Source organism: Caldicoprobacter faecalis, from assembly GCF_900115765.1.
Taxonomy (GTDB): Bacteria; Bacillota; Clostridia; order Caldicoprobacterales; family Caldicoprobacteraceae; genus Caldicoprobacter; species Caldicoprobacter oshimai.
This window is the reverse complement of record NZ_FOXR01000001.1, coordinates 1-115,343: the sequence shown is the minus strand read 5'-3', so window position 1 is coordinate 115,343 and position 115,343 is coordinate 1. Positions and strand designations below refer to the sequence as shown.

The following is a 115,343-nucleotide window of genomic DNA, read 5'->3' as shown; positions in this document are numbered from 1 at the left end:
ATTTACCCTGACGGGCTGTTGGGATATGGTAGAAATAGAAAGAAATGCTTTTATACTGGGAATAGGCCTGGATCCTTCAGAGAGCAAGAGTGGAAACGATGAAAGAATTATGGTAACATACCAAATAGCGTTGCCGGCTGCCATGTTGGGGCCAGGCGGTCAGGGGGAAGGAGGAGGGGGACAGGAGCAGCCTTCAACGTTAAACGTCACTATAGAAGCAAAAAATCTAATGATGGCAGAACAGACGCTGATGGCCACTCTCAATCAGCTACCCAATTACGACCACCTGCAGTTGGTGGTCTTTGGAGAGGAGCTGGCCAAAAAGGGGATAGGCAAATATGTCGACTTTTTTTTCAGAGATCCAAGGATGAGGCAACGTACCAAGGTGGCAGTAAGCAGGGGTAAAGCCAGCGAGGTATTTAAAATACAGCCTAAAACTGTTAAAAGCACGTCGCAATATATCAGCGACCTTCTTGACGAAAACGAAAAACGAAGCCTAATATTGCTCATGCCCATGGACTTTGGGATAATGCAGAGGCACTTTATACGGAGGCTGGACGTATGTTTGCCCGGCATTACGGTAAAGAAAAATACTTTGACTCTTCAGGGAGCTGCCATATTCAGTGGTGATAAACTGGTCGCATGGCTTACTGGTTCCCAGGTCATGAGCCTTAAATGGCTTCACGGTGAACCGGCCAAGGGTATCATTGATATTTCTAACGATAAAGTTAAAGCGGGAAATTTTGTATTTAACATCACGGACAACAAAGTATCCATAAAACCCGTTCTAGACGGTAACAGGTTTATCTTGAAGGCCAAAATGGAGGTGGAAGGAGATATAGCTGAGATCCAGAATGAAAGGTTTAACACGTATGATCTTGGCTTTATCCAGCAGGTCGAAGATTTGGTAAAACAAAAAATCATGCAATCCTGTAGCGAAGTGTTCAGCAAGCTAGTGGATCAATACAAAACCGATTGCATAGAGTTCGGACGAAGGGTGCAAAATTACTATCCTGATTTCTGGGAAAAAAACAAAGACAACTGGAAGGAGTATTTTGCCAATACAGATCTTGAAATGGAGGTGGATGTAAAACTAAGGAGAGTGGGAGTAATCAAATAGCGCTTGTCAGTCTACCAGCCTGGAAAATACGAAGGAAAGCAATCCAATTAGTAAATATGCAATGCTGCCCCATTTTGCAATCTTTTTTTCAGTGGGGAATTTACCAGGTACATCAGATTTATAAATTATATAAAGGATCAGGCTACACAAAATAGTCAAAAACGAGAAATGAGGCGTGATGAAAATGCGCAATATCGAAAACAGCCTCATACTATTCTCCCCTCGCCTTAACAGTTTAAACAACCTCTTTTTAATATTGCCCATTTTTTGTACAAAATATCCTTGCCTCCAATTCAAAAAAATAAGATGGCCGCAGACTTAACCAGTCGCGGCCATTGCTATCAAAAATAAAATCCTATACAAAGAGGCTTGCGCTTTGACCACACCATTTTTCTCTCAGCTTTGGCTTCTCAATCTTACCGGTGGGATTGCGGGGTATCTTATCGAAAAACACCCTTCGCGGCCGTTTGTATCTTGGCAAAACCTGACAAAACTCTATAATATCCGCTTCTGATAGCTTCCTTCCTGGCTTCAGCTCCACCACGGCCACCGGGATTTCGCCCAGTCGCCTGTCGGGCAGGCCTATTACTGCTGCATCCTTTATATCCTCATGGGACCTCAAGTAGTCTTCTATTTCCACAGGAAATATGTTTTCACCGCCGCATATGACGATATCCTTCTTGCGATCCACCAGATAGATAAACCCATCCTCATCCTGGCGCGCCATATCGCCGGTATACAGCCAACCATCTTTTAAAACCTTGCGGGTGGCTTCAAGGTTTTTATAGTATCCTTTCATGACGCCCGGGCCTTTAACGATGAGCTCGCCGACTTGCCCGTGTGGTACGGGATTGCCGTTTTCATCCACAATCATTGCCTGCCAGCCATAACCCGGCAGGCCAATGGCACCCACCTTATCGATGTTCTCAATCCCTAAGTGTACACATCCCGGGCCGGTGGCTTCGCTGAGGCCGTAGTTAGTATCATACTGGTGGTTTGGGAAATATTTTTTCCATCTTCTGATGAGGCTGGGTGGCACAGGTTGAGCACCCATGTGCATGAGCCTCCACTGGTCCAGCCTGTAATCGCTTAAGTTTATTTCCCCTCTTTCAATGGCGTCAAGGATATCCTGAGCCCATGGCACCAGCAGCCAAACTATGGTTACCTGCTCTTCTGACACCGCCTCCAGTATCCACCGCGGGCTTACTCCGCGCAATATGACGGCCTTTGCACCCACCATGAGGTTACCAAACCAGTGCATCTTGGCTCCTGTGTGGTAGAGAGGGGGAATGCACAGGAAATTATCCGCGTGTGTCTGGAAATGGTGGTGGTTCTCGGTTATACACGCCGATACAAGGTTGCCATGGGTTAAAACTATGGGCTTTGGGATACCGGTAGTGCCCGAAGTAAAATACAATGCCGCTTCCTCTTCGTCTGACAAGGGTACGCCAGGTGCATCACACGGGAAACTATCCAGGATATCATAATAATTGTGGTCTGCCGCTGTGGCTGTTTGGTTGGCGCCTATAAACACGAGGTCCTGCAAATAAGCTGTCCTGCCGCGTATGGAATCGATTCTGTCTTTAAACTCGGGCCCGTAAACCAGTACCTTGACCTCGGCGGTCTCGAGGCACTTCTTTATCTCCTCGGCCGTAAACCTGAAATTCAGCGGCACTGCCCAGGCCCCCGACTTTAAAATTCCAAAATAGACGGGAAGCCATTCTAGACAGTTCATCAGCAATATGGCTACCTTATCTCCTTTTTTGATCCCACGGGACAGCAGGAAATTGGCAAACCTGCTAGCATTGTCGTCAAATTCCTTCCATGTGATTTGACGGCGAGTACCCGCCGCCGGATCCCGTTCTATCAGGCTGATTTCATCGGGATAGATCTGAGCATTCAGGGAAAGCATATCCGTGATAGGCATAAAAATAAAAACCCCCATTCTTCCATCCTACTTTTTGGTGACAAGTTAAACGCTACCCTCCATTGAGCAAAACGGCCTACCGTCTTACCGTTCTTCAAGAACAAGCTAAGCTGTTTACCCCATCTATCCTTTATTGTAAGTAGTTGTAATATTTATGTCAAGATACACTTGTTATATGGTATAATTTAATCAAGCTGGAGGAGATGCTGGCAGTTACTTCACTCTTACGTAGACGTAGCAGGGTCATCCCATAGTGTTGCCAGAGCGCTTGATGCTCGTCGGACATAACCGATGTCCTTCAATTTATCGAGGAAAGGGCGTTAAATTAAAATTTTATCGTAAAGGGGTAATAAATTATGGACAAGCTGGAACGCATATTTGAACTTCAAGCCAGGTTTGATCAGGCTTTGATTGAAAAGCGCAACCTGGGACATATCAAACCAGAGGAATGGATACAAAAAGAAGTACTGGCCATGGTTTCAGAGCTGGGTGAGCTGCTCAACGAGGTCAATTTCAAGTGGTGGAAAAAACCGAAGGAAATAGACTATGATGCCATAAAGGAAGAGCTGGTAGATATACTACATTTTCTCATCAGCATGTGCATAAAAGTGGGCATGACGGCCGAAGACCTGTACCAGGCATATCTGGCAAAAAATAAGGAAAACTTCGACCGACAAGAAGGCAAATCTGAAAAAAGCGGCTATGAATGGGGGGCTAAATAGCCTCCTTTTATTTTTGTTTTAATGTTGTTTAAAGGTATACAGAAGTATATACACGGAAATTTTTTATGCGGTTATCCTGCACTATATTCCGCATTTATTCATACAATGTATTACCGGGAAGGAGGCGATTGAATGGTCAGCAATCAAATCATACTGACGTTCATAGGCGGCGACGCAAGGCAGATTGAAGCCATGAACATGGCCGCCAAAGAAGGTTTCATCGTCAAAGCAGTGGGTTTTCAGGATATACCCAATGATAGCATAAAGATATATAAAGGTTTGGAAGATGAGTGCTTTATCTGCCATGCCCTTATACTTCCTATCCCGTATAAGAACAGGTATGGCTATATAAACATACCATCTGATCCACAGTCCATAACCCTCGAACAGGTCATGAAAAAGGTTGACCAGTCAACCATCATCATTTTGGGCAAAGCTGATCAGGACATAAGGCAACAGACCGAGGAAAAGAACATACGCTTTTTTGACATCCTGGAGGAGGAGTCCTTTGCCATACTCAATGCCATCCCAACCGCCGAAGGTGCCATACAGCGGGCCATGGAGAAGACCGATATAACCCTTCACGGGGCAAACGTGCTTGTATTGGGTTACGGAAGGATTGGCAAGTGCCTGGCCAGGATGCTCAAGGGCATCGGTGCCAGGGTAACGGTGGAAGCGCGGAAGCCAGCGGACCTGGCGTGGATATACGAAAATGGTTACAACGGCGTCCATCTCGACGACCTGGATTCCGTCTTGGGTTCACAGCAGGTGATATTCAATACCATTCCACATCTCGTGCTCACCCGGGAGAGGCTCAAAAAGGTGGATAAGGAAGCCGTAATCATCGACCTTGCCTCTGCTCCGGGGGGAACCGATTTTGAAGCCGCAAAGGAATTTGGCATCAGGGCTTATCTGGAGCTTAGCCTTCCAGGCATAGTTGCGCCCAAAACTGCCGGAAGAATCGTGTATTACGTAATAAAGGAGTTGCTCGAAAGGGCTCAAAGATATGGTATGATAAGGGGGTTGAAGGCATGAGGCTGAAAGGTTTAAAAATAGGTTTCTGCATTACTGGGTCCTTCTGCACATTTGATAAGGTACTTATACAGCTACAAAGAATGGTGGATGAAGGCGCTGAAGTATTTCCCATATTCTCCTATGCCGTTGCATCAACCGATACGCGGTTTACCACAGCCGCTGATTTCAGAGAAAAGGTGGAAAGCATTACCGGACGTAAAGTCATCGCTGATATAGCAGGTGCCGAACCCATCGGCCCCAAAAAGCTGCTGGATGTGGTGGTCATAGCACCCTGCACAGGGAATACGCTGGCAAAGCTGGCCAATGGCATAACCGATACTCCCGTCATTATGGCTGCCAAGGCACACCTTCGCAATCAAAGGCCGGTGGTAATAGCCATATCCACCAATGATGCGCTGGGCAACAACGCCAAAAATTTGGGTCAAATCATGAATGTAAAGAATATATACCTGGTACCGTTTTACCAGGATGACCCGGTAAACAAACCCAATTCCTTAATTGCTGATATGGATAAGATAATAGACACCGTATTGTTTGCGCTTGAGGGGAAACAGATACAACCGGTGCTCATAGAGAAAAAGGAATAAGCCATACGTGAGATGGAGGAATTAAACATGAAGATAGTGGTACAAAAATTCGGAGGCACTTCTGTGGCTACCCCCGAGGTGCGAGCCAAAGCCGTTCAAAAGGTCATAAACGCCAAAAAGAGCGGTTATCATCCCGTGGTGGTGGTATCGGCCATGGGGCGAAACGGAGCGCCCTATGCCACCGATACTTTGATAGCCCTTGCAAAAAATGAGTGCGTGGACACCCATCCCAGAGAAATGGACCTACTCATGTCGTGCGGTGAAATCATATCCAGCGTCATCATGGTAAATGCTCTAAGGGCAAAGGGGTATGAGGCTGTAGCTTTAACAGGCGGGCAGGCGGGCATCATCACCGATAACAATTACGGCAATGCCAACATATTGAAGATTCAGCCCGATAGAATACGCATGTACCTGGAGATGGGGAAAATACCCGTTGTAGCCGGCTTCCAAGGGGTTACAGAAGACGGCAACATAACCACCCTTGGCAGGGGCGGCAGCGATACCACAGCTGCAGCGCTGGCTAAAGCCCTTTCCGCTTCCTTCATAGAGATATATACCGATGTGGATGGCATCATGACAGCGGATCCTAGGATGGTCCCCAACGCCAGCGTGCTCAAGCACCTGACTTACTCCGAGGTATTTCAGATGGCTGATCAAGGGGCCAAGGTCATTCACCCCAAGGCCGTTGAAATAGCCATGAGCTGTAACATACCGCTCATCATCAAAAACATCAACGGCAATGGCCCCGGCACCGTAGTCTCTTCATATTATGAAAGCGACTACGCACAAACTGCAGAGCATGACCCCAACCAGGTAATTACAAGTATCTCTCATATGCTCAACAGGACCCAGGTTATAATCAAGAACCTGGATCCTGAGCTACAAAATATAGCCTTGAGCCGGCTGGCCGAAAACGGCATAAGCATCGACCTCATCAATATATTCCCCGATAAGATGATATTCACAATAGACGATAATGACTCAGATAAAACCAGGACAATTCTTGATCAGCTCGGCTGCTCATACTCCATGATATACAATTGCAGCAAGATATCCGCTATCGGCACTAAGATGAAAGGCGTTCCGGGAGTCATGTCAAGAATCATAAAAGCCCTGTTGAAAAACCAGATACAGATACTTCAGACCGCCGACTCCCACACCACCATTTCCTGCCTTATAAAGGGAGAAGATACAGCAAAAGCCATGATGGCGCTTCATGAGGAATTTAAACTGTATACGCGTTGAGCCTTATTTTTAGGCTCATTTTTTCTTTTTACTTGGGAAATACTAGCCTTAAGAGAAAGGCAATCTGACTTGCTAACGTTTGCCATAAGAGATAACAATAAATTTTAAACAAAAATCCTGAATGTTACGGAGGATGGTATGTTGAGCGAGATCGAAAATCCGACGACACAACCCCAGAAACCCGAACAAGCGGATGAAAGAGGCTATTTCCCATATCCTCAGGCCGGCAATATAAAGGAATTTGGGACTGTATCGGCACCCCCGATGCCGGACAGCGATATTCACTGCCTGACGATAATAGGCCAGATAGAAGGCCACATAATGCTGCCGCCTCAAAACAAGACCACTAAATATGAACACGTTATCCCCCAGCTGGTGGCTATAGAGGAAAGCAAAAACATCAAGGGATTATTGCTCATCCTCAACACCGTGGGAGGAGATGTTGAGGCCGGGCTGGCAATAGCCGAGATGATAAGCACCATGTCAAAGCCCACGGTATCCCTGGTCTTGGGCGGCGGGCACAGCATAGGCGTCCCCCTGGCTGTCAGCGCCGACTGCTCCTTCATCGCCCCCAGCGCCACAATGACCATTCATCCCATTCGCATGACCGGCCTGGTAGTTGGAATACCACAGACTTACGAATACTTAAACAGGATGCAGGACAGGGTGGTGGACTTCATTGTACGGCACTCAAAGATCTCCAAGGAGAAGCTGAATGAGCTACTCATAGGGACCGGGGGATTGTCAAGCGATGTGGGAACCGTGCTCATAGGAGAAGAGGCTGTACGCTACGGCATAATAGACTACGTCGGAGGCGTGAGGGAGGCCATGCTGAAGCTCAGAGAGCTGATCTCTCAAGGCAAAGGGGGAGAAGTACATTGATACTGCACACCATTGTCCCGCTCCAGTTCGTCTTGGGTGATTTCACGGGTCAAACCAGGCCAAACTTCCGCATTATAGAATGGAATAATGTAAAGCTTGAGGTTCTGCCTGCAGGGGAACACAGATATCAAATCAACCGGATTTTGAGCACCAACCCGTTTGACTATTTAAACCCAAGGCTGCAGCCGGGGACCATTATACAGCTTGAACCAAAAATGTAGAGCACGCTTTCTTATGAGCCCAGGTAAACCGAATTTGCCTGGGCTCATTGGTTTATTAAATCCCATATGGCATTCTCGAGTAAAGAGTGATATAATGATAACGTTCATTATTTGGGTAGGGGAGGCGGATTGCTTGAATCTTTTATATGCAATTCTTCTTGGGATACTGCAGGGCCTTACAGAGTTTTTACCCATCAGCAGCTCAGGGCACCTGGTTATAGCGCAGGAGGTCTTCAACATCGAAGAGGCAGATCTGGCTTTTGACGTAATACTCCATCTGGGCACCCTTGTGGCAGTGCTCATATACTACTGGCGGGATGTCTTAAGTCTCATCAGCGAGTTTTGCGTACTGCTGGGAGAGTATATACGGGGCAAAAAGCCCAAATTGCTGGATCACACCAGGCCTTATAGGGTTCTCATGGTAATGATAATTATAGCGACCATACCCACCGCTGTTATCGGACTGGTATTCAAAGACTTGTTTTCTCAATTGTTTGAAACGGCAGATTTTGTTGGCTATGCCCTCATTGTGACCGGCATATTCCTGTGGATAGCCAATGGCATAGTAAGCGGCAGGAAAGACTTAAAGAGCATGACGGCATGGGATGCGGTGACCGTTGGCCTCATGCAGGGGCTGGCCATCACTCCCGGTATATCGCGCTCGGGTTCCACCATCTTCGCAGGGCTCATCAGAGGCCTGAATCGCGAGCTGGTCACGCGCTTCTCATTTTTGCTCTCCATTCCTGCAATACTGGGGGCGGTGGTACTGGAAGGCAAGGACGCTTTTGAGAGTGCATCGTCCATACATGAGGTTATGCCGGTGATGGCAGGATTTGCCGCTGCGGCCGTCTCAGGATATCTAGCCATTCACCTTCTGATTTCGGCGCTGCAGAACAAAAAGCTCATCTACTTCTCTTATTATTGCTGGGCACTGGGTATCTTAACCATACTGTATACATGGTTTATAGCATAAATCGGCCCGTTCCTTTTGTCTCTATCAGCTACTGTACTTCAGACTTGGCTCAAAAGCAGGGAATCTCAGGCGAATCTATAGCAGGAATTTAAAGGGATGGTGTAGAATATCAATACAAGGGTGATTTCACATGTCGAAGAAGAAAGGAAGGAGCACAAAAAGCGACAAGCGAATATACCATGAAGCGACAGGGGTACTGCTAATTGGAGTGGGCCTTTTTGCCCTTATAAGCATATACACCAATCAGGCCGGCATGGTGGGTAGATACCTCAAAGAGCTGGTGATGGGGTTGTTCGGCCTTGTCGGTTACACCATCCCCGTGCTGCTGGTTATATCGGGCGTACTGACCATAGTCGCCTATCGCAAGAGGGTGAACAAGCTCAAACTTCTGCTTATCGTTCTCACCGTTGCCTTTATTATGTCGATCATCCATATATCGTATTTTCAACACTTTGATTCGGCCAGCATTCTGGCTTTTGTGCATTCGTCCTACACCAAAGGGCAAGAGGTTAAAGGTAGCGGGGCACTGCTGGCACCCTTTGTATTCGCTGTGTATAAGCTGTTTGGCCTGGCGGGCAGTTATGTGCTTCTGGGCGCTTTTGTGGTCGTCAATCTGCTCCTGCTGACCAACCTCTCGCTTAAAGATGTAGGACAGAATATATACAGCTCCATAAAGCCCGTGCTGCACAAACAATGCACAAAGAAAAAAGAAGACAAGCCCTTTGTTGGGGAGATCATCTCTGTGGAGGAGTTCAAAAAAAAGAATGGGGAAGACCTGCGTTCCCTTGATGAGGCCTTTGCAGAAAAGAAGGATACATTGCTGCCTTCGCGGCGGAAAGCAAGGAAACAGGAAGATAAGCGGGGCGATCAGCACCAAGATGTACAGGCTCAAAATGTTAGACTGGAAAACCTGCAGAAAGAAGGGTATATAATCCCACCTCTGGACCTGCTGAAGCTGCCGCCTGCAAGCGCCAACGACAGGGAACAGGATAGAATAGCCGAGAACAATGCTAGGCTGCTTGAAGAGACCTTAAACAGTTTCGGTGTCAGCGCCAAGGTTACCCAGATAAGCCGGGGACCGGTCATCACCCGATACGAGCTCCAACCTGCTCCGGGAGTGAAGGTGAGCAGGATTGTCAGCTTGGCGGACGATATAGCGTTAAACCTTGCGGCTCCGTCAGTGCGCATAGAAGCCCCTATCCCCGGCAAAGCAGCTGTTGGTATTGAGGTACCAAACCGGGACGTATCACCCGTTTTATTGAGAGAGGTGCTGGAGTCGGAGGAGTTCATTTTCCACCCGTCAAAGCTGGCAGTGGCCTTGGGCAAAGACATAGCCGGTAAAAACGTCATTGCCGACATTGCCAGGATGCCGCACCTGCTCATAGCCGGAGCCACAGGTTCCGGCAAAAGCGTATGCATCAACACGATGATCGTAAGCATACTCTACAAAGCATCCCCTCGAGAAGTAAAGTTCATCATGGTGGATCCAAAAGTGGTCGAACTCAGCCACTACAATGGGATACCACACCTGCTCATACCCGTTGTGACCAATCCCAAAAAGGCGGCAGGAGCCCTCAACTGGGCGGTGCAGGAGATGACCTCGCGCTACAACCTGTTTGCCGACGCCGGAGTGAAGGATATAGAAGGGTACAATAGCATGGTTGAAAACGAGGATGAACGCCTACCCCAGATAGTGGTGATTATAGACGAGCTTGCTGACCTCATGATGGTCTCACCTTCTGAGGTTGAAGACGCCGTATGCCGCCTTGCGCAAATGGCACGGGCGGCGGGGATCCATCTGGTGATTGCCACGCAAAGGCCTTCAGTGGACGTAATCACCGGGCTTATAAAGGCCAATATTCCGTCGCGAATTGCCTTTGCGGTTTCTTCCCAGGTTGACTCAAGAACCATCCTGGACATGAGCGGCGCTGAAAAGCTGCTGGGGCGTGGCGACATGCTGTTTTATCCTGTTGGCGTCAACAAACCAATAAGGGTTCAGGGGTGCTTCATATCCGAGAAAGAGGTAAAAGCAGTTGTCGATTACATTAAGAATCAAAATGCCGCTCCTTCTTACAATGCCGAAGCCATGGAAAGAATCGAAGGCGATGAGGAATCGCACGGCCTGGGCGAGCACGACGAGCTGTTACCGGAGGCCATAGAAATCGTCATAGACGCCGGCCAGGCCTCCATTTCCATGCTGCAGAGGCGCCTACGCATAGGTTATGCCCGTGCCGCACGGCTTATAGATGAGATGGAAGCCAGGGGGATAGTGAGCGGCTTTGAGGGCAGCAAGCCCCGAAACGTGCTCATAACCCGCGAGGAGTTTGAAAGGCTGTACAAGGATGTAAAATAGGAGGCTGTAGACTTCGCTCATGAAGGTAGGAATGGTTTCTCTAGGTTGCGACAAAAACAGGGTAGATTCGGAGGTCATGCTGGGATTGCTTTCCCGGGCCGGTCACACCATTGTCAACAGGCCCGAGGAGGCAGAGGTCATAATAGTAAACACCTGTGGGTTCATTGACCCGGCCAAAGAGGAGTCGGTGGAAACCATACTGGAGCAGGCACAATATAAGAAGACAGGCAAGTGTAGGCTGCTCATTGTGACCGGTTGTCTGGCCCAGCGGTATTCAAAGGAGATTATGGATGAGATCCCCGAAGTGGATGCCGTGATAGGTACCGGCCGTTTCACCGAGATTTTGGATGTAATCAACGAGTGTGAGTCAAAGCATGAACGCCTGGCGGCTGTGGATGAACCCAAGTTTCCGGACATCAAAGGCATACCCAGAGTGCTAACTACACCATCGTATACGGCTTACTTGAAGATATCGGAAGGATGCAGCAACTGCTGTACCTATTGCGTCATACCACAGCTCAGAGGGCCTCATGTCAGCCGCCCCTTGGACGAGGTGCTTGACGAAGCCCAGCACCTAGTGGATAGCGGCGTAAAGGAGATAATACTGGTGGGCCAGGATTTGACCAGGTACGGCCAGGACCTCAAAGGGGATATATCGCTGGTGAGGCTGATCAAGGAGCTGGTGAAAATCCCCGGGCTTGTCTGGGTCCGCCTGCTTTACTGCTATCCTGACCGGGTGACTGATGAGCTCATCGATACTATAGCCCAGGAAGAAAAAGTGTGCAATTACATCGACATACCTATACAGCACATCCATCCTGAAATACTCAGGAAAATGAACCGGCCAGCCAATCCGGAACGGATTAAAGACCTCCTCTTAAAATTGAGAAAAAGGATACCCGACATAATAATCCGCACCTCCCTCATTGTAGGTTTCCCAGGAGAGGGAAAGGAGGAATTTCAAGAACTGGTCGAATTTGTCAAGGGATCCCAGTTCAACAGGGTAGGGGTGTTCCCCTATTCCAGAGAGGAGGGGACGCCGGCTGCCCGCTTTCCCGAGCAGGTGGACGATGAAACGAAAGAAGCCCGAAGGGATGTTTTGATGAGCATACAGCAGAGGATATCCAAGAGGCTGAACCGTCAGAGGATAGGACAGGTCTGCAAGGTTTTGATAGAAGGGACAAGCTCCAAAGGCGTTTACTTCGGCAGGTCGTACGGAGAAGCGCCTGAGATAGACGGCCAGGTATTTGTAATAAGCGAGAGGCCGCTTAAGGCCGGCGATTTTGTGGACGTTAAGATAACCAAGGCATATGAATATGATTTGTTGGGGGAAGATTATGAATCTGGCAAATAAGATAACCATTGTAAGAATAATGCTGGTGCCCATATTTATGGCGCTGTTGCTTTCAGACTTTCCTTACAGCAACTTCATTGCAGCCCTCATATTCATTGTGGCAGCCAGCACCGATACAGTGGACGGGTATATAGCCCGAAAGAGGAATGAGGTCACAAACTTCGGCAAGTTTATCGACCCTCTGGCAGATAAGATCCTGGTAACGGCGGCGCTGGTCATTCTGGTAGAAATGGGCAAAATATCCTCTGTGGTGGCCATTATAATAATAACAAGGGAATTCATAATCACGGGTTTTAGGGTACTGGCCGCTTCGGAGGGCATAGTCATAGCGGCCAGCTGGTGGGGCAAGGCCAAAACCATCACTCAGATAATCGCCATAGTCGCTATTATGCTGGATAACGTCCCTTTCAAATGGATAGGGTTCCCCTTCGACAGAATAGCCCTGGCGCTGGCCGTCGTGATCACCATAGTATCGGGCATCGATTATATCTACAAGAACATCCATATACTCAATGAATAGAGGGAGATGGGAATATCATGGATGCGGAAATCATTGTGGTGGGCAGCGAACTGCTCCTGGGCCAGATTGCAAACACCAACGCCCAGTATATCTCTCATCGCCTTTCGTCGGTGGGCATAAACGTGTATTACCACACCGTGGTGGGGGATAACCGGAAGCGCCTGCTGGAAGCGCTTGAGATCGCATGTAAGCGAGCAGATATCATAATTACCACCGGCGGATTGGGGCCCACTATGGATGACCTTACAAAGGAAACAGTTGCCGAATTTTTAGGGCTGGAGCTTGTTCTTCATCAGCCCAGCGCTCAGGCAATACGCGAATATTTCACAAGAAGGGGCAGAACCATGAGTGACAATAATTTAAAGCAGGCCATGTTTCCCAGGGAGGCCATCATTCTTCCCAATGAGGTTGGGACAGCCCCGGGAGCCATTATCGAGAAGGACGGCAGGACCTTCATCATGCTGCCCGGCCCTCCCTACGAGATGCAGCCCATGTTCGAAAACCACGTAATTCCCTATCTGGCCCAAAAAGGAAACGAAAAGATCTTTTCAAGGGTTCTCAGAATATACGGCATTGGGGAATCGGCCGTAGAAGAAGCGATAAAGGACTTGCTCGAAAATCAGACTAACCCGACCATTGCGCCTTTGGCGGCGTACGGCGAAGTAACCCTGAGATTGACAGTCAAGTGCCATCGAGCCCAGGACCCACTTGAACTGATAAAACCCGTTGAGGATGAAATACGCAGGCGTCTGGGACGGGCTGTATACGGTGTGGATGATGACCGCCTGGAAACGGTAGTGGCCAGGCTGCTTAAAGAGAAGGGTTTAACCCTGGCGGTGGCCGAATCTTGCACCGGCGGTCTAATAAGCAACCTGCTCACCGACGTGCCAGGAATCTCTGAAAATCTTCTCGAAACGTGCGTTACTTATAGCAATCAGGCCAAGATAAATCGGCTGGGGGTAAAACCTGAGACCCTCGAGGCTTATGGTGCTGTAAGCCCGCAGACGGCGCAGGAAATGGCTGAGGGAATCTTAAAAACTAGCGGTGCTGACATAGGTCTTGCTGTGACGGGTATAGCTGGTCCCGGCGGTGGAAGCCCTGAAAAGCCTGTGGGTTTGGTATATATTGCTATTGCGATGGGTGGCGATGTGGAGGTAAAACGTTTCCACAACCAGGGAGACAGAAAGCGCATCAAGTTCTCCACTGCAAATACAGCCCTGGACCTGTTACGCCGAAAGCTGCTGGAGCTTTAAGATGACGCAGGCTTTTAATGCTTGACCCTCTCTATAGATTGCATTATAATTGAATTAGAACGTGTGTTCGAGAAAAATAAAGAGAGGCAGGTGAGTGCCTGGCTCAAAAGCCGGGTTTGAGGTTATGGACAAAGCAAAAGCGCTTGAGATGGCCATTAGCCAGATTGAGAGGCAGTTTGGCAAGGGTTCGATCATGAAGCTGGGCCAATCTAGCCATTTGAACGTAGAGGTGATATCGACAGGCGTGCTGGATTTGGATATTGCTCTAGGAGTAGGAGGGCTACCGAGAGGAAGGGTTGTGGAGATATTCGGCCCCGAATCCTCCGGTAAAACAACGGTGGCGCTGCACGTCATCGCTGAGGCACAAAAGGCCGGCGGCATAGCCGCGTTTGTAGATGCCGAAAACGCGCTGGACCCCCAGTACGCTAAAAATCTGGGCGTTGACATAGATAATCTGCTGGTTTCGCAGCCCGACACCGGGGAACAGGCGCTGGAGATCACCGAAGCCCTTGTACGCAGCGGGGCTGTCGATGTGATCGTTGTTGACTCGGTGGCAGCTCTGGTGCCGCGGGCCGAACTGGAGGGTGAAATGGGCGATTCATATGTTGGCCTGCAGGCAAGGTTGATGTCGCAGGCGCTGCGCAAGCTGTCGGGTGCAATAAATAAATCCCGCACAGTGGCTATTTTTATAAATCAATTGAGGGAAAAGGTTGGCGTGACATTCGGTAACCCTGAAACCACACCGGGGGGCAGAGCACTCAAATTTTATGCTTCTGTGCGCCTGGATGTACGGCGCGTAGACACCATAAAGCAGGGTTCCGAAACAATAGGCAGCCGTACTCGGGTAAAGGTGGTAAAGAACAAGGTGGCCCCACCATTTAAAGAAGCAGAGTTCGATATCATCTACGGTGAAGGCATTTCCCGGGAAGGCAGCATATTGGATTTGGCTTGTTCCATCAATATTGTAAACAAGAGCGGGGCATGGTATTCGTATGGCGATATAAGGCTTGGACAGGGGAAAGAGAACGCCAGACAATTCCTAAAGGAGAATCCCCAGATAGCGGCTGAGATCGAACAGAAGATACGTGAGGAGTTTAAACTGGGGCGGGTGACAGGATCTCCTGCTTCCAGCGAAGACGTAATACAGTGACGACTGGCAATTTAAGGAGTTTCACAGCCTCGGTTGTTGACATGTGTCAGTAAAAGATATACAATTAGAGGTAAGTGGTTTACACTCAATTTTTGGTGTAAACACGTGTATATTCATGTGTCCACCCCAATGCCCGCTGGACGAACGAGGGAACGGAGGACGTTTTTTTGTTCTAGCAGTGCTCCATTGAAGTAGCGAGGAGGTGTCCGTTTATCCGTGCCAGAAATACTACTAATGGGATTTGCCCTGGTAGTAGTAGCCATTGGAGCGGGCGTCCTGGGATACAACTATCGAAAGCGGATTGTAGAGGAGAAGATAGGCAATGCCGAAGAGGCCGCCAGAAAGATCGTCGAGGAGGCGAAGAAGCAGGCTGAGGCTTTAAAAAAAGAGACTTTACTTGAGGCAAAAGAAGAGATCCACAAACTGCGAAGTGAATTTGAAAGGGAAAGTCGCGAAAGGCGAAATGAGATTCAAAGGATAGAGCGCAGACTCCAGCAAAAGGAGGAAAGCCTTGATAAAAGAGCCGAGGTTCTGGAGCAGAAGGAAGAAAGCCTGAACAATATGCAAAAAGAAATTCAGAGGATGCGTGAAGAGGTTGAAGAGCTGTATAAGCGTCAGGTAAGCGAGTTGGAACGCATCGCACAGTTAAGCCAGGATCAGGCTCGAGAGATACTGCTGAGCAATGTGGAGAAAGAGCTCACCCATGAAATAGCCATGAAGATTCGGGAGTATGAGAACAGGCTGAAGGAGGAGGTTGATAAGAAAGCCCGTGATATAATATCGCTGGCTATTCAAAAGTTCGCCGCTGATCATGTAGCAGAATCCACCGTTTCAGTTGTGGAACTCCCCAATGACGAGATGAAGGGGAGGATTATTGGGCGAGAAGGGCGTAATATCCGTACTTTAGAGACGCTGACGGGTATCGATTTGATAATCGACGATACGCCGGAGGCTGTTATATTATCGGGCTTTGACCCGATAAGGAGGGAAATTGCCCGGATTGCCCTTGAAAAGCTCATACTGGATGGAAGGATACACCCAGCTCGCATAGAGGAAATGGTAGAAAAGGCCAAAAAAGAGGTTGAGAATCAAATACGCGAAGCGGGTGAGCAGGCCATATTTGAGGTTGGGGTGCACGGGATTCATCCCGAACTGGTCAGGTTGCTGGGTAAGTTGAAATACAGGACCAGCTATGGCCAAAACGTTTTGAAGCACTCCATTGAAGTAGCCCACCTGGCGGGTATCATGGCTGCCGAGCTGGGTGCCGATCAAAAGCTTGCCAAACGGGCCGGTCTGCTACATGATATTGGAAAAGCGGTGGACCATGAGATGGAAGGTTCTCATACTCAAATTGGAGCCGAACTGGCTAAGAGGTATCGCGAAAGCGCCGACGTGGTGCACGCCATAATGGCTCACCACGGCGATATAGAGCCCAATACCGTTGAAGCTATACTGGTACAGGCGGCCGATGCCATTTCTGCAGCAAGGCCGGGAGCCAGAAGGGAAACGCTAGAGGCCTATATCAAGCGGTTAGAGAAGCTTGAAGAGATTGCCAATTCTTTCGCAGGAGTAGAAAAATCCTTTGCAATCCAGGCAGGGCGTGAAATCAGGATTATAGTAAAGCCTGATAAGGTAAGCGATGACCAGGCGCTCTTAATGGCTAGAGAGATAGTAAAGCGCATAGAAAAAGAGCTTGAATATCCAGGGCAAATAAAGGTAAATGTTATTAGAGAGACTAGAGCCATTGAATACGCAAAATAAGGTGTGACATACGTCACACCTTTTTAAATTTTTTGTGGTCCATTATTATTGTATGTTTTTTGCACAAGAAATTTACTGCTAAAAAGAAGGATTTTTTTAATAAATGTAGAATAATACAAAATAGAGAATCATTCAAAACAAAAAATAAGCAATAGGGGGTCAAACCATGGAAGTATTAAAGGTATCAGCCAAATCCAATCCTAACGCTGTCGCAGGTGCATTAGCAGGGGTTTTACGTGAGCGAGGGTCGGCCGAACTTCAAGCAATAGGAGCCGGGGCAATCAACCAAGCAGTAAAGGCAGTAGCTATCGCGAGAGGATTTGTAGCACCTGGCGGCATAGACCTGATATGCATCCCCGCCTTTACCGATGTCATAATCGACGGAGAAGAAAGAACGGCCATAAAATTGATTGTTGAACCTCGATAAAACCTACCGCAAGGTAGGTTTTATTTTTGTTTGAAGCTTACAACGGGCGCCATATCCACATATGCTGAAAGTAGAGGGCCCGTTTTTTATATTATATCGATTATCCGGAGGTTTAGCAAGGGACATGTACAGCCAATTTTTTGTGATAGACGGCCATTGCGACACTATAAGCAAGCTGGATGACGTAAACGCCCTGGAATGTCCGAATAATAACCATGTTTCCCTCTCAAGGCTTTATGAAGGCAGAGTGGGCATCCAGTTCTTTGCCGTATGGATAGACCCATTGTCCACCGATAAATGCTTACACAGCGGATTACAGCTTATTGACAGGTACAAACGGATGCTCGATACATACGCTGCTCATTTTCACCCTATCCTGCGCCTGGCCGATGCAAAGGACGCGCTGGAAGCAGGCAAAATCGGTGCCCTGTTGACGGTGGAAGGTGGAGATGTGCTAGAAGGCAGCCTATCCAATTTAGAGGTGCTGTACAAGGCAGGAGTCAGGCTTTTGACCCTTACCTGGAATCACAGCAACCAGATAGCAGGCGCTGCTATGGATGCCCATAGCAGGTATGGCCTCACCCCTTTTGGCACGGAAGTGGTAAAAACGATGAACGATCTGGGAATGATTGTAGATGTATCGCACGCATCCGAAGAGGCTTTTTGGGACGTAATGGAGATCTCCAAGCAGCCAGTCATAGCCTCGCATTCGAATGCCAAAGCGGTATGTCCGCACCCCCGAAATTTGGATGATGAGCAGATCAAGGCCATTGCCTCAAAAGGCGGAGTCATTGGCATAAATTTTTACCCGCTTTTTTTGAGCAAAACGGAAGATGCGGGAATCGTCGATATAATAAAGCATATAGAATACATTGCTAGCCTGGTTGGAACAGACTGCATAGCCTTTGGTTCGGACTTCGACGGCATTGAAACCCTCCCACAAGGGATAGAAGGCCCACAGAGCTTTCCTATTATAGTAGAAGAACTACTTAAATTAAACTACAGCGAAGAAGATGTGCACAAGATATGCCATAACAACTTTTTGCGCGTAATGGAGAAGATATTAAAATAGCCAATATTATATCAAAAATAGACAAAGGAGTGCCGCACATGGTTTACAACTTTGATACAAAGGAGAAAAACAGATGTTTTGCCGACCTACATACCCACACCACAGCTTCCGATGGGCTGTTGACTCCATCGCAGCTGGTCAGGCAAGCCCTGCAGGCAGGACTCAGAGCAATTGGCGTTACCGACCACGATTCCACCGACGGTTTGAAAGAAGCCATGGCAGCCGGCCAGCAGATGGGAATACAGGTTATCCCTGGCGTGGAGCTCAATACCCAAGTCGATGAAGATGAAATCCACATACTTGGCTATTATATCAATTATGACCTGCCCTGGTTTCAGGATATGCTTGCAACCATACGCCATGCCAGATGGGCACGAGCCAAAAAGATGGTGGAAAACCTAAGGAGGATATACAATTTCGATATATCCTTTGAAGAGGTTGAACAGGAAGTTACCGAGGGTGCCGTTGGGAGGCCGCATATTGCCCGTGTACTGGTTAAAAAAGGTATAGTAAAGGATGTTGCCGAGGCTTTTGAGAAGTACATTGGAACTGACTGCCCGGCTTATGAACCAAGATACCGCCTGACTCTTGAAGAAGGCATCAAGACCATCAAAGATGCAGGTGGAGTGCCGGTGCTGGCACATCCTGGCTTGCTCAAGGACCAAAAGCATACAATGCTGGCCATAGAACTTGGCGTTCAGGGCATCGAAGCCATTCACAGTAAACATACCGCTGAGCAGTGTGAGCATTATAAGATTCTGGCCCGTAAGCATGGCCTTATTGTGACGGGTGGCAGCGATTATCATGGCGAAAAGGGCGAGGATATGCCCCAGCTGGGCGATATAAAGATTCCCTGCAGCGTGATAGAAGAGCTTAAAAGCTTGGCACAGAAACACATACCTGTACAACCCTGTGATGAAAACAAAATATGAATAGAAGCATAGACGATAATGCAAATTCATGGTATAATACATTGCAAAATGATAGATTAATTATTTAATCTTTCATTTAAGGAGGAATATAAATTGAGGTTATCAGTGAAAAGCTCGTCTATTTCGGATTCTCTGACGCTTGCGATTGATGCTAAGGCAAAAAAAATGAAATCTGAGGGAATGGATGTTGTAGGTTTTGGAGCAGGTGAGCCAGATTTTGATACTCCGTCCTTCATCAAAGAAGCGGCAAAAGAGGCTCTCGATCGAGGCATGACTCGATATACACCCGTGGCGGGAATTGCCGAGCTTAAGGAGGCCATATGCCGCAAGTTCAAAGAGGATAATGGCCTGGACTATAAGCCAAGCCAGATAATCGTATCCAATGGTGCAAAGCACTCGCTCTATAACGCCTTTCAGGCCATACTGAATCCCGGAGATGAGGTCATAATACCATCGCCCTATTGGCTCAGCTATCCTGAGCTGGTGAGGCTTGCCGACGGCGTTCCGGTTTTTGTAGAGACCAGGGAAGAGGACGATTTCAAGCTAAAGCCCGAAGATCTAAAAAAGGCCATTACCCCCAAAACCAAGGCTTTGGTCATAAACAGCCCGAACAATCCGTGTGGCTGCGTATATGAGCGCGCTGAACTTCAAGCCATAGCCGAAATAGCCGTAGAAAATCAGCTGTTTGTGGTATCAGATGAGGTATATGAGGCCATGGTATACGATGGCCTGCAGCACACAAGCATTGCCTCTCTGGGCCCTGAGATAAAGGATTTGACCATCGTGGTAAACGGGGTGTCAAAAACTTACGCCATGACGGGATGGAGGGTAGGATATGCGGCCGCCCATGAAGACGTGGTGAAGGTAATGTCCAATGTGCAGAGCCATACCACTTCCAATCCCAATTCCATAGCGCAATACGCCAGCCTGGCTGCCTTAACCGGGCCCAAGGACGAGGTCAAAGCCATGGTGGCTGAGTTTGACACAAGAAGGAAGTTCATGGTTGAAAGGATCAATTCCATACCCGGCTTATCCTGCAGAATGCCAAAAGGCGCGTTCTACGTGATGATGAACATCAGCCAGGTAATAGGCAAGACCTATAAGGGTAGGCGCATAGATGGTTCTCTCTCCTTTGCTGATGCGTTGCTGGATGCGCAGATGGTGGCAGTGGTGCCCGGCGTAGCGTTTGGAGCAGACAATTTTGTCAGGTTGTCATACGCCGTATCTTTGGATAATATAAAGAAGGGACTGGGTAGAATAGAGGCCTTCATCAAGGAACTGGAAGGCTGATGTCCAGTCCCTTTAAAGCCACCACTAACTTACATCAAAGGGGTAATGGATATGGAGTCGCACCAGATATATCAGAATCCGCTCATAACCAGATACGCTTCAAAAGAGATGCTGGAGAATTTTTCGGATGACAAGAAATTCAGGACATGGCGCAGGCTGTGGATAGCGCTGGCCGAAGCCCAGAAAGAACTGGGGCTCAACATCACGCAAGAACAGATAGACGAGATGAAAGCTCATCAGGACTGCATTAACTACGACGTGGCACAGCGCAAGGAAAAAGAGGTGCGCCACGACGTCATGGCCCACGTTCACGCTTACGGTGAGCAGTGTCCCAAAGCAAGGCCCATCATACACCTTGGTGCCACAAGCTGTTATGTGACCGATAATACCGATATCCTCATAATGATGGATGGGCTCAACATCATAAAGAGCAAGCTTTTAACCTGCATGCACTACTTATCCGAGTTTGCCCTAAAGTACAAGGATATGCCAACCCTGGGATTCACGCATTTTCAGCCGGCGCAGCTGACGACGGTGGGGAAGAGGGCATGTCTGTGGCTTCAGGACCTCATGCTTGACCTGGAAGAGTGGGAACAGGTGTGGAGCAGCATACGGCTTCGCGGAGTTAAAGGCACCACAGGTACACAGGCAAGCTTTCTTACACTGTTTGACGGCGACCATGAAAAGGTAAAGCTTCTCGAGAGAAAAGTTCTTGAAAAACTGGGATTTGATCGCGCTTACCCTGTTACCGGCCAAACCTATCCAAGGAAACTCGATAGCAGAATATTGAACCTGCTGAGCTCGATAGCCCAAAGCGCGTATAAATTTGGAAACGACCTGCGCTTGCTGCAGAGCCTGAAAGAGCTTGAAGAGCCGTTTGGTGAAAAACAGATAGGCTCATCGGCGATGGCGTACAAGCGAAATCCGATGAAGGCAGAGAGGATGTGCTCTCTGGCAAGGTATGTGGTGGTCAATGCATTAAATCCGGCCATCACCGCTTCCACCCAGTGGCTTGAGAGGACGTTGGATGACTCGGCCAACAGGCGTATAGTCATAGCCGAATGCTTCCTGGCTGTGGACGCAATCTTGAACATCTATATCAACATAGCCAGCGGCCTGGTGGTGTATCCAAAGGTTATTGAGCGGAGGATCAGGGAGGAGCTGCCGTTTATGGCCACCGAATACATCCTAATGGAAGCTGTAAAAAGAGGCGGAGATCGCCAGGAGCTGCACGAAAGGATTAGGCAGTACTCCATGGAGGCGGCAAAGATGGTTAAAGCTCTAGGAGAGGACAACAACCTCTTGGAGCTCATCGCCAACGACCCTGCCTTCAAGCTGGATCGGGAAGAGATAAACCGTATAATGGATCCCCGCAATTTCGTGGGAAGAGCGCCACAACAGGTAGAGGAGTTTATATCACAACATATAAAGCCCATACTGGAGCGCAACAGGGAATTGATTGGCGGCAAGATAGAACTTGATGTGTAGCCTTGTACTTGAGAAGTAATTTTATATTTTGCAGTATATTAGTCCGGCAGTTGAGCAATCCCAGCCCATATGGTCGCAAAGCCGTATTAAGGCGAGAAATTTAGTGTCGATTCCCGCTAAAAAAGAAATAAAAAATAAAAAAGGAAAGGAGTGGTTTCTCACTCCTTTCCTTTTTTGGCAGGGGAGGCAGGACTCGAACCCGCAACCAACGGTTTTGGAGACCGCTACTCTACCAATTGAGCTACTCCCCTATATCACCCCCGTGACGTCTATTATTATATGATATTTGTTTTCCTAAGTCAAGAACCCTGTTAATCTTATTTTTGCCCATTTTTGAGCAAAAATTTCTTTTAATTTAACACTTGAACCGTTTTTTATGATATAATCTCTAAAAAGGCTTGTTTATCTGGGAGGAGGAAAGAAGAAAAGCGATGCCTGAAGAAAGGAAGAGTTACAGTTTGGGCTTTATAGGTGCCGGCAATATGGCAAGCGCCATCATGAGAGGGATCATAACTTGTGGCATCGTACATCCAAATAACATATGTGCTTTCGATGTAGACCTGGATAAGCTGAACAGGTTGTCGGCCGAACTGGGGATACGCACGGCAAAGGACAATTGCCAGGTGGTATCAAACAGTGACATCGTCATCCTGGCTGTTAAACCCAATACATACAGCAAAGTGCTGCTTGAGATAAAGGATTGCCTTGAGGAAAGGCACATACTCATCTCAATAGCCGCTGGGATCAGCGTTGATTTCATAAAGCAGCTTATAGGTGGCAGGTGTAAAGTGGTACGTACCATGCCAAACACCCCGGCTTTGGTAGGGGAGGGCATGACGGCGCTGTGCACAAACCATGACCTTTCACCGAAAGAATTGGAGGCAGTAAAGGAGATACTGCATTCTCTCGGTAAAGTTGAGGAGGTGCCGGAAAACCTCATGGATGCTGTCACCGCTGTGAGCGGGAGTGGCCCGGCATATGTGGCCATGTTTATAGAGGCCATGGCAGATGGAGGAGTGCTGGCCGGCCTGCCCAGAGATCTGGCATATAGGATGGCCATTCAGACCGTCATTGGGACCGCCAGGCTGCTGTCAGAATGGGAGAAACACCCCGGCGAGGTCAAGGATATGGTGTCTTCACCTGGAGGCACAACCATAGAGGCAGTACGCCATCTGGAAAAACAAGGATTCCGCGGGGCCGTCATCGAAGCAGTGAACGCGTGCGCCCTCAAGTCACAAGCACTGGGAAAAACCATAAACCATGTGAAGGATGAAAAAACAAGATGAAAGAGGTTATAATCTACACCGATGGAGCCTGTAGCGGTAACCCCGGCCCGGGTGGCTGGGCGGCCATACTGTCATACAAGGGCATTGAAAAGGAAATATATGGCTACGAGGAAAACACCACCAACAACCGCATGGAGCTGATGGCGCCCATAAAAGCCCTTGAAATGCTGAAAGAGCCGTGCATGGTTAAGATCTATACCGACAGCGCGTATCTGTTTGATGCGTTTGATAAGGGCTGGATAAATAAATGGCAGCAACAAAATTGGAAAACCTCCAACAAGCAGCCGGTGGCCAATCAGGATTTGTGGAAGCGGCTTATCGAGCTTAGCTCCATCCACAAAGTACAGTGGATTAAAGTAAAGGGACACAGCGATGATGAAAAGAACAATCGCTGCGATGAACTGGCCAGATTGGCCATCAAACAGGCCACTTCCAAAAAGGCTCAAAATGCTTCTCAGACTGAAGAAGGGAAAAGCCAATGTGAGGGATAAATAACTATGCGCAAAATACAAGTTTTACGAAGAGTATTGTTAAATTAAACCGTAAGGGAGGTCTTTCCCTGTGTCTGAGCAAAAACCATTCAGTGCACAACAGAACCAGCAAAACATATTAAAGCTGAGGGCTGTTCTGCAGGAACTTCCCGAATTTTGCAGGGATTTCTTCCGTGCCATTGAGCCCAACACTTCCATACTCACACGAATAAACTATGCTTACGACTTGAGGCTATTTTTCGAGTTTCTAACGTCTCAAGTAGAGGAATTTAGCCACATAACCCCTTTTTCGCGATTTACCCTGGAAGACTTAAACCGCGTCAAAGCCGTCCATATCGAGATGTTCCTCGAATACCTCACCTATTACAGCAGGCCTTCTGCTCCGGATGTCGAGCATCAAAACCACGAGCCCGGCAAAGCCCGCAAGCTGTCTGCCCTGCGCTCGTTTTTTGCCTATTACTTTAAGAACGAAAAGCTGGACAAAAACGTGGCCGCGCTGGTCGACCTCCCCAAGATTCACGAAAAGCCCATCATTCGCCTTGAACCTGACGAAGTGGCCCGGTTGTTGGATACCGTTGAAACCGGAGAAGGGCTGACCGAAAGGCAGAAACGCTATCACCAGTACACCAGGCTCAGGGATATAACCATTTTGACGGTATTCCTGGGTACAGGCATACGCATAAGCGAGTGCGTGGGCCTCAACATATCCGATTTGGATTTCAGCGTAAACGGCTTCAGGGTTACCCGCAAGGGAGGTAACCAGGTAATCCTTTACTTCGGAGATGAAGTCAGAAAAGCGCTGCTGGAGTACCTGGAGGAGCGAAAAAAAATTGAAGCCCTGCCCGGACACGAGGATGCGCTGTTTTTATCCCTTCAGAGGCGCAGGATAAGCAACCGTGCGGTACAGAATCTAGTTAAAAAGTACGCAAAATTGGTATCCCCGCTTAAAAACATATCTCCGCACAAGCTTAGAAGCACCTATGGCACCACCCTCTACCGCGAAACCGGCGACATATACCTGGTGGCCGACGTGCTGGGCCACAAAGACGTCAACACAACGCGCAAGCATTACGCCGCTATCAGCGATGAAAAGCGCCGCATGGCCGCGCGGGTGATAAAATTAAGGGAGGATTAAAATCCTCCCTTAATAGGTATAAACAGCTTTTGCCCCACTCTTATATTGCAGCTCTCCAGTTGGTTGGCTTCCCTTATCTGGCGTATGTACTCCCGGATATCGGTGCGCGGCGGTAAGGTGCGCTGGGCAATGTGCCAGAGGGTCTCCCCTTCTACCACCTCCACCTCTATCCAATCCACATCGCTGGCAGCTTTTCCTCCATTCCATACAGCCGCTATGAGCGAAATAAACAGGGCTATAAATACCGTCAGGAATATGCAAAACCTGGTTTTGGATTTGATCCTGATTTGCCTTGGCACGGCGTTTACCTCCTCATACCCGTAAATCCGAACTTATGTTCGTGCTTTTGATCATATTTTACACGAACTTATGTTCGTTGTCAAGGAGGTAAAACGCAAATTTGCGAACATGTGTTTGATTTTATGCCTCTGGAGTGCTATAATAATGACATCCAGCAAAATACAGAAAGGGGTTTAGCAGCAGTCATGTACCAGAACATCACCGACAAACAGCGAAAGGTACTGGAGTTTATAAAGAAAGAGCTCAAAACCAAGGGATACCCGCCTTCGGTACGCGAGATATGCGAAGGCCTGGGCATAAGGTCGACATCCACTGTGCATGGATATCTTGAAAGGCTCGAAAAGAACGGTTTTATACGAAGGGATCCCACAAAGCCCAGAGCTATAGAGATCCTGGAGGACACCACCTTTTTATCCAAAAAAGAGGTGGTCAATGTTCCAATTGTAGGCCAGGTAACCGCGGGCAGGCCCATACTGGCGGTTGAAAACATCGAGGATACCTTCCCCATTCCAGCAGAAATGCTGCCAAACAGCCATGTCTTTATGCTGAGGGTTAAAGGCGAGAGCATGATTGAGGCGGGGATTTGGGACGGCGATTACGTGATAGTCAAACAGCAGCCGCATGCCGAAAACGGGGACATCGTGGTTGCCTTGATAGGAGACGAAGCCACCGTTAAGAGGTTTTATAAAGAAAAGGACCATATAAGGCTCCAACCCGAGAACCATTATATGGACCCCATTATAGTGCGTGAAGTTACAATCTTAGGCAAAGTAATAGGTGTAATACGATTTCTCAGATGATATCATCAATATATTGAGATACCCCACCAATTTATATTAAATATTAAAACGATATCATGTGAGGTTGATAAATCCTTTATGGCACATTTGAGCTAGCACTTTCATCAAGGCAAGCTTCACGTGCTCATAAGTCAAGCCGCCCTGCAGGTACACCACATACGGCGGTACGAGTGGCGCATCTGCGCTCAGTTCAATCGACGCTCCCTGGACAAACGTGCCAGCAGCCATGATTACCTGATGTTGATAGCCAGGCATATCCCAGGGATGAGGGAGCACATGGCTGTCCACCGGCGAAGCCGATTGTATGGCCTGACAGAAAGCAATGAGCTCTTCTGCGCTCTTTAGCTGTATTGACTGTATTATGTCGAATCGCGGTTCATCCCAGCTGGGCGATGCTGCATAGCCTAGTTGCTGAAACACCTTTGCTGTCAGCACAGCACCTTTTAGCGCTTCTCCCACCACATGGGGAGCAAGAAATAAGCCCTGATAAAACGGCGTATACTGGGCAGCATATGACCCCACTTCCCTCCCCACCCCTGGGCAGGTCAGGCGATATGACAGTTTCTCAATGGCTTTGCTGGTACCAACAGCATATCCTCCCGTCGGAGCCAATCCACCCCCGGGATTCTTTATAAGCGACCCCACAGCTACATCTGCACCTACATGGCACGGTTCCAGTTCCTCAGTAAACTCGCCGTAGCAGTTGTCAACCAGCACCAACACGTCGCTCCTCTTGTTCTTGATACCCTGTATAGCCTTTTTGATGTGCAGCACAGACAGCGATGGCCGCAGGCTGTATCCCCTTGAGCGCTGTATCAAAACCAGCTTTACCCTCTGGTCCTCCAACAATGACAGCACAGCCGGCATGTCGATATTCCCTTCGGGAGTCAAATCAACCTGCTTGTAGCCCACTCCCCACTCAGCCAGTGAACCGTCAGATGGCTGCTTCCCCAGGCCAATGACCTGCTCCAGAGTATCATATGGCTTTCCGGTAATCGACAGAATGATGTCGCCCGGCCTTGTCAGGGCAAACAGGCAGTCGCTTATGACATGGGTTCCAGAAGCCCACTGGGGGCGCACTAAAGCGTCCTGCCCTCCAAACACGGCAGCGTATAACCTATCCAGGGTGTCACGACCTTCATCCCCATAGCCATAACCCGTAGAAGGATAGAAGTGCCTCTGGCTGACCTGGCACTCATTCATAAATTTCAGCACTCTGGCCTGATGGTATTCCCGCAGCGCATCTATCCTTTCAAATGCCCCCCTTACCTCATCATGGGCATCTTGGACGAATTCAGCGACCTTTTGCGGTATGGCCAAATCGTTGTACAGTCGTTGCATCAACTTTGACCTCAACGCAAAAATTCTCCCCCTTAAATGCGAAACCCTTTGGCCAAGCTGTAACGCTGTACCAGCTTATAAAGCCAAAGGATCTCGCTCCAAAATTGAGTAAAGCCTATCAAAACCATTTAATTTTAACTTTGACCGGTAGCCTCAGGCGAATTTGCCTTTTCCTTGTTGGCATTGGCGTTATTATTGGACGCATTGTTGTTATTAGCGCTGGCGAAGGTAACCTGTCGGGCTGGGGTTACGGTAGAAACAGCATGCTTATATATCATCATCTGTTTGCCTTCGCTCTCAAACAGGATGATGAAATTGTCAAAACCCTTGATCAGCCCTTTGAGCTGAAACCCGTTGATCAGGTGAATAGTAACAGGTATCCGTTCCTTGCGCAGCTGATTGAGATAGGCATCTTGCAAAAGAATCGTCACCTTGTTTGCCATTTCAATTAACCACCCTTCAAAAATAATATGTAAAATTTATACCTTATTTTGTTAATATTATTTTGTTAATATTATATACGATTTTTCAATTGTTTAAAAGATGATTTTAAGGATTTATGTTTAACTTTTCTTTTATATAAGCCAGGCACCACTCGGCCAGGGCTTCATGCGATTCAAACTGATCCACATCCACCCATGCGATATCCTTTTGGGCCCTGAACCAGGTGAGCTGGCGTTTTGCATACCGGCGCGTCTCCCGCTTCAAGATGTATATCGCTTCTTCAAGCGATACCCTGCCCTGAAGGTAATCGATCAGCTCTTTATAACCTAGGCCCTGCATGGATATCATATCCCTGGTATAACCCCTGTCAAGCAGCTGCTTTACCTCATCCAGCAATCCCTTTTCTATCATTTCATCCACTCGCTGGTTAATCCTCTCGTACAGCTTTGCCCTGTCCATGGTAAGCCCTATCATGGCCACGTTATATTTATAGTCCATCTTTTCCAGTTCCTGATTGTATTCCGACATGGGCTTCCCGGTCAGATGATATACCTCCAGAGCCCTGATCACCCTGCGCACATCGTTGGGGTGAAGCCGCGCAGCCGTTTTGGGATCCACAGCCTGAAGCTTCTTATGAAGGTATTCTTTCCCCATGGTCTCAGCCTGGCGCTGGAGTTCTTTCCTGAACTCCTGGTCATAGGAAGCATCGGTAAAATTCATGGGATACAGCAAGGATTTTATGTACAGGCCCGTACCCCCCACCACTATGGGAAGCTTATTTCTACTGTGTATATCATCAATTGCCTGAGTCGCCAGTCTCTGGTATTCCGCCACGCTGAACTCCTGACCCGGATCGATGATGTCCATCATGTGATGGGGTATCCCCTGTCGCTCTTCCGCTGTAGGCTTCGCAGTGCCTATATCCATATACCTGTATATCTGCATGGAGTCGGCCGAGACGATCTCTCCGTTCAAAGCCTTGGCAAGCTCAATGGACAGCCTGGTCTTTCCTACAGCAGTTGGCCCTACGATCACCACCAAAGGCTTTTTCTCCATCTTTCAATTCCCCCTACTGTATCCTTTTGAACTTCTTCTCCAGCTCGTGCTTGGTAATGGTTACTACGATTGGCCTTCCATGCGGACAGGTCAAAGGGATCTTTTTGTCCTGGATGTCGTTAAGCAGGGACAGAATTTCCCTCTCTGATAGGGGATCCCGCGCCTTTACGGCGTGCTTGCAGGCTATTTTCATGATATCATGTGGTTTGAATGCGATCGAGAGATGTGCATCTCGCTCCCCCTTCCACTGGTCCAAAACATTGTAAAACAGCTCCTTGATACTCGCCCCGCTCAGTACAGCCGGTATACCCCTTACGGCCCATGCGTTTCCTCCAAACGGTTCCAGCTCAAACCCCAGTGACTTGAAAATATCCATGGCCTCTTCGATCAACATATACTCATCGTGTGAAAGCTGGAGTATCACCGGGGGCACCAGCTGCTGGCTAGCAACCTTGCGCTGCGCCAGGCTTGCCTGTAGCTCCTCGTATATCAACCGTTCATGGGCCGCATGTTGGTCTATGAAGAATACGCTGTCCTCCCCTTCTACTATAACATAAGTTGAAAAGATTCTCCCAACAATCTTAAAATTTACCAGCTCATTTATATTATGCACATAAATTTCTTGATCTAAACCCTCATTGGCATATTTTTTCTCCTGTCGTTCAAAACTGTCAGCATCTATATAAACATGTTTGACCTGCTGTTTTGCGGGCCTTGTTAAAAATGATACCTGTTCCTGCTTAAGTTTTAGTTGCTGAGAGCCCGCATCAACCTTATCATCATCTCCCCCCTCATCTTGATTTGGAGCATCAAGACGGTTTACTCCTTGAATGACCTCATGTTTTATATCTGGGATATATGGGTGCGCCTCAAGCGTCTCCCTGATCCACTGGAATATGAGCGAGTACACCTCTTCTTCCTTCCTGAACCTTACCTCAGTCTTTGCAGGGTGCACGTTTACGTCAACTTGGCTGGTCGGTATGCTTATATGCAGAACAGCCCACGGAAAGTGATGGAGAGGCAGATAAGAGCGATGGGCGTCCTCCAGGCTCCTTGACAGCAGCGAACTTTTTACGTAGCGCCCGTTGACAAAAAACGACTGGTGGTTGCGGTTCATCCTGGCAAGCGATGGCCTGCCTAAATACCCATAAAGTGATAGACCGCTTTTATCGTCGCTTCTATCTATCTTGATAACCTGTTCTCTTACATCCCTTCCGTATACCGATATTATGGCCGATAACAAATCGCCATTTCCCGAGGAATGGTATACAGCCTTGCCGTTATTTATATAACGAAAGGAAATCTCTGGGTGGGCAAGTATGAGCTTGGCGACCAAATCGCTGATGTACGCCGCCTCTGTCCTGGGAGCCTTGAGGAATTTAAGCCGCGCCGGCGTATTGTAAAATATGTTTCTAACAATCACAGTGGTGCCCTCAGGGCACCCCACCTCCTGTACCGATATGACATTGCCGCCGTGATTGATGACGTGAGTGCCCGACAGGGAGTTACGCGGCCGTGTGAATATCTCCACCTGCGAGATAGCCGCTATGCTGGCCAGCGCCTCACCCCTGAAGCCCAGAGAACGGATCTCATAAAGGTCGTCGCTGGACCTGATCTTGCTGGTGGCATGGCGCTCAAAGCAAAGCCGGGCATCCTGCTGGTCCATACCTTCTCCATTGTCGGTAACCCTGATGAATGGTATGCCGCCATCTTTTATCTCTATCGTAATGGCAGAGCTGCTGGCATCTATGGAATTCTCCACCAGCTCTTTTACCACCGATGCCGGCCTTTCAACCACCTCGCCCGCCGCTATTTGATTTATGGTAAACTCGTCTAGTATATTGATCTTGGGCAAAGGATCCCCTCCTATTGTTTTTTTGCCTTCTCAACCAAACGGTACAGAATATTCATAGCCTCCATGGGAGTGATATTCAACACATCGATGCTCTTTAGCTCCTCTTCAATCTCTGAAGGCTTCGGGATAAAAAATGAAAGCTGCTCACCCGTGGGCTTTTTCTCGGTTACAGAGGAGGTGGCAGCAGAGCTTTTATTGGCGATGTCAGACTCTTCAAGCTGGGACAGTATGGCCTTGGCCCTCTCAACGACTGGTTCGGGAAGACCGGCCAGCTTGGCCACCTGTATCCCGAAGCTCTTGTCAGAACCACCTCTTACAATCTTCCTCAAAAATATGATATTGTCCCCCTGCTCCTTGACTGATACGCAGTAGTTTTTGACGCCCGGCAGCTTGCCCTCCAGCTCGGTGAGCTCGTGATAGTGGGTGGCAAACAGGGTCTTGCAGCCCAGAGACTTTTGCGTGCAGATATATTCTATCACGGCCCATGCGATGCTCAGTCCATCAAAGGTGCTTGTCCCGCGGCCGATCTCATCTAGTATAAGCAGGCTGTCTGGAGTGGCATTGTGCAGTATATTGGCCACCTCGTTCATCTCTACCATAAAGGTGCTTTGACCGGCAGACAGATCATCCGATGCACCGATACGCGTAAATATTCTATCTACTATGCCGATTTTGGCCTCACGGGCAGGAACAAAGCTGCCTATCTGGGCCATGAGAACTATGAGAGCCACCTGCCTCATGTAAGTGCTTTTCCCGGCCATATTGGGGCCGGTGATTATCATCAAGCGATGGTCCGACTTGTCGAGGTATGTGTTGTTGGGCACAAACATACCGCTGGGCAGGGTTTTTTCCACTACAGGGTGTCGCCCCTCTTTTATGGAAATAATGCCGTCAGTAGTAATCTCGGGGCGCACATAATCGTTCTCTATGGCCACCCTTGCCAGGGAGCATAAAACATCCAGCGTCGAGATTATTTGAGCTGTGGCCTGTATTCTATCAACGTGCCTGGCAATCTCCTCCCTAATTTTCAAAAAGAGCTGGTATTCCAGCTGAACGCTCTTTTCCTCTGCGCCCAAAATGGCATCCTCCATCTCCTTAAGCTCGGGAGTGATATATCGTTCGGCATTGGCCAAAGTTTGCTTGCGTATATAGTATTCGGGCACCATATCGTAATAGGACTTGGTGACCTCGATATAGTAGCCAAACACCTTATTGAAGCCCACCCTCAAGTTCTTTATGCCGGTCTTCTCCCTTTCCTTCTGTTCAAGAGAAGCAATCCACTCTTTGCCCTCCCGCATGGCTCTTCGGTACTGGTCAAGCTGGGCGTCGTATCCGTCCTTTATGATATTGCCCTCCTTGATGGTGGGCGGAGGGTCTTCGGCAATGGACTCCTCAATCAGGTTGTATATGTCATCCAATGTATCCAGGTTAACGTATGCATCTTTGAGTATGGCGGACTTGCAATGTTCCAGCAGCTTTTTTATATCGGGTAAATTCTTCACCGACTGCTTGAGGGAGAGCAGGTCCCGTGCGTTGGCAGTGCCGTAAGATATGCGTGCCATCAGCCTCTCAAGGTCGTAGACACGCTTCAGCATGGCGCACAGGTCATCCAGCAAAATCCTGTCGCTGCAAAGCTCCTCAACCCCATCCAGCCGGTACTCTATTTCTTCCTTTTTTATGAGTGGTTGCTGTATCCACTTCCTTATGAGTCGGCCACCCATGGCAGTGCTGGTCTTATCGAGCAACCACAGCAGCGAACCCCTTTTGTCCTTCCCCCGTATGGTCTCGGTAAGTTCGAGGTTTCTCCTGGTGGCGGCGTCAAGCACCATGTAGGACTCAAGGTAATAGGGCTTAATGCGGGTTATATGGCGCAGGGCGTTTTTTTGCGTCTCGGTCAGGTACTCCATCAGCGCGCCGGCTGCGCAGATGCCGTAATCCATGTGCTGACAGCCAAATCCTTCCAGAGAATGCACCGAAAAATGCTGTATGAGCTTCTGGTAGGCGGAATTGTAGCTGTAGGCCCACTCGTGATAAAGGGTGATAAAGGGCGAACACCGCTCTTTCAATGTGCCCAGCAGGTGCTGATCAAGCTCGGCGCTCTGGTTTATCAATATCTCCCGCGGACTAACCCTGGACAGCTCGTCCATCAGCTTGGCTTCAGCGTTTTCTCCTGTAATTTGGCTGACGTAGAATTCGCCGGTTGACACGTCCACTATTGAAAAACCGAAATTGGATCCATCCTTGAATATGGAAACAAGGTAGTTGTTGCTCTTTTCCTCCAGCATGGAGTCTTCCAGCACCGTGCCGGGCGTTATAACCCTTACCACCTGCCGCTCCACCAGGCCCTTGGCCTCTTCCGGGTCCTGCATCTGTTCGCATATGGCAATTTTGTAGCCCTTTTCGATCAATCTGGCAATGTACCCTTCAACCGAGTGATAGGGAACGCCGCACATGGGAGCACGCTCTTTCAAGCCGCAATCCCGGCCGGTCAGCGCTATCTCCAGCTCTCTCGACGCTATTACAGCATCGTCAAAGAACAGCTCGTAAAAGTCCCCCAGCCTAAAAAAAAGAAGAGCATCTTTATATTGCTCTTTGATTTTCATGTATTGCTGCATCATGGGAGTAAGACCAGCCATATAAAAACCTCCCCATCATCAATACCTCTATCTCTCTACCATTACTGTTAGCTGCAAGTACTGTTAGCTGCAAGCATTGATAATTATCACACCAAAATCCCATCCAGCGTCCAGGCTTTGGGGAGCGTAATCTTCACTTTCACAAGCTGTCCTGTCAAGCTCTCATCTCCCGGGAAATGGACAAGCTTATTGGTACGGGTTCTGCCCGATAGCTTCTCGGGGTTGTTCTTGCTCACGCCTTCCACCAGCACCTCAACAACCCTGTCCAGGTACTGCTGATTTTTAGCCTTGCTTATCTCGGTCTGAAGCTCTATCAGCCTGTTTAGCCTATCCTTCTTGACCTCCTCATCTACCTGATCAGGCATGCTAGCAGCCGGTGTACCCCTTCGCGGAGAGTACATAAACATAAACGCCGAATCATACTGCACCCTTCTCACCATGTCCAGTGTATCTTGAAAGTCCTCTTCGGTCTCTCCCGGGAAACCGACTATTATATCTGTAGTAATGGCTATACCGGGAATCCTCTCGCGAAGCCTGTCCACCAGCTTCAGATAATCCTCTCTGGTATAATGCCTGTTCATCTTGCGAAGTATGCGATCGCTTCCCGCCTGGAGCGGCAAGTGAATGTGTTCGCACACCTTTTCACACTCTGCCATCGCGTCTATGAGGTCCTGGGATAGGTCCTTCGGATGGGAGGTAACAAACCTGATCCTTTCAATGCCCTCGATTTTATTCACATCCCTCAGCAGGTCCGGAAACAGGTACTCACCGCCCAGGTCCTTGCCATAGGAATTCACGTTTTGCCCCAGCAAAGTAACCTCCTTGTAGCCCTGCCGTGCCAGCTCTCTGGCTTCGTCTAATATATCCTGGGGGTTCCGGCTCCTCTCGCGACCGCGAACATACGGAACGATGCAATAGGTGCAGAAGTTATTGCATCCGTACATTATGGTAATATAAGCCGACACGCCTGTGGCTCTGTGCGGCCTTAACCCTTCTATGATTCCTCCTTCTTCGTCCAGCACTTCCACAACCGAATGTTCAGATGACAACGCTTCATACAGCAGCTTGGGAAAATGGTGCAAGTTGTGCGTGCCAAACACCAGATCCACAAACGGGAACTTCTTTATGAGCTCCTCGGCCGCTCCCTTTTGCTGCATCATGCACCCACAAACACCAATGATGAGGTTTGGCTTTTTGCGCTTATATGGCTGCAGTGCTCCCACATTTCCATAGACCCTCTGCTCGGCATGCTCGCGTACGCAGCAGGTATTGAAAAGTATGAGGTCGGCTTCTTCAATGTTGGGCGTTTCCTGGTAGCCCATTTCAAGCAGCATGCCGGCCAGTTTTTCGGAATCATGGACGTTCATCTGACAGCCATATGTCACTATATGGTATTTAAGGTTCTTATCATCTATCAGCTGCCTTACAGCTTCGATGTAATCCACTTGTTCTTCCTTTATTGCCATTGTAGCCTCCTTTGTATTTTCTTTTTGCATTTCATTGATTATTATATCCTCGCGCACAGCTTTATGCAACCCGCAACTCAAGACGCGGTACAGCTGGTGCCTTCCAGCACGTTTTCACGACCCACCACCGCAATGGCCATGGTATCAGGAGACAAAACCTGATCTACCACCCTCATCACGTCGTCCATTGTGGCGTTTCCAATCTTGGTAAGTATCTCTTCTGGGGTCCTAACCACTCCTAAAAGCAGTTCGGACTTTCCTATGGCGTTCATCCTACTACTGCTGCTTTCCAGCCCCAAAATGTAATTGCCCTTCAGCTGCTCTTTGGCAGTATTGAACTCATCGCGTGAAATACCCTCTGTCTTGATTTTCTGTATCTCCTCCATGATCAAATCCGCCACTTTCTTGGCCTGCGAAGGCTTCATGCTCGCATAGATGGTAAACAGACCACCGCAGGTGTAAAAAGAGGGATAGGACATGATGGAATACACCAGACCTTTGTCCTCCCTTATGTTCTGAAAAAGCCGTGAGCTCATACCCCCGCCCAAGAGGTTGTTGAATATCATGAGAGGATACACATCATCCTGTCCCAGCGGTATCCCTGGATACCCAATACACATGTGTACCTGCTCTATATCCTTCCATTTAAAGAGGTTTCTCGACTGATAAAGGGGCACCGGGACGCTGCATTGTCCCACGGCACTACCCGACTCTTTCTTCCAATTCCCGAAAAATTTTTCTAACAAATCGATCAACTGCTGTTCATCGAAGTTGCCGGCTACCGATATCACCGTATTTTGTGGCAAATATTTCTCATCCAAAAAAGAAACCAGCATCTCACGGTTGAGGTCAAGTATGAACCTTTGGCTGCCCAGTATGGAATTTGCCAGGGGGTGCTTACCCACCAAGGCTTCAGCCAATAGGTCATGCACCAGGTCCTCTGGCGAATCCTCATACATCAGTATCTCTTCCAGCACGACGCCCTTTTCCTTTTCCATCTCAACGGGGTCCAACAAGGAATTGGTAATCATATCCGACAGGACGTCTATAGCCCGTGGCAGGTGTTCATCGATCACATTGCTGTAATAGCAGGTACATTCCTTTGCCGTAAAGGCGTTCAGCTGACCTCCCACAGCGTCCATGGCCTGAGCAATCTGCTTAGCAGTACGATTTTTAGTACCTTTAAAGAGCATATGCTCGATAAAATGCGGTATACCGCTGCTCTCGAAATCCTCGTAAAGAGACCCCGCCGCAAACCATACACCTATCGACACCGACCGAAAATAAGGAATTTTCTCTGTTACGATTCGTATCCCATTTTCAAGTTGGTACCTCTTATACATTCATTTCACCTTTCTTATTTGACTTTTTAGTTTCAGAGAGTATTTTATCAAAATATCATGGATTCTTCTATAATTATTTTAGAAATTTAGGTTATGCCCAGATATGCGTTGGATTTTCATTCATTCAACAAATCGGATATGCGCCCAATTTCATACCCTCTCTGGCGAAGTCCGTTTATGATTACAGGTAGCGCCTCTATGGTGTCTTCCGTTGGATGCATTAAGATAAAAGCGCCGTTGTGGGGATTTTTAAACACCCTCTTGATGATGCTGTCGACCCCGTCGCCTCTCCAGTCAATGGTATCGATGCTCCACATGATGGTCTTGTACCCCAGGGACTGAGCAGCTTGCAGGGTGGTCTTGTTGAAATCCCCATAAGGCGGTGCAAAAAGGCGGGTCTTAACTCCCGTTATCCTTTCTATCGCCTTCTCAGCTTTCATTATCTCCTCTCGGTTTTGTTCAAAGTTAAGCTTGCTGTGGTACTTATGGCTGTATCCGTGGTTGCCCAGCTCATGCCCCTCCTGTACCATCCTCTTCAGCAGCTCGGGATTTTGCTCGGCCCATTCTCCCCCTATAAAAAAGGTGATCTTTATGCCGTGTTGTTTGAATATATCCAGCATTGCGGGCACATATTCGGTACCCCATACCACGTTGCACTCAAAGGCAACCCGGGGCCGTGATCCATCTCCCTTGTATATCGGGTTTCCTGATGACAGGTAGTTGAGCGCGTACAGCGTTTCGCCACGCCCTGAAGATAGAATAAAGGCCACCAGTGCGGCCACCGCAAAGCACAGGATTAAGGTCCTTTTTCTCAAGACAATGACCATAAAATCTTTTCACCCCTGAATAAAATATCCCATTAAAATAGGTATTCAGCGGGTGAAAAGATATGTGATAAAAATAAAATAAAACATAAACTGTAAAACAGTTTATGTTTTATTTGTGTTGTCTTCTTAAAGGATAGCTACCTGTTCTGCGTTGATGATGTTGAGGCATTCGCTTGTTCACCTCGCTTTTTGGAGGAGGTGGTAACACATCCTTTCTGGAGAGGTTGATGCGTCCCAGTTCGTCGATGTCGGTTACCTTAACGGTAATCTCATCACCTACCTTTACTACATCTTCAACTCGTCTGACCCTTTCGTGGGCCAGCTTGGAGATGTGAACCAGGCCTTCCTTCCCCGGCAGTATTTCAACAAACGCGCCGAAATCGGTAATGCGCAGCACTTTTCCGGAGTAGATCTGGCCCACTTCCACATCCCTGGTTATGTTCTCTATCATGGTTAGTGCTCTCTTGGCATCCTCTATATTGGGAGAGTATATATACACTCTTCCGTCCTCTCGTATATCGATCTTTACACCCGTTTCGCTTATTATCCTGTTAATGGTTCTACCGCCAGGGCCGATCACCTCTCGGATCTTCTCAGGGCTGATGGTGGTGGAAACAATCTTTGGAGCAAAAGGCGATACCTCTTTTCTCGGCTCGGATATGGCCTGCATCATTTTATCCAGTATAAATAAGCGCCCTTCTCGTGCCTGCTCCAAAGCCATTTCCAGTATGTTTCGGTCAATGCCCATTATCTTGATGTCCATCTGTATTGCGGTAATGCCTTTTGCGGTACCGGCCACTTTAAAGTCCATATCACCTGTAGCATCCTCTAATCCTTGGATATCGGATAGTATTACCACTTGTCCGGTTTCGTCGTCTTTGATCAAGCCCATGGCTATCCCCGCCACCGGCGCTTTTATGGGTACACCCGCATCCATAAGAGCCAATGTGCTTCCACATACGCTGGCCTGAGAAGTAGAACCGTTGGAGCTCATCACTTCAGACACCAAGCGAATGGTATAGGGGAATTCTTCTTCGCTGGGAATCATGGGTTCCAGCGCCCGCTCAGCCAACGCGCCGTGACCTATCTCGCGCCTACCGGGACCCCTCATTGGCCGTGCCTCACCGACGCTATAGGGCGGGAAGTTGTAGTGGTGCATATAGCGCTTGAAATCCTCTTCCCACAGCCCATCGAGTATCTGAACATCGCCCAGCGCTCCCAGAGTACAGGTGGTAAGCACCTGAGTTTGCCCGCGCTGGAACAATGCTGAACCGTGGGTACGCGGGAGCAACCCCACTTCGCAGTGTATGGGCCGGATCTCCTTGGGTGTCCTCCCGTCGGGCCTTATGCCTTCCTTGAGTATCATGGTGCGAACAACTTCTTTGGTTATTATGTTGAGCACTTCTTTGATATCGGCCTCTTTTTCAGGGAAGGTCTCAGCAAAATGTTCCACGACTTCCTTCTCTATTGCGCTCATCTTCTGTTCGCGTTCCCGTTTATCGGGCGTTCTGACGGCTTCCCTTATCTTTTCGGTGGCATATTCCCTTACCTGAGCTTCCACCTCGGGGTCGGGTGCATACAGCTCAACCTGGCGTTTGGGCTTCCCAACCTCTTCAATGATCTTTTCCTGGAATTCCACCAGCTCCTTGATATACTGGTGGGCAAACATTATTGCATCCAGCATCTCAGCCTCGGTCACTTCATTTGCTCCTGCCTCTACCATGAGTATTGCATCTTTTGTGCCCGAAACGATCAGGTGTAGCTTGCTCTTCTCCCTCTGCTGATTGGTTGGATTTATGATAAATTGATCATCGATCATCCCCACAGCCACCGAACCCGTGGGCCCAAGGAAGGGGATATCTGAAATGCTCAATGCGATGGAGGAACCCAGCATGGCAAACACATCAGGTGGATAGTCGGGGTCTACCGATAAAGCCATGGCCACTATGTGCACATCGTTACGGTACCCTTTGGGGAACAGAGGCCTTAAAGGCCTGTCGATCAGCCTGGCGGTCAATATGGCCTTATCGGTGGGTTTACCTTCCCTCTTTATAAATCCTCCAGGGATGCGCCCTACAGCGTACAGCTTTTCCTCGAAATCCACGGTAAGCGGGAAGAAATCTATCCCTTCCCTGGGTTCGTCGGAAGCTGTAGCCGACACAAACACCACGGTATCGCCGCACTGTACAGTACAAGCGCCATTGGCTTGTTCAGCCAGCTTTCCTACCTCGACCGTGATTTTGGCACCTGCAACCTCTGTGGTGTATATCCTGTGTTCCATTACCAAGCATTCATCTCCTTTCATGCTTAATTCTAGTTATCATAAGGTTTAAATAAAACTTAAACACATTTAGTTTACCTCATTCACCAGATTTTTCTTCTATTATTATTTGCCTTCTTAATTGAAGATAAATTCTGTCGATTATCTGCAACATTCTACTCACAATAGCATGGGATGGCGGTATACGCCGCAGACCAGCCAGCACTATTTTTAAACAGATGCATAATAAGCAATGGAGCGGGCATCCCCGCTCCACCTTCTATTTTCTCAAATTCAGCTTTGACACAATAGCACGATAACGCTCAATATCCTTCTTCATGAGGTAATTAAGCAAAGCACGTCTCCTGCCAACCATCATGAGAAGCCCTCTACGAGAATGATGGTCCTTTTTGTGTACTTTCAGATGTTCGGTCAAATGATTGATCCTCTCGGTGAGCAACGCGATCTGCACTTCGGGAGAACCGGTATCATTCTCATGGAGCTTATAGGCATCGATGATCTGCCTCTTCAGTTCCTTGTCCATTCCTTCGTCACCTCCATTGCATTCTAATATAACCGCCACAACCTTAGTATTACGCCGGAGGCACGTAAAACCAAGGAAGTGGTTAATTGCTCGAGTGTTATTTTATCACACATTGAACATTTTGTAAATGAGATTTTTGGCTACCGCTATATCGCGGTCCATCTGCTGTACCAGTTCCTGCTTTGAGGGAAACCGCCTTTCCTCCCTTATATACCTCAAGAAATATAGCCTGGTGCGTTTGCCGTACAGCTCTCCACCTTGGTAGCCTAAGAAAAATGTCTCTATATGCAGGCCAGACTGATCAAACGTGGGGTTTCGTCCTATGTTGGTAACTCCCCAAAGCCACTGCCCATCCAGATTGCAGCACGTCAGGTACACACCAAACTTGGGAATCACCATGTTTTTTGAACCAATGTCCAAGTTGGCCGTAGGATACCCCAGCGTTTTTCCCCGCCCGGCACCGCGTACTATTTCGCCGTTGATGGAATAAGGACTCCCTAGATACTGCCATGCCCTTGCCACATGCCCCTGCTGTATGGTTTTGCGGATCAAGCTGCTGCTGACCACTTCCCCGCCAACCTTGACAGGTGGCACGACCACAACTTCAAAACCCTTTTCTTTGCCCATTCGAATCAGAAGGTGTGCATCACCGCTTCCCTTATAGCCAAAACGGTAGTTGTATCCCACCACGATGTAGCGCACGTCGTATTTTTCAAGCAAGAACCGCTGTATGAATTCCCGGGGCGCTGTGCGCGCAAATCCCTCATCGAAATTGTTGAGGACAAGGATGTCCACTCCCATGCGATGAAACTCCAGTATCTTCTTGTTCAGGTTCATGATCTGCGGCGGAGCCTTCCGCGGTGGCAAGCAGCTTAAAGGGTGCTGCTTGAATGTATATACCATTGTAGTATATCCATAGCGGCGCTTTATCTCTTTTAAACGCCCAATTAAAGCCTGATGCCCCTTGTGAATTCCATCAAACATTCCCAGCGCGATGGCTACAGGATGCCCCAGCGAATGGTCACCTTTCTCATTAAATATTACCTGCATAGCCGCCCCCTTACACCAGTACTTTGTCCATTTTTATATGGATGTAATCCTCCTCCAATTTGACCATGCCTATTCCTATGAACTGCCCCCTGCAGTATACCCTTATAGGGGCCTGGTGGTCCAATTTCTCAAGCTTTAAGGCCCGAGCAGCCAATTTAACGGGATTACCGTTGATCAGCTTTTGATAGTGCATGGATGGGACATCGACCCTTTCAAACCCCTCGACCGCTTTATCCATGGATATAATGACCTTATCCAGTTCTCCCTTTAAAAGATGTTCCTCGATTTCGTATAGCGTATAGGAATCATCGATGGTGTACCTTCCTGTGCGGCACCTCAGCAAAAAGCCCATGTAGGCACCACAGCCCAATCTGCGCCCTATATCCCGGCATAGAGATCGTATATATGTACCCTTGGAGCACTCAACCTCAAACAGAACCTTGTTGGGCGGCAGGTATTGCAATATGGTATTTCGGTAGATGGTCACTTCCCTCCCCAGCCCCGAGATATCCAGCTCCTGGCCCTGCCGTGCATATTCATATAGCTTTTTACCCTTGTATTTTATAGCGGAATGCATAGGCGGTGACTGCTTGACGCGCCCCCGAAACTCTTCGAAGACTCTCTTTATGTCTTCAAAAGTTGGATAATCATTCGAAGTCGAAATGACCCGTCCATACGAATCCAGAGTATCAGTCTCAACCCCTAAGATCATTTCACAGCGATAGACCTTGTCCTCATCAATGATGAGGCTGGCCAACCTGGTGGCTTTGCCGATGCAAACGGGTAGGACACCCGCAGCACCCGGGTCTAAAGTACCGGTATGCCCTACCTTCTTAACTTTGAGCAACCTACGAAGATATACCACCACATCGCTGGAGGTCATCCCCGGCGGTTTCAAGACATTGATAACCCCGTCCAAACCGATGGTGCATCAACTCCTTTTCATTCCAGCATACCTTTCAGCGCTTCCAAAACCTGCCCTTTTGCTTCTTCAATGCCTGCATTTATCAAACACCCAGCTGCTCGTGCATGACCGCCTCCGCCAAACTTTACGGCCAAAGCGCTTGCATCAACGGCACCTTTGGTGCGCAGGCTCACCTTGGTCTTGTCCTTCTCCACCTCTTTAAACAGTGCTGCACACTCTACCCCCACGATGTCTATGCCATAATTGACTATTCCCTCGGTATTGTTTTCGTCAAGCCCAGCCTCTTCCAGCATAACCTTGCTTACCATCAAAAAAGCCACCTTGTCATCGCAATGCATTTCCAGGGAATCCAGCACCTTTGCCAGCAACCTCACCCTGGCCAGCGTGGTATTTCTAAACAACAACCTGGTCAACCTGTCCACATCAAGACCATATTCGATGACCTGTGCAGCTATTCGATGGGCTGCAGGGGTGGTATTGCTAAACCCAAAGCCACCCGTGTCGGTGGCAATACCGGTGTATATCGCCTCATAGACAGGCAAAGAAAAATAATCCCCGTCCATCTCCTGTATCAGGTCAAAGACCAGCTCAGCAGTTGAAGAAACCCCTGGTTCCACCACGTTGATGCCGGCATACAGGGTATTGGTGGCGTGGTGGTCAATGTTTATGGTACAAGATGTCCGCTTGAGAAGGAAAGCCGCATCTCCCAGCCTTCCCTCGTCGCTGCAATCTAGGCACACAACCGCATCATAATAAGCGGAATGCGCTTGACTTCCGCCACTCTCACCTGGCCTCACAAAATTCCGGATACCCTGCAAAAAGGCCAGGCTCTCGGGTGGTGCATCATGGCAATACAGCTCAACCGTTTTTCCGTGGTCCATCAAAAAATTTGCCAGTGCGAGGCACGACCCGATAGTATCACCATCAGGAGCTATATGTGCAATGATGGCAAAATGTTTGCCCCGTTTTAAAGCTTCAACAACCGGCATAAGCTTAATGGCTCTCATTGATTCTCATCCTGTTCTTTTTTCTTTAGTTCCTCAATCTTTTGAGCTATGTGAATGCTGTACTCTATCGATTCATCCAGTATAAAGCGTATTTCGGGCACATAACGCAATCCCAACCTCTGTCCCAGCTCCTTGCGTATAAATCCGGTTGCGCGATCAAGCCCTTCCATGGTTTTCTGCTTTTCTTCCTTGTCTCCCAACACGCTCACGTATATTTTAGCGTGGCGCAAATCTTTGGATACTTCAACCTTTACGACGGACACCATTTCGGTAATACGAGGGTCCCTTACATGGCTGCGCAATATATCGCTAAGCTCTCTCTTAATCTCCTCAGCTATTCTTTCTGCTCTCTGATAAGACATATCAATCACCCGCTTATTTCATTCATTTTGGACTTCTTCCTGAGTAAAGGCTTCAATGATATCGCCTTCCTTTATATCGTTGAAGTTGCTTATACCTACCCCGCATTCGTAACCGGCTGCCACTTCCCTGACGTCATCCTTGAACCGCTTGAGCGAGGCTATCTGCCCCTCGTGGATTACTATGCCATCCCTTATAATGCGCACCTGTGCATTTCTCATTATTTTTCCGTCTGTCACATAGCAACCAGCAACTGTGCCAACCCCGGATATCCTGAAGGTGGTTCGCACCTCCGCATGCCCAAGCACCACTTCCTTGTAAGTCGGCTCAAACATACCTTTTATGGCAGCCTTCACGTCTTCAATGGCGTCATATATCACTCGATACAGCCTTATATCGATCTTCTCCTTTTCGGCCAGCTCCATTACGCTGCTTGGCGGCCGCACATTAAATCCGATGATTATCGCGTTAGACGCCGATGCCAGCATCACGTCCGACTCGGTGATGGCGCCCACACCGCTGTGTATGGTCCTTATGCGCACCTTCTCAGTTGAAAGGCGTTCAAGCGCCTGTTTAACGGCTTCAGTCGTCCCCTGAACATCGGCTTTGATGATGAGCTTTAGCTCTTTCAGCTCACCCTGTTCAATCTGGTTAAATAGGTCATCCAATGACGCTTTGAGAGTAGAACGGGCGCTTGCCTCCTTCAGCTTCTCCTTGCGTTCCTCGGCCACCTGTCTTGCCAGCTTGTCGTCCTCCACTGCATACATTATATCTCCGGCTTCGGGCACATCGGAGAACCCGAGCACCTCAACCGGCACAGATGGCCCCGCGCTTTCCAGCCTTCTGCCATTGTGGTCCATCATGGCTCTCACACGGCCGTACGTCGTCCCTGCTACGATTGCATCCCCGACGTGGAGGGTTCCGTTTTGAACCAGCACCGTGGCAACCGGCCCGCGCCCTTTATCCAGCTTTGCCTCAATGATGGTACCCTTTGCAAGCCTGTTGGGATTGGCTTTGAGTTCCTGCATCTCGGCCACAAGCAGGATCATCTCCAGCAAGCTGTCAATCCCCTGTTTCTTGAAGGCAGATACGGGCACTGCTATGGTATCACCGCCCCACTCCTCAACCAGCAGCCCTTGTTCTGCCAACTCGCGCTTTACGCGCTCAGGATTGGCAGTTGGCAGATCGATTTTATTAATGGCCACTATTATAGGCACGTTGGCTTCTCTGGCGTGGTTGATGGCCTCTATGGTCTGAGGCATAACGCCATCATCGGCCGCTACCACCAATACGGCTATATCGGTAACCTTGGCGCCCCGTGCTCTCATAGAGGTAAAGGCTTCGTGACCGGGCGTATCTATAAATGTAATGTATTTCCCGTTGACCTCCACCATGTAGGCGCCGATATGCTGCGTAATCCCACCGGCCTCCTGTTCGGTCACGCGGGAGTTGCGTATGGCATCCAGGAGCGATGTCTTGCCGTGGTCAACGTGGCCCATGACTGTAACCACCGGTGGCCGTTCCTGTAAGCTTGCAGGGTCGTCCTCCACGTCTTCCTGCACCAGCATTTCCTCAAAGGATACAGTGGGCTTTTTCTCCAGCTCGATGCCAAACTCACTGGCCACCAGCGCAGCTGTATCGTAATCCAGCTCCTGATTTATTGTAGCCAAGACGCCCAACTTCATAAGGTGTTTTATAATCTCGGCAACCTGGATGCCGATGGTCTCGGAAAGCTCCTTTACCGTTATCCTATCCCCTATGGTAATAGCCTTCTTCCTCTCGGCAGTGGCAGGAGCTTTCTGCTGAGCAGCCTGCTGCGCATTCTTACTCTTTTTCTCCTTCTCTCTCAAAAGCTTATTGTAAACCGAAGGATGCTCCTCTTCCCAGTAGTCCTTCTTGGTTTTTTGCGCCTTGGCCTTCCCTCCATCGGTAAAGGGCTTGGAAAAACCTTCTTCTTTACCTTTGACAACATCTGCCTTTTTGTCTTTGCTTTGAGCAACTGCCGATTGAGAGAAGAATTCGTCTATCACGTTCTTTGCTGGCTTGTCCTTTGGCTTCGGACGTCGCTTTCTGGATGATTTGCCTTCATGAACAGCCTGATTTTCTTCTTGTCTGCGCCTGGACTTTCTGCTGTCGCCCTCCTGCTGGCTCTGCCTGGACTTCTCGGCTTTCAATGCCTCAGCCTTCTTTCTTTCCTCCATTTCCTTTGCCTGCTGCTGCAAAGCGTTCTCCATATCCTTTATCTTATTTAAATAATCGTCGATATCCTTGTTGAGCGCTTTTATCTTGTCAAGCAGGGACTCAGCGTTTTTTCTTACCTTTTTGGTTGTAACGTACACGTTTATATCTGACATTCATATATCACCCCCGCACCGGCATTTCTGAATTTTGTAACTGCTTAAGCAACGCCTCTTTCAGTCCTTCATCAGTGACTGCCAGAACCGTTCTACTCCCTTTTCCCACAGCCCTGCCCAGCATTTCTTTGCTTCCCACTACTACGTAATCCGTTTTGTAATACTTACACATGTTTACAAATTTTTTTAAAGTGTTGGGCGAAGCCTCCTCGCTTATTATCACCAGCTTCGCCTTTCGCATTCTTATCGCTTTTTGGCATAATGTCTCGCCTACCACTAGCTTACCCGCCCTCAAGGATAATCCCAGTAGCTGGTAAAAATTTTTAAGATTTTGATTCATGGGCTTTGCTCAGCTCACCTCTCAAAGATTGATACACTTCTTCACCGATTTTTTCATCAAGAGCGCGCTCCAGCGATTTGTGTTTTATAGCCTTTTCCAGGCACTCGATGTTATAGCAGAGGTAAGCGCCTCTACCTGGAGCCTTGCCCTTCAGATCTATGTGGATCTCCCCTTCAGGGCTCCTGACCACCCGTATAAGCTCCTGCTTTGGCTTTGATTCCCTGCATCCCACGCACATCCTCATGGGTATCTTTTTCTTCCTCACCGGCTATCCCCCTTTCAAACTGGCAAGCCCTAAAGCTTATCTACCTGTGACTCACTCTTTATATCGATCTTCCAGCCAGTCAACTTGGCAGCAAGCCTGGCGTTCTGGCCTTCCTTGCCTATAGCCAAAGAAAGCTGGTGGTCAGGAACCACAACCCTGGCCGCCTTCTCTTTTTCATCTATGGTTACGCTTTGTACCTTGGCAGGACTCAAGGCATTTGCAATGAACTCCGCAGGATCGCTGCTCCATTTCACGATATCTATCTTTTCGCCCTTGAGCTCGTCCAGCACGTGCTGAACCCGCATCCCCCTCTGCCCAACGCAAGCACCTACAGGGTCAACCCCCGGCACAGTGGAATGCACCGCAATCTTGGTCCTGGAACCGGCCTCCCTTGCTATAGCCTTTATGATCACCTCACCACGTACGATCTCGGGCACCTCGCGCTCAAACAACCTCTTGATCAGGCCGGGATGGGTGCGCGATACGATGATCTGTGGCCCCTTGGTGGTCTTCTTAACTTCAAGGATGTACACCCGTATTCTGTCGTTGACGTGATACTCCTCATTGGGCATCTGCTCGTTCGGAGGGAGTATGCCTTCGGCACGGTCAAGGTCTACAAACACCGTCTTTTTCTCTATTCTCTGCACAATCCCCGCCACTATCTCGTTTTCCTTTTCAAGGAACTTTTGATACAGTACCGCTCTCTCAGCTTCACGAATCCGCTGTATGACCACCTGCTTGGCGTTTTGTGCGGCAATTCTGCCAAAGTTTTTGGGGGTCACCTCTACTTCAACGACGTCATTGAGCTGGTAATTAGGATTGATCTTCTTGGCCTCTTCCAGGTCAATTTCGAGGTTTTTGTTGGTGGCCTTTTCCACCACCTTTTTAAGTGCAAAGACCTTGACCTGGCCGCTTGCCCTATCTATATCAATGCGCACATTTTGCGCTGTTCCGAAGTTTTTCTTGTAGGCTGATACCAAAGCGGCATTGATGGCCTCGAACAATACATCGGCATCAATACCTTTTTCCTTGCCTATCTGTTCAATGGCCTCCAAAAATTCGGCATTCATAAATACTCCTCCTTCACTAGATATTTACAACCAGCCGCACCATGGCAACATTCTCACGCGGGAACGAGTAGGTACATTCCCCATCCTGGATGACTATGTTGCCGTTTTCAAGCCCTACCAGTTCGCCATAATAGTTCTTCTCGCCATTGACAGATTTGTACAGCTTCACATGAACCCTGTGTCCCTTATAGCGCTTAAAATCCTCATCCCTTTTGAGCGGCCTGTCAAGCCCGGGCGAAGACACCTCTAAGTAATAGCGGTGCGGAATGGGATCAACCTGGTCCAGCAGTTCGCTGATCCGTTCGCTGAATATCTGACAGTCATCCAGCGTGATCCCGCCGGGCTTATCAAGGTAAAACCTCAAAAACCAGCTCCCACCCTCTTTTTTGTACTCGATGTCCACGAGCTCATAATTGAGCTCTTCGAGGATGGGACGCGCAAGCTCCTCCACCACTTGCTCAACCTTGTTATGTGCCATATTATAACCTCCAAAATGAAATTTTCATATTATTAATCTTTCCTAATCGCACATTTTAATCAATAACAACGAAAGAGTGGGTTTCCCCACTCTACCACACAAACAAGCTATGGTAAACCAAATTTATTATATCACCACGCTCTAACAAATGCAACTTAAAAAAACGAAATTTGACTGGTCTCAGGCAGGTCATTGAGACAGCCGTAATTTTTTAGTATTTCAATGACTGCTTTGGAGACCTTGGTCCTTTCACGGAAATCCTCTACCGACACGAATTTGCCGGCTTTTCTGGCCTCGGCAATGCTGGTTGCAGCGCTTACTCCCACGCCTGGCAAGGCATTAAACGGCATCCTTATGCCCTCGGGCGTCACAAGAAACTTTACCGCATCGGATTTATACAGGTCAACTGGGAGCAGCTTTATCCCTCTGGCGTACATTTCAAGTGCCACCTCAAGCACTGAAAGAGAGTTCTTCTCCTTTACGCTCAGGGCATTGCCCTTTGAGTCCATTTCCTTGATCTTGCGTGCAATGGCCTCTCTTCCTTTTAATATGGTATCGACGTCAAAGTCATCGGCCCTGACTGTAAAGTATGTGGCATAAAAAGCCTCGGGGTAGTACACCTTGAAGTAAGCAATCCTGAATGCCATGATCACATAGGCCACCGCGTGCGCCTTTGGAAACATGTATTTTATCTTTTTGCACGACTCAATATACCATTCTGGTACGTTGTTCTCCCTCATCTTCTGCTCCTGCTCGGGGGTTAACCCCTTACCTTTGCGCACGTTCTCCATTATCTTAAACGACAGTATAGGTTCAACCCCTTTGTACATGAGGTACACCATTATGTCGTCCCTGGCCGAGATGACCTCCGAAAGTTGGGCTATTCCGTTCCTTATTAAATCCTGAGCGTTGTTAAGCCACACATCGGTGCCGTGGGAAAGCCCGCTTATTCTTACCAGCTCAGAAAAGGTCTTGGGCCTGGTCTCAGTGAGCATCTGCCTGACAAACCGCGTACCGAACTCGGGTATGCCGAAGGTACCCACCTCACAGTTTATATCTTCGGGCGAGAGCCCCAGCGGTTCAGTGCTGGAGAATATCCTCATGGTCCTCTCCTCGCCAATGGGAATACTTTTTGCGTTTATACCGGTTATATCCTCCAGCATGCGTATGACGGTTGGGTCATCGTGGCCTAGTATGTCCAGTTTGACCAGCCTGCTGCTTATGGAGTTGTAATCAAAATGGGTAGTAATGACCCCCGATTCCCTGTCATCGGCTGGATACTGAAGCGGCGTGAACTGATGGACATCGTACTTGTTGGGCACTACCATAACCCCACCGGGATGCTGGCCTGTGGTGCGCTTTACGCCGGTACATCCTCTAACCAGGCGCTTTATCTCTGCACTCCTTGCTACCTTGTTGTGCTCCTCAAGGTATTTCTTGACGAACCCAAACGCCGTCTTTTCAGCGACGGTGGCTATGGTACCCGCCCTGAAAACATTTCCCCGCCCCAACAGCTCTTCAGCGTACTTGTGCGCCGTGGACTGGTACTCGCCTGAAAAGTTGAGGTCGATATCGGGCACCTTATCACCGTCAAAGCCCAAGAACACCTCGAAAGGAATGTCAAAACCTTCTTTTCTATAGGGGGTACCGCACACGGGACAGTTTTTATCAGGAAGGTCAACGCCGCACCCATATTTAGAGATATCCACGTCGAAATCTGAATGCTTGCAGGCTGGGCACACATAGTGTGGCGGCAGGGGATTTACCTCTGTAATGCCAGTCATGGTAGCCACAAAGGAGGACCCTACCGAACCACGGGAGCCTACCAGGTAACCATCTTCCAGCGACTTTTTGACCAGCTTGTGCGCAATCCAGTACAGCACCGCATAGCCATTTTTTATTATGGCGTTTAACTCTTTGTTCAGGCGTTCCTCCACAATGGGAGGAAGAGGATCGCCGTATATAGCTTTGGCATTGTTTATAGCCATATTCCGGATGTCTTCCTCAGCGCCTGGAATCTCTGGCGTGTAGAGCTCATCGGGTATGGGCTTTATGTCCTCGATGCTGTCGGCAATGGCCCGCGGCGCGTATATCACGACCTCCTTTGCCTTGTCCTGGCCCAGATACCCAAACTCCTCCAGCATCTCGTCGGTGGTCTTAAAGTACAGCGATGCCTGCTGCTCAGCATCCTCATAGCCCTGGCAGCTCATCAGTATACGCCTGTAGTACTCATCGTGCGGGTCAAGGAAGTGCACATCCCCTGTAGCGACCACTGGCTTGTTGAGCTTTTCCCCCAGCTCTATTATCTTCCTGTTGATCTCCTTCAAGGCATCGATATCCTTCACCTTTCCCTCGCGGATTAAATGTTCATTGTTGCCCAGCGGCTGTATCTCAAGATAATCATAGAAAAGCGCTATATCCCTGAGCTCTTCATCAGGAGCACCATTCAATATTGCCTGATAAAGCTCTCCGGCCTCGCATCCCGAACCTACTATGAGCCCTTCGCGGTGACTCATGAGCACGCTTTTTGGAATGCGCGGCTTACGATAGAAATAATCCAGATGAGACTTGGTAATAAGCTTGTAAAGGTTGATCAATCCTTCCTGCGTCTGGGCCAGTATGACAGCGTGGTAGCTTTCAAGGCTGTTTAAATTGCTAGCATGGCTGAACAGCGTGTTGATGTGGCACAGCTTGCCCGCTCCCTTTTCCTCCAGAATGCTCAGCATATGTATCAGTATGGCCGCTGCCGTTCTGGCGTCGTCTAGCGCCCGATGGTGTCGCTGCTGGGGTATGTTGAGGTGCTGGGCGACCGCGTCCAGGCTGTAGCGCTTGAGGTCCTTAAATACTTCCCGGCATAGCGACAGGGTATCCAGAATGGGATTGGCTATCCTTGCACCTATGCGCCTGCATTTCTCTTTAATAAATCCGAAGTCGAACGGAGCGTTGTGAGCCACAAGCACTGCGTCGCCGAAGAATTCAAGCAGCCTTGGCAAAACCTCCTCAATGGTAGGCGCATCCCTTACCATATCGTCGGTAATGCCGGTAAGCTCTACTATTTCATGAGGTATTGGCTTTCCGGGATTTATAAAACAGCTAAAAGTATCCACGATCTCCCTGCCCACTATCTTGACGGCCCCGATCTCGGTAATCTCATCTTTTCTGGGATTAAGCCCGGTGGTCTCTATGTCCACAACCACAAATGGTTGGTTAAAATCCCTGTCATTGGCGTTTATGACTATGGGTTTGCAATCGTTAATGAGATAGGCCTCTACACCGTATATGACCTTTATACCGTATTGTTGCCCGGCCTCGTGGGCCTCTGGAAATGCCTGTACCACGCCATGGTCGGTGATGGCAATGGCCGGATGCCCCCACTGTGCAGCGCGCTGTACCAGCGCCGTCACTGGGGAAACGGCGTCCATGGCGCTCATCTGGGTATGCAGATGAAGTTCAACCCTCTTTTCCAGAGAAGTATCCTGCCTTTGCTTGGGAGAAACCAGCATGATATCGCTGGCCTGAAGTATATCCTCCCTCTGAAACGGATCATACCGGCAGTTGCCCTTTATCCGTACCCAGCATCCGCTCTGTATGCTGCCTTCCACATCAGAAACCTTATTTTTTGGACAGAACACCTTCACAGTAATCGAATCGGTATAATCGGTGACGTCCAGGCAGAAGAGCACCCTCTCCCCTTTAAGCTCCCTTTTTTCAAGGTCAAACACCTCGCCCTCGATGGTGACTGCCTCAACGCCATCCTGGATTTGTGATATTGGCACTGGGGAATCCTTTATGGCTTTGCCCAGGATAACAGCTTCCTTATCTTTTGCCTCATTCTCCTCATCCTGCTGCTCTGAGGATTTGGAACACGACTCATTTACCCGTACCGCTTCCTGAACCAAAAGGAAGTCCTCTTTCTCCCTTTCAACAAAATACTCCTCATCCAGCCAATCCTGCTCATCATCTACCAGCTCAATGCTAACTTTTATGTGCTGGTTAAACGTCTCCAGCATCCATTTCCTTATGTACTGGTCTATCTTCTTTATCCTGAACAGCTCAAAGGCTATGGGATGATTGATCAAAAGCCTGAGCCCATTAGGCGATAGATGGGGGGTGCAATGGTCTATCCATCCGTTCAAAGAGGGAAGGTCATCCTTCATCGATTCAACAATGGCCTTCCAAAAATGAGAAAAATGGCGGTTTAATATTTCCATGCCGTTATCCCTGTACAGTACCTTCAATCTCACCTGTTCCAGCTCGGGAAACTTTTCTTTGATGTGCTGTTCGAGCATGTGTATCCTCTCAGGGTCAACAAAAGAGTCGGCATTTACATATATATCCCATTTTCTTTGATTTCTATATACTATCGTCTTAACCAGGCTGAGGTTGTCCAGCCACTTGGAATACTTATCGTCAACTATCTTTACTAGAGGGAACGCTTTTGCGCTCTCGTTAGCCATACGATTTCCCCCCTTTAAAGTGCCCATTACATCTTTCATATTATTCGGCAGGGGCTACATCTTGAACTGTCTTGCAATCTCCCAGTACATCTTCACGCGCGCCGCCATGCCGCGCATGACGCCCATCTTTTCCTCCTTCATAGCATGGGTTACGCCATATAGCGGAACCTCTATAACCTTTAAGTTATATTTACGCGCATAGCGCGTCAGTACCATCTCTATGCCGTAGCCCGTGTTCCATACGTCCTCATTTAACATATCCAGCACCCATCTTTTAACGGCCCGTTGCCCTGTCAAAAATGGCGTCAGCCTCTGTGCAAGGTCGGTCACACCTCTGCCCGAGCAAAACACTCCCAGAGCCATGTCAGCAGCTCCATGGTACACCGGCGCCAGAAGCGCCCGTACATGATGGGGCTGTATCCCTACCAGGTCAGCATCCAAAAACAGCACCACCGAAGCAGAGGTGTTATCGAGCCCTACCTTCATGGCACACCCCTTGCCCATATTTCGGGGCAGCTCGATCACCTTTACCCCAAAGCTGTAAGCTACCTCAGCCGTCCTGTCGGTGGAATCATCGTTTACCACTATTATATCGACAACCTCGCCGACATCTTTGACGGCTTTGACGGCGGCAAGGACCTCTCCTATGTGCTTTTCCTCGTTATATGCCGGTATTATGACCGATACGCTCATTGCGAACTTTTCTCCTTATCGCCTATCATATTGCGTATTTCCGATATGAGCACCTCCAAAGCCTTATCCTCGGGAACGGTGCTCACCACCTTGCCTTTCTTGAACAGGGCCACTTTCCCCTTGCCTCCAGCAATCCCTATATCGGCCTCCCGTGCTTCACCCGGGCCGTTGACCACGCACCCCATTACCGCCACCTTCAGGGGATAATCGATCCCTTCAAGTTCCTCCTGCAGCCTTTCAGCCAGGCGTATCAAGTCGATATTGCACCGCCCACAGGTGGGGCACGATATTATCTCGATGCCGTATGCCCTCAGCCCAAGGGCCTTCAATATCTCGCGCCCCACCCTTACCTCTTCAATCGGCGAGGCTGTAAGTGAGACCCTCAAGGTATCGCCGATGCCCTCGGCCAGCAAGGTGCCAATCCCGATGGCCGACTTTATGGTTCCCGAAAAGGTGGTCCCTGCCTCTGTAACTCCAAGGTGTAGCGGATAATCCACCCGCTGGCTCATCAGGCGGTAAGCCTCTATGGTCTTCATAACGCTGGAAGCCTTGAGCGAGATCACGATATTCTCGTATCCCAGTTTTTCCAGTATGGCAACGTGTTCCAGAGCGCTTTCCACCATGGCTTGCGGCGTATTGCCGTATCTGTCCAGTATCTCTCTGCTCAAGGACCCAGAGTTTACGCCAATCCGTATGGGTATGCCTCTTTCCCTGGCGGCCGAAACCACTTTCTGCACCTCGCTGTAACCACCTATATTGCCCGGATTGATCCTCAGCTTATCGACGCCCTTTTCGATGGCAGCAAGCGCTAAGCGGTAGTCGAAGTGTATGTCGGCAACCAGGGGGATGTCGGTGACCTTCTTGATCTCCTCGATGGTATGGGCACACGCCTCATCAAACACGGCCAGCCTCACTATGTCACACCCGGCCGCTTCCAGTTCAAGCACCTGTTTTATGGTGGCATCCACATCCCTGGTATCAGTATTGGTCATGGACTGCACCGAAATGGGGGCATCTCCCCCTATCTCAATCCTTCCTACCTTCACTTTTCTGGTCTTACGCCTTTCCATGATCTTTCACCGCCAAAACAATAGTTGGATATAATACACGCGCAATCCCTGGCTCATCTCATTATGTCCTGATAGGTCACCAATACCATAAGGAGTATGAGCACCACAAATCCTATGAAGTGGATGAACCCTTCCTTCTCGGGCTCAAGGGGTTTACCTCTTACCCCTTCAATCAAAAGCAGCGCAAGTCGCCCGCCGTCCAGCGCAGGGAAGGGAATCAGGTTTATAATCCCCAGGTTCAAGGTTATGATTACCGCCAGGCTCAAAAGCTGCTGCATCCCGGCTTGAACAGCCTTGCCTATCTCGCCTACAATGCCTACAGGACCCATGACCTCATTTAGCCCCTGGCCCCTGAATATGAGAGCCCTCAGCATATCCACCATTAAGAACATTATCCTTCCTGCCTGATTAAAAGCCAGGCCTATGGATGGCATCAGGCCGTAACGCCTAATCCGCCCAAAAACTATCCCTATCACATACGAATCGCTTTGCTCGCTGTACTCTGGTACCAGCTTCACGCTTATATTTTCCCCATCTCTGCGCACGACTATTTCTAGCTCATTACCACCTTTTTGCCTTATGGCATTACGTATAGCTTCAACTGCTTCCTGTGCTTGAAGGCCCTCCACCGATACGCCGTCTACCTGGATGATCCTGTCGCCCGGCATGAGCCCTGCCCTGTCGGCCGGGCTGTCTTCTACCACTTCTAAAATCTCGGGTACCACCTCATATATACCGTAGCTCATATAAAACACGGTCAGGAGCACCACGGCCAGCAGTATATTCATGGCGGGCCCTGAGACTATGACCGCCATACGCTTCCACAGGCTGGCATTATTGAAGGCCCGCGGATCGTCCGACTTTTCATCTTCGCCGAGAAATTTCACATACCCACCTATTGGCAGGGCCCTTACCGAAAATTGCGTGCCTTTCCTGGAAAAGCCAAACAGTTTAGGTCCCATCCCAATGGAGAATTCCTCAGCATGTATGCCCACCAGGCGTCCAGCCAAAAAATGGCCCAGCTCGTGGACCATGATGAGAATTCCAAAGAAGATTAGAGCAACCACTAATGTTAACATACTCCACCTACCTCTTTTTTTACATCAATTGTCTGCGTATGCTGTGGTCCACCCTCAAAATGGTATTGAGGTCAGGGTTTTGAATGGCCTTATGGGACTTCATGGCCTGTTCTATCATTACAGGGATTTCCATGAAGGAGATTTCACCCTTGAGGAATTTCTCGACAGCTACCTCATCGGCAGCGTTCAATACAGCAGGCATGGTACCCCCTATTTCCAGCGCTTTATAGGCCAGTGCAAGGCAGGGGAACCTATCAAAATCGGGCATCTCAAAGGTAAGAGGTTCCATAGCGGCAAGGTCTAACCCCCCAATGGTAGACTCGAGCCGCTCGGGCCAGGATAAGGCATACAGTATGGGCAGGCGCATGTCGGTCTTGCCCATCTGAGCTATTATGCTGCCATCGATATACTCCACCATCGAGTGTACAATGCTCTGAGGATGGATGACCACCTTAATCTGCTCTATGGATAGGCCAAACAACCAATGAGCCTCTATCACCTCAAGCCCCTTGTTCATCAGCGTAGCGCTGTCTATGGTAACCTTTTTGCCCATCTTCCAGTTAGGATGATTCAACGCTTCATTAACTGTAACGTGCCGCAGGTCTTCCTTTGTGTAATTTCTAAACGGCCCTCCCGAAGCTGTAAGGTATACCCTGTTTATCCTTCTTGGGTCATCGCAGCCGGCCATGCACTGAAATATGGCTGAATGCTCGCTGTCCACCGGTATGATTCTACTCCCCGACTTTCGAGCGGCCTCCATTACAAGATGGCCACCGGCCACCAGTGACTCCTTGTTTGCCAGCGCAACGTTTTTGCCAGCCTCTAGAGCTGCTATAGTTGGCTCCAATCCCGCAATCCCCACTACCGCCACCAGGACCAAGTCCACCTCCGGCAAGGTGGCAAGTTTAACCAGGCAGTCTTTCCCAGATATAACCTCTGTATCGCTCAAACCGTAATTTCCAAACTCCCTAGCGCTCTCAGTATCCACTATCCCAACATAAGAAGGATGGAATGCCTTCACCTGCTGTGCCAACAACTCAACGTTTCGGTTGGTGGTCAACGCAACAACTTCGAAATTCTCGGCATATTGATATATTACATTCAGCGCTTGCTGGCCTATAGATCCGGTCGAACCCAGTATTGCGATTCTCTTCTTCATCTTTGACCTCCATCTATCCCTTCTGTACTCTTAAGGTTTACCATAAATGCATACATTATGTAAATGTAGACGATTTAATTTAAGAATAGAAGATAATATAAGTACACAATCGGCACAGTAAATATAATGCTGTCAAATCGATCCAGTATTCCGCCATGCCCTGGCATAATACGCCCAAAATCCTTTATATTGCAAAACCTCTTGATGCTAGAGGCCGATAAATCCCCCATCTGCGATGTTATACCACACAGCAGGCTGATGATGGCATAATGAAGGTATCCTATCTCAACCTTATAAAAATGAGTGAAAACCATCCCTACTAAAATGCCTATTATCAGGCTCCCTAAAATGCCACCTATGCTACCTTCAACGGTTTTTTTAGGGCTGATCCTTGGACACAGCTTATTCTTCCCCAGCGCAAGCCCGGTGAAATATGCAAACGTATCTGTAGCCCATGTGGCAAACAGAGTAAATATCAGCAAATATTTACCATACGTATCAGCATCATATAATAAGATCAAATACATAAAGGCCATGCCAGGGTATATACATCCAAAAACCGTCAAACAAGCATCCAAGAAATTCAAGCGCGGAAATACCACTGTAAGGAATAGACAAAAAAAAGCAGCCAGAAGGGCACCTAACAAAATAGTATGAGAGTCATTTGAATACAGGGTGATAAACCAAAACAGCAGCGAAATAAACAAATAGCCTACCCAGGAAAGGGGATTGTATCCTCGGTGGCGCACAGCGGTATAGAACTCGTGCATCCCGATCAATGATATGACCAAGACCGACAGGTCTAAAAACCAGCCTCCTACGTAAAAGGCCAATATCAAATACGCAATGCCTATTGCTGCGCTGGCTATTCTTAAGATCAGCATTTACAATCCGCCCTCTCATACATCAAGGCCGCCATACCGCCGTTGACGCCCCTGATACTCCATAATCGCTTCTAGGTAGGCCTTCTTATCAAAATCTGGCCAGAGAACATCGGGCGCTGTGAACACCAATTCGGTATATGCAACCTGATACAGCAAAAAATTGCTCAACCTGAATTCTCCGCTGGTCCGGATCAAAAGGTCGGGATCAGGGATATTTGCTGTGTACAGGTAGCTGCTGAAAAGCCGTTCGTCGATGTCATCTATTGAGATCTTCTTGTCCAACACATCCCTTGCTATGGCTTTAGCCGCTCGCACGATCTCGGCCCTTCCGCCGTAGTTCAGGGCTATATTCACGTTCAATCCGGTATTGTTCTTTGTAAGCTCTACCGCCTTGGCGATTTCCCTCTGAGCAACAGTGGGAAACGCCTCAACCTGTCCCAATACGGAGATTTTGACATTGTTTGAATTAAGTTCCCTGATTTCCCTTCTCAAATACTCCACCAGCAACGACATTAAAGCATCAATTTCCGAGGCAGGCCTTTTCCAGTTTTCAGTCGAAAAGGCATACAGCGTCAGATACTTTATCCCCAGCTCGTCGCTGGTCTTTATTACCTCTCTGAGAGCTTCCACACCCTGCCTGTGACCCGCCACCCGAGGGAGTCCCCGCTTGGTGGCCCATCTGCCGTTCCCATCCATGATTATGGCCACATGCTGCGGGAGCGGCTTGCTCTTTACCTGCTCCATCAAGGCAGATAGATCCGCTTCATTGGTATTCCTTTTACTTGTAAACATTTAATGCCTTATCCTTCCTCCTCTTACACAAGCTGTAATGATTAAAAATCACGAGGGCAGTCCTTAAAAGAGGAAACAACCAGCTCAATCTGCCCATTTTCCACAATCCTTTGGCGAATAACCCTCTCCTCCACATTGCAGCCCTGTTCAAGGCCTTTCGATGCTGGTGGGAAATACCTCACTATCCTGGGAGTAGCACACAGGCCGCTTTCCTCCAGAATCTGAAGTGCATCCTGAAGATTTAACCCTACCAAATCAGGTACGCCCATCTATACCTCCATGATCTCCTGTTCCTTTTCCTTGACTATCTCGTCGATCTTCTTTACGTATTGATCAGTCAGCTTCTGAATCATGTCCTCGCCGCTCTTTAAGTCGTCCTCGCTTATCTCAGCGTTCTTCTTCATTTTCTTGAGCTGTTCATTTGCCTCGCGCCTTATCGAGCGTACAGCTATTTTGGCCTCTTCGCCGTACTTTCTAACGAGTTTAACCAGTTCCTTCCTGCGCTCTTCAGTCAACTCGGGAAATATAAGGCGTATAACCTTGCCGTCGTTGCTAGGCGTGACCCCCAAATCCGACTTCAATATCTCTTTTTCCACAGCAGGTATCATCTTGGTATCCCACAGCGATATGACCAGCATTCGAGGTTCGGGTGCCGTGATATTTCCAAGCTGATTGATGGGAGTAGGTACGCCATAGTAGTCCACCACTATGCGCTCGAGAATCTTTGGATTGGCTCGACCTGCCCGTATCCCTACTAGCTCCTTTTTCAATACTTCCACCGATTTGGCCATCTTAGAGCTGGCTTGGTCATGTACATCTTTAATACTGGGATTCATACCATCTACCTCCTCAACTCACCTATTATTGTACCTACTTTCTTGCCCAAAACGGCAGCTTTTATGTTTTCCTGGTTTTCCAGTCCAAATACTATAATCGGGATTTTGTTATCCATGCACAGCGAGATAGCTGTGGTATCCATAACGCCCAGCCCTTGATTCAGCACATCGATGTAGCAGATCTCGTCGATCTTCTTTGCATTTGGATTCTTTTTGGGGTCGTCATCGTACACTCCATCGACGTTCTTGGCCAGCAGTATGACTTCGGCTTCTATCTCAGCTGCCCTGAGAGCGGCGGTAGTATCGGTAGAAAAGTAAGGGTTGCCAGTACCGCAGGCAAATATCACTATCCTGCCCTTTTCCAAATGCCTTATTGCCCTCCGACGTATATATGGCTCAGCTATCTGCCTCATCTCAATGGCCGTCTGAACCCTGGTCTGTACATTCTTGCTCTCCAGCACGTCTTGAAGCGCCAGTGCGTTTATTACTGTTGCCAACATCCCCATGTGGTCGGCTGTTGTCCTGTCCATGCCTACGCCGTCTCTGCCTCTCCATATGTTGCCTCCACCGACCACGATAGCCACCTCTACCCCCATCTTTTGTACCTCTATTACCTGATCAGCGATCAGATTCAAAACTTCCCGGTCAATTCCAAACCCTTTTTTACCGGCCAATGCCTCTCCGCTTATCTTTAGAACGATCCTTTTGAATATCGGCTTTTCCATTAAAGAGTACCTCCATCTTTTAATATAATTCTACACTCAAGCGACATATCCTCTTTTTTGGCATAACAAAATTTAAATTAATTTTTCCCAAAAAAAGAGAACACGTATGTGTTCTCTTTTTTAATCGCCCTTCATCTGTTTTGCGACCTCTTCTGCGAAATTGTCTTCCCGCTTTTGAAGGCCTTCGCCTAATTCAAACCTTACAAACCGTCGAATCCTGATATTCTCGCCCAGCTTGGATATCATCTCCATAACCAGGTCCTGAACGGTCTTATCAGGATCTTTCACAAAAGGCTGCTCCAAAAGGCATACCTCTTTGTAGAATTTGCTGATCCTGCCCTCTACTATTTTATCGATAACCTTTTCTGGCTTACCCTCATTTAAAGCCTGAGCTCTCAATATCTCCTTTTCCTTCTCTATTACTTCCTGTGGCACTTCTTCCCTCGACAGGTATTGTGGATTGGACGCTGCTATATGCATTGCAATGTCGCGCACAAAAGTTTTAAACTCGTCAGTCTTTGCCACAAAATCGGTCTCGCAATTTACCTCGACCAGTACGCCGATCCTTCCTCCAAAATGTATATACGCATCCACCAAGCCTTCAGCAGCAATACGCCCCGTCTTTTTAGCAGCTGCCGCAAGGCCCCTTTCACGGAGCAACTCAATAGCCTTCTCCATATCGCCGTTTGCGTCCTGCAATGCCTTCTTGCAGTCCATCATTCCACATCCGGTTCGTTCTCTCAACTCTTTTACCATCGAAGCAGTTATAGCCATACTAACTCCTCCATTTCTTATGTAGTGTAGCTTTGCCCTGTCTCTCCATAGGAGCAAAACGCTTCTTTACTCAAACCCCCAAACTTCTATGTAAGCCATCGAAAAGAAAGGGAAAGATAACGGTCAACCCTTCTCTTCCCCTTTTATTCCTCCTGAGCAGTAAATTGTTCGCCCTGACGTCCTTCAAGAACGGCATCGGCTATCTTAGATGTTATCAATTTGATGGCCCTTATGGCATCATCGTTGCCAGGAATTACATAGTCTATCTCGTCAGGGTCACAGTTGGTGTCCACTATAGCCACAATAGGAATGCCCAAAATCCTGGCCTCTCTCACCGCAATGTGTTCCTTTTTAGGGTCCACGATGAATACAGCACCCGGCAGCTCCCTCATTTCTTTGATGCCGCCCAAATTCTTCTCCAGCTTCTCCTTTTCTGCACGAAGTTTTATAACCTCTTTTTTGGGCAGCACATCAAACATCCCGTTGGCTTCCATCTCCTCAAGCTCTTTAAGGCGCCTTATCCTCTGGCTGATGGTTGTGAAATTGGTCAACATACCGCCCAGCCACCTGTGGTTTACGTAGAACATGCCACACCTTTTGGCTTCGGTCTCAATAGACTCCTGGGCCTGCTTTTTGGTGCCCACAAACAACACGCCTTTGCCTTCAGCAGCCACCTCACGAACGAAGTTATAGGCCTGCTCCAGCATCTTGACGGTCTTCTGCAGGTCCAGGATATATATGCCATTCCTCTCGGTGAAGATGTATGGAGCCATCTTGGGATTCCAGCGCCGGGTTTGATGCCCAAAGTGAACACCTGCTTCCAAGAGCTGCTTCATATTGATAACTGCCATGACTTTCACCTCCTCAAAGTTATGCCTCCCCCTCCCTCATCTCAATTGACAACCAGCTTCCTGGCACCAGCCAATTGATCAGGAAGAGTGTGTATTTCTCCACCTTTAGTAGTATAGCATAAGCCGTTTTTCAATTCAACAACAAATTTCGTGGAATCTCAATTCTCCTTAAGCCCCAAAATCAGCTTTACCTCTCCTTTCCCAATACCTAGCTTCCTGGCTATTTCCTCCTCCGTGCTACCGCTCTTGTGCATGAGTATGACAGCCTTGCGCTTGTCGTTATAACCTCCACCAATATTTTGTCTTAAACTTTCGTTTGAATTTCGTGGCTGACCCACAGATTTTAAACCCTCGTTGCCAGGCAGCGAACTTACCACTTCAGGAAAGGCACTGTGAAGTATGTCCTCCACAGCCTGATACAATTCATACAGCCTTTTCTCCTTCTCTTCTAACCGCTTTTCCAGCTCAAAAAGGTATAACCTGTCCTTTCTCGTTTGCCAGAATATTACAAACAAGAACAGTATGCCCGCGAGAAGGAACATCAAACCCTCGCTCATATTATTCCCCCTTTAGATTCTGATGTCGATACTGAGCCCTTTATCGCTCTCCTTTATCTCAACCTTATTGCTTGAAGCAGTTCCATTGCATTTTTTATCTTTAACCGGATCAGATCTGGTGTACCTGGAATGGCGCTGACGTCTGTCATGTTCCTTGTCAATCCTTTTATGATATACATGTCCAGTTGGTACCACCTGCCGCTGGGCGCTATCGATGACCTGTTGAAACTCTCGGGTATTGGTAAACTGATGTATGTTGACCTTCTGGTTTTGAAAGTCGGCCTCTTTTGTGTATTCGTTTGCCCTTTGTATGCTCATTTGAATGTCTATCGGTCGCACCGACACGGGCCTCTCTCCTCTCACCCTTCATATGTAACAAAGCGTATTTCCCCTTCATCCCGCAAAAAGGTCACGTATTTAATGGGGTCCTTTATGTTAAGGGTTGACTGGCCGATGGTTATAGACACGCCGGGGTACACTACTTTTTTCACATGAACCTTGCCCTGTGCACCCCTTAAAAACGCCTCTTCCAGCTCAAAAAGCCGCGCCTTAATAGTCGGGATCTTTACGCTGTACTCATTTCTCACCCTCAGCGCTTTTTGCTTGATGATCAGCTTATCCGGAGGCAATCTACCGCTTGATTCCATTTTGCTTAAGACCGCCAGCACCTGTTCGACCTTCTGCTGCTCTTTTTCCAACCTCTGCAGCTCTCCCTTGAGTTCTTCATATTCCTGCCTGATTTCGGGACTTACTCCCACCTCCAGAATAGTAGCGGTGGCCATGGGCGAACCTATCGTAGAAGCTGATATACCCAAAACCGCGTGCACCCTGCCACCTACTATCAACGCACGTTTGCCTATCAGCCTGACATACTGCCCGCTGACGACATTGCTGTGCATTATTACCCCAGCGGTAACATCTCCTTTGGCATACACGTTACCGTTTTCTATAAAGCGCGCCGTCACACTGCCTCCTGCCCGAATTACCCCCTTCTTCATTCCCTGCAAACCCTTCCTCAACACAACATTTCCTTCTGCAATCAGCGTTGCCCCTTCCACCACACCTCTTACTTCTATACTGCCCCCGGCTCTCACCTCAAACCCCGACAGAACGTTCCCGTGTATGATGACGCTACCCACAAAATTTATATTACCTGTGGAGTTGTCCACATTGTTTTTAACCTCGTGCACGCTGTACACATGCACTCTGCCGCCTATCATCTCCACCTTTCCATCGATGGCTGCCAGAAGCTTTAACCCGTCGTCCGAGACCACGACATTCTTGCCTGCAGGTAAAGCTAAAGGTTTCCCGGGTTTTGCGGGCACTGTAGTTCCCCGCACCGTCTTTCCGTCAACACCCGGCGTGGGAGGAGTCAGCGTCACCAGTACCTGGCCCTTGGCCACATTTTCGATATTGTCCAACGAATGATAATTGACTGTCCCATCTTCCCTGATTTCAGGCTTTGATTTCTTTTCCGGATTAAAATGATACGTAAGCCTGGCATCCTCTCCATCCTGAGGCGGCTGCCCCCGAGCAACGATTACCTCTTGACCGTACCTGCGGCTGTTCAGTGCCTGGCGTATGGCATCCTCGTCGATGCCGTACACCACCCCCTTATCCTTCAAAGCCTGCACCACATCCTGATACGTCAGCAACCTTCCGCCCTCGGGCGGCAACAGCATGATGGTGGCCTGCATCCCATCCTGCGATATATACACAAACACCTCTTCGTCCACCGGTAACTCGGGCTGTGGTTCTGCAATCTTAACAGGGCGGCCGGGATTTATATACATGGCCTGGGCCACGGCATCGGCCTTTAACCCCTCGATCCTTTTTCTCCTCAAATGATGCATAATGGTCTCTTCGTCCGATTTTGTAAACTTTGAAGGGGGAATGAACACCGTAAGGTATACCCCGTCTTCTTTGTATTCCAAAGCAAAGCTTTGAGGGGGACGTTTGCCCTGACTCTCCTCCGCCTGCTGGCTTTCCTCCTCTACATAAAGCAGCAGCTTGTACGGCTTGACCACTATCCCCATCATGGTTTTGCCTTCCTGAATGACCTCAACCTTTGCCTTTCCCGGTTCTGTACCAAGAGCCTTGAGGCCTCTTTCTAGGGCAGCGTTATAGGTGCTCCCCTCCACTATGACCTCCCGTCTCATGCCAATTCTCCTTCCAATAAATCGTTCTTGAGCCTGCTGAGCTTATTTTTAAGCTTAAGCAACGCCCTGGTATGAAGCTGCGAAACCCTTGACTCTGAAATGCCAAGGACCATACCAATCTCCTTCAGCGTTAGCTCTTCGAAATAATACAGGCTTATGACCATTCTTTCCCTTTCAGGCAGTTCATCGATGGCTTTTGCCAGATAGCGCTTGAGTTCATTTACCTGCACCGCATGCTCGGGATCGCCATATTGGCTGGAAACTGTCAGAGAATTGGCAACCTCATAGAGCTGTTCTTCCAGCGACACCACAGCAAAAGAGTGCACCTCTACCATCGTCCTTCTAAGCTCCTCAACCGAGACCCCTAGGGTCTGGGCTATCTCCTGATCGCTTGCGGACCTACCCAACTCTTTTTCAACCGCATGAATTGCCTCGCTGAGCTGCTTGGTCTTTGTGCGTAGCGAACGAGGCACCCAATCCTGTTTGCGCAGCTGATCTATGATAGCACCCTTTATTCTAAATGTCGCATAGGTCTCAAACTTAACGTTTCTTGTCGGATCATACTTTTCAATCGCATCGATCAGCCCAAGGATTCCGTAGCTCAACAGATCTTCCATATCCAAGGAAGGATTAGAGAGATTTGTATGGATCAGCCTGGAGACCACACGCTTTACCAGATAGCTGTATTTGAGTATGAGTTCATTCCTCGATTCTATTTTGTTGTGCTTTTTATAGTCGGTCCACAGATTTTGGAGATCGGTCGCAGTCGCCCTTTTAGACATATCCCTCTCCTCATCTTTATAATATCTTTACGCCGTGACCGATAGTTTTGACCACCAAAATGCCGTTTTTTGCGTGAAGCTCGATGGTCCTACCGTAGTTGCCACCGGTATCCTGGGCAATAATGGGTATATTGTGCTGCCGTAACACATCAATGGTGGCTTGCACGTTCCTCTCACCGATATTCAAAATCTCGCTGGCATTTCCTTTAAACGAAAACATCTGAGCCCCTCCCGCGATTTTTGCGGTTATACACTTCCTTTGAGCATCCATCTTCATCATTAGTTCAAGAAGGTACTCAACCGCTGTATCGACAAACTTGGCCTTGTTTTGATTGTTCTTTATGAGCTTGCTTGAAGGCAGCATTATATGAGCAAGCCCGGCCGTCTTGGTGGTCTTGTCATATAGCGCAATTCCCACGCACGAGCCCAAACCCAGAGTAATGAGAATACCGTCCCCTACAATAACCTTTAAATCAGCCATGCCAACCTTGACTATCCTGTCCATTTACACAACCCCTAAAGCCTTTAGAATAAGGGGAAAAGATTCCATATCAGGTATAACTATAAAATGGCTTCTGAACCGTTCAGTTCCGTTTATAAGGTCGGTCTCGATAAACATAGCCTTATCGCTGGTCTGACCAAATTTAATCATGGGAACACTGAGTATGGCCCCCAGCATATCGCACGCGAAATACGGAACGGACGGCTTTATAGTAAGCCCAGTAAACGACGATATGGCTCCCAGATAGGCAGCCGTGAGTATGTTTCCAAGCTCCTCCAGAGCCGATATTTCAATCTCCGAAAAATCCCTTTTTAAGCCATCACTGCAAGCATTTCCCAGCAACAAGGCAGTAATATGTTTGGCCGAGATAACATCCAGCACCAATAGAACAGTGCCGCATATATCGCCGCTGAACTCCAGATATATGCCCACCACCGGAGTTTCTGCCCCGCCCATTATGTCTTCCACATCTTTAAATTCGGCTATCTTTACCTCGGGAACGTTCATGTCGATTCGCCTGTCGAGCATTTTTGAAAGGGAGGTAGCGGCATTACCTGCACCGATTGTGCCTATTTCCTTCAATATGTCCAGATGTAGAGAACTCAAGTTATCAAAAGAAAATGACATTGATATTGCACCCCTGCTCTCCTTTCAGTTTAACAGCAATTCCAATGTACGGGGTATATCCATCACCATAACAGGCTTATCTCCAAGGTTTATAAGCCCAGAGATGACCCCTTTTCTTTTTCCATCTAGAGCTTCCACACCCCATTGTACCTTATCATTGGGTACGTTCAAGATTTCGGTTACCCGGTCAACTATCATCCCTATCCGGTACTCGTTGTGCCGAACTATTGCCACCCGCGTCGCGTCGGTAAGAGGTATTTCTTCATAGCCCAGCACTCGCCTTGCGCTCATCACCGGTATCACATCGCCCCTCAAGTTGATAACCCCCAACACCTCATAGGGGCTGTGTGGAACCCTGGTTATCTGGGCCATCCTCTCTATCGACTCCACAAACAGCACATCTACGGCATATATCTCCTCATCTATCTCAAAAACTATGTATTGCTTAAGCTCGCTGCTTTTAGGCAACTTCATAACCCCCTCTTCAAATCAGATGGTTTACATCCAGGATGAGCGCCACCCGTCCATCCCCCAAGATGGTGGCCCCTGACACAATCTTTATTTTGGACAGCGCTTTGCCCAGCGGTTTAATCACTATTTCCTGTTGACCTATCAGCTCACCCACAGACAGCGCGGCCAGCCTCTCTCCTTTCTTCACTATCACCACGGTGACCAGCTCTCCCGATTCAACCTGCTCATCAGGGCATTCAAGTACCTTTGCCAGTCGAATGAAGGGTGTCAGCAAACCACGATAATCGATGAATTCTTTTTGGCGCACCAGCTTTATAGCCCCGGCCGGCACTTTCAATATCTCTTTGATGGAACCTATGGGTATTGCATAAACCTCCTGCCCCATAGAGACAAGCAAAGCCTGGATGATGGACAGGGTAAGCGGCAAACGTATTATAAACCTTGTTCCCTGCCGCGGCCGGCTGTCTATGTCAATCACACCGCCCATGGACTCGATTTTGGTTTTGACCACATCCATTCCAACGCCCCGCCCCGAGATATCGGTCACCTTTTCTGCCGTGCTGAACCCGGGTTCAAATATAAACTGCAATATCTCCTGCTGGCTTAAGCTTTCAGCTTCCTCGCGGGATACTAGATTTTGCTGTATAGCATGCTTTAAAACCTTATCTATATCTATACCTCTCCCGTCGTCGCTGACCTCTATCACCACGTTATCTCCATCATGATAGGCTTTCAGCTCGACAGTCCCAACAGGAGGCTTGCCAAGAGCTGCGCGCTCTTGAGGAGGCTCTATACCGTGGTCAATGGCATTTCTGATAAGGTGTATAAGCGGTTCCCCGATTTCATCGATGATGGTCCGGTCAACCTCGGTTTCGGCTCCCAATATGTTGAGCTTAACTTCCTTACCCGTACTCCTGGACAGGTCACGAACCGTTCTGGGGAAACGCTCAAACACGGTCTGTATGGGAATCATCCTTACCTTCATAACAGCATCATGAAGCTCGCTGGTCACCCGGCCCAGATACTCAACCGACTCAGCCATTGCCGCTGTATTGTCATACTGTTGCATGTCCTGGATGCGGTTTTTAATGATGATCAGCTCGCTGACCAGGTTCATAAGCCTGTCCAGCCTTTCGATGTCAACCCTTATGCTCCTGCCGGTCGCTTTGGATAGCCTGTCCTTTATTTCTAGTGTAGCCGCCCTGTCTGTACCCTGCGGTTGAGGTTTCCGGTTCTCGCTCTGGTTACGGCTTTTTATGTCATCTGGCTGAATCTCCCTTATGTCGATGCTTTCTATCTCTGAAATGCTGTCCAACTCTTTCTTTATGGTATCAAGCTCGGCTTTGCATACCGCCACCACAGAGAAAGATAGACCAAACTTTTCCTCCTCGATGTCCTGAGCCGACGGATGGGAATGAATTATATGGCCAAAGTTTTCGATGGCTTTAAAGACTATGTACGCCCGGGCTGCCTTCATGAGGCAGGACTCTTTGAGCTTTACCTCTATGTAATAAGGCGTAAACCCGTTTTTCACAGCCTCGTCTATCACATGAAAATGATGCTCGTCGAGGGACAAGCCTTCTTTATCGGGTTTGCGTGCGCTTTGGCCTGAATCCTTGCTATCTGTACCATCTACAAAGCCTTGAAGTTTTGCCTTTATATCACTTATGTCCAGCGGGTTTTCCATGCCCCTCTGTACAATGTCCTGAAGCAGTCCTTCAAGGATATCCAAAGCCTCAAACAGCGCATCCATGATATCCCCATTGACGCTCATATTACCCTTTCTAATTCTGTCCAGCACGTTTTCCATGCCGTGGGCCAGGTCTGCCATGGTCTTAAAACCCATGCTGCCAGCCATGCCCTTCAATGTATGGGCCGATCGAAATATCTCGTTTATCACTTCCGTATTATCTGGCTGCTGCTCCAGCACAAGAAGGTTGTTATTCAGGTTTTGAAGATGCTCCTTGCTCTCCTCTATGAATAACTCCATATACTGCGCGTTATCCATTGAATTTACACCCCCAATTCCTTTGCTTTGCACAAGGCCTTACCACTGAGTGCACACTTTTACGGCAATACCTTCAATAAGACTATATGAGCCCTTTAGCCCTTAACTTGCGCTGCTGCTGAAATATGAATTGAATCAGCCTGTCTCGCTCGGCTTCCAAAATATCGACAAATTTAATCCCCACTTCAAATTTGTAGTTACCCTCCACACAGGGAACAACCCTCACCACCACGCCTTTTAACTCCAGGTTGTCTCTCTCCCCAATGGGGATTTGGCATTCCACCTGCTGACCGGGCTCAAGCTTCTCATCAGTCAAAAGCCGTATTCCACCGCCGCTTATATCTATGGTATGGGCTTTAATATAACACGGCTTATCATATGTGAAATCCTGCTCAACCACCCGAAAGAGCACAGACAGATTTATCTTCAACCTGTAAAAGCTGCGCCTCTGAAGCCTGTGTATCGGTGAGGTTTGCTTGAGACGTATAAGGTGCACTGTATCGGTCCGTTGACGATCGACCACCTCCGCATCAAAATAGAACTGACCCCGCTCGCGGAAGAAGTTTACCCTCACCCTTTGTCCCATACTCAGCACAACTGGTTCCCCTTTTAGCATTGGCATAGTGATCACGATTTCATCCTCCTGGGGAATATCCTGCACCATGCTGAAGCAGGCTTTTTCATCGGCATTCAACCCGTCCTGTACCACCACCTCGATCTTCTCGCCGATGTTTATGATCTCCTTTACAAGCATGACGTCTTTACCATCCTCCTAAAGCGCCTTTCGTTTAGAATTGAACAGCTTAAGAAGCTGGTTTACATACCCTTTAAGCCCCTGCGCCCTGTCATCAGCCTGTAATCCTCCTGCCGCTATGGCCTGGGCCATGCTATACACCTGCCTGGATGCATGGCTTCTTGGATATTCCAGCACAAACGGCTTTTGCCGCTTGGTGGACCTCACCACTGCATCGTCATACAGTATATACCCCAGAGGTTCCAGCTTTATATCCAGGAACCTTTGAGCTACCCTGATAAACTTGTCCATCACGTCCCTTGCCTCCTGGGCGCTTTCGGCCCTGTTGACCACCAGCCTCAAGCTCATATCCTTCTTTATGGTTACCACCGATTTTACCAGAGCATATGCATCGGTTACCGATGTGGGTTCGGGCGTGGTGATTACAATGGCTTCGTTGGCTGCCAGAATCATCCGAATGACCCTTTCGGAAACCCCGGCTCCGGTATCGATCATTATTATATCTGCCAGCTCATCCAACCGCTCAAGCTGCTTCATCAAGATTTCCATATCCTGCGTCGAAAGGTTGATGAGCTCCCATATGCCCGACCCCCCTGCTATAAATTTAATACCGCAGGGGCCCTCGGTTATAACCTCTTCAATCTTCTTTTTATGGGTGATTACGTGGAACAAGTTGTATTTAGGGATCATCCCCAGCATTACGTCTATGTTTGACAGTCCGAAGTCAGCATCTATGATCAAGGTCCTATATCCCATGCTGTTTAAAGCAATAGCGCAGTTGAGGGTGAAATTGGTCTTGCCCACCCCGCCCTTACCGCTGGTTACAGTTATGATACGCGCCTTTTGAGCATAGGCACGCTGCTTTTCTTTTAAGCCCTTCACAATCTGCCTTAACCTTTCGGCCTGATCCATCAAACTTCCACCCTTTTCATAATGCAGGATAACAGCTTGTTTGGATCTGCCACTTCGATATCATCGGGCACGCTCTGGCCGGTAGCAACGTACGACAGCGGCTTGCCGGTGATGTACCGGCAGTTTAATATGATCCCATAGTTAGAGGCCTCATCCATTTTGGTAAAGAGCAGCTTATAATCTGGCAGAAAGCTGTAGCTCTTGATTATATTTAAACACCCAGAATAGCTGGTGTTACAGCTCAACACCAGATAAACCTCATCTGCCTTGCTCAGAGAAATGAGCTCCAGTATCTCCTTCTCCTGCGCCCTGTCCCTGATGCTCTTGCCGGCCGTATCGACAAATATGACGTCCTTATCCCGGTGCTCTTCGAGAGCCGCCACCATTTCCCTGGGCGAATAGAGGATGCTTAAGGGAATCTCCATGATTTCAGCGTATATCTTCAGCTGGTCCACCGCTGCAATCCTGTAGGTATCAGCGGTTATAAGCCCCACCTTCATCTGCTTCTGTATGGAAAATATAGCCGCCAGCTTTGCCAGTGAGGTGGTCTTGCCGACTCCCGTAGGGCCAACGAAAATAACGACTTTACGCCTGCCAGGGGATACCTCCAGCGGCCGTGACGGGCCAATGTATTCCAACAGCACCTGCCTCAAGCACCGCTCAAAGTCAACAGAGCTTCTCTCATGAAGCAAAGCAGCCTTTTCGATGATGCCCTTTGCGATGTCCTCGCTTACCTCATTATTCACCAGCATCTCATAATAAGGTACATATTCCCGCTTTATGCCCGGGCCAACGTTGTTCTCTATTACCTTAAAACCATTGGCCAATTTATTTAAAAGTTCCCCCATATTCGAGATCTGAGCCTCTAGCTTTTCCAAAACCTTGGTAGCATCATCCTCTTTTGTCGGTGAAGCGTAATTGAGCACACTGGCAGGCATCATCCTTTGAGAGTTGAAATTGCCTTTATTTGGCTCATCTACGGCCGCTACCACTTCAATAAGTGGCCTTTTAAACCAGCCAGTTATCCCCTTTTGCCGTATCTTGCGGGTGCTGAGTATAAGGGCGTCCTTGCCCATTTCCTCCTTAACTTTCTGCATGGCTTCCTGAGTGGTATGACCGATGTACCTCTTCACCTTCATATACTTAAGCTCTCACCACCCCGACTGACTGTATCTCGACCGAGCTGTCCAGCTCGTTATATGACAGAACCACCAGGTCGGGCGCTATCTGCTCGGTCAGCTTCTTAAAATACATCCTCACAACCGGTGCGGTCAGCACTATGGGCTGCAACCCCAGGGAAGTAAACTTCTCTAGCTCCTTGGTGAGGTTTTGAAATATTGCATGTGTCTTATTGGGCTCTAGAGCCAAATAAGATCCATGCTCGGTTTGCTGCACGCTATCCATTATGGCCTTCTCCAGCTCGGGAGCAAGCGTCAGCACCTTTGCCTTCTTTTCCGGTATAAACCTCAATGTTATGGTACGGGACAGCGCCTGGCGCACATATTCGGTCAGCATATCAGGGTCCTTAGTGATGTTGCCGTAATCAGCTAGCGTCTCCAAAATGGTAACCATGTCCCGTATGGGAACGTTCTCCTTTATCAGGTTTGCCAGCACCTTTTGAACCTCGCCCAGCGTTAGAGTCTTGGGTACCACTTCTTCGACCAGCGCTGGATACTTCTCCTTTAAGTTGTCCAGCAGGATCTGAACATCCTGCCGATTGATCAGCTCATGGCCATGCCTTTTAATGACCTCTGTAAGGTGGGTCGATATGACGGAGGGCGGGTCAACCACCGTGTAACCCAGCATCTCTGCCTTTTCCCTTTGGTGCTCCTTAATCCACTTAGCTGGCAGGCCAAAGGCGGGCTCCACGGTGTCTATGCCTTCTATGGGCTGCTCGACGGTACCAGGGTCCATGGCAAGCAGGTGGTCAGGCAATACATGCCCCCTGGCCACCTCCACTCCCTTCACCTTTATGACGTATTCATTTGGTTCAAGCTGTATGTTGTCCCTCAGCCTTATGACCGGAACGATGAGTCCCAGGTCAAGGGCCATCTGCCTTCGTATCATGACGATCCTGTCGAGCAAATCCCCACCCTGGTTCACATCTGCCAGCGGTATGAGGCCATACCCAAACTCCACTTCCAGCGGATCGACTTCTAAAAGCTGTATCACGTTTTCGGGCTTTCGCATCTCCTCCAGCACGCTTTCAGAACTGGCCTCTTGCCCAGCAGCCGCCAGGGATACCCTGGAAGCTTGAAGCAGGGTATAACCGAGGTAGGCCATGCCAGCCGCCATTATAAACAGTATCCAGCGCGGAAAGCCTGGTAAAAATCCCATCACAAACAGAAGAACCGACGCCAGTATAAGCACGAGGGGCTGACCGGTTATCTGTTTGAACAGGTCCCGCCCCAGATTGGATTCAGAAGCAGCCCTGGTAACGATGATACCAGTGGCAGTGGAAATGAGCAGAGCGGGAATTTGGCTCACCAGGCCATCGCCTATTGTCAAGATGGTGTAGCGCTCAAGCACCTGTTCAATAGGCATTCTCATCTTGGTCAAACCAATTATTATACCACCGACTATGTTGATAATCGTTATGAGAATTCCAACTATGGCATCACCTTTGACAAACTTGCTGGCACCGTCCATGGCGCCATAAAAATCCGCTTCCTGCTGTATCCTCTGCCTGCGCCTTTTAGCCTCGTTTTCGTCGATCAGTCCCGAATTTAAATCAGCGTCGATGGCCATCTGCTTCCCAGGCATGGCGTCTAGGGTGAAGCGCGCCGCAACTTCTGCTACCCTCTCGGCCCCTTTTGTGATGACGATAAACTGTACGATTATGATGATCAAAAACACAATAGCCCCCACTACCAGGTTGCCCTGCACTACAAAATTACCAAAGGTTTCGATCACCCTTCCTGCCGAGCCTTTACCAAGGATGAGCTTGGTCGATGATATGTTGAGCGCTAGTCGGAACAGCGTGGTAATCAGCAGCACCGAAGGAAAGACTGCGAAATCCAGCGGTTCCTTTATGTAAAGGGTGACAAACAATATAACCAGCGACAACGAAAGGTTTATGGTGAGGAGTATGTCCATCATAACCTCATTCAGTGGAAGGATGATGAGAAGAACGACGGCTACGATTATAAAAGCGATGAAGACGTCGGCAAACTTCAACCCCAAACCTCCCCCTCAAATCCGTTTCCCTTTCATGCTGTACACAAAAGCCAGAACTTCTGCTACCGCCCGAAACAGCTCGGGTGGTATGGCCTGTCCTATCTCGGTGGATTTATATAGCATCTGTGCCAGGGGTTTGTTTTCAACGATATACACGCCGTGCTTTTTAGCAATCTCTTTGATCTTCAATGCAAGATAATCCTGTCCTTTGGCCACCACCACAGGGGCGTCGTGCTCTTTTGGGTCATAGCGCAGGGCTACCGCAAAATGCACAGGGTTGGTTACAACCACATCTGCCTTGGGTATCTCCTGCATCATTCTGCGCAGCCCAATCTGCCTTTGCCGCTCGCGTATCCGCGAGCGGATGAGCGGGTGCCCTTCTACTTCCTTGTATTCATCCTTCAGCTCCTGTTTTGTCATCCTGAGGCTTTTTTCATACTCCCACCATTGATAAAAGTAATCGAACACCGCAAGTACAAGGAATACCACGGCCATCTTTATACCAATATTGAAGACCATATCACCCACAACGATAAAGCTATTTTTGATGTCCCATTTGGCCAGCTGGGCCAGAAACTCCATATCGGCCATGAACTCTTTGTAGGAAATAAATATCACTAGGGCCAACTTCAGCAGTGACTTCAAAAGCTCAACCAGTGTCCTCTTTGAAAATATCCTCTTCAGCCCTTCCAGCGGGTTTATACGGCTCAAATTGGGCATCACTGGCCTGGTGGTAAATATGAATCCCACCTGCCAGTAGTTGATGGCCAGCCCGGCCAGCATGACCAGCCCGCACAGCGGCAGCACCGCAAGTGCCACGGTAACCATGATTTCCCTTGCCATTGCCATAACGCCGGTATATGTATAGAGCTGCTCAAGAGCGGTATCGGCATGAAGATATCGATTATACGCCGAATAGAGCTTATCCAGCATAAACGAAGAAGCAAATTTCAAGGCCAACATCCCCACTATGAGGACTACAGCCGAATTGAGCTCGACGCTTTTGAAAACCTGCCCTCTTTCTCTGGCCTCCCTCCTCTTTTTGGGGGTGGCCTTTTCGGTCCTTTCCTCGGCAAAAAGCTGCAAATCTATACGCATCATTGCAGGCTCAGCCCCTGTATTATACTCCTTATCCCTTTAAACATGGAGTTGAATGCGCCATCCATCACCCTTATGCATGCCGGTATCATCAAAAACAGTATCAATAATCCCACCAGTATTTTAGAGGGCAAACCGATTACGAATATGTTCATCTGCGGTATCACCCTTACCAGAATGCCGAATACCGCCTCGACCAGCAAAGCCGAAGCTATAACTGGCACTGTCATCTTAAGCCCCAACACAAAGTACTCCCCAAACATTTTGAACAGCGGGACTGCTATATCCCCCGTCAGCACTACCTTCCCCGGAGGCAATGCTTCAAAGCTGTACACCAACAATCTAATAAGGGTGTGGTGTCCATCCATGGCAAAGAACAGCACCATGGCAAGCACGTTGTTGAAATTGCCCACCAGGGGAATCTGAATATTGGTGTGCGGATCCAACACATGCACAATCCCAAAGCCGATCTGGGTATCTATGAGCTGTCCTGCCAGCAAAAAGGCAGAAAAGGCCAGCAACACCAGGTAACCCATGATGAGGCCTATGAGCAGCTCTTTCATGATATAAAACGCCAGCTCAGTATACGAGCTTATATCAATCGGCTGCTCATGTACAGGGTAGCAAACAACTGCAGTATAGGTTAGCGCCAGTATCAAGCCTATAGTAAAGATCGCAGGAACGTTCCTCCGCCCAAACACTGGCGACATGAAAAACATGCCGGATATCCTCGCCAACACCAGAAGCACGGCATCAAAGTTCAAAAGGATCTGCCCCAGCACACCCAGCATTTCCAGTTCACAACCCCAATATGGTATTTATGCTGTTATAAAGCTTCAGCGTGAAATTTACTATGGTCTCCAGAAGCCACGGACCAAAGATGATGAGGGCCACAGCCACCGCCAAAATCTTGGGGATGAAAACGAGGGTATGCTCGTTTATTTGCGTGATGGCCTGAAAGATGGCCACAACAAGCCCCACCACCAGGCCCAGCCCCAGCATGGGCGCCGACAGCAGTATACCCGTGTATATCGCCTGTTGTGCCAGCGTTATTATCTCCCTCTGGCTCATAGCACCACCACTCCTTATCTGAACCCCGTCACCAGATTTTTAATGACCAGGTCCCACCCATCCACCATTACGAACAGCAGGATCTTGAGCGGTAAAGAAATCATGACGGGAGGCAACATCATCATGCCCATCGACATAAGCGTGCTAGCAACCACCATATCCACGATGATGAAGGGTATGTATATCAAAAACCCGATTTGGAAAGCCGTCTTAAGCTCGCTGGTTATAAACGCGGGTATGAGCACATGGGTGGGAATATCGTCGTAGGTCTCAGGCTGCTCCTGGCCTGAAAGCTCCAAAAACAACAGCAGGGTCTTCTCCCGCGTCTGCCTTAGCATAAACTCCCTTATAGGCTTCATGGCCCGCTGAGCGGCAGTTTGCTGGTCTATGCTCCCCTCCAAATAGGGTTGAAGGGCCTGGTCATTTATCTGGGAGGCAATGGGTGCCATCACAAAAAAAGTGAGGAAAAGGGCTAGTCCTATCAAAACTTGGTTGGGCGGCGTCTGCTGGGTTCCCAAGGCATTTCTCACAAACGCCAGCACAATTATTATGCGTGTAAACGCCGTCATCATGATGAGAATAGAAGGCGCCAATGCCAATACTGTCAGTATACCCAATATCTCTAAACTATCCACCACATCCTGGGGGGATTGTGCTGCCTCCACCTCTAAACGGGGAATGGGGATAGAGGGCTGAGCAAAAACCCTTTGGGCATATGTAATAGATGATAAAGATATCAGTACGGCAAATAGCACAAACCTAAAAAACCACTTTTTAGCCATCCCCATTCGCCTCACCTTTAAACCTTTTCTTCAGATAATCTCCTAAAACATTGGTAAAAGAACTGGTTCCTTGTTCGGGATGAAGCGGTACCAATTCTTGCTCGGATATTTGTCCTAAAAATTCCATATTTTGTCCAGTAATGCCTACTACGTAGTATTTACTCCCCACCTGTATGATGCACACCCACTTATCCCTTCCCAAAAAGATTCGGTCAATCACCCTTATGTATTTGCTGCTTGTATAACCGGCAAACTTTGTACCGACAAACCGCGCTGTCAAATAGGCGAGGATCAACACGCCTATAAACGCCATTAAAATAGCTATTGCATGCAGTACCTCATTCATCTTTCACTCATCCAATGATCTTTTTAACGGCCTCAATGACTCTCTCGGCCTGAAAAGGCTTGACCACAAAGTCCCGTGCCCCCGCCTGTATTGATTCGATCACCATGGCCTGCTGTCCCATAGCAGAACACATCATTATCTTTGCATCTGGATTTATCTTTCTGATCTCCCGAACCGCCTGGATGCCGTCCATCTCGGGCATGGTAATATCCATAATTACCAGATCGGGCTGAAGCTCTTTGTACTTTTCAACAGCCTTCAAACCATTTTCAGCCTCCCCTGCTATCTCGTACCCATTTTTGGTCAGTATATCCTTGAGCATCATGCGCATGAATGCGGCGTCATCGACCACCAAAATCCTTTTTCCCATAACCATCCTCCCTTTTTTATTATGAATATTATCTTATTTAAGGCTAGATATCCTTTTGGCAGGGTTAATGATATCGGTTATCCTGACACCAAAGCTGTCATCGATTACAACCACTTCGCCTTTTGCGATCACCTTTCCGTTTACCAGCACATCAACCGGTTCGCCAGCCATCTTGTCCAGCTCAATCACCGAACCTGCACTGAGCTCAAGAATTTCCTTGATCAGCTTACGCGTCCTTCCCAGCTCCACAGAGACCTGAAGCGGCACATCCAGTATCAAATCGAGGTTGTTCTTGCCCTCGCTTGACGGCTTTTCCTCCAAAGGCTGGAAGGAAACAGGCTGTACATTAATAGGCTTAGCTTTGGGGGTATTGGAAAAGCCCGTATCGTCCTGTGCCCTGGTCGGGCCTTGTACGATTTGCGATGTGCCCTGCAAGGGAGAACTATCGTTTGATTGCTGATTGTCGGATTGCTGCTCATAACTCCCCAGCAAGTTGTTCAGCAACTCCTTTGCAAAGTCGATTGGCAACAGCTGCATTATGTAGCTATCAATAAGCCCCTCAACCACCATCTTAAAGTTGATTCGGACTATGGGCTGGTCAGATTTAAAAAGGGTATATGGAAAATCGGTACTGAAGTCCATAATAAATGTATTGGGCGGCGATATCAAAATGCTCTTATTGAACATGGTTGACAGTGAGGTACAAGCAGAGCCCATCATCTGATTCATCACTTCACCTATAGCGCTTAAATGCAACTCAGTAATCTCGCCCTCAACATTGGTACCGTCTCCACCCATCATCAGATCAGTGATGACTTTGACATCCTTCTCCTGTATTATCAGGATATTTGTTCCCTCCAGCCCCTCGGTATACTGCACTTCTGCGGCTACGAAAGGAATGGGGTATTGCTTAGCAAGCTCCTGGATAGTGGTTATGGTCACTTCGGGGGTGGTGATTACTACTTTTTTGCCAATTAAGGTTGAAAGGGTAGTTGCAGCTGTGCCCATGCTGATGTTGCCTATTTCCCCCAAAGCATCAATCTCAGCCGAGGTAAGCTGCTGCGACGGTTGCATCACAATAGCTTGGTCCCTCAACAAAGCGTCTATTTCTTCCTGAGACAGCATATCGTTCATGTCCATGGTTCAAACATTTCCTCCTTCTTCGCATATACTGGTAATTTGAACAGCCAAGTTGTGCTTTCTTAGCCCGACAATCCCACAGAACTTTTTCACATCGCCAACATAAACAGCGATATCCTCATCGACCTTCTTATCGAGCTTGATCACATCCCCTTTTTGGAGCTCTATGAGGTCTCTGACAGTGATGCTGGTTTCCCCGAGTACTGCTCTTAATTCAACCTCGGTTGTCTCTATTTGAGAAACTAGTAACTCATACGATTTTCGCTCATTCTCTTCAGTAAACTTTGTAGAAAACCAGTATTTAGAACTCAGCTGCTGTATGATGGGTTCAATCACCAGGTAAGGGATACAGATATTCATCATTCCCTCGACGTCTCCAATGTGCGCATCGAGGGTGATTATGGCAATGGTCTCGTTTGGCGAAACCAGCTGTGCAAACTGGGCGTTTGTCTCAATGTGCTCCAACACAAACTCGGCATTGACAATGTTAGCCCAGGAGTTGTTCATTAGGGGTAAAAGCTGCTTTATTATTCTCTCGATCAGCACAATCTCGATCTCGGTGAAGTCCCTGACCTTTTCGGGCGCCACCCCCAGCCCACCCAGCATACGGTCGATGATGGCGTACACAACATTGGGCGAAAACTCCAGTATTATAGAGCCTTTCAGCGGCCTGAACTCGATGATGCCCAGAACAACGGGTTCAGGGAGCGAATTGATAAATTCGCCATATGTCTGCGGTTCTACCGATACAAGGTCTATCTGGCAGTATGTACGCAGAATCCCCGAGAAATACGAACCCATAAGCCGCGCAAAGTTGTCGTGTATTATCTGCAGGGTGCGAAGCTGATCCTTGGCAAACTTTTTGGGCCTTCTGAAGTCGTATACGCTTATCTTTCGTTCCTCAGTCTGCTCCTTGATATCGTTTATGTTTACCTCTCCTGACATGAAAGCCTTTAAAAGCTCGTCAATCTCTTGCTGTGATAGTACTTCTGCCACCAAATCGTACCTCCTTGCCCCTTACTGCACCACAAGCTCATTAAAATATATACCAATAATTGTATCAATCTTCAGGGTTTCCTGCAAATCCTGCTTTATACGATTCTTCAAAATCTCCTGAATATCGCTGCGCTTCATGTCGTCTTCTGAAATGTCTCGCAATATCGATATGATCCTGTCCCTTACCTTGTGCAAATTCTTATTTAAAACCTCCGCGTCCTTTTCACTCTCAACCTCGATAGATATATCGGCCTTTAAGTATGAATCACTATCTTTTAAATTGGTTATAAAGGTTTGGTCATCATGAAATACAACGACTTCCTTTTTTAAATCGCTCCTGTCATCCCTTTGAGCACCGTTTGCTGGGCTCGATTGGTTTAGTATCAAATACAATATAACACCCATACCAATGAACAAAACCACAAACATCGGTATAATAATTGCCAACAACCTCTTCATATTCATATCGCTACTTAACCCCTTTACTCTATAGTTTGTATATTGTCTGCTTTGATAGCTTTTACAATCTGTACATCCACTCTCCTGTTTTTGGCCCTGCCCTCTTCAGTCTGATTTGGGGCTATGGGATAATACTCACCGTAGCCTTCACCCGACAGCTTATTGCCCGGTATACCATGCTTTTCCTGAAAATATCTTACCACCTTTATCGCCCGATCAGCCGAAAGCTCCCAGTTGGTCGGATAAAAAATCGTATTTATTGGTTGAGTATCGGTATGTCCTTCAACACGCACTCTATCAATCTGATCAATGTAATTGAGCAGTATTTTTGCAATCTTATCAAGTATTTCCTTGGCCTCAGGTTTAAGTTCAGCCTTTCCCACATCAAACAGTACATAATCCTTAAAGCGAATAAGAATCTCAGTTTGGGTTGGTGACAGCTCCAGCTGTGCAGGAATTTCATTTTGTACTATGTACTCACCCATCTCTTCATATAGTTTTAGAAATGGGTCAACCCGCCCCGCACTTTTCTGTTCTTCTTTCTTTCCTTTGTTCTTATCCCCACTTAACTGTTCTAAATCTATCCGGGAGTTTTGACTACCAACCCTAGGCAGGCCCTCAAGGCTTGTCCCACCATCCAGAACCCCTATATTACCACTTAAAGATTCAATCAAGGACTGCCATTTTTGCATATCGATTACAGAAAAAGAATAAATCGCTACAAAAAACGTCAATAAAAGGGTTACCATATCAGAGTATGTAACAAACCATTCAGGAAACCCACCCGTTGATTTTTTTGCTCTGCGACTTTCTCTCATTTCATTCCTCACCCGCAGACGAATTGTTGTCCAGAGATTTCCTATCTTTAGGCGCCAGAAATGCTTTAAGCTTTTCTTCAATGATTCTGGGATTTTCCCCCGCCTGTATGGAAAGTATCCCTTCCAGTATGATCTCCTTATAGAGCATCTCCTGTGCACTCCTGTACTTAAGTTTATTAGCTATAGGCGTAAACAATAAATTTGCCAGTATCGAACCATAAAAGGTAGTAACCAGCGCCACAGCCATATTTGGCCCTACCGTAGAAGGATCATCTAGAGTCTTCAGCATATTAATAAGGCCTATGAGCGTTCCAATCATTCCATACGCTGGTGCCAGTGACGCCATAGTTTCAAAAATGGCCTGTCCCTGGCTGTGTCGTTCTTCCATAAAGGTAAGCTCGGTCTCCATTATGTTTTTAACCAGTTCGGGGTCTGTGCCATCCACAATAAGCAGGATTCCCTTTTGCATGAACGGCTCATCCAGCCGGTATGCAGCCTCCTCAAGAGCCAACAATCCTTCTTTTCTGGCAATATTCGCCAGTTCTATAATCTGGCGTATTATATCATTGGGGTCCTTGGTCTTTGTAAAAAATAAATGTTTGGTAACCTTTAAAATACCGATAAGGCTATCAAGGGGATAGGATATGAGCGTTGCAGCAAATGTCCCCCCCAGCGTAATCATAATTGACGGGACATCATAATAACTAGCAAGATCTCCTGACATCAATATCCCCGCTACAATAAACGATACCCCGGCAATAATCCCTGCTAGAGTAGCTATATCCATTTTTCTCATTCACCTGCCAATCTTTCATTCCCTTGTGTGAAACCATAAATTCTCTGCTTAAATGCTATAATGCGTTCAATGATCTCTTCAATTTCTTCCCTGACCACCACTTTTCTGTCGTTGGTTAGAGTTATTACCGTATCAGGGGTTTTTTCAATATACTGTATCAAATCGGGATTGATATAGAATTCCTCCCCGTTTAAACGCGTTACCCTTATCAAGAGCACACCCCCATTGAAAGTCTCGGGTTCACAGCCAGGAGCTGATACCTGGCTGTGAACCTAAACTGTTTTACCTCTTCAAATTGACTAGCTCCTGGAGCATCTCATCGGCTACTGTAATGATTCTGGAGTTGGCCTGAAATCCCCTCTGCGCAACGATCATATCGGTAAATTCCTTGGCAAGGTCTACATTGGACATCTCCAGCGCGCCCGCTATGATGGTACCCCTGCCACCAACACCTGCTCTTCCATATACTGGATAACCGGAATTAGTGGAAGGCTGATACAGATTGTTACCCACTTTGTTCAATCCGCCCGGATTATTGAAAATGGCAATGGCCAGCACGGCATCTTCCCTGGACTGACCATTGGTGTAATACCCTATCACCCGGCCTTCTGAATCAATGCTTATTGAATTCAATATACCGGCAGCATATCCCGTCTTCATAGCCTTGACAGTGGTAGCATCCGCATACTGGGTAAACTTAATCGGGTCAAACTGAACGTTTTCTCTCCTCAAAAAGATGTCAGCCGCGCCAGAGACCTCGGGATTCATTACGATGGTGAGATCGGAATTCATTAAAGATTGAACCAGCCTACCGTCTTCGCCGAATATCAGAACACCGTGGGCCTGACCGGCTGGTATATCTTCGATCCCATCATTGTTCCAGTCATACCCGGCAGCTCTGCCAGGCACGCTTGCATCTACATCCACCATGGGAACGACATGGCTTACAGCAAAATTGTTGTATTCAATACGAATTCTGCTATTAACCGGTAAATCATCACCAAATGCCACCTGTACCGAATCGGTACCATTCACTAAAATTACGGCCTGACCCGAACCTAAGGTTGAAAGACGCGCATTAAACTCATTTTGATCATTTACAACAGTAAATTGATACTGGTTTACGCCACTTGGCGTCTCAACCGATAATGACTTGATATCATGCGCATACAAAATAGGCCTGTTTGCTCCACCAATAGTAACAGGGTTACGTGCCAATGTACCCCCTGCAGGCTGTTCAACGGTATAAGTCTCAGCTCCAGCTTGCGGTGCTGGCACTATCTTCCACGACCATACGTTGGGAGCTTGCTTTGTAAATATGTAGTTAAGCTTATGTTCGTTGCCAAGGGAATCAAACACGCTGAAGCTGTACTGTACCTCTTTCCCGACGGCAACGTTGGCATCCAGGTTGCCTTCAAACCTTATCATGTCGGTAGCCCTTGCCGGCATCGAGAGATTCGATAAATTAATGGGCCCAGGTGCGCCTGTAGTATCCACATACTGGACTCCCGTATCCGGATCTGTTATAAGGGTGTTCCATCCCAGTACCCTTAATCCTCCCGGATAAACTAAATTGCCCAAAAGGTCTATATCAAAGTTCCCGGCACGGGTGTAATACTCGTTCGTTCCATCCGTAACTATAAAGAATCCCTCACCATCTATAGCAAGGTCAGTCGCTTTGTCCGTCCTCTGGACACCAGTACGAGTATGCAGCACATCTATAGAGCCCAGGGATACACCCAATCCGATCTGCTGTGGGTTGGTACCGCCACGTCCGCCTACCTGTGACGGTGCAGAAGCGCTCCTGAGAGTCTGGTTCAAAATTTCCTGGAAGGTAACGCGGCTGGCTTTAAAAGCAACGGTGTTTACATTGGCGATGTTGTTTCCAATAACGTCCATCTGAACTTGATGGACCCTCAAACCTGAGATACCGGAATACAATGCCCTCATCATAACACAACAACCTCCTTTGGTTTATTGGCGCAGCTCATTCCCTCTGTCGTTCAGGAATGATGCAGCCTCCCCAAAGGGGTCCGGCTACAGCACCACTGCGCCATCGATATTGGTAAATATATTCTCCTTTATGCTTTCACCGTCGACCGCTGTAACAACGGTCCTTGTTGGAACGTTAACTATAAAAGCCAGATTACCCATAAGCACCAGCGAATCCCGCACGCCCTTTTCCTGGGCTTTTTCAACAGCCTTGCTAATCTTGTCTATCTCAGCATGGGATAGCCAAATGTTTCTCTGCTTCATCCTGGTTTGAGCGTGTTTGCTGAACTTGAGCGATTGTTCCTTCTGTATAGCTTCCTTCAATATCTCATCAAACCCGACATCGCCGCCAGTTTTATCAACCTTTTGAGGGGAATGAACGTAAGGAATCCCTGATACCTTCCCAGAATAGATAATACGGGTATACTCGACTTTACCGCTGTCCATGCTATTCATCCCCCTCTGTGGCTTTTTCGTCAGAATAAATTTCCTTTACATCCTCTAAAGCAATATCGTATCCGTTAACGCGCAGGCTTACTTTCCCATTAACCAATGAGACGCTTTCAACCTTGCCGCGTATGGGAAGAACGCCAGCAGAATCTTCCGCCCTTTTTTCAGCATAAACCGTCTTCCCTATCAGGCTTACTGCTTTAATAGAAGTAAAATCGCTGCTTAAATTTTGCATAAGCTCTAACGTGCTAAACTGGGCCAGCTGAGCGATAAACTCTCTGTCTTCCATTGGGCGCAAAGGGTCCTGATACCTCAGCTGTGTTATAAGGAGCTTTAAAAACGCATCTTTGCCCAATTGGTTGACAGGCCCTTTTTGAGTAGCTGCGGCATACGATTGATTGTTTACTCCGCTTACATACACCTTCATCCCTCCTTTTTTTGATTATGCAAAGCAATCAAACCGGTGCGCGCCGTCATAATACATGCCGGGCACTCTAGTCAAGCTGCGCTGCACCGCAGTCATGCCAATCCTCGACTTTTTGAAGACTGGGCTTTCAAGCCATCTGCCGCTTCCCATATCATCCCGTTGTGGCTGCTGATAACCCTGGCCGATACTTACATCAAGCTCTGCGAGATTATAGCCCTCATCAGTAAGCATTGCTTTAAGCTCCTCGGCATGCACCTGAAGGAAATCCTTTACCATCTGAGACTCCACCGTGATCCTAACCGACAGCGCCCCATTCTCCATCGCCACCTTTACAACAATCTTGCCCAGCTCCTGGGGATTCAAACGCACCTCCATCTCCGAGCGATTGGTTGACATCAAAACCCTCACTCTGTCGGCGAGCATCGCCAATGTCTCGTGAAGGTTGAAGGCTCGTCCACCGGATACAGAACTCATCTCTTCGTTAAACAGCCGGTGCGGCTGTCCTGCAGCGTACAATCGATCATGGATATGCCTTTCTTGCCTGCCGGAATAGTCGTAGGTTGAACCGTCTTGAGCATCATCCAAAGCAGCCACATCATCGGATAAGCCTTCCTGTACAGTCTCTGCCGATGATGCAAATGGTGTAGCACTTTCGTGACCAACGGATTGCCTCATGTGTGTAGAGCTTTGATGTCGGGAAGCCACATTACCATTTTCAAAAACAATCCCCTCCTTGCCGGCTGTTACCGCATCCGCATGGTACGAAGAGCCATCATCCATGAATATGCCTGAAGCCTGTTGCACATCCCTCACGGCTGCTTTTGCATCATCAAGACATATGCCGGGTACAACATTTGGGCCCTGCGCATCCGCTTCAACGCCACAAAAGCCCTTAAGCTGTTCGATGTCATTCACTGAATGCAAAGGCTTGAATACATCCTGTCCAGGCATATAAGGCATATACCTCTGCACTGAAACATCCCGGCTTATGGGATGCCAGTGCTCCAGAGAAAACGCGTCACTTTCGTTGATGCCTCTCAAGTTGGTCATTTGAGGTATTATCTCGCGCCGGCCAGAAACCGCGGCTTTCAAGGTTTGATACGGCACATCCGCTGGCGTTTTTAAACCTTCCACAGCTGCCTTTAAAGGGAGTTGGTTTGATGCGGCTTCCAATGTGGATAACCGCCCCTCCGATAAGTATACACCGCCATCATCGGTACGACTTGATCCTCCAGCGCAAATACTTTGAAGCGGTATAAGATTTTGAAGAGGCATAAGGCTCTGCAGCACAAGGCTAAACACACCAGCACATCCTTCAGCCGTGGCAACACGAGAGCGCTCTTCTTTGGTTCCGACACCGCTTACCGGGACCTCCTGTACCAAAACCATCTCCACAACCTTCTCACCTCCTTTCAATTAAATTTTTCATGCAAAGCTGAGGCCTATTGCCCAGCCATCTGCCTGGTCAAATCCGCCGCCTTTTTGGCATCCATCAAGCCCAATATTTCAGCGCTTTTCTCTTCTGACATATTTTTGAGTATTTGGATAACCAGCTGGTTATCCGACATCTCAGATAAAATCGAAGCGGCCTGTTCGCCTTCCATATTCTCATAAAGCTTGGCGATATCCTTTATATTCTCGAACTGAGCAGAGAGCTTCTGCTGCAATTCCTCGATCTCCTTTTCCCTCTCTTGCAACTTCAGCTCCCGCTGCTCCAATTCTTGCTGCCTTGACTCCAGCTGGCTCTTGAGGGTATTAAGCTGATTCTCGAAATCCTTCAGCCTGTTTTTTTCATCCTCAAGGGCTTTTAGCTCCTGCTGTAACTTGAGGCTTTCCTCCGACTGCTGATTGCTGCCTGCTTTAGAAGAGAACAAAAATCCCATCACGGCATCCCTTATGCCACCTACATTGAAGAAAACCAGCAATCCTGCAGCTATAACGACAAACAGCAGCAACACGAGGATTATAAGCCATGAAGCACCCCGTGTATCCATCATTGTTCCATTGCCCACATTTTGTTTGATACCCCTGTCATATCCCGCCATTTAGCAGTCCACCCTGTCTGTATATTTTATAGCCGGCGTATTCATCCACCACCTTTTGATGTCTTCTTTCCATCTCCACGCGGTATGCGTAATACTGCCTCTCTTTCATCTCGCTCAATACGTTGACCTCCCTGATAAGGCCAGTAAGCCTCGCTTTGATATCATCCAAATACTTTGTGGCCTGTGCAACAACCTGTTCCTGGTATTTTATGCGCCTTTGAAGCATATGGAAATAAGAGGAGTACAGCCTGATGTCGTTTACAGTCGTGCCCTTTGCCGCTAGATGTCCCATATTGGCAGTGAGCTCTTGGTATTCATCAAGCAGCCCCGATAATATCGACAGCTGCTTGTCCAGCTCTTTTTGCGCTTTGGCATATTCCGCTTCGACCTGCCTTTTTTTCAGCTTGTTGACTTTAAGCAAAATATCCAACGAAAACTTAAACTTGGCCATACGCTTTTTATGTCTCCCCACATAAGAATCCCATAAAGGATAGCATCACGAGCTTACTATTCTTTGCATCCAGCGATAGGTATCCTCAAACTCGGCCTTCTCATCTATGGCCTGCTGCAAAAATTCTGTTATCTGGGGCATCTTTTGGATGGCCTCATCCACTTCAGGATTGCTACCGCGGCGATAGGCCCCTATGTTGATGAGGTCCCTGGCCTCTTCATAAGCCGCCATTAAGGTTTTTATCTTAGCCGCCACATTCATATGGCTTTTGTCCACAATGTCAGGCATTACCCTACTTACACTGCCCAACACATCAATGGCTGGATAATGATTGCGATTGGCCAGCCTTCGCGACAGAATTATATGTCCGTCCAGTATCCCCCTTGCCGCATCGCTGATAGGCTCATTGAAGTCATCGCCATCCACCAATACGGTGTATAAACCCGTTATAGAGCCCTTCTCTCCGTTACCCACCCTTTCTAGCAATTTGGGCAGAATTGAGAACACCGATGGGGTATATCCCCTAGACACCGGCGGCTCGCCAATGGCCAGCCCCACTTCCCGCTGTGCCATGGCAAACCGTGTGAGGGAGTCCATCATCAGAAGTACGTTTTTTCCCTTATCTCTGAAAAACTCAGCTATAGTGGTGGCAACAAAGGCTGCCTTCAACCGCACCAGCGGCGGCTGATCAGAGGTAGCAACCACTATCACAGAACGCTCCAGCCCATCCTTTTTCAGATCCTTTTCAATGAACTCCCTGACCTCCCTACCCCGTTCGCCTATCAGGGCAATGACGTTAACATCTGCCAGGGTATTGCGCGCTATCATGCCCAGAAGGGTGCTTTTCCCCACACCGCTTCCCGCAAATATCCCCAGCCTTTGTCCTCGTCCACATGTCAGCAATCCGTCTATGGCTCTTACCCCTAGCACCAGCGGGGTTGAGATCCTCTGCCGATTTAGAGGATGCGGAGGGACATTCTGAATGCTGACCCACTTTTCTAGCTCCACAGGACCCTTATCATCCATAGGGTTGCCCAGCCCGTCCAATATCCGTCCGATCAGCTGGCTACCCACAGCAACCATAAATGGCTTATTGGTAAATACCACTTTGCTACCTGGCCCTATGCCGTTCAACTCGCCATAGGGCATGAGCAGTATCCTGTCCTTGCGAAAACCTACTATCTCAGCAGGAATGTATGCGGCTTCCCTGGTGTTGTATATATGGCATATTTCCCCCACTTCTCCAACGGGCGCCTCGGCTTCTATAGTCAGCCCAATGACCTGAACCACCTGACCTGTGCACTTGATCACCTCAATCCCGTTTACGATTTCCCTGTATTTTTCTAGTGAAATGCAGCCGTGCATATCAGCGTCCCACCAAAGTCCTTTCAATTTCTTTTAAACGGGTATCCACGCTGCCATCGATAATGCCACTTCCCGTATCCACCACGCAGCTTCCAGGGCTTAAAAAGTCATCCTGGATGATATCCATATCTTCTATATGATGCAGCTTGGACATAAAACGCTCCTTGAGGCTGGATATCCTGCCGTAGTCATGCTTACTTATCTTAAGTTGCACCTTTGCCTTGCCCTGAAGTTTCTTAAGCGTTGATTCAACCACATGGGCCAAAGCCTCATCATCTGTCGCCAAACGGTCGTATATGACCCGTTTGGCAATGTCCAGGGCTAGACTTACTAGGTCCTTTTCAAACTGGTCATACAGGGCTTCCCTTTCCTTTATAATTTCCTCTTTTATGCGCTGTGCCTGCTCGATTTCGGATAAAAACTGTTCCTTTGCGTCCTCCAGCCCTTTTTGAAAGCCTGCCTGGAATCCTGCTTGGAATCCTGCCTCTTTAGCCTCCTCCTTTATCTTTTGAGCCTCCCTGGCCGCTTCTGCCATTATTGCCTTTGCTTCTTCCTGGACCTTGCTTCGAATGGCTTCAGCGTCTCTCTTTACCACTTCAATGAGATGTTCAACAGGTTTTACCGCCTGTGTACCAGTTTCAGGAGTATCCCTGCGAACCGCAAACTGCATCTTCTTTTGCAACGTAAACCGGCTTTCGGGATTCAGGCAGATGCTGTGGGATTTCAACACGTTAGACAATTATCTCATCACCGCCTCCCCGTGATATTACTATCTCACCGGCCTCTTCAAGCTGCCTGATGATGTTTACAATCTTTTGCTGGGCGTTTTCCACATCCCTGAGCCTTACCGGCCCCATATACTCCATGTCTTCCTTTATCATCTCCTGCAGACGCTTGGACATATTGGCGAATATGACCTTCTTGACCTCTTCGCTGGCTCCCTTGAGTGCCAGCGCCAGGTCGCTGTTATCGACCTCACGGAGGAACCTCTGTATGGAACGATTATCAAGCGTGACGATATCCTCAAATACAAACATCCTTTTTCTTATCTCTTCAGCCAGTTCCCTATCCTTGAGCTCCAGATTTTCCATTATGTACTTTTCGGTACCTCGGTCAACCGACAGCAGTATATCCACTAGAGCCTGTATACCACCGGCATTTGTAAAATCGGCCGTCACCATTGAGGACAGCTTCTTCTCTAGCACCCTCTCTACCTCTTTTATGACGTCGGGAGAAGTGCGGTCCATGAGAGCTATCCTGGTGGCCACTTCCACCTGCTTTTCCTGCGGCAGCGCAGAGATTATGGCGGCCGCTTGCTGTGGGCGCAGGTAGGCCAAAACCAGTGCTATGGTCTGGGGATGTTCGTTCTGTATAAAATTCAAGATCTGGGCAGGCTCAGCCTTCCGTATGAAATCAAAAGGCCTGACCTGCAAAGACGAGGTGAGCTTGTTTATTATCTCCAAGGCCTTCTGGCTGCCCATGGCGCGCTCCAAAATCTCCCTGGCATACTCGATACCACCCTCAGATATATAATTCTGGGCCAGGCACAGCTGATAAAACTCCTCCATCACCTGGTTCTTGACCTCGGCGTCCACCTTGGATAGATTGGCTATCTCCAGCGTCAGCTGTTCAATTTCATCCTCGTTTAGGTGTTTGTATATTTCGGAGGCTTTTTCTTTACCCAAGGCAATAAGCAAAATTGCAGCCTTTTTACGGCCTGTCAATATTCCTTTACCTGTTGGCATACAAATTCCCCCTACTCCTCGCTGAGCCAGTTGCGTAACAGCTGCGCCACAGCCTCAGGTTGCTGCGATACAAGCTTTTCAATCTGCTTTTTAATCTCGTTGTGCTTATCCGTTATTTCCAGCTCTTCTACAGTGGGTTGCTGTATTTCCAGCTCCTGCGGTGCTGGTTGCTGTGCCTCTTGAGTCAAAATCTCTTCAGCGGTGGCAGCTTCCAGCTGTACGCGGCGTGAACGCATGCGCATCAGAAGCACAGCAGCTATAGCGATCCCCACACCTACTGCCACGGGAACGGCCCAGTACTGCCAGCCCATCCTTTCAGCTTGTCGCCGCTCAAAGCCTTCAAGCAGCTGTTCCTGCAACGAAGTATCAAACTTCATGTTTTGCACCACCACCCTTGATACATCCGTTCCCACAGCTGCTGCCACCAGTTCCTTGACCTGTCCAAGGATTTGCGGATCCAAGGATTCATTGTCTATGATAACTGAGATGGAGAGGTCCTCCACCTTTCCCTGCTGCTCTTCTAGGATTTCCTTTATTTCATTCACTTCATAATTGACTATCTCATGTGTCTTGTCGTACGAACCGTTTTCAGCGCCTTCAAGTTCCGGATACTGAGTGGTGTTGGACGTCTCACCCACAACACCTTCAGGGACCGCATTTCTTACCTTTTCCCTCAAAACCTCGCGGCTCGCGATTATCCCATCCTCGTCAACCACCGGTTCAAACCTTACCGACTCGGTAGTCTTCTTATCAAAATTCAGCTTAACGTTCACGGTAGCGACAACCTTCTTGTAGCCAAACACCGGCTCCAGCAGGTTGATGATTTGATCCCGTATGCGATCCTCCAGTCGGTGTTCCAGCTCAAACTGAGTACCCACCATCTCTTCCCCTTCTGCCTGATTTCCCGTCAAAACGTTCATATTTGTATCTACAACGGTAACGTTCTCCTCTTTTAGGCCGGGCACGCTCTTTGCCACCAGGCGAACTATGTTGTTGGCCTGAGAAGGGGTGATGGTATAGCCTGGCTTGGTCTTAATGATTACCGAGGCCGTCACAGGCACCTGCTGGCTCTTCAGCACAAAAACATCGTTCTCGGGCATTGCAATGGTCACAACGGCATCCTCCACCCCATCCAAAAACTTGATGGCCTGGCTTAAACGCTCCTGCAGCTGCATAATGAGCAATGCCCTTTTTTCTTCATCTGTTTGACCAAAATTGCTGTTTTGGAGAAATAGGTCATAATTGAACCCCGTCCTGGGATATCCTTCGCTTGTAAGCTGCATCCTCACCTCTACTTCCTTATCCTTGGGAACCAATATGGTGGATGTGCCCTCAACCTTAGGTTCAACGTTGAGCTCCTTTAACTTGGAGTATATCTCCGCCGTTTCTTGACTGTCCAAACCGCTATAAAGCACCACGTACTCCTGCCTAGACAAAAGCAAAGCGGCAATGACGATGATTAACAGCACCACAGATGTAATGATAATAAAAGCCTTCTTTTGAGCGCTGCTCAACCTTTCCCAGTACTGATTCAATTGTTGCTTAATGGTGTCCAGTGCCAACGCCATTTGATCCCCGCTTTCCTAGTGCCTATTATAATTTCAGCAGGTAACATGTGACTGCTCCCTGCTGATCAGCTGCTTTGAAATTCGTCATCATTTGACAACATTTATCTCCATATTACATAAAATTACCAGGCAAATAAATCGGTCTTTCGACCTATTTTTTCATCTGTACCATCGAACTTTGTCGCCTGTGGTGCTTTACAGATTGAGAATGAAATCATATTTGCATGCGCATGATTTCCTGATATGCTTCCAGCAACTTATTCCTGATTTGAAGAGTAAACTGCAGTGCGATATCGGCTTTTTCAGCGTCTATCATGACCTTGTGGAGGTTTTCTACTTGACCGGTGGCCAGAAGATAATTGTTGTATGCACTGGTCCTCTGCAGCTGCTGTAAATCCGAAATGGCCTGCTTCAGCACATCGCCAAAAGACAACCCCTGCTCCTGCTTCCTTATACCGCTGGATATCCCGGAAATATGTTTAGAAGGTGCGATGGAACCAATCTGCATAAACAATCACCCTCCCTATCTGCCGATCTCCAGTGCTTTCATGGCCATATTCTTGGAGGCATTAAACGCAGTGACGTTGGCCTCGTAGGAACGCGTGGCCGAAATCATATCCACCATCTCTCTGAGTATCTCTACATTTGGCATCAGCACATACCCATCTTCATCGGCATCGGGATGGCCCGGGTCATAAACCCTCTTGAAAGGTGTAGGGTCACCCTGAATCCTGACGGCTTTAACCCCACCACCTGAAAAACCTCTTATGCTTTCCTGCAGATACTGCTCAAACGGCTTGACATACTGCTCCTCTCTTACCACCACCACTTTTCGGCGGTAGGGCTCACCGGTTTCGGTCCTTGTGGTCTGAGCGTTTGCGATGTTCTGAGCGATCACATCCATGCGCAGCTTCTGTAGCGTAAGGGCTGAAGCGCTTATGTCAAATGCCCTAAACATCCTCTACCTCCTTCCCTCGTTTATGACTGTCTTTAACTTGCGAAACTCGCCAGATATCTTTTGCACCAGCGCATTGTACATGATGACATTCTTAGCCAAGCTGGTCATCTCCTCATCCATATCGACGTTGTTGCCGTCTTCCCTCATCTGTGTGCCACCGGTGCGCACAACTCGCGGCCTCACTTCGTCAATAGAACTTGCACCTATCTCAAGGTGCTTGGCCCTGGTCCTTTTGCCCTTTAATGTGCTGGCCTCAATGGCGGATTTCAGCTCCTCCTCGAATTCAACCCTGTATTTTTTATAGCCGGGGGTATCAGCGTTGGCGATATTATGAGCTATCACTTCATTTCGCAACCATGCAGCATCCAGAGCCTTCTCTAAAATGCCCGTATGCGAAAAAAGCTTATTTAACAAATCTCACCACCTGCCTAACCACAATTATCCAATAATTATTTATCAACTATATTCGATAAAAAATCACAAAATCCTTGTCGAAAACAAAAATTTTTCAATAAAAAAAGCGCATTTATAAAATGCGCTTTTTTTATGCAATAAGTTTTTGCTCTGCTCAGCTTCTATTCCTCTTCTTCTTTATCCTCAAGAAACCCTTCCTCGTCGTCATCAAATACTCCTTCTTGACCGATAACCTCAAGGAATGCTTGAAATACCTCCTCTAGCTCTTCTTCATCCTCGATGGACACATATACGTCATTCCCATCATCATCCTGTTCTACCCTCAGAATGACAACTCCGTCCTCGTCGGAATCGGGCTTATCCTCCTCTTCCATAGGCAGCAACACCATGTACTCCCTGTCACCGAAATCCAGGGTAAGCAGGTGTTCAAACTGCACAACCTCGTTGTTCTCATCGATGAGCTCAATTACGTTGGATTCCATTTCCATAAAATCAACCTTCTTTCTTTTTGTTATTTAAAAAATCCAGATAGCTTTGAAGAATGAGCACGGCTGCTACCTTGTCAGCCTTTTGCTTCCTCCTGGTACGTCGAACCCCTCCATCGATCATCAACCGGTGAGCTGAGACCGTCGTAAGCCTTTCGTCCCAGTAGACGATTTCCCCTGAGTATATATCTTTGAGCTCCTGGGCAAATTGTTTCACCTTTTCAGCCTGGGGGCCCAACGTACCGTTCATGTTTACAGGCAGGCCAATCACTACCTTCTCAGGGTTGTATTGCTCCAATATGCTGCGCAGGCTTGAAAACAGCTTGTCCTTGCTGGATTTTTCAAGGGTCTGAAGCCCTTGCGCGGTCCACCCCATCGCATCGCTGACAGCCACTCCTATGCGCTTGTCACCCACATCCAATGCCAGTATTCTCACAGGCCAATCCCTTTCCCGCATTTTATATTACCTTTATTGCCAGCTCCGGGCAAACGCTTCCGCAGTAGCCGCAAAGCACGCATCTGCTGTGGTTAACCTGCGCTTTCCCTTCTTCTCCAATGGTCAAAGCGCCCTGCGGACAGCGAGCCACACACCTGCCGCATCCAGCGCACCAGTCCTGTACAAACAGCTTCCTCTTATAGGATTTCAAAACCATTTCCAGATTATACGGTATCTCTCCGCTATTAAAAAAGCTGACGTTGGCGTATACCTCTTCCAACCTCTGCATCCCTATGGCAATGGAATGGACGTATGGGAAATCCAGGACATACCTCAAAGCCCGCTTAAACTCAGAAATCAGGTGTCCTCCTCCCAAAGGCTTCATGGCGTATATGCCTTTGCCATTTTTGTATGCCAGCTCTATTGCAGCCGTCATGTCTTCAAGAGTGCCATCCACTATGCCCACCCCGCGGTAGTTGAGTATGGGGTGTATCACATCGATCTCCTCCATGACAGCTGCTGCTTTGACTGCCGCCACGTAATGGGTGGATATCCCCACCGCCCGTATGACCCCTTGCTGCTTTTTAGCGATAAAATATTCCAACGCCTCCCTGTGACCCTTTAGGGTAAGAGGGCCTTCCTGTTCATGGAGCAGAAATATGTCTATATAATCACGCCCTATCCCCCTCAAAGCCCTCTCCAAAGTCTCACGGGCGGTCCGAGAATCATAGGCATACGATTTGGATGCTATTACAAGGTCCCTGTGCGACTTTAAAACCTCGCGTATATAAGGATATGTGCCGTACAGGTCCGCCGTATCGATGAAATTGACCCCCAGCTCCACAGCCTTGCGTATGACAGCTGCTCCTTCATCCAAAGGAAGGTTCCTCTGCAAGGGACCTATGGTCAGGCTTCCAAAGCACAGCTTGGACACCACAATCGGCGTATTGCCCAGCCTGTTGTACTGCATGAACGCTCCCCATTTATCTATTGCGGTTATGTTCTATATAGAATCGGAGCAGCTCCTCAAGCAGCTCGTCCCTCTCGAGCTTCCTTATGATGGAGCGAGCATTTCTGTGGCTGGTTATATAGGTGGGGTCACCCGATATAAAATATCCCACCAATTGATTTATGGGGTTATAGCCCTTTTCCTCCAGCGCTTGATAAACGCCGAGGAGGATATCCCTAGGGGTGTCGGACACCTCTTTCTTGAGCTTAAACATCATGGTTTCCTGAGGATCGCCATTCATACAATATATACCTGCCTTTTAAGAGGAATTCTTCAAAGTCTATCATACTCTATTTTGTATATTTTTTCAAACATAAAATGGCCATCTTTTATTTAATTTATACCCAGCTGCTTTGCCAGCAAAACGCATACCTGATCTAAAGCTTCCTGCACCTTGCCGGCATCCTTGCCCCCAGCCTGGGCCATATCCGGGCGCCCGCCACCGCCGCCGCCTGCTATTTTAGCCACTTCACGCAGCAAATTTCCCACATGGACTCCCCTGGCCACAGCATCCTTGGTGGCCCCGGCAGCAAAGTGCACCTTGCCATCCTTTACGGTGGCTAGCACCACAACGCCCAGCTTTACTCTATCTTTGACGGCGTCGACCATATCCCGCAAACCTTCCATATCCTGACCTTCTACGCTGGCAACGATACATTTTATGCCGCCTACATCCCTGCCCGACTCAACCAGCGAGTCCACAAGGCCTGAGGCCAGTTTGGCGCGCAGCTGCACAATCTCCCTCTCCTGCTCCTTAATCTGGGCAACCAACCCTTGTATTCTACCTTCAAGGTCAGAGGGATTGGTCTTAAGCTCTCTGCAAATATCGCCTATAAGCCTCTCCTGGTTCAAAATATGGTTATACACCTCAAAGCCAGTTATGGCTTCAATTCTCCTTACGCCGGCCGCAACCCCCGATTCGCTGAGTATCTTGAACATCCCTGCCTGACCGGTATTGGTAAGATGCGTTCCTCCGCACAGCTCAATGCTGAAATCCCCTATTCTGACAACGCGCACTATATCCCCGTACTTCTCTCCAAACAGCGCTATGGCTCCCATCTCCTTGGCCTTGTCAAATGTGGTCTCAATCACCTCAACGGGGATGACCTCCATGATTTTCTGGTTGACCAGCCTCTCTACCCTGAGTATCTCTTCGCTAGATAGGGCCGAAAAATGCGAAAAGTCAAAGCGCAATCTCTGAGGGGTCACCAGAGAACCTGCCTGCTCCACGTGCGGTCCCAAAACCTCCCTGAGCGCGCTGTGCAGCAAATGGGTAGCCGTATGGTTACGGGCGGCCGCCAATCTCGCCTCCTTATCCACTACAGCCTGTACAACGTCACCCTGCTTTAAGGTTCCAAAGAGCACCTTACCGTAATGTACCACCTTGTTGCCAAACAGCTTCTTTACGTCGCGTATCTCCATCCTTCCATTGTCCCACAAGAGCACTCCTTGGTCGGCCACCTGTCCGCCGCCTTCGGCATAAAAAGGAGTTTGATCCAATACCACCGCTACCTCATGGCCTTGGGCAGCGCTTTCAACCCTGGCCTCGTCTTTGATGATGGCCAACACGCGGCTCTGGCTTTCAAGAGCGTGATACCCCACAAAATTGGTTGAGGCATCCGCATCAATCAACTTATATATATTGCTGTCCATGCCCATATAGTCGGTTACGCGATGAGCTGCCCTGGCCCGTTCCCGCTGAACCTCCATCTCCTGCTGAAAGCCCTGCTCGTCAACCTCTAGGCCTTCTTCCTGCAAGATCTCCCTGGTCAGGTCAAGGGGAAAACCGTAAGTGTCATACAGCTTAAAGGCCTTCAAACCGTCCAGTACCTTCTGACCCCGCTGCTTCAAATCATCTATATACTCTTTCAAATAGGCCAATCCCTGGTCGATGGTCTCCCTGAAGCGCTCCTCCTCTATCTGTATTATCCTTAAAATATAATCCTCTCTCTGCTTGAGCTCTGGATAGGCCTGGCAGGATTGCTTTATGACCGTTTTGGCCAGCTGGCTCAAGAAAGGCTCCTCTATTCCCAGCAGCCTGCCGTGGCGCGCCGCTCTCCTCAAAATCCTGCGAAGCACGTACCCGCGCCCTTCGTTGGAAGGCAGTATTCCATCGCCTACCATGAACGTGGTGCTTCGTATGTGATCGGTGATCACCCGCAAAGACACATCGGTTTTGTATGACTCCCCGTATTCAACCCCCGCGATTTGGCTCACATGTTCGAGTATATCCTTTATGGTATCGACTTCAAAAAGGGAGTCCACCCCCTGCATTATGGCAGCAATCCTTTCAAGGCCCATACCGGTGTCTATATTGGGATGCGGAAGGGGATGATAATTCCCTTCTTCATCTTTGTTGAATTGGGTAAATACCAGATTCCAGAACTCCACAAACCGGTCGCAATCACAACCAGGGCTGCAATCGGGTCTGCCGCACCCTTTGTCCGGCCCTCTATCGAAGTATATCTCCGAACACGGACCACAGGGCCCTGTACCTATCTCCCAAAAGTTGTCTTCCTTTCCCATCCTCACGATTTTATGCTCGGGAAGCCCAACGCCCCTGTGCCAGATTTCAAATGCCTCATCATCCTGCTCATATATGCTGACCCACAGTCGATCTTCAGGCAGCTTCAAGTCCTGAGTGACAAATTCCCATGCCCACTCGATAGCCTCTCTTTTGAAATAATCGCCAAACGAGAAGTTGCCCAGCATCTCGAAGAATGTGCCATGTCTGGCGGTCTTGCCCACCCTTTCGATGTCGGGGGTGCGTATGCACTTCTGGCACGTGGCAATCCTCTTTTTGGGAGGCGTCTCCTGCCCAGTAAAGTAGGGTTTAAGCGGAGCCATGCCGGCATTTATCAGCAAAAGGCTCTTGTCCTTCTGTGGAATCAGCGGAAAGCTCGGCAGTATCAGGTGATCCTTTCCCCTGAAAAACTCTAAAAATCTTGTCCTTATCTCGTTAAGGCCCAGTTTCTCCATTTATGTATTCCTCCTCGTAAGACAATTAAATAAGCGTCTCCCCCCTACGGCAGGAGCGGGACGCAGCTTCAGGTCCTCTATCCTACTAAAAAGCTTGAAAATTCGGCTAATTCCGTCCTAATCCTGCTATTTACTCATGATTATATAGAACCCCAGATGTTTTGTCAATTATATCAAATCCTGCTTTCAAATTCGTTGTTCATTCGACTTTTTAAGCCCTAGTGTGATACTGTCACTATGCTCAAATATATGTTTTTCACTATAACCCGTATTATAAGCACCACCGGCACGGCCAAAAGCATGCCCGTTATTCCGAAGAACATTCCGCCAATCCATAAGGATAGTATTATATAGACGGGATGGAGCCCCACGTGATCGCCCATGATTTTGGGAGTGATAAAGCTGCCTTCCAGCTGCTGAACCGCTACCATGACCACTATGGCCCAAACGATTTTCGATGGGGCATTCAGCGCGGTAATCACCACAGCCGGCACTGCCCCCAGCCATGGTCCAAAATAAGGGATTATCTCAAATATGCCAGCCACAATTCCCAGAATCAGGGCATAAGGAATTCCGACAACAAGGAATCCCAGTGTGGTAAACACCCCAATTACAAGCGATATGATAATCTGGCTTCTTATAAAGCGGTTGAGTATGTAATGGACTTCAGAGAAGGTGCACATTATGCCTTTTCTGTATCGAATGGGGATGATGCTGACCATGAGCCTTTTGAAGTATTTCCTGTCCTTTAAAAAATAAAAGCTCAACACCGGAATCATGAACAGTTCAGGTATGCCGGATGCACCGTCCATAAACCTTTCGAGAGTATTCCGCGTAATTTCAATCAGGCGCCTCTGTATGCTCTCTATGGTTTCTTCCATGGTCTGTTGTACACCATAGGGTAGTCCCATGCTTTTTAGCCGCGATTGAAACCCGGCGGCCAACTGCTTCAACTGGTAGGCATATTCTGGGATATACTGGCTCAGGGAAACCACCTGCCTTATAAAGGGTGGCACAACCAGAAATCCAATAGCGACCAGCAATAGGAACAATCCCCCAAATAACACTATTATCGCAACATTCCTGGGCATAAACCTTTCCAGCCATTCGCTTATCGGCACCAGAATATAGGAGATTATGATTGCAAAGAAGACGACGCGAAATACGCTAGATAATTTTCCCCAATGTGAGATGACGATAAGCAATAAAATGAAAAAAAGTAAAAATACAAGTCCAAATACGATATACCTCTTGTACGCCTTCACCTGTCAGCCTCCACCCTGTTTTTTAAATATTTAAAATAGGCCCGTTTCCGGGCCTATTGATTATCTCTTTTCCTTCATTTCAGACAACATGTTCGCCATTATCTGAGAAGCATTGTCCATAATATTCTTGCCATTCCAAAATTTTCGCCTCATCTCGTTGTCTTTACCCGGCATGAAAAGCATGCTTGCTGCAATGCCCACCATGCTTCCGGCTATAAAACCCCTTAAATACTTGTTCACCAGTATCCCACTCCTTTCTCGTGATTTATTTGAGGTCAAGCAAAGTCTTAATTCCTCTGTTGTATGCCTTTATCTGTTGAGTCTGTTCCATTGATACAATCACCGCATCTTCGCTTATGCTGTTGGATGCGTCATACGGCAGGATATACCGCCCTTCCAAGAGGTCGTCGATAACGCCCCTGGATATTTCAAACCCTTCTATGCTGCCATCGTTTGGGTCGAGTATTATATCGCTGATAAGCCCTAATTCCTGCCCGTCACCCCTTAAAAGCTGACGGCCTAGAATCCTCTTGCCATACTCTTCGTTTCCCCCCATTGACAAACCTTGGGTCCAGCTATCGTTTTGCAGGGGCTCATCTACGATAACAGCGTGCCTGCCTATGGTTCGCACCCATTCAAGAGGAACATGCTTTTTCCTTTCAACCAACCCCTCACTTGATATCACTAACCCTTTTATCTTTTGATGCCCGGGTTTAAATATTATATCTGCCACCACCCCCATCTTTTTACCCGTCCTTGCAGATATGACGGGTAAGCCCAAAAGCGACCCTCTTTTCATTCCGCGCAGCATTTTCCAAGCATCCCCATTGGCATCAACCCCATTTTTCATTTGCTATGCATTCTTATTATCCCTCAATGTTTAAAAAAAGATGACACGGGCGATAATTATAATTTTTGGTAAAAAAATAAGCCGGCATTGAGCCGGCATTTATGCAATCATTAAATTATAACTTTATGAAGCTTACCCTCAAAACGTTATCCAGCATCTCAATTTGCTTCAAAGCTTGAGGGCTGACTTCCTGGTCCACGTTGAGCACCATTAAAGCCCTGCCTTCTTTGCGGTTCTGGCTGACCCTCATGGTCTCGATGTTGACGTTCTCATTGCCAAGTATGGTGCCTATCTTGCCTATAACCCCCGGCCTGTCGTAATTCTGTATAACCAGCATATACGGAGTGGGTTCGAAATCCACCTCGTATCCACCGAAATTGACTATCCTTATCTCATCCTTTCCAAATACGGTACCGGCAAAGGTAACCTGCTTCTTGCTGTTGGTAACCTTTACTGTTATCAAATTGGTGTAATGGTCTACCTCGCTCCTGATGCTCTCGATCACCTCGATGCCTCTGTCCTTTATCAGCATTTCCACGTTGACAAAGTTGATTCGCTCCTCTATAACGGGCTCCAGCAACCCCGAAAGGTAGGAAAGCGTTATTATCTTGGTCTCCTGCTTTGCTATATCACCGCTGTATATGATTTCGACCTTTTGTACCGGGAGTTTCTCTGCACGGTAGTACAGCCTGCCCATGATTTCAGCCAGCTTCAGGAAAGGCGACAGGGCGTGTATATTGCGAACGTGGAGCCCGTGCAGGTTTACGGCATTGACGATGTTGCCTTTTAGCGCTTCGGATACCTGCTTTGCGATCTCCAATCCTACGTTTTCCTGTGCTTCCTCGGTGGAAGCTCCAAGATGTGGCGTAAATATCACGTTTTCAAGCTCCAATAGCTTGTGGGAGAAATCGGCGCCGCCGGGCACCTCCTTGGGTTCCTTCTCAAACACGTCAATGGCCGCGCCGGCGATCCTGCCGCTCTTCAATGCGTTGTACAGGACCTCTTCGTCCACCAGCCCGCCGCGGGCGCAGTTGATGATCCTCAAGTTGGGCTTTGCCATAGCCAGCTCTTTCTCGCCGATCATGCCTACCGTCTCGTCGGTCTTGGGAAGGTGTATGGTTATAAAATCGGCCACTCTCATGACTTCCTCGATGGAGTTCAACCGCTTAACGCCCAACTTCTCAAACCTCTCATCGGTTATATAGGGGTCATAACCCATAACGTTCATGCCCAGGGCTTTCAGCCGGGTCGCCACGTTGGAACCGATCCTGCCAAGGCCTAGTATCACAACCGTCTTGTTATAAAGCTCTACTCCCTTGAACTTGCTGCGGATCCACTTACCGCTCTTTAAAGCGGTGTATGCCTGGGGGATGTTCCGCGCTAAAGCCAGCATCAAGGCGATGGTATGCTCGGCGGTGGATATGTTGTTGCTCTCTGGAGTGTTTACAACTATGATTCCCTTTCGCGTGGCCGTTTCAACGTCTATATTGTCTACACCGGTACCGGCACGGCCGATCACCTTGAGGTTAACCCCTTTTTCTATGACCTCGGCGGTTACCTTTGTAGCGCTCCTCACAATAAGTGCATCATACTCCCCTATGCACTCAAGGAGGGCTTCGGGAGTAAGGTCTGTGCGCTCATCAACTTCAAAATCCTTTCGCAAAAGCTCAATGCCGCATTTTGCTATCTTTTCGGTTACCAGTATCTTCATAGAAACCACCTCCTCACATCTTCAGTGTCTTAAGGGCAGCCGTCACGCCAGTGCCCAGCTCCAGCTTATAGCCTACCTTGAGCAATGACAATTCTAAAGCGGTAATGGTTTTCAAAAGGTCAAACCCATCCACATAGCCCATGTGGCCGATGCGCATGATCTTCCCTTTAAGGTGCTGCTGTCCACCCGTCACCATTATGTCGTACTGCAGATTCATGATCTTCCTTACCTGGTCTATATCTATACCTTCGGGAGCCTTGATGGATGTGATGAGGTCAGAAGCGTACCTCTCATCGGCAAACAGCTCCAGTCCTAAAGCCTTAACTGCAGCCCGGCAGGCCTCAGCCAGATTCCTATGCCGTGCGAAGATGTTCTCCAGCCCTTCCTCCAGTATCATGTCCAGCGCCTCACTAGCCGCAATGACCAGCGACACTGCAGTGGTATAAGGGGTAGTATTGTCGTTCAACGACTTTCTATAGGCCAGGAAGTCAAAATAGAATTTGGGCAATTTCGATTTTTCAATGGCCTTCCATGCCTTCTCGCTCACGCTTACAAACGCCAATCCAGGAGGTAACATCAGGGCTTTTTGCGAACCGGCAATCACCATGTCGATTCCCCACTCATCGGTCTTGACCTCCATCCCGCCCAAAGAGCTTATGGCATCCACGATATACAGGCAATCACGGCCTTTGAGTACCTCTCCAATGCCCTTGATATCGTTTGCCACACCGGTAGACGTCTCGTTGTGGGTCACAAAAACGCCCTTTACGCCGTCGCCTTCTGGGCTGTCCAGGAATTTTTTTATCTCTTCCGGATCAGCTCCGCATCCCCATGGAACATTTATTACTTTCACGTCCAACCCGAAGCGGGTGGTTATCTTGACAAATCGATCGCCAAACACCCCTGTGCTGACTACCAATACCTTATCCCCAGGGGAAAATGCATTGGCTACCGCAGCTTCCATACCGCCGGTCCCAGACGATACCAGTGTGAGCACGGGATTTTGGGTCTGAAACACTTTTTTGAGCCCCTCGTTCATCTTGACAAAGTAACGCTCAAACTCCTTTGTACGGTGGTGAATAATCTGCCTTGCCATGGTCTCTCTGACCTTATGCGGAATCATGGTAGGCCCGGGAGTCATGAGTAACTTGTCTTTTCTCATCTTGACATTACCTCCTCATTTCAAAACTTTATAAAAATTTAAAAACCCGTCCTTGCAAGCCAAGGACGGGAATATCTTCACGTGGTGCCACCTTGTTTTACCCGGGAACATCCGGGCCTCATTTGCAGATAACGGTTTTCGCCGGTATTGGTTATTTCCCAACCAACTCCGAGGTGGATTCAATAGGGCCGCCTTGGCAGCTCGCACCAACCGCTACCTCTCTGGATAGGCTAACTCCCTATCTACTACTCCTCTTCATCGTCTTTGCTCTATTTAAATTTTATTGTTAATTTTACAACAAACTCTATGATATGTCAATTACTTTTAACCATAAATTCCTTCAAACAAGCATAAACTTTACACTCACCAGATGTTCGCATAAATTTTAAAATAAGAAGTTACAATTATTTATGGCCCCGGCACCAAGTTCATAATATCTTCCTTTTGTCCATCTACGTTTATATAGTAATCGGGCACATCTCCCACGATAATGGTTTCGGTAATGGGAATTCTTGTCTTTACGCTGGCCGTATCGCTGCCCAGCGGAACGACTATGCGGACGTTGGCCTCCATCTCCATATAAATCTTGTGGCGCGTCTGATTTATTCCCGCATTTTCAAACTCTGTAGCAAAGTCTATGGCCACCGACCCTATGGGTATGATGGTGACTTTGATCCTTGGACCTAAGCCGGCCAGAATTTTGCTGTTGAATATCGAGCCAAGAGGTATGTATATACCCTCCGCCCCCATTGAGCGAATCTCCTCTTGTGCAACGCTTGATGTTTCGCTAGCCAAGGCATTCATCCTGATGGTGTTGGCCTGTATCAACGATATCTTGCCGTTTCTATCGGTCATCACATTTATGAGGTCGGTATACTTTATATCAGTGTTCAACACCTTCTTAACCGCGTTGTTCATGGCCTTGATGGCTATATATCTTACCTGGGCTTCCGACATAGCTATAACCGTAGGCTTTATCCCTCTATCTATGATTAAAAATGTGATCAATAACGCTGCCAGCAGTGTAAACATAATAATGAAAATTTTATATGTCCCTCTTCTGCGCCTCATGAAGGTACACACCTCCCCTACAGTTTATGAATTGTATTAATAAATTGTTACTCAAATCTATGTGTATGTTGGATTTTTTCGATACGCTAAAATCACAACAGCTAATAAAAAGGCCGGTAATAAAGCGTTAGAAATGCATACATAGAATTTTAATAGGATTTTAAGAAAAATTATGCTATAATATATAAAAAGCCGGGCCGCATAAATACATTGCCTTGTATTGGAGGTTGACATGAAGAGAGAAAACATCAATAAGGAAAACAGGAAGCCAAAAAAGGGCATTCATAAAATAAAAGGATATTTCCAAGAGAGGACCAATCCGCCCAATTTCATATTGTCGGTGTTTGTAACAACTTTAAAGATGTTTGTGGTGCTGTTTATACTTTTAGGCTTTGCAGGATTTGGCGCGCTCTTGGGCATAGCAAAAGGATACCTTGATGCCACTCCAGCTCTTGACCTGGAACGCATTGAAAACCAAAGCGAAACCTCATTCATATACGACAGATACGGCAACCTGATCACGCCCTACTACGGCCTTGAGAACCGCGTGTGGGCATCGCTGGACGAAATCCCAAAGATGCTCCAGGATGCCGTCATCGCCGTTGAGGACGTGCGCTTCTACTCGCATCGCGGCATTGACTTCAAACGCCTTGTAGGTGCCATCATAAACAACCTCCGCAATGAATCGATACAGGGTGCCAGCACCATCACCCAGCAGCTCATAAAGAACACCCTGCTGACGCCAGAACGCTCCTACAAACGCAAGATCCAGGAGGCTTACCTGGCCATTCAGCTGGAACAGAAATACACCAAGCAACAGATACTTGAGGCTTACCTCAATACTAGCTATTTCGGTAGCGGAAACTACGGGGTAAAGACAGCAGCACAGGATTATTTTGGGAAGGAACTTAAAGACTTGACGTTGAGGGAGTGCGCCGTTCTAGCGGGAATACTTAGGAACCCATATTATTATGACCCCAGGAAAAATCTGTATGACCCCAATAGAAAGCCCGAGATAACCTACAACCGCACCAATTTAGTGCTGCGCCTCATGTACGAAAACGGCTTTATCACCAAGGAGCAATACGAGGAAGCCAAGCTTGACCCAAACAAGACCCCTGAAGAACAGGGCTTTAAAGTTATAGAAAAGTCCAATCGCGACTCCCTCTATCCCATGCCGCATTTTGTGGAATATGTGATATTGGATGTGCGGGACAGGCTGATGGAACATTTCGGTTGGACTGGCGACGAGGGCCGCCAGAAGGCTATGAAACTGATCCAGGAAGGCGGACTCAGGATATACACCACAGTTGACCCTGAAATCCAAAAAATTGCCGAGGAAGCGGTGTATAACTACAAAAATCTTCCTCCTCTGGCCAATTCTAAAGATAGAGTTTATACGGATCCCCAAGGACACGAGATACCGCAGCCTCAGGCAGCGGCTATTGTCATAGACCACACCACAGGCGAGATACGTGCCATTGTGGGCGGGCGGACTCCCCCTCAAGGCCGTTTCTGGACCAACCGTGTCACACAGGCATTGGCTGTGGGTTCAGCAATAAAACCTTTGTCTGTATATGGGCCTTTTATCGAAGCCGGATATCCCGGGGGAATCATACTGGAGGACGTTCCTGTCCCCATAAAAGGATTGGAAGGCGAGTGGAATGGCAGGGGTTATCCACGCAATTACGACGGCAGATTTAAAGGGCTTGTGGACGTGCGTACAGCTATAAAAAACTCCATAAACGTAGCAGCCGCCAGAATAGTGCAGGAACGCGTAGGTCCTGATTATTCAGCTGAAAAACTGCTGGAATTGGGTATAACCAGTCCTCTGTATGTAAAAGAAAAAATAGTGACCGACCTCGCACTCGGGCAGGATGGCATAAACATGGTTGAAATGGCAGCAGCATATGCCGCCATAGCCAATAGAGGAATATATCAAACTCCTGTATCATTTACAAAGGTTCTAGACAGAGACGGAAATGAGATCCTGAATAAAGACAACATACAGGTAAAAAGAGCAGTATTTAAGGAGAGCACCGCTTTTATCCTGACGGACTGGATGGAGACGGTAGTAAACAGCGGCACCGGCACTAGAGCCAAGTTTTCCAAGCCGATGCACATTGCTGGCAAAACAGGTACATTAAATAATTTTATGGGAGTATATTTTGCCGGATTTACCCCATACTATACCGCGACCGTATGGATCGGACACGACGATTACAAACCCTTAAAAGATGATGCCCAGGGAGGCAGATTTGCCGCTCCTCTATGGAAAGCGGTGATGGAGCCTATCCACAAGGATCTGGAAAACAAACCATTTTATGATAAACCACCGGAAGGGGTAGTGCGCGTCACGGTCTGCGGAGTATCGGGCAAGCTGCCCAATGGCACACTGTGCGAAAACGATGCAAGTGGACGTAAACTTATAACCGAGTGGTTTCCTGTAGAGGCAGTTCCAAAAGAGAAGTGCGATGTGCATCAGGAGGTTGAGATATGCAAATATTCGAATAAACTCGCCTCTCCGTACTGTCCAAGGGAACATGTGGTCAAAAAATCAGTCATCGTACTGCCGAAAGACTCGCCTCTCAGGCAGTTGAGCAATGAACAGCTACAAAAATATTTGCCTGGTGCATTCAGGGATATGACGGACTTTTCAGCACTTGATTACAACAATCCCGAAGACAGGCAATATTTCTGCCCGCTGCATACACAGGAATGGTACAATTCTCAGCAAGTAAGAGAAGACCTGTACAAGCGAGCCCAAGACCTCATAAATTCTGTGCGGTCCAAAATATCTGATCCAAGGTACAAAGACAGGTTGAACGATGAGGCGCGTAATGCCTTGGAAAAGGCCATTGAAGCATTGCTCAAGAGCCTTAATCAGACACCGGTTGAACCTCCGGCAGAAGGTGAAAAACCGCTGACGCAGCTGCCGCTGTTTGACCCAAAGCCGATAGAACAGAATATGGCTTACCTGATCGAGCTTTCGAGGACGATCTTCGATTCAATAGATAGACAGATTCAAGAGGAAAACCAGATTCAAGAGGAAAACGCAAACCAAAACCAGCAAATGCCCTTCCCACAAAACAACTTTCCCAGCCACAACACCGACAACAACAGGAACAAGCGCGGACCAAACAATAAAAAAGGGGCACAGGATTGAAGTGCCCCTCTTTGCTATCTCTTCATCCTCGGATTGAACAACACAGCCGCCAGATAGCCGAATACCACTGCCGCAGTAATTCCTCCAGCAGCCGCCCTCACTCCTCCTACAAAAGCGCCCAGCGCTCCCATCTCGTCTACTCCTTTCATAGCCCCTTTAGCGAGAGCATAGCCAAATCCGGGGAGCGGAACGGTTGCTCCTGCTCCGCCAAATTTCACGATGGGCTCATACACACCTATAGCCGTTAGTATGACGCCTGCCGTTACGAAGCAGACCAGGATCCTTGCCGGCGTCAATCTGGTCTTATCGATGAGTATCTGTCCGATGACGCATATTAAACCGCCAACTAGAAAAGCCTTCAAATACTCCATCTTTCATCCCCTATCCATATCGATGGTTATGGCGTGTGCAATGCCGGGTATGGATTCACCCTGCTGGCAACTGGTGGTGCTGAGAAGAGCACCTGTTGACAAGAGCAAAATCCGCTTGTATACGCCTTCTTCCATTTTCCTCAGAATATAAGCGCCAAAGACCACCGCAGAGCATCCACAACCACTGCCTCCCGCATGCACATCCTGATCCTTGCTGTATATCTCGCAGCCGCAATCGATAAATCGATCGCTTATGTCATAGCCCTCTTTCTTTAAAAGGTCAATAGTCAGCTCCCGTCCAAACCAGCCCAGGTCACCCGTTACGATTAGGTCATATGCATCGGGCCCCTGTTGGGTATCTTCGAAGTGCGCTTTTATAGTGGCTGCCGCTGCTGGAGCCATCGCGGCCCCCATGTTATTGGTATCGGTTATGCCATAATCTATAACTTTGCCGGTGGTTATATGGGTGATATAAGGGGGTTTCATATCGTTGGACAGCAAAAAGGCACCCGCCCCTGTCACAGTCCACTGTGCAGTGGGTGGACGCTGGGTTCCCATCTCCAGCGGGAATCGATACTGCCTTTCAGCGGTGCAGAAATGGCTGGAAGTCACGCACAACACAAGGTCAGCGTATCCCGCGCTGATGAGCATGGCTCCCAACGACATGGACTCAGTAAGAGTCGAACAGGCTCCATACAGCCCGAAAAATGGTATTCCTAAAGTTCTGGCCGCAAAGTTTGCCGTTATTATTTGATTGAGCAGATCTCCACCAAATAAGTAATTTATGTCCTGTGGCTGCTTTCCAGCTCTGGTAATTGCCATTTTGGCCGCTTCCTGATACATGCGGCATTCTGCCTTTTCCCAGGTTTTTTCGCCCCATAGATCGTCCTCCAGGACCACATCGAAATACTCACCCAGGGGTCCCTGTCCCTCTTTTTTCCCTACTATGGTAGCCCTGGAAAGGATACAAGGAGGATTTTCAAGCTTTACGGTTTGACCACCCAATCGATGCTTTGCCATACAACTCCCTCACTTTAAAAAGAAGTATATCAATCCAACTAGTACTGATGCGCTGATGCCATACACCAACACAGGGCCCGCTATGGAAAACAGCTTGGATCCAACTCCAAACACGTATCCTTCCTTTTTGAATTCCATAGCGGGGGATACTATTGAGTTGGCAAACCCTGTAATGGGTACCACCGACCCTGCTCCCCCATACTTTCCTATATCGTCATAGACTCCCAGTCCCGTCAGCAGCGCTCCTATAAAGATCATCACTATTGCAGTAAAAGCTGAGGCCTCTTCAGTTTTCAAATTGAAATAGCTCTTCCCCAAATTGTTTACAGCCTGGCCTATAGTACATATGATTCCTCCTACCAAAAACGCCAATATGCAATCCCTCAAAAGGTTTGACTTGGGCATCTTCCGTTGCACATATATCTGGTACTCCTTGTTTAGCTTTTGCTGTTTGACGTCCACTTTTTCAAACCCCCTTTCCACCTGTTTTTTCAGGCCGCTAATTTAATTTATTCCACCGTCAGCGTTGAATTATACTTTTTGTTTTTCGCATCCCTGTCGTTCGACAGCTTCCTTATCAGGTCGTGCCTTTCCTCTTTCTCTTCAATATTTTTCATTTCCGGTCCCAATCTCTTTATTTGATGATAATACTTCATCTCTTTCACACCCTCGAACTTTATAACATCCATGCTGTATTTATCCATTTTACCTGTTTCAGTAAAATCCAGGTAACAGCCAGTAAATAAGCGAACCCGCTATTTTGCCTATTATTATGGCAAAAACCAGAATATATATAAATTTTATTATCCCGGCATAGCTTGCAACTATATATAGAACGTCCAGTACCTCTGCCAGCGCCGAAGCCAGCATCCCAACAAATATGCCCATAAATAGGGCTATAACAGGGAGCGCAAATTTCCCTATAGAAAATCTCAGGTCCATCACATATACCAGCGAAGACAAAAACGCCCCCGCCAAAATTGACAGTTTGACGAGAAACATATGCTTCTTTTTACCGCTTAGAGAGACAAGCCTGGGTGCAATACCCAGGGCTATAAAAAGCGTCGATAACCCTCCGCCCACCACCAATCCACCGGCCAAACCAATAAGCACTTCAAGCAACATTGATTCCCACTTCAATCTCCCTCGTTCTCCTCCTCGTCCTTTTTATAGGAAGAGATCTCCTTTTCGTAAGTATATACTTCCAACTCCAGAGGCCCCGGTTTTTTCTTCTTTTTGCCAATAGAAAAAACGTCAAAGAACACAGCTATGCCTATACCTATACCTATGGAATACGGGATACTTATAAGAAGCGGCCGCACGCTCTTTTCCCCGGTAATGATGTAATGCAGGACGCTGTGCACCTGATGCATGTTAACATCGGCATGAAAATACATTATGGCCAGCCCTGAGCCAATCATCAGCAGTAAAGCCGTCGCCACCAGCCTGAGCCACTCAATTAAGGCATTCGAAGGCTTCTGCTCCTTGTATTCTATGAGGGCTTTTCCCTCGCCAATCACGTGTATGTTGGAGATCCCCGTGCTTTCATTGATAAGCCTTATGACTTCAATAGCAGTCACAACATGATTTCTGTCTTGATGGGCCGGCAATATAACGATATTCCTTATAGCCTCTTCCACTTGCTGAGGGCAAAAGACATCTATCACATCTGTAAGGTATACAGGCCGTCCAGCCCTCTTTATGATATTTGGTTTAAATTGAAAGAAAACAGCAGCGTTATTTTGATATTCCTGTACCATAGCCGCTTCTTCCTTTATTCTTTGGCCTCAAGCACGTGATCTATTCTCCACTGCCTCATAGACGAATCGAGCCCCAGAATAAGTTTTATCCTGCTTTATGCCTTTATAGAACAACAGCCATATAGAAACTGCAACGGCTGCTAGCAGCAGGAGAGAGACCATAGCCACAGCCACTCCCTTAACCCTGGCTCTCATTCGCCATCCCTCCTAACAATTATCTTGAATTCCACTTTATCTTTATTATGTGCTCAACCTGCCTTTTTATCCAAAAAAAATAAACGTCCGGTCAACCGGACATTTTTACAGCATCTCCCTCATTTTCAAAAGCACCTTTTTTTCAATCCTTGAAACCTGCACCTGGGATATGCCCAATTCGTTGGCAATATCGCTCTGGGTTCTATCCTGAAAATACCGCATTATGATGATAGCCCTTTCTCTTCTGTCCAGCTTTGCCAGCATTTCCTTCAGCATAATGCGGTCTATCAGCTTCCCCATTTGACTGGTGTCCTGATGGATTTTATCGATCAGCAATATAGGATTGTCGTCATCTTCATATATGATATCGTATATGGACGAAGGGATACGGTTTGCTTCCAGGGCGTGGACTATTTCTTCTGGCGAAACGCCCATTTCGCCCGCGATCTCATTGATGGTGGGTTCACGGTCCAGCTTATTCTTAAGCTGTTCCTTGACGGTTTGTGCCTTGCTTGCCAGCTCTTTTAACGACCTGCTCACCTTTATGGGGCCATCATCCCGCAGGAAGCGCTTAATCTCACCCATTATCATGGGAACGGCATAAGTGGAAAATTGCACATTGAACTTAAGGTCATAGTTATTTATGGCCTTGATAAGCCCGATGACCCCTATCTGAAACAGGTCCTCGTATTCATAGCCTCTGTTCAAAAACCGCTTTACAATGCTCTTCACAAGGGCGATATTCCTTCTTACCAGCTCCTCTTTTGCCTTCTCATCCCCATCTTGAGCTTTGACTATCAGGTCCAATATTTCATTTTGCAAAAGCGTTTCCTTTCCTTTTCCGCGGTCAAAGGCTTCAAACGTATCCATCATTCTCTCCTCAGCTCTCCACCAGTACTCTTCAAGTATTTTACCAGTTTGACCCGTGTACCCTGGCCAGGAGCGGAAATCACCTCTACTTCATCCATAAAAGTTTCCATAACGGTAAATCCCATTCCAGAGCGTTCCAACTCAGGCTTTGAGGTATAAAGCGGCTGCCTTGCCTTCTCTATGTCCTCTATTCCTTTACCGTTGTCTATGACTTCGATCTCAATCTTTCCCTCATAAAGCTTTGCTATGATGGTTACAATACCTATAGTGTTCTCGTAGCCATGAATGATGGCATTGGTCACGGCCTCCGACACAGCGGTCTTTATATCGGCAATCTCCTCCAGCGTAGGGTCAAGCTGGGCTGCAAAGGCAGCGACAGTAACCCTGGCAAAGGATTCATTCTGCGACTTGCTGGGAAACTCCAGGCGCATTTCGTTTATGACCTCCACTATTCATCACACCCCCCTATACCAGCCAGCGCTTCCTCGAAACTGCTGTACTTCTTTATTATCCTATAAAGACCCGATACCTCCAACACCTTATGAATCTGGGGTGTGACATGGACCACAGATACCGTACCGCCTCGCTGCGAAACCACCTTGTACCTTCCTATAAAAACACCGACGCCCGAACTATCCATGAACTTCAGCTGGCTCAGGTCAAATACCATATGCTTTATGCTGGGGTCCTCCAGTATGCTATCCAACCGTTCGCGCACCGTATCGGCAGTATGATGGTCCAGTTCTCCCTCTAATTTGACTATAAGCGTGTGTTTGCTTTTATGACTCGAGATCTGCAAGAAAATCCCTCCTCCAGCTTACAGGCATAAGTACACTTATATATTCTTCATTCGCTTCAATTCTCCTTCAACGAATATTGGCTATTTTTGTATGTTATATTAAAAACATACAAAAATCCCTTCGATATTTGTCGAAGGGATTTTTGCGTTACGGGACCTCTACCTCCTGTATTTCCACCCTGATTGACTGCGTCTTGTTCATATCCTCGATTATCTTTCTTGCATCGGTCCAGTCCTTGTATTTTTTCTTCTCTTCTTCGGTGAGTATAACCTCATCCAACAGCTGCCTGCCAGTCATAGGCTTGTCGCTTACATAGGTTTGCATTATGGGATTGTTTTCAACAACGGTTAGAATAGCGTATACGTACTTCATAGCTTCCTCCAAACCCTCTCCCTTATGTATTTTCCCTTTACCAGTTTACAACAAAAAGACATAAAATTCAATAACTTCAACGTTTATTCGGGCATTAGCACGACTGCAACGATTTTGTCCAGCGGGTCCACTATCTCTACATCGCCATCCACTTTCAAATCGCATACCTTTATGACCTCCCCCGGCGCCATATCGCCAACATATACATCGATGTGAGACGGCAGCAAGTGCGCATAGCCTTCCACATTGATGATTTCAGCCTGACGCTGCAAAACCCTTCCCTTGCTTTCCAGTTCTTCAGCACCCATAAACCTTATGGGTATGCTCATGTTCACCTTTTCATTGGACGGCAAATCCTGCAGGTCTATATGAATGACCTCCCGGGTCACTGGATCTCTTTGAACTTCTTTTAATATTACTGTTTTTACGTCCTCTTCCATCGCTATCTCAAAAAGAGCAGATTCGCCAAGCTGCCGTATCAAAGAGTTCAATTCTTTCTTGCTGGCTACAAGCTGCTGCGGCATCTGATTGCCGCCATAGTAGATAGCAGGTATAAATCCCTGCCGCCTCAACTGCTTGGCGCTTTTGCCTTCTTCCCTGGGAAACACCTTCAATACCCTGTTGTTCACCCAATCACCCTTTCTTCATAATGACGTTTTTCATATTATATCCATTTAAGCTATATTTAAACATTCGTATATAAAACAAAAAAAGCAGCAGGAATTCCTGCCGCTTTAAGCGTTTAAAATTTAATAATAACCGTAGCCATCGTGCCAACCAGATCTCCTAGGGAAAAACCTTCTCCGCCTGCGGAAGAGTTCAGACAGGAGTATGATGGCGATCAAATCCCTCAATATGGGCATCCGTCGACGCTCAAACTGCAGGTTTTCGGCATCCAATTTCTCCTGCATTTTAACCCCCGCATACTCCTCCAGTTCTGGCATCTCTTTTACGCATAGATCATAACACCTGTTTATCATGTCCTCTACCTGGGTCTGGCTGGGATAGAGAACATACGGGTCATCCATCTCGTCACATATCCTGCACACATAAGGATATATTTTATAGTATATCTCAGGATACATGACGGGATAGACCATGCCGTCATAAACTTCGGGCTCCATCCAAGGAACCATATACCCGTACCTGTGGTGGTATTCTATCGGGTATCTGCAGTCAGGTATCCACAAGCGATCGTTGTAGTTCAAGGTACCGCCTCCCCCATATTTATAAAAATATATTCTTTTTTGCTATATAATATATGAAGGAGGCTGTCAAATGGTTTCTAACTTTATGCCGTCTCTCGACCTTTGTTACACTCCTTTATGACCTGGTCCAGTTCGTGTTCATCAAGGGTTTCCTTCTCCAGAAGGGCTTTCGCTATAGCCTCCAGGGTATACCTATGCCTTATGAGCAAACCTTTTACTTCTTCATAGAAAAGGTCCATGGTCTCTCTGCATTGCCTGAGCACCTCGTCTGAACCCTGCCGTATGCCGTTGCTGTAGAGAACGTCGTAGTTGAGAAGCCCTGAGCTTTTGCCCATGCCAAAGCGCCTTACCATATCGAGCAGCACCTCTGTAGCCCTTTCTAAGTCATTTGAAGCGCCGGTAGTGACGTTATCCTGGCCAAATACTATCTCTTCAGCGGCTCGCCCTGCCAAGGCTATTTTTATGCTGTTTTCCATATCCCTCTTCCTGTAATACATCCTATCAGGTGGTATGTTCATGCTGAATCCCCCCATCCCTTTAGTGCTGGGTATTATGGTAACCCTTGAGACGCTGTGTTCTGGGGCTATCAACTTGGTCACCAGCGCATGTCCTGCTTCATGGAAGGCAGTAATCTCGCGGTCGAACCTGTGTATCGTACTTCTATCTTTCTTCTCCAGACCAGCCATGACAATGTAAAACGCCTTGTCTATATCCGACTGCTCGATGTACCCGCTGTCCCTCTTTGCTGCCAGTATAGCTGCCTCATTCATCAAGTTCTCCAGCTTTGCTCCGCTGAAATATACCGTTTGCTGCGCCACTTTATAAAGGTCGACGTCGCTTGAAAGAGGCTTACCCCTGCTGTGAAGCTTCAGGATCTCATACCGGCCTTTTACATCGGGCAGCCCAACTTCAATATGCCTGTCAAATCTTCCTGGTCGAAGCAAGGCTGGATCCAATACATCCAGGCGATTGGTGGCACCTATTACTACGATACCCTCATTATCCCTAAAGCCCGACATCTCAGCTAAAAGAGCGTTTAGAGTCTGATCACGCTCGTCATTGCCTCCTCCACCGATACCCCTATCCCTCTTTTTGCCGAGGGCATCAATCTCATCTATGAATATCACGCACTTGCCACTCTCCCTGGCTTTCCTGAACAGGTCGCGGATCCTTCCTGCACCTACGCCTACATACACCTGTACAAAATCGGAGCCTGACACAGCATAAAAAGGTACCCCGGCTTCACCGGCTACAGCCTTTGCAAGCAAAGTTTTACCCGTTCCAGGTGGGCCATAGAGTATGATGCCCCTCGGTAACCTTGCCCCGTACCGCGCATACTTCTCAGGATTTCTTATAAAATCTATCACATCCTTCATGCTCTCTCTGGCTTCATCGATTCCAGCCACATCATCAAAAGTAACCTTCTTGTCGTCCTCGGGGTATACCGAGATCGATGATATCTTTCCCATACCCCCCTGCGCCTGCTTCACCGTTTTGGTCGACAGAAAATACAAAAAGCCTCCAAACACGCCCATGGTGATGAGGAAACTCCCTGTATCTCTTATTTGAGATTGACGGGCCATCTCGTCCACGGCGATACCTTTTTTGAGCAGTTCCTCCTTGAACCCTTCTTTTCGTGGATTGTCGGTTATAAATTCGGTACCGTCCTTGAACTCACCCTTGAGCAGGTCTCTATCATCAAGGTAGACTTTGGCTACCTTTTCCCGATCCACCGCCCTTATGAATTCGTTGTACGAAATTCGCTGGGGATCTGGCTCAAAATAGAGGTATATATAATACCCGATGACTGCCAGCAACAATATGGACGCCAGTATCCACATCCTCTTTTTCCCACTGTGCACCCTTCTCACCCCCGTTCGTCTCATATATAGAGGTTGTACACTTTGTAGGAATGCCAGACCTCTTATATATAAGAGTATATATCATTATATATATCATTGCAAGTTCAAAAAACCTATTAAATTTACTCAAAAATTTGGAGAATAGTAATGTCAATAGTCTGTGAAAATGTCACCTCAAAAAGGATAATTTTATTCAGTAAAAATGTCAACTATGGGTTTTAAAAAATATTACAGAGATAATTT

General features: G+C 48.1%; 119 protein-coding genes, 1 tRNA gene and 1 other annotated feature (1 of these 121 running past the window's edge). Of the genes, 24 read left to right on the top strand and 96 right to left on the bottom strand.

What is annotated here, in order from left to right; genetic code table 11:
• Positions 1-1,120, top strand: the 3' portion of a protein-coding gene (locus BM241_RS00600) for a Ger(x)C family spore germination protein (RefSeq protein WP_092281807.1). Its footprint begins 53 nt before the window's first position; the window shows 1,120 of its 1,173 coding nt (coding positions 54-1,173); the start codon falls outside the window, past its left edge; its stop codon occupies positions 1,118-1,120.
• Positions 1,121-1,475: 355 nt separating this feature from the next.
• On the opposite strand, the gene BM241_RS00590 is transcribed toward BM241_RS00600, so the two are convergent.
• A complete protein-coding gene (locus BM241_RS00590) occupies positions 1,476-3,047 on the bottom strand; it encodes a class I adenylate-forming enzyme family protein (RefSeq protein ID WP_092281831.1) in 1,572 nt (523 codons plus the stop codon).
• 356 nt (positions 3,048-3,403) lie between these two features.
• Between BM241_RS00590 and BM241_RS00585 the strand changes: the two genes are divergently transcribed.
• The 18 genes from BM241_RS00585 (at position 3,404) to purB (ending at position 22,315) form a co-directional block, all read left to right on the top strand.
• Complete coding sequence (locus BM241_RS00585) at positions 3,404-3,769, top strand: dUTPase (RefSeq protein WP_035145920.1); 366 nt, start codon at positions 3,404-3,406, stop codon at positions 3,767-3,769.
• 132 nt (positions 3,770-3,901) lie between these two features.
• Positions 3,902-4,804 carry a dipicolinate synthase subunit DpsA gene (gene dpsA, locus BM241_RS00580; RefSeq protein ID WP_092281805.1) on the top strand — a complete coding sequence of 301 codons (903 nt, stop codon included), beginning with the start codon at positions 3,902-3,904 and terminating at the stop codon, positions 4,802-4,804.
• Positions 4,801-5,391, top strand: a complete 591-nt coding sequence (locus BM241_RS00575) for a dipicolinate synthase subunit B (RefSeq protein ID WP_025746668.1) — start codon at positions 4,801-4,803, stop codon at positions 5,389-5,391. The genes dpsA and BM241_RS00575 overlap by 4 nt, the downstream gene beginning before the upstream one ends.
• Positions 5,392-5,418: 27 nt before the next feature.
• Entirely contained in the window at positions 5,419-6,639 is a 1,221-nt protein-coding gene (gene dapG, locus BM241_RS00570) for an aspartate kinase (RefSeq protein ID WP_092281804.1), read from the top strand.
• 138 nt (positions 6,640-6,777) lie between these two features.
• Positions 6,778-7,521 carry a ClpP family protease gene (locus BM241_RS00565; RefSeq protein ID WP_092281803.1) on the top strand — a complete coding sequence of 248 codons (744 nt, stop codon included), beginning with the start codon at positions 6,778-6,780 and terminating at the stop codon, positions 7,519-7,521.
• Positions 7,518-7,742, top strand: coding sequence for a YlzJ-like family protein (locus BM241_RS00560; protein ID WP_025746665.1), 225 nt, complete (start codon positions 7,518-7,520; stop codon positions 7,740-7,742). The genes BM241_RS00565 and BM241_RS00560 overlap by 4 nt, the downstream gene beginning before the upstream one ends.
• Positions 7,743-7,875: 133 nt before the next feature.
• On the top strand, positions 7,876-8,715 hold the full coding sequence (uppP, locus tag BM241_RS00555) for an undecaprenyl-diphosphatase UppP (protein WP_092281802.1): 840 nt from the start codon (positions 7,876-7,878) through the stop codon (positions 8,713-8,715).
• A 130-nt stretch (positions 8,716-8,845) separates the two neighbouring features.
• A complete protein-coding gene (locus tag BM241_RS12880) occupies positions 8,846-11,068 on the top strand; it encodes an FtsK/SpoIIIE family DNA translocase (protein ID WP_025746663.1) in 2,223 nt (740 codons plus the stop codon).
• A 19-nt stretch (positions 11,069-11,087) separates the two neighbouring features.
• On the top strand, positions 11,088-12,422 hold the full coding sequence (gene rimO, locus BM241_RS00545; RefSeq protein ID WP_092281801.1) for a 30S ribosomal protein S12 methylthiotransferase RimO: 1,335 nt from the start codon (positions 11,088-11,090) through the stop codon (positions 12,420-12,422).
• A complete protein-coding gene (gene pgsA, locus BM241_RS00540; RefSeq protein ID WP_025746661.1) occupies positions 12,406-12,942 on the top strand; it encodes a CDP-diacylglycerol--glycerol-3-phosphate 3-phosphatidyltransferase in 537 nt (178 codons plus the stop codon). The genes rimO and pgsA overlap by 17 nt, the downstream gene beginning before the upstream one ends.
• Before the next feature lie 17 nt (positions 12,943-12,959).
• Positions 12,960-14,195, top strand: a complete 1,236-nt coding sequence (locus BM241_RS00535; RefSeq protein WP_092281800.1) for a competence/damage-inducible protein A — start codon at positions 12,960-12,962, stop codon at positions 14,193-14,195.
• Positions 14,196-14,319: 124 nt separating this feature from the next.
• Positions 14,320-15,345, top strand: a complete 1,026-nt coding sequence (recA, locus tag BM241_RS00530; RefSeq protein WP_092281830.1) for a recombinase RecA — start codon at positions 14,320-14,322, stop codon at positions 15,343-15,345.
• A gap of 234 nt (positions 15,346-15,579) precedes the next feature.
• The gene (gene rny, locus BM241_RS00525; RefSeq protein WP_092281799.1) at positions 15,580-17,106 is read left to right on the top strand and encodes a ribonuclease Y; all 1,527 of its coding nucleotides are present in this window, start codon (positions 15,580-15,582) and stop codon (positions 17,104-17,106) included.
• A gap of 166 nt (positions 17,107-17,272) precedes the next feature.
• Positions 17,273-17,533, top strand: a complete 261-nt coding sequence (locus BM241_RS00520; RefSeq protein ID WP_025746657.1) for a stage V sporulation protein S — start codon at positions 17,273-17,275, stop codon at positions 17,531-17,533.
• A gap of 124 nt (positions 17,534-17,657) precedes the next feature.
• Positions 17,658-18,605, top strand: coding sequence for a dipeptidase (locus BM241_RS00515; protein ID WP_035145913.1), 948 nt, complete (start codon positions 17,658-17,660; stop codon positions 18,603-18,605).
• A 38-nt stretch (positions 18,606-18,643) separates the two neighbouring features.
• Positions 18,644-19,537 (top strand): PHP domain-containing protein, encoded by an 894-nt coding sequence (locus BM241_RS00510; protein WP_025746655.1) that lies wholly within the window; start codon positions 18,644-18,646, stop codon positions 19,535-19,537.
• A gap of 93 nt (positions 19,538-19,630) precedes the next feature.
• On the top strand, positions 19,631-20,827 hold the full coding sequence (locus BM241_RS00505; RefSeq protein WP_025746654.1) for a pyridoxal phosphate-dependent aminotransferase: 1,197 nt from the start codon (positions 19,631-19,633) through the stop codon (positions 20,825-20,827).
• A 51-nt stretch (positions 20,828-20,878) separates the two neighbouring features.
• The gene (gene purB / locus BM241_RS00500; RefSeq protein WP_025746653.1) at positions 20,879-22,315 is read left to right on the top strand and encodes an adenylosuccinate lyase; all 1,437 of its coding nucleotides are present in this window, start codon (positions 20,879-20,881) and stop codon (positions 22,313-22,315) included.
• Between the two features lie 175 nt (positions 22,316-22,490).
• Here purB and BM241_RS00495 read toward each other — a convergent pair.
• Positions 22,491-22,566: transfer RNA gene (locus BM241_RS00495), tRNA-Trp, on the bottom strand.
• 180 nt (positions 22,567-22,746) lie between these two features.
• Here BM241_RS00495 and proC point away from each other — a divergent pair.
• The 3 genes from proC to BM241_RS00480 all read left to right on the top strand — a co-directional run bounded on the left by proC (position 22,747) and on the right by BM241_RS00480 (position 25,227).
• On the top strand, positions 22,747-23,601 hold the full coding sequence (gene proC / locus BM241_RS00490; protein ID WP_092281798.1) for a pyrroline-5-carboxylate reductase: 855 nt from the start codon (positions 22,747-22,749) through the stop codon (positions 23,599-23,601).
• Complete coding sequence (gene rnhA, locus BM241_RS00485; RefSeq protein ID WP_025746651.1) at positions 23,598-24,092, top strand: ribonuclease HI; 495 nt, start codon at positions 23,598-23,600, stop codon at positions 24,090-24,092. Before proC ends, rnhA begins: the two co-directional genes overlap by 4 nt.
• Before the next feature lie 70 nt (positions 24,093-24,162).
• Positions 24,163-25,227, top strand: a complete 1,065-nt coding sequence (locus BM241_RS00480; protein WP_025746650.1) for a tyrosine-type recombinase/integrase — start codon at positions 24,163-24,165, stop codon at positions 25,225-25,227.
• Here BM241_RS00480 and BM241_RS00475 read toward each other — a convergent pair.
• Positions 25,224-25,526, bottom strand: a complete 303-nt coding sequence (locus BM241_RS00475; protein ID WP_177206051.1) for a LysM peptidoglycan-binding domain-containing protein — start codon at positions 25,524-25,526, stop codon at positions 25,224-25,226. The two genes, BM241_RS00480 and BM241_RS00475, sit on opposite strands and share 4 nt — an antisense overlap.
• A 186-nt stretch (positions 25,527-25,712) precedes the next feature.
• Between BM241_RS00475 and lexA the strand changes: the two genes are divergently transcribed.
• On the top strand, positions 25,713-26,327 hold the full coding sequence (lexA, locus tag BM241_RS00470) for a transcriptional repressor LexA (RefSeq protein ID WP_025746648.1): 615 nt from the start codon (positions 25,713-25,715) through the stop codon (positions 26,325-26,327).
• Positions 26,328-26,381: 54 nt separating this feature from the next.
• On the opposite strand, the gene BM241_RS00465 is transcribed toward lexA, so the two are convergent.
• From BM241_RS00465 to yunB, 79 genes are all read right to left on the bottom strand, one after another.
• The gene (locus BM241_RS00465; protein WP_035146226.1) at positions 26,382-27,668 is read right to left on the bottom strand and encodes a methionine gamma-lyase family protein; all 1,287 of its coding nucleotides are present in this window, start codon (positions 27,666-27,668) and stop codon (positions 26,382-26,384) included.
• Positions 27,669-27,802: 134 nt separating this feature from the next.
• Positions 27,803-28,111 (bottom strand): RNA chaperone Hfq, encoded by a 309-nt coding sequence (gene hfq, locus BM241_RS00460; RefSeq protein ID WP_025746646.1) that lies wholly within the window; start codon positions 28,109-28,111, stop codon positions 27,803-27,805.
• Positions 28,112-28,217: 106 nt separating this feature from the next.
• Entirely contained in the window at positions 28,218-29,168 is a 951-nt protein-coding gene (miaA, locus tag BM241_RS00455; protein ID WP_025746645.1) for a tRNA (adenosine(37)-N6)-dimethylallyltransferase MiaA, read from the bottom strand.
• 13 nt (positions 29,169-29,181) lie between these two features.
• Positions 29,182-31,023, bottom strand: a complete 1,842-nt coding sequence (gene mutL, locus BM241_RS00450; RefSeq protein ID WP_092281796.1) for a DNA mismatch repair endonuclease MutL — start codon at positions 31,021-31,023, stop codon at positions 29,182-29,184.
• An 11-nt stretch (positions 31,024-31,034) separates the two neighbouring features.
• On the bottom strand, positions 31,035-33,659 hold the full coding sequence (gene mutS / locus BM241_RS00445) for a DNA mismatch repair protein MutS (protein WP_092281795.1): 2,625 nt from the start codon (positions 33,657-33,659) through the stop codon (positions 31,035-31,037).
• Positions 33,660-33,745: 86 nt separating this feature from the next.
• A complete protein-coding gene (miaB, locus tag BM241_RS00440; protein ID WP_177206054.1) occupies positions 33,746-35,155 on the bottom strand; it encodes a tRNA (N6-isopentenyl adenosine(37)-C2)-methylthiotransferase MiaB in 1,410 nt (469 codons plus the stop codon).
• Between the two features lie 47 nt (positions 35,156-35,202).
• Entirely contained in the window at positions 35,203-36,468 is a 1,266-nt protein-coding gene (locus BM241_RS00435; RefSeq protein WP_025746641.1) for a M16 family metallopeptidase, read from the bottom strand.
• A 116-nt stretch (positions 36,469-36,584) separates the two neighbouring features.
• Positions 36,585-37,295, bottom strand: coding sequence for a polysaccharide deacetylase family protein (locus tag BM241_RS00430; protein WP_025746640.1), 711 nt, complete (start codon positions 37,293-37,295; stop codon positions 36,585-36,587).
• A 109-nt stretch (positions 37,296-37,404) separates the two neighbouring features.
• The gene (locus BM241_RS00425; RefSeq protein WP_025746639.1) at positions 37,405-39,576 is read right to left on the bottom strand and encodes a polyribonucleotide nucleotidyltransferase; all 2,172 of its coding nucleotides are present in this window, start codon (positions 39,574-39,576) and stop codon (positions 37,405-37,407) included.
• 259 nt (positions 39,577-39,835) lie between these two features.
• Complete coding sequence (gene rpsO, locus BM241_RS00420) at positions 39,836-40,099, bottom strand: 30S ribosomal protein S15 (RefSeq protein WP_025746638.1); 264 nt, start codon at positions 40,097-40,099, stop codon at positions 39,836-39,838.
• Between the two features lie 105 nt (positions 40,100-40,204).
• Positions 40,205-41,149 carry a bifunctional riboflavin kinase/FAD synthetase gene (locus BM241_RS00415; RefSeq protein ID WP_092281794.1) on the bottom strand — a complete coding sequence of 315 codons (945 nt, stop codon included), beginning with the start codon at positions 41,147-41,149 and terminating at the stop codon, positions 40,205-40,207.
• Positions 41,150-41,159: 10 nt separating this feature from the next.
• Positions 41,160-42,068, bottom strand: coding sequence for a tRNA pseudouridine(55) synthase TruB (gene truB / locus BM241_RS00410; RefSeq protein WP_092281793.1), 909 nt, complete (start codon positions 42,066-42,068; stop codon positions 41,160-41,162).
• Positions 42,069-42,091: 23 nt separating this feature from the next.
• A complete protein-coding gene (locus tag BM241_RS00405) occupies positions 42,092-43,081 on the bottom strand; it encodes a DHH family phosphoesterase (protein WP_025746635.1) in 990 nt (329 codons plus the stop codon).
• On the bottom strand, positions 43,078-43,443 hold the full coding sequence (rbfA, locus tag BM241_RS00400) for a 30S ribosome-binding factor RbfA (protein ID WP_025746634.1): 366 nt from the start codon (positions 43,441-43,443) through the stop codon (positions 43,078-43,080). The genes BM241_RS00405 and rbfA overlap by 4 nt, the downstream gene beginning before the upstream one ends.
• Before the next feature lie 18 nt (positions 43,444-43,461).
• Entirely contained in the window at positions 43,462-45,795 is a 2,334-nt protein-coding gene (gene infB / locus BM241_RS00395) for a translation initiation factor IF-2 (RefSeq protein ID WP_092281792.1), read from the bottom strand.
• A gap of 7 nt (positions 45,796-45,802) precedes the next feature.
• A complete protein-coding gene (locus tag BM241_RS00390; protein WP_025746632.1) occupies positions 45,803-46,135 on the bottom strand; it encodes a L7Ae/L30e/S12e/Gadd45 family ribosomal protein in 333 nt (110 codons plus the stop codon).
• The gene (rnpM, locus tag BM241_RS00385; RefSeq protein WP_025746631.1) at positions 46,119-46,400 is read right to left on the bottom strand and encodes an RNase P modulator RnpM; all 282 of its coding nucleotides are present in this window, start codon (positions 46,398-46,400) and stop codon (positions 46,119-46,121) included. Before rnpM ends, BM241_RS00390 begins: the two co-directional genes overlap by 17 nt.
• A gap of 29 nt (positions 46,401-46,429) precedes the next feature.
• Positions 46,430-47,470 (bottom strand): transcription termination factor NusA, encoded by a 1,041-nt coding sequence (gene nusA / locus BM241_RS00380; protein WP_025746630.1) that lies wholly within the window; start codon positions 47,468-47,470, stop codon positions 46,430-46,432.
• 16 nt (positions 47,471-47,486) lie between these two features.
• Positions 47,487-47,948, bottom strand: a complete 462-nt coding sequence (gene rimP, locus BM241_RS00375) for a ribosome maturation factor RimP (protein WP_025746629.1) — start codon at positions 47,946-47,948, stop codon at positions 47,487-47,489.
• A 155-nt stretch (positions 47,949-48,103) separates the two neighbouring features.
• Positions 48,104-52,405 carry a PolC-type DNA polymerase III gene (locus tag BM241_RS00370; RefSeq protein ID WP_092281791.1) on the bottom strand — a complete coding sequence of 1,434 codons (4,302 nt, stop codon included), beginning with the start codon at positions 52,403-52,405 and terminating at the stop codon, positions 48,104-48,106.
• 54 nt (positions 52,406-52,459) lie between these two features.
• Complete coding sequence (locus BM241_RS00365) at positions 52,460-53,098, bottom strand: glycosyltransferase family 2 protein (RefSeq protein WP_025746627.1); 639 nt, start codon at positions 53,096-53,098, stop codon at positions 52,460-52,462.
• Complete coding sequence (gene ispG / locus BM241_RS00360; protein ID WP_025746626.1) at positions 53,095-54,168, bottom strand: flavodoxin-dependent (E)-4-hydroxy-3-methylbut-2-enyl-diphosphate synthase; 1,074 nt, start codon at positions 54,166-54,168, stop codon at positions 53,095-53,097. The genes BM241_RS00365 and ispG overlap by 4 nt, the downstream gene beginning before the upstream one ends.
• Before the next feature lie 53 nt (positions 54,169-54,221).
• Positions 54,222-55,247: an RIP metalloprotease RseP gene (rseP, locus tag BM241_RS00355; RefSeq protein ID WP_025746625.1), complete on the bottom strand. Its 1,026-nt coding sequence runs from the start codon at positions 55,245-55,247 to the stop codon at positions 54,222-54,224.
• A 19-nt stretch (positions 55,248-55,266) separates the two neighbouring features.
• Positions 55,267-56,406, bottom strand: coding sequence for a 1-deoxy-D-xylulose-5-phosphate reductoisomerase (locus tag BM241_RS00350; RefSeq protein ID WP_035145906.1), 1,140 nt, complete (start codon positions 56,404-56,406; stop codon positions 55,267-55,269).
• A 74-nt stretch (positions 56,407-56,480) separates the two neighbouring features.
• Positions 56,481-57,290 carry a phosphatidate cytidylyltransferase gene (locus BM241_RS00345; protein ID WP_035145903.1) on the bottom strand — a complete coding sequence of 270 codons (810 nt, stop codon included), beginning with the start codon at positions 57,288-57,290 and terminating at the stop codon, positions 56,481-56,483.
• Between the two features lie 15 nt (positions 57,291-57,305).
• Positions 57,306-58,082 (bottom strand): isoprenyl transferase, encoded by a 777-nt coding sequence (locus BM241_RS00340; protein ID WP_025746623.1) that lies wholly within the window; start codon positions 58,080-58,082, stop codon positions 57,306-57,308.
• 41 nt (positions 58,083-58,123) lie between these two features.
• Entirely contained in the window at positions 58,124-58,351 is a 228-nt protein-coding gene (locus tag BM241_RS00335; protein ID WP_025746622.1) for a PASTA domain-containing protein, read from the bottom strand.
• On the bottom strand, positions 58,352-58,918 hold the full coding sequence (gene frr / locus BM241_RS00330; protein ID WP_051456290.1) for a ribosome recycling factor: 567 nt from the start codon (positions 58,916-58,918) through the stop codon (positions 58,352-58,354).
• A gap of 5 nt (positions 58,919-58,923) precedes the next feature.
• A complete protein-coding gene (gene pyrH, locus BM241_RS00325; protein ID WP_025746620.1) occupies positions 58,924-59,643 on the bottom strand; it encodes a UMP kinase in 720 nt (239 codons plus the stop codon).
• Between the two features lie 120 nt (positions 59,644-59,763).
• A complete protein-coding gene (gene tsf / locus BM241_RS00320) occupies positions 59,764-60,417 on the bottom strand; it encodes a translation elongation factor Ts (RefSeq protein WP_092281790.1) in 654 nt (217 codons plus the stop codon).
• A 143-nt stretch (positions 60,418-60,560) separates the two neighbouring features.
• Positions 60,561-61,268, bottom strand: coding sequence for a 30S ribosomal protein S2 (gene rpsB / locus BM241_RS00315; RefSeq protein ID WP_025746618.1), 708 nt, complete (start codon positions 61,266-61,268; stop codon positions 60,561-60,563).
• A gap of 158 nt (positions 61,269-61,426) precedes the next feature.
• Positions 61,427-61,825 carry a DUF6115 domain-containing protein gene (locus BM241_RS00310; RefSeq protein ID WP_025746617.1) on the bottom strand — a complete coding sequence of 133 codons (399 nt, stop codon included), beginning with the start codon at positions 61,823-61,825 and terminating at the stop codon, positions 61,427-61,429.
• A 12-nt stretch (positions 61,826-61,837) separates the two neighbouring features.
• Entirely contained in the window at positions 61,838-62,170 is a 333-nt protein-coding gene (locus BM241_RS00305; protein ID WP_025746616.1) for a hypothetical protein, read from the bottom strand.
• Positions 62,171-62,184: 14 nt separating this feature from the next.
• Entirely contained in the window at positions 62,185-63,984 is a 1,800-nt protein-coding gene (locus BM241_RS00300) for a FapA family protein (RefSeq protein WP_092281789.1), read from the bottom strand.
• Positions 63,981-64,766: a sigma-70 family RNA polymerase sigma factor gene (locus BM241_RS00295; RefSeq protein WP_025746614.1), complete on the bottom strand. Its 786-nt coding sequence runs from the start codon at positions 64,764-64,766 to the stop codon at positions 63,981-63,983. The genes BM241_RS00300 and BM241_RS00295 overlap by 4 nt, the downstream gene beginning before the upstream one ends.
• Positions 64,767-64,782: 16 nt before the next feature.
• Complete coding sequence (locus BM241_RS00290) at positions 64,783-65,271, bottom strand: chemotaxis protein CheD (RefSeq protein WP_025746613.1); 489 nt, start codon at positions 65,269-65,271, stop codon at positions 64,783-64,785.
• Positions 65,272-65,895 carry a chemotaxis protein CheC gene (locus tag BM241_RS00285; RefSeq protein WP_025746612.1) on the bottom strand — a complete coding sequence of 208 codons (624 nt, stop codon included), beginning with the start codon at positions 65,893-65,895 and terminating at the stop codon, positions 65,272-65,274.
• A 24-nt stretch (positions 65,896-65,919) separates the two neighbouring features.
• Positions 65,920-66,369: a chemotaxis protein CheW gene (locus BM241_RS00280; RefSeq protein ID WP_084054593.1), complete on the bottom strand. Its 450-nt coding sequence runs from the start codon at positions 66,367-66,369 to the stop codon at positions 65,920-65,922.
• 10 nt (positions 66,370-66,379) lie between these two features.
• Positions 66,380-68,374: a chemotaxis protein CheA gene (locus tag BM241_RS00275; RefSeq protein WP_025746610.1), complete on the bottom strand. Its 1,995-nt coding sequence runs from the start codon at positions 68,372-68,374 to the stop codon at positions 66,380-66,382.
• Between the two features lie 82 nt (positions 68,375-68,456).
• Positions 68,457-69,128: a flagellar brake protein gene (locus tag BM241_RS00270; RefSeq protein WP_025746609.1), complete on the bottom strand. Its 672-nt coding sequence runs from the start codon at positions 69,126-69,128 to the stop codon at positions 68,457-68,459.
• 18 nt (positions 69,129-69,146) lie between these two features.
• Complete coding sequence (locus BM241_RS00265) at positions 69,147-70,040, bottom strand: MinD/ParA family protein (protein WP_242948210.1); 894 nt, start codon at positions 70,038-70,040, stop codon at positions 69,147-69,149.
• The gene (gene flhF, locus BM241_RS00260) at positions 70,040-71,179 is read right to left on the bottom strand and encodes a flagellar biosynthesis GTPase FlhF (protein ID WP_092281787.1); all 1,140 of its coding nucleotides are present in this window, start codon (positions 71,177-71,179) and stop codon (positions 70,040-70,042) included. Before flhF ends, BM241_RS00265 begins: the two co-directional genes overlap by 1 nt.
• A 4-nt stretch (positions 71,180-71,183) precedes the next feature.
• Positions 71,184-73,217, bottom strand: a complete 2,034-nt coding sequence (flhA, locus tag BM241_RS00255; RefSeq protein ID WP_092281786.1) for a flagellar biosynthesis protein FlhA — start codon at positions 73,215-73,217, stop codon at positions 71,184-71,186.
• 15 nt (positions 73,218-73,232) lie between these two features.
• Entirely contained in the window at positions 73,233-74,318 is a 1,086-nt protein-coding gene (gene flhB, locus BM241_RS00250; RefSeq protein ID WP_025746605.1) for a flagellar biosynthesis protein FlhB, read from the bottom strand.
• Positions 74,315-75,106 carry a flagellar biosynthetic protein FliR gene (gene fliR / locus BM241_RS00245; RefSeq protein ID WP_092281785.1) on the bottom strand — a complete coding sequence of 264 codons (792 nt, stop codon included), beginning with the start codon at positions 75,104-75,106 and terminating at the stop codon, positions 74,315-74,317. Before fliR ends, flhB begins: the two co-directional genes overlap by 4 nt.
• A gap of 7 nt (positions 75,107-75,113) precedes the next feature.
• The gene (fliQ, locus tag BM241_RS00240) at positions 75,114-75,386 is read right to left on the bottom strand and encodes a flagellar biosynthesis protein FliQ (RefSeq protein ID WP_025746603.1); all 273 of its coding nucleotides are present in this window, start codon (positions 75,384-75,386) and stop codon (positions 75,114-75,116) included.
• Positions 75,387-75,400: 14 nt separating this feature from the next.
• Entirely contained in the window at positions 75,401-76,174 is a 774-nt protein-coding gene (gene fliP / locus BM241_RS00235; protein WP_035145899.1) for a flagellar type III secretion system pore protein FliP, read from the bottom strand.
• Positions 76,161-76,514 (bottom strand): flagellar biosynthetic protein FliO, encoded by a 354-nt coding sequence (locus BM241_RS00230; RefSeq protein WP_025746601.1) that lies wholly within the window; start codon positions 76,512-76,514, stop codon positions 76,161-76,163. The genes fliP and BM241_RS00230 overlap by 14 nt, the downstream gene beginning before the upstream one ends.
• Before the next feature lie 7 nt (positions 76,515-76,521).
• A complete protein-coding gene (locus tag BM241_RS00225; protein ID WP_025746600.1) occupies positions 76,522-76,884 on the bottom strand; it encodes a response regulator in 363 nt (120 codons plus the stop codon).
• Between the two features lie 33 nt (positions 76,885-76,917).
• Positions 76,918-78,018: a flagellar motor switch phosphatase FliY gene (gene fliY / locus BM241_RS00220; protein ID WP_025746599.1), complete on the bottom strand. Its 1,101-nt coding sequence runs from the start codon at positions 78,016-78,018 to the stop codon at positions 76,918-76,920.
• A 9-nt stretch (positions 78,019-78,027) separates the two neighbouring features.
• Positions 78,028-79,020: a flagellar motor switch protein FliM gene (fliM, locus tag BM241_RS00215; protein ID WP_092281784.1), complete on the bottom strand. Its 993-nt coding sequence runs from the start codon at positions 79,018-79,020 to the stop codon at positions 78,028-78,030.
• A gap of 21 nt (positions 79,021-79,041) precedes the next feature.
• Positions 79,042-79,485: a flagellar basal body-associated FliL family protein gene (locus BM241_RS00210; RefSeq protein ID WP_092281783.1), complete on the bottom strand. Its 444-nt coding sequence runs from the start codon at positions 79,483-79,485 to the stop codon at positions 79,042-79,044.
• A 17-nt stretch (positions 79,486-79,502) separates the two neighbouring features.
• A complete protein-coding gene (locus BM241_RS00205) occupies positions 79,503-80,297 on the bottom strand; it encodes an OmpA family protein (RefSeq protein WP_092281782.1) in 795 nt (264 codons plus the stop codon).
• 1 nt (position 80,298) lies between these two features.
• Positions 80,299-81,084 carry a motility protein A gene (locus BM241_RS00200; protein WP_025746595.1) on the bottom strand — a complete coding sequence of 262 codons (786 nt, stop codon included), beginning with the start codon at positions 81,082-81,084 and terminating at the stop codon, positions 80,299-80,301.
• Between the two features lie 5 nt (positions 81,085-81,089).
• A complete protein-coding gene (locus BM241_RS00195) occupies positions 81,090-81,305 on the bottom strand; it encodes a flagellar FlbD family protein (RefSeq protein WP_025746594.1) in 216 nt (71 codons plus the stop codon).
• A 70-nt stretch (positions 81,306-81,375) separates the two neighbouring features.
• Positions 81,376-83,046 carry a flagellar hook protein FlgE gene (locus BM241_RS00190; protein WP_092281781.1) on the bottom strand — a complete coding sequence of 557 codons (1,671 nt, stop codon included), beginning with the start codon at positions 83,044-83,046 and terminating at the stop codon, positions 81,376-81,378.
• A gap of 84 nt (positions 83,047-83,130) precedes the next feature.
• Positions 83,131-83,532 carry a TIGR02530 family flagellar biosynthesis protein gene (locus BM241_RS00185; protein WP_025746592.1) on the bottom strand — a complete coding sequence of 134 codons (402 nt, stop codon included), beginning with the start codon at positions 83,530-83,532 and terminating at the stop codon, positions 83,131-83,133.
• A gap of 1 nt (position 83,533) precedes the next feature.
• On the bottom strand, positions 83,534-83,962 hold the full coding sequence (locus BM241_RS00180) for a flagellar hook capping FlgD N-terminal domain-containing protein (RefSeq protein WP_025746591.1): 429 nt from the start codon (positions 83,960-83,962) through the stop codon (positions 83,534-83,536).
• 15 nt (positions 83,963-83,977) lie between these two features.
• The gene (locus BM241_RS00175; RefSeq protein ID WP_242948212.1) at positions 83,978-85,351 is read right to left on the bottom strand and encodes a flagellar hook-length control protein FliK; all 1,374 of its coding nucleotides are present in this window, start codon (positions 85,349-85,351) and stop codon (positions 83,978-83,980) included.
• Positions 85,352-85,404: 53 nt separating this feature from the next.
• The gene (locus BM241_RS00170; RefSeq protein WP_025746589.1) at positions 85,405-86,007 is read right to left on the bottom strand and encodes a MotE family protein; all 603 of its coding nucleotides are present in this window, start codon (positions 86,005-86,007) and stop codon (positions 85,405-85,407) included.
• The gene (gene fliJ, locus BM241_RS00165) at positions 85,994-86,458 is read right to left on the bottom strand and encodes a flagellar export protein FliJ (protein WP_025746588.1); all 465 of its coding nucleotides are present in this window, start codon (positions 86,456-86,458) and stop codon (positions 85,994-85,996) included. Before fliJ ends, BM241_RS00170 begins: the two co-directional genes overlap by 14 nt.
• A 45-nt stretch (positions 86,459-86,503) precedes the next feature.
• Positions 86,504-87,823, bottom strand: a complete 1,320-nt coding sequence (gene fliI / locus BM241_RS00160) for a flagellar protein export ATPase FliI (RefSeq protein ID WP_092281779.1) — start codon at positions 87,821-87,823, stop codon at positions 86,504-86,506.
• Between the two features lies 1 nt (position 87,824).
• The gene (locus BM241_RS00155; protein WP_035145896.1) at positions 87,825-88,553 is read right to left on the bottom strand and encodes a FliH/SctL family protein; all 729 of its coding nucleotides are present in this window, start codon (positions 88,551-88,553) and stop codon (positions 87,825-87,827) included.
• Between the two features lies 1 nt (position 88,554).
• Positions 88,555-89,568, bottom strand: coding sequence for a flagellar motor switch protein FliG (gene fliG, locus BM241_RS00150; protein ID WP_092281778.1), 1,014 nt, complete (start codon positions 89,566-89,568; stop codon positions 88,555-88,557).
• Positions 89,569-89,579: 11 nt separating this feature from the next.
• The gene (gene fliF / locus BM241_RS00145) at positions 89,580-91,136 is read right to left on the bottom strand and encodes a flagellar basal-body MS-ring/collar protein FliF (RefSeq protein WP_092281777.1); all 1,557 of its coding nucleotides are present in this window, start codon (positions 91,134-91,136) and stop codon (positions 89,580-89,582) included.
• Between the two features lie 214 nt (positions 91,137-91,350).
• Complete coding sequence (gene fliE / locus BM241_RS00140) at positions 91,351-91,644, bottom strand: flagellar hook-basal body complex protein FliE (RefSeq protein ID WP_025746583.1); 294 nt, start codon at positions 91,642-91,644, stop codon at positions 91,351-91,353.
• A gap of 15 nt (positions 91,645-91,659) precedes the next feature.
• On the bottom strand, positions 91,660-92,094 hold the full coding sequence (flgC, locus tag BM241_RS00135) for a flagellar basal body rod protein FlgC (protein ID WP_092281776.1): 435 nt from the start codon (positions 92,092-92,094) through the stop codon (positions 91,660-91,662).
• A gap of 3 nt (positions 92,095-92,097) precedes the next feature.
• Positions 92,098-92,508, bottom strand: a complete 411-nt coding sequence (flgB, locus tag BM241_RS00130; protein ID WP_025746581.1) for a flagellar basal body rod protein FlgB — start codon at positions 92,506-92,508, stop codon at positions 92,098-92,100.
• Between the two features lie 161 nt (positions 92,509-92,669).
• The gene (locus BM241_RS00125; RefSeq protein WP_092281775.1) at positions 92,670-92,996 is read right to left on the bottom strand and encodes a DUF1292 domain-containing protein; all 327 of its coding nucleotides are present in this window, start codon (positions 92,994-92,996) and stop codon (positions 92,670-92,672) included.
• 4 nt (positions 92,997-93,000) lie between these two features.
• Positions 93,001-93,450, bottom strand: coding sequence for a Holliday junction resolvase RuvX (ruvX, locus tag BM241_RS00120; protein ID WP_242948209.1), 450 nt, complete (start codon positions 93,448-93,450; stop codon positions 93,001-93,003).
• A gap of 1 nt (position 93,451) precedes the next feature.
• Positions 93,452-94,399, bottom strand: a complete 948-nt coding sequence (locus BM241_RS00115) for an aldo/keto reductase (RefSeq protein WP_092281774.1) — start codon at positions 94,397-94,399, stop codon at positions 93,452-93,454.
• A gap of 13 nt (positions 94,400-94,412) precedes the next feature.
• The gene (locus tag BM241_RS00110; RefSeq protein WP_025746577.1) at positions 94,413-94,679 is read right to left on the bottom strand and encodes an IreB family regulatory phosphoprotein; all 267 of its coding nucleotides are present in this window, start codon (positions 94,677-94,679) and stop codon (positions 94,413-94,415) included.
• 92 nt (positions 94,680-94,771) lie between these two features.
• Positions 94,772-97,417, bottom strand: a complete 2,646-nt coding sequence (gene alaS / locus BM241_RS00105; protein ID WP_092281773.1) for an alanine--tRNA ligase — start codon at positions 97,415-97,417, stop codon at positions 94,772-94,774.
• Between the two features lie 218 nt (positions 97,418-97,635).
• A complete protein-coding gene (locus tag BM241_RS00100; RefSeq protein ID WP_025746575.1) occupies positions 97,636-98,682 on the bottom strand; it encodes an AI-2E family transporter in 1,047 nt (348 codons plus the stop codon).
• Positions 98,683-98,742: 60 nt separating this feature from the next.
• Positions 98,743-98,922: a YtxH domain-containing protein gene (locus tag BM241_RS00095; protein ID WP_092281772.1), complete on the bottom strand. Its 180-nt coding sequence runs from the start codon at positions 98,920-98,922 to the stop codon at positions 98,743-98,745.
• Positions 98,923-98,947: 25 nt separating this feature from the next.
• Positions 98,948-99,532, bottom strand: coding sequence for a PRC-barrel domain-containing protein (locus BM241_RS00090; protein WP_092281771.1), 585 nt, complete (start codon positions 99,530-99,532; stop codon positions 98,948-98,950).
• 115 nt (positions 99,533-99,647) lie between these two features.
• Positions 99,648-101,243: a phosphoglycerate dehydrogenase gene (gene serA, locus BM241_RS00085; protein ID WP_092281770.1), complete on the bottom strand. Its 1,596-nt coding sequence runs from the start codon at positions 101,241-101,243 to the stop codon at positions 99,648-99,650.
• Positions 101,244-101,256: 13 nt separating this feature from the next.
• On the bottom strand, positions 101,257-102,405 hold the full coding sequence (locus BM241_RS00080; protein ID WP_025746571.1) for a pyridoxal-phosphate-dependent aminotransferase family protein: 1,149 nt from the start codon (positions 102,403-102,405) through the stop codon (positions 101,257-101,259).
• A gap of 58 nt (positions 102,406-102,463) precedes the next feature.
• Positions 102,464-102,673 (bottom strand) — a binding site (T-box leader).
• Between the two features lie 140 nt (positions 102,674-102,813).
• The gene (yunB, locus tag BM241_RS00075; protein ID WP_025746570.1) at positions 102,814-103,476 is read right to left on the bottom strand and encodes a sporulation protein YunB; all 663 of its coding nucleotides are present in this window, start codon (positions 103,474-103,476) and stop codon (positions 102,814-102,816) included.
• A gap of 232 nt (positions 103,477-103,708) precedes the next feature.
• Between yunB and BM241_RS00070 the strand changes: the two genes are divergently transcribed.
• Positions 103,709-106,642: a transglycosylase domain-containing protein gene (locus BM241_RS00070; protein WP_092281769.1), complete on the top strand. Its 2,934-nt coding sequence runs from the start codon at positions 103,709-103,711 to the stop codon at positions 106,640-106,642.
• Between the two features lie 14 nt (positions 106,643-106,656).
• Here BM241_RS00070 and spoVAE read toward each other — a convergent pair whose 3' ends face one another.
• From spoVAE to ftsH, 14 genes are all read right to left on the bottom strand, one after another.
• Positions 106,657-107,013 (bottom strand): stage V sporulation protein AE, encoded by a 357-nt coding sequence (gene spoVAE, locus BM241_RS00065; RefSeq protein ID WP_025746568.1) that lies wholly within the window; start codon positions 107,011-107,013, stop codon positions 106,657-106,659.
• 3 nt (positions 107,014-107,016) lie between these two features.
• Entirely contained in the window at positions 107,017-108,033 is a 1,017-nt protein-coding gene (gene spoVAD / locus BM241_RS00060) for a stage V sporulation protein AD (RefSeq protein ID WP_025746567.1), read from the bottom strand.
• 9 nt (positions 108,034-108,042) lie between these two features.
• Positions 108,043-108,495 (bottom strand): stage V sporulation protein AC, encoded by a 453-nt coding sequence (gene spoVAC / locus BM241_RS00055; protein ID WP_092281768.1) that lies wholly within the window; start codon positions 108,493-108,495, stop codon positions 108,043-108,045.
• A 47-nt stretch (positions 108,496-108,542) separates the two neighbouring features.
• Entirely contained in the window at positions 108,543-108,722 is a 180-nt protein-coding gene (locus BM241_RS00050) for a hypothetical protein (protein ID WP_143094026.1), read from the bottom strand.
• A gap of 25 nt (positions 108,723-108,747) precedes the next feature.
• A complete protein-coding gene (locus BM241_RS00045; RefSeq protein WP_084054592.1) occupies positions 108,748-109,173 on the bottom strand; it encodes a stage V sporulation protein AB in 426 nt (141 codons plus the stop codon).
• Positions 109,170-109,793 (bottom strand): stage V sporulation protein AA, encoded by a 624-nt coding sequence (locus tag BM241_RS00040; protein ID WP_025746565.1) that lies wholly within the window; start codon positions 109,791-109,793, stop codon positions 109,170-109,172. The genes BM241_RS00045 and BM241_RS00040 overlap by 4 nt, the downstream gene beginning before the upstream one ends.
• Positions 109,794-109,820: 27 nt before the next feature.
• Entirely contained in the window at positions 109,821-109,988 is a 168-nt protein-coding gene (locus BM241_RS12330; RefSeq protein WP_156925025.1) for a hypothetical protein, read from the bottom strand.
• 105 nt (positions 109,989-110,093) lie between these two features.
• Entirely contained in the window at positions 110,094-110,858 is a 765-nt protein-coding gene (gene sigF, locus BM241_RS00035; RefSeq protein ID WP_025746564.1) for an RNA polymerase sporulation sigma factor SigF, read from the bottom strand.
• Positions 110,858-111,307 (bottom strand): anti-sigma F factor, encoded by a 450-nt coding sequence (spoIIAB, locus tag BM241_RS00030; RefSeq protein WP_025746563.1) that lies wholly within the window; start codon positions 111,305-111,307, stop codon positions 110,858-110,860. The genes sigF and spoIIAB overlap by 1 nt, the downstream gene beginning before the upstream one ends.
• Positions 111,307-111,657 carry an anti-sigma F factor antagonist gene (spoIIAA, locus tag BM241_RS00025; protein ID WP_092281765.1) on the bottom strand — a complete coding sequence of 117 codons (351 nt, stop codon included), beginning with the start codon at positions 111,655-111,657 and terminating at the stop codon, positions 111,307-111,309. The genes spoIIAB and spoIIAA overlap by 1 nt, the downstream gene beginning before the upstream one ends.
• Positions 111,658-111,805: 148 nt before the next feature.
• Positions 111,806-112,030: a hypothetical protein gene (locus BM241_RS00020; protein ID WP_025746561.1), complete on the bottom strand. Its 225-nt coding sequence runs from the start codon at positions 112,028-112,030 to the stop codon at positions 111,806-111,808.
• An 83-nt stretch (positions 112,031-112,113) separates the two neighbouring features.
• Entirely contained in the window at positions 112,114-112,659 is a 546-nt protein-coding gene (locus BM241_RS00015; protein ID WP_025746560.1) for a 50S ribosomal protein L25, read from the bottom strand.
• A gap of 120 nt (positions 112,660-112,779) precedes the next feature.
• Entirely contained in the window at positions 112,780-113,238 is a 459-nt protein-coding gene (locus tag BM241_RS00010) for a hypothetical protein (RefSeq protein ID WP_025746559.1), read from the bottom strand.
• An 83-nt stretch (positions 113,239-113,321) separates the two neighbouring features.
• Positions 113,322-115,100: an ATP-dependent zinc metalloprotease FtsH gene (gene ftsH / locus BM241_RS00005; RefSeq protein ID WP_242948208.1), complete on the bottom strand. Its 1,779-nt coding sequence runs from the start codon at positions 115,098-115,100 to the stop codon at positions 113,322-113,324.
• Positions 115,101-115,343 lie beyond the last annotated feature (243 nt).

Excerpts from the sequence above, each read along its gene's own strand:
- BM241_RS00430 (WP_025746640.1), bottom strand. The coding sequence starts at position 37,295 with ATGGTCATTGTCTTGAGAAAAAGGACCTTAATCCTGTGCTTTGCGGTG.
- rimO (WP_092281801.1), top strand. The coding sequence starts at position 11,088 with ATGAAGGTAGGAATGGTTTCTCTAGGTTGCGACAAAAACAGGGTAGAT.
- BM241_RS00265 (WP_242948210.1), bottom strand. The coding sequence starts at position 70,040 with ATGGATCAGGCCGAAAGGTTAAGGCAGATTGTGAAGGGCTTAAAAGAA.
- BM241_RS00110 (WP_025746577.1), bottom strand. The coding sequence starts at position 94,679 with ATGAATGGCGATCCTCAGGAAACCATGATGTTTAAGCTCAAGAAAGAG.
- BM241_RS00425 (WP_025746639.1), bottom strand. The coding sequence starts at position 39,576 with ATGGAACACAGGATATACACCACAGAGGTTGCAGGTGCCAAAATCACG.
- BM241_RS00335 (WP_025746622.1), bottom strand. The coding sequence starts at position 58,351 with ATGGGCGTACCTGATTTGGTAGGGTTAAATCTTCAGGATGCACTTCAG.
- BM241_RS00115 (WP_092281774.1), bottom strand. The coding sequence starts at position 94,399 with ATGCAGTACAACAGGCTGGGCAATACGCCGATTGTGGTGTCCAAGCTG.
- BM241_RS00210 (WP_092281783.1), bottom strand. The coding sequence starts at position 79,485 with ATGAATATGAAGAGGTTGTTGGCAATTATTATACCGATGTTTGTGGTT.
- BM241_RS00020 (WP_025746561.1), bottom strand. The coding sequence starts at position 112,030 with ATGAAGTACGTATACGCTATTCTAACCGTTGTTGAAAACAATCCCATA.
- BM241_RS00285 (WP_025746612.1), bottom strand. The coding sequence starts at position 65,895 with ATGTCATTTTCTTTTGATAACTTGAGTTCTCTACATCTGGACATATTG.
- flhF (WP_092281787.1), bottom strand. The coding sequence starts at position 71,179 with ATGAAGGTGAAGAGGTACATCGGTCATACCACTCAGGAAGCCATGCAG.
- proC (WP_092281798.1), top strand. The coding sequence starts at position 22,747 with ATGCCTGAAGAAAGGAAGAGTTACAGTTTGGGCTTTATAGGTGCCGGC.
- BM241_RS00345 (WP_035145903.1), bottom strand. The coding sequence starts at position 57,290 with ATGCTGATCTTAAGAATAGCCAGCGCAGCAATAGGCATTGCGTATTTG.
- BM241_RS00435 (WP_025746641.1), bottom strand. The coding sequence starts at position 36,468 with ATGTATAAGAGGTACCAACTTGAAAATGGGATACGAATCGTAACAGAG.
- spoVAE (WP_025746568.1), bottom strand. The coding sequence starts at position 107,013 with ATGGAGTATTTGAAGGCTTTTCTAGTTGGCGGTTTAATATGCGTCATC.
- rbfA (WP_025746634.1), bottom strand. The coding sequence starts at position 43,443 with ATGTCTTATCAGAGAGCAGAAAGAATAGCTGAGGAGATTAAGAGAGAG.
- BM241_RS00050 (WP_143094026.1), bottom strand. The coding sequence starts at position 108,722 with ATGGATGTTATAAAGTTCGAGGGTGTGAAAGAGATGAAGTATTATCAT.
- pyrH (WP_025746620.1), bottom strand. The coding sequence starts at position 59,643 with ATGGAAAAGCCGATATTCAAAAGGATCGTTCTAAAGATAAGCGGAGAG.
- nusA (WP_025746630.1), bottom strand. The coding sequence starts at position 47,470 with ATGAATGCCGAATTTTTGGAGGCCATTGAACAGATAGGCAAGGAAAAA.
- BM241_RS00510 (WP_025746655.1), top strand. The coding sequence starts at position 18,644 with ATGGTTTACAACTTTGATACAAAGGAGAAAAACAGATGTTTTGCCGAC.
- fliE (WP_025746583.1), bottom strand. The coding sequence starts at position 91,644 with ATGCAGATTGGTTCCATCGCACCTTCTAAACATATTTCCGGGATATCC.
- fliY (WP_025746599.1), bottom strand. The coding sequence starts at position 78,018 with ATGAACGATATGCTGTCTCAGGAAGAAATAGACGCTTTGTTGAGGGAC.
- ispG (WP_025746626.1), bottom strand. The coding sequence starts at position 54,168 with ATGGAAAGGCGTAAGACCAGAAAAGTGAAGGTAGGAAGGATTGAGATA.
- pgsA (WP_025746661.1), top strand. The coding sequence starts at position 12,406 with ATGAATCTGGCAAATAAGATAACCATTGTAAGAATAATGCTGGTGCCC.
- hfq (WP_025746646.1), bottom strand. The coding sequence starts at position 28,111 with ATGGCAAACAAGGTGACGATTCTTTTGCAAGATGCCTATCTCAATCAG.
- BM241_RS00190 (WP_092281781.1), bottom strand. The coding sequence starts at position 83,046 with ATGATGAGGGCATTGTATTCCGGTATCTCAGGTTTGAGGGTCCATCAA.
- BM241_RS00080 (WP_025746571.1), bottom strand. The coding sequence starts at position 102,405 with ATGAGAAAAGACAAGTTACTCATGACTCCCGGGCCTACCATGATTCCG.
- BM241_RS00465 (WP_035146226.1), bottom strand. The coding sequence starts at position 27,668 with ATGCAACGACTGTACAACGATTTGGCCATACCGCAAAAGGTCGCTGAA.
- BM241_RS00040 (WP_025746565.1), bottom strand. The coding sequence starts at position 109,793 with ATGGTACAGGAATATCAAAATAACGCTGCTGTTTTCTTTCAATTTAAA.
- flhB (WP_025746605.1), bottom strand. The coding sequence starts at position 74,318 with ATGATGCGTATAGATTTGCAGCTTTTTGCCGAGGAAAGGACCGAAAAG.
- fliJ (WP_025746588.1), bottom strand. The coding sequence starts at position 86,458 with ATGGCCAAGTTTAAGTTTTCGTTGGATATTTTGCTTAAAGTCAACAAG.
- BM241_RS00365 (WP_025746627.1), bottom strand. The coding sequence starts at position 53,098 with ATGAGCGTATCGGTCATAATACCGGCATATAACGAGGAAAAGCACATA.
- BM241_RS00170 (WP_025746589.1), bottom strand. The coding sequence starts at position 86,007 with ATGGCGGGATATGACAGGGGTATCAAACAAAATGTGGGCAATGGAACA.
- BM241_RS00280 (WP_084054593.1), bottom strand. The coding sequence starts at position 66,369 with ATGAAGTTGCCTAAAAGCAGCGAGCTTAAGCAATACATAGTTTTTGAG.
- fliI (WP_092281779.1), bottom strand. The coding sequence starts at position 87,823 with ATGCACGGCTGCATTTCACTAGAAAAATACAGGGAAATCGTAAACGGG.
- fliG (WP_092281778.1), bottom strand. The coding sequence starts at position 89,568 with ATGCCAACAGGTAAAGGAATATTGACAGGCCGTAAAAAGGCTGCAATT.
- BM241_RS00340 (WP_025746623.1), bottom strand. The coding sequence starts at position 58,082 with ATGTTTACAAGTAAAAGGAATACCAATGAAGCGGATCTATCTGCCTTG.
- yunB (WP_025746570.1), bottom strand. The coding sequence starts at position 103,476 with ATGAGGCGCAGAAGAGGGACATATAAAATTTTCATTATTATGTTTACA.
- fliQ (WP_025746603.1), bottom strand. The coding sequence starts at position 75,386 with ATGAGCCAGAGGGAGATAATAACGCTGGCACAACAGGCGATATACACG.
- BM241_RS00290 (WP_025746613.1), bottom strand. The coding sequence starts at position 65,271 with ATGGACAGGATAGTCAAGGTTGGCATGGCTGATTTAAAGGTTATTGTA.
- BM241_RS00310 (WP_025746617.1), bottom strand. The coding sequence starts at position 61,825 with ATGAGCGAGGGTTTGATGTTCCTTCTCGCGGGCATACTGTTCTTGTTT.
- BM241_RS00295 (WP_025746614.1), bottom strand. The coding sequence starts at position 64,766 with ATGTCTAAAAGGGCGACTGCGACCGATCTCCAAAATCTGTGGACCGAC.
- frr (WP_051456290.1), bottom strand. The coding sequence starts at position 58,918 with ATGAATCCCAGTATTAAAGATGTACATGACCAAGCCAGCTCTAAGATG.
- dapG (WP_092281804.1), top strand. The coding sequence starts at position 5,419 with ATGAAGATAGTGGTACAAAAATTCGGAGGCACTTCTGTGGCTACCCCC.
- rseP (WP_025746625.1), bottom strand. The coding sequence starts at position 55,247 with ATGTTAACATTAGTGGTTGCTCTAATCTTCTTTGGAATTCTCATCATG.
- BM241_RS12330 (WP_156925025.1), bottom strand. The coding sequence starts at position 109,988 with ATGAGAGCCAGGGTTAAGGGAGTGGCTGTGGCTATGGTCTCTCTCCTG.
- fliF (WP_092281777.1), bottom strand. The coding sequence starts at position 91,136 with ATGGCGTTGGCACTGGACACCATTAAGCAACAATTGAATCAGTACTGG.
- purB (WP_025746653.1), top strand. The coding sequence starts at position 20,879 with ATGGAGTCGCACCAGATATATCAGAATCCGCTCATAACCAGATACGCT.
- BM241_RS00185 (WP_025746592.1), bottom strand. The coding sequence starts at position 83,532 with ATGGACAGCGGTAAAGTCGAGTATACCCGTATTATCTATTCTGGGAAG.
- BM241_RS00390 (WP_025746632.1), bottom strand. The coding sequence starts at position 46,135 with ATGAATCAAAATCTTAAAAATTTTTACCAGCTACTGGGATTATCCTTG.
- BM241_RS00370 (WP_092281791.1), bottom strand. The coding sequence starts at position 52,405 with ATGGCTAACGAGAGCGCAAAAGCGTTCCCTCTAGTAAAGATAGTTGAC.
- BM241_RS00225 (WP_025746600.1), bottom strand. The coding sequence starts at position 76,884 with ATGGGAAAAAGGATTTTGGTGGTCGATGACGCCGCATTCATGCGCATG.
- BM241_RS00070 (WP_092281769.1), top strand. The coding sequence starts at position 103,709 with ATGAAGAGAGAAAACATCAATAAGGAAAACAGGAAGCCAAAAAAGGGC.
- tsf (WP_092281790.1), bottom strand. The coding sequence starts at position 60,417 with ATGGCTATAACTGCTTCGATGGTAAAAGAGTTGAGAGAACGAACCGGA.
- rpsB (WP_025746618.1), bottom strand. The coding sequence starts at position 61,268 with ATGGCAGTTATCAATATGAAGCAGCTCTTGGAAGCAGGTGTTCACTTT.
- flgC (WP_092281776.1), bottom strand. The coding sequence starts at position 92,094 with ATGTTTAGGGCATTTGACATAAGCGCTTCAGCCCTTACGCTACAGAAG.
- BM241_RS00275 (WP_025746610.1), bottom strand. The coding sequence starts at position 68,374 with ATGGATAACGCGCAGTATATGGAGTTATTCATAGAGGAGAGCAAGGAG.
- BM241_RS00175 (WP_242948212.1), bottom strand. The coding sequence starts at position 85,351 with ATGGTTTTGGTACAGGAGGTCCCGGTAAGCGGTGTCGGAACCAAAGAA.
- alaS (WP_092281773.1), bottom strand. The coding sequence starts at position 97,417 with ATGGAGAAACTGGGCCTTAACGAGATAAGGACAAGATTTTTAGAGTTT.
- miaA (WP_025746645.1), bottom strand. The coding sequence starts at position 29,168 with ATGGAGAAAAAGCCTTTGGTGGTGATCGTAGGGCCAACTGCTGTAGGA.
- BM241_RS00565 (WP_092281803.1), top strand. The coding sequence starts at position 6,778 with ATGTTGAGCGAGATCGAAAATCCGACGACACAACCCCAGAAACCCGAA.
- rnhA (WP_025746651.1), top strand. The coding sequence starts at position 23,598 with ATGAAAGAGGTTATAATCTACACCGATGGAGCCTGTAGCGGTAACCCC.
- BM241_RS00090 (WP_092281771.1), bottom strand. The coding sequence starts at position 99,532 with ATGAAAAATGGGGTTGATGCCAATGGGGATGCTTGGAAAATGCTGCGC.
- lexA (WP_025746648.1), top strand. The coding sequence starts at position 25,713 with ATGTACCAGAACATCACCGACAAACAGCGAAAGGTACTGGAGTTTATA.
- fliP (WP_035145899.1), bottom strand. The coding sequence starts at position 76,174 with ATGGGGATGGCTAAAAAGTGGTTTTTTAGGTTTGTGCTATTTGCCGTA.
- serA (WP_092281770.1), bottom strand. The coding sequence starts at position 101,243 with ATGAAGATACTGGTAACCGAAAAGATAGCAAAATGCGGCATTGAGCTT.
- BM241_RS00125 (WP_092281775.1), bottom strand. The coding sequence starts at position 92,996 with ATGGAAATGGAATCCAACGTAATTGAGCTCATCGATGAGAACAACGAG.
- BM241_RS00230 (WP_025746601.1), bottom strand. The coding sequence starts at position 76,514 with ATGAATGAGGTACTGCATGCAATAGCTATTTTAATGGCGTTTATAGGC.
- BM241_RS00535 (WP_092281800.1), top strand. The coding sequence starts at position 12,960 with ATGGATGCGGAAATCATTGTGGTGGGCAGCGAACTGCTCCTGGGCCAG.
- BM241_RS00200 (WP_025746595.1), bottom strand. The coding sequence starts at position 81,084 with ATGGATATAGCTACTCTAGCAGGGATTATTGCCGGGGTATCGTTTATT.
- BM241_RS00520 (WP_025746657.1), top strand. The coding sequence starts at position 17,273 with ATGGAAGTATTAAAGGTATCAGCCAAATCCAATCCTAACGCTGTCGCA.
- ruvX (WP_242948209.1), bottom strand. The coding sequence starts at position 93,450 with ATGCGGGAAAGGGATTGGCCTGTGAGAATACTGGCATTGGATGTGGGT.
- miaB (WP_177206054.1), bottom strand. The coding sequence starts at position 35,155 with ATGCAAAAAGAAAATACAAAGGAGGCTACAATGGCAATAAAGGAAGAA.
- infB (WP_092281792.1), bottom strand. The coding sequence starts at position 45,795 with ATGTCAGATATAAACGTGTACGTTACAACCAAAAAGGTAAGAAAAAAC.
- spoVAD (WP_025746567.1), bottom strand. The coding sequence starts at position 108,033 with ATGGCAAAGCATCGATTGGGTGGTCAAACCGTAAAGCTTGAAAATCCT.
- sigF (WP_025746564.1), bottom strand. The coding sequence starts at position 110,858 with ATGGATACGTTTGAAGCCTTTGACCGCGGAAAAGGAAAGGAAACGCTT.
- recA (WP_092281830.1), top strand. The coding sequence starts at position 14,320 with ATGGACAAAGCAAAAGCGCTTGAGATGGCCATTAGCCAGATTGAGAGG.
- BM241_RS00575 (WP_025746668.1), top strand. The coding sequence starts at position 4,801 with ATGAGGCTGAAAGGTTTAAAAATAGGTTTCTGCATTACTGGGTCCTTC.
- mutS (WP_092281795.1), bottom strand. The coding sequence starts at position 33,659 with ATGGCTGGTCTTACTCCCATGATGCAGCAATACATGAAAATCAAAGAG.
- BM241_RS12880 (WP_025746663.1), top strand. The coding sequence starts at position 8,846 with ATGTCGAAGAAGAAAGGAAGGAGCACAAAAAGCGACAAGCGAATATAC.
- rimP (WP_025746629.1), bottom strand. The coding sequence starts at position 47,948 with ATGGCACATAACAAGGTTGAGCAAGTGGTGGAGGAGCTTGCGCGTCCC.
- BM241_RS00350 (WP_035145906.1), bottom strand. The coding sequence starts at position 56,406 with ATGAAGAAGAGAATCGCAATACTGGGTTCGACCGGATCTATAGGCCAG.
- BM241_RS00590 (WP_092281831.1), bottom strand. The coding sequence starts at position 3,047 with ATGCCTATCACGGATATGCTTTCCCTGAATGCTCAGATCTATCCCGAT.
- BM241_RS00300 (WP_092281789.1), bottom strand. The coding sequence starts at position 63,984 with ATGAGACGGGAGGTCATAGTGGAGGGGAGCACCTATAACGCTGCCCTA.
- fliR (WP_092281785.1), bottom strand. The coding sequence starts at position 75,106 with ATGCTGGGTGTGCTGGGGCAGATCCTTTTGAACTTTGATGCCGTGCTT.
- BM241_RS00515 (WP_035145913.1), top strand. The coding sequence starts at position 17,658 with ATGTACAGCCAATTTTTTGTGATAGACGGCCATTGCGACACTATAAGC.
- rny (WP_092281799.1), top strand. The coding sequence starts at position 15,580 with ATGGGATTTGCCCTGGTAGTAGTAGCCATTGGAGCGGGCGTCCTGGGA.
- dpsA (WP_092281805.1), top strand. The coding sequence starts at position 3,902 with ATGGTCAGCAATCAAATCATACTGACGTTCATAGGCGGCGACGCAAGG.
- BM241_RS00205 (WP_092281782.1), bottom strand. The coding sequence starts at position 80,297 with ATGAGAGAAAGTCGCAGAGCAAAAAAATCAACGGGTGGGTTTCCTGAA.
- BM241_RS00180 (WP_025746591.1), bottom strand. The coding sequence starts at position 83,962 with ATGAAGGTGTATGTAAGCGGAGTAAACAATCAATCGTATGCCGCAGCT.
- BM241_RS00270 (WP_025746609.1), bottom strand. The coding sequence starts at position 69,128 with ATGCTTGTAAAGGAGATCATAAACATCGGCGAGAAGATCGAGGTGGTG.
- BM241_RS00585 (WP_035145920.1), top strand. The coding sequence starts at position 3,404 with ATGGACAAGCTGGAACGCATATTTGAACTTCAAGCCAGGTTTGATCAG.
- BM241_RS00415 (WP_092281794.1), bottom strand. The coding sequence starts at position 41,149 with ATGCAGGTAATATTTAATGAGAAAGGTGACCATTCGCTGGGGCATCCT.
- rpsO (WP_025746638.1), bottom strand. The coding sequence starts at position 40,099 with ATGGACAAGGAACTGAAGAGGCAGATCATCGATGCCTATAAGCTCCAT.
- BM241_RS00405 (WP_025746635.1), bottom strand. The coding sequence starts at position 43,081 with ATGAGAGCCATTAAGCTTATGCCGGTTGTTGAAGCTTTAAAACGGGGC.